We start from the raw sequence: 115,343 nt of genomic DNA, 5'->3' as shown, positions 1-115,343 counted from the left end.
CAGGCCGAATTCCAGAAGTACGGTCGTAATCGTCTTGCCGAAGGCAAGCTGCCGCTTTGCGCGGAGATGTGCTCCACAAAAGCACTCCTCGCGGGCGACGGCGACCTGGTATCCGACATCTATCGCGAGCGTGTTGTCGCGCGCGGTTTTGGATCGGGTGCTTGGGGCTGGGGCACGGCCTATCAACAGAAGGCCGGCTCCTAGGCGCTTTCCTACTTGGTTTCGCGGCCTCAGCAATGGGGCCGTGGAGCCGGGATAGGGCTAGAGCTAGCGGGGGGTGGCGTGTATTCGCCACCCCCTGTTTGGCCTCGCACTTGCGGGTCTTTGGGAGACGAAATCGCATGTTTAAAGCAAACAGAATACTGCTTGCCCTCAGTTTGATGCTTGTGGGCGGCCTGTTGGGGGCCTGCCGAGAAGAAGAGCAGGACCGCGTGCTCCTCCTTAAACCTGGCGAGTACCAGGGCAAGATGGACGCGCCTCTGACGGCGGAGCAGATGGAAGAGTTGAGAATTCGCCAACGCCAGCAGGGCGCGCTCTGACTGAAGCGAAACTTTAATGGCGGAGCTGCGCTCCGAATTCAATGATCGATGAAGCTGGCTGTAACGGGTGCTTTGAATGAAGAACTACCCGGAACGCCAAGGATCGAGGGATAACAAAGCCATGACCTTCGTTGCCCAATACAAGCAATTCGCGTCGATGCGCATCTTTGCGCTCGGCCTGTTTTTTCTATTGTCGATGATTTTGCTGCTGGCTGCGGGACCGACACGCGCGCAATCGGATGTGAATCCACCTACCAGCGGCATAGCCAGTAGCCCTGAATTGGTTGAAAAGCCGGTCGGGGGCAATGTGCCTGGCGATGTCTTGGGGTCATCGAGTGACGCGGAGCTTTGGCGTGCCGTTCGCCGGGGCGTGCAGGGAAACGTCTCTATCCCCAACGAACAAGCGGGCGTCTTGATCCAGGCAAACGGCGAGAACTGGCGCAACTTCAGAAACGGCCCTCTTTCGACCTATGGCATATGGGGCCTCATAGGGATCATCGGATTCCTGGCATTGTTCTTTCTGTTGCGCGGTCGCGTCAAAATTCAATCGGGAGAGTCGGGTCAACTTATCGAGCGCTTCAACGGAATAGAGCGCTTCACGCATTGGATGACAGCGGTTTCATTCATCATCCTAGCCATCACCGGACTAAACGTCCTCTATGGGCGTTATGTGATTCTGCCGGCGCTTGGACCGGATGTGTTTTCGGCGCTGACCATTGCCGGCAAGTACGCCCATAACTTCCTTGCGTTCCCCTTTATGTTGGGCGTGGCAATGATGTTCCTGCTCTGGATCGGGCATAATATCCCGAACCGGCATGATCTGGTCTGGTTGGCCAAGGGCGGCGGTTTCTTCTCGAAGCACAGCCACCCGCCGGCTCGCAAGTTCAACGCAGGGCAGAAGATTATTTTCTGGCTTGTGGTGCTGACCGGATTGACCCTGAGCGTGTCAGGCGTCGCCTTGATGTTCCCGTTCGAGATTTCGCCATGGGGCAAGACTTTTGCCGTCATCAACATGGTTGGGTTCGATTTGCCGACCAATTTGACCGCCATGCAGGAGATGCAGCTTTCGCAGCTTTGGCACTCGGTTGTGGCGCTGTTCATCATCGCTGTAATTTTGGCCCACATTTATATTGGCACGATCGGTATGCAGGGCGCCTTCGATGCGATGGGCAGCGGTAAGGTCGATATCAACTGGGCGAGGGAGCACCATAACCTGTGGGTAGAAGAGCAGCAGCAGAAAGCCAGCTCAGATGCTCATGCACAACCGGCCGAGTGAATAGAACGGCCACTTTGTAGAAGAGGAACGCCGAAGATGCGTCATGTCTTACTTGCCGGTGTGGCGGCTGTTGCTTTCGTGGCAGCCGTAACGCCGGTCCGGGCACAGGTATCTGCGGATCAGGTCCGCCAACAGGTCGCGCAAAATTATGAAGTCGATGTTCTGCGCATCAACGAGGGCGAGCTCGATGGAAAGGCCGTTTGGTTGGTGACCGTCATGAATAGCGGTGGCAACTTCAATGACGCTTTCCAAGTCAATACGCTGGCTATCGATAAAGCCAGCGGCGAATTGGTGCCGTCATATCGAAATTCCGGCAATGAGCAGCGTCTACCGCCAGTCATTGCCGGTGCGGCCAACAGCACCGAAAGTGGCGCACCGCTCAACAAGCCTGCCCGAAGGTAAGCTTGTTCGATAGGGGCATAAGGAGAATCCGGGGGGCAACGAGGGACAATCGCAACCAAGCAGGTGGTTACTCATGGCACAGGCAGTGGATCGACAAATCTACCGTGGCTTTAGCACGTGGCTGATTGCGCCTCCTGTTCCTTGTACAGAAGCAGAACTGAATTATGAGGGCACGAAAGCCCGGGGAACGTCAGCCCGGTAGCTAAGAAGCAAGAGCAGTCAAACCAATGATCCACACCTTGAGACCCAGCCTGTTTCTTGCGTCTGTCCTTGCGGTTTTCCTCCTGACAACACCTGAACTGGCCGTTCAAGAATCAAAAGCCGCTTATCTTGAGCATGCTGGCTACGTTCGGTCTGTGGCAGTGTCCGAGGACGGCAAGCGGGTGTTGACTGGTGGTTTCGACTACAGCGCTATTCTTTGGGATCGTAAAACCCAAAAGCCGATCAAGCGGTTTGATGATCACGACGGCGCGGTCAACGCGGTGGCTTTCCTTCCCGGCAATCGGACGGCATTGACGGCGGGTGATGACGGTATCATCAGACTCTGGGACTTGGTGAGTGGCGAGGAACTGCGCCGTTATGAGGGGCACGAAGGCAAGATCGCCGATCTGGCCGTTTCTCCGGATGGTGAGCGTTTTGCCTCCGCCGGGTGGGATCGCAGTTTGCGGGTGTGGGCGGTATCGGGCACCGCCGATCCGTTGGTGATCGAAGGCAATAAAAACAACGTCAACAGTGTCGTCTTCTCCGACGATGGCCGTCATATCCTTTCCGGTAGCTACGATGCCAGAGTCAGGTTATGGGATAGTGAGACAGGCGCACTGATCGAAACGTTCGAAGGGCATGAGGTTGGTGTGAATGTCGTGGCCTTCCTGCCGGATGGTCTGCGCGGCATATCGGCTAGCGGAGACGAAACGCTGCGCATTTGGAATTTGGAAACCGGCGCGGAATTGGAAAACTACCATGCTCACGAAGGGCCGGTTTTCGCGCTGGCTGTTTCCCCTTCCGGCCGTCAGGCAGCAACCGCCAGCGTCGATGGATTGATCCGCATCTGGGATTTAGCGAAAGGCGGAGAAACGCTCTTGCTGGCCGGGCATGATGGTCCGATCTGGGATCTCGCATTTGGCCCGGATGGCGCCTACCTGTTCTCAGTCGGATCTGACGGCAGCTTGCGCGAGTGGGACCTCTATAGCGGCGGCGAAGTGGGGGAAGAGCCAACACGTGAGGCTGATGCCGACCGCTTGCCGCTTCCGGAGCACCCCGGCGCAAAGCAGTTCGGTAAATGTGCTATATGCCACACCCTTGGACCGGACGGGGGCAAACGCGCAGGCCCGACGCTGTACAAAGTCTTTGGCCGTAAAGCAGGTACGGTCGAGGGTTACAACTACTCGCCTGCGCTCGAAAACAGCAGCATTGTCTGGAATGAAGAGACCATCACACAGCTTTTCGCGGATGGCCCTCAGGTTGTGACACCTGGCAGCAAGATGCCGTTGCAAAGACTTAACAGCCCCGAGGAGCTCAATCTTCTCGTGCAGTACCTAAAAGAGGTTACGCAACCGCAATAGCAGTAGCTCTTTGAGTGATGTTGAGCAAAATCTGATCGCTGTTGCCGACTTGCTCCAAGGCTTCCACGACCTGCTGCCCCCAAAGGGAGGCTAGGCTCATGTAGTCCCGGGCGGCTTTTTGATCGCTATCCGTCGCTTGCAATAACCGACCCTGTGCAAACAGCAGAAGGGGTAGGGGCAGCGGCACGTTTGTCAGGTAACGGTCGCCCTCTGTTCTTGCCAAGCGGGCCCTGATCCCGGGTCGATCCTCCAGATCAATCCCCCAATGTGCTTTGAGCATCTGATCTGCTCCAGCCAGCGTCTTCCGCAAGTCCGGCCAGTCGCCGCCCGCCAAATAGGCAACGGTCAATTTTGTCAGGAACCCGGCCGAGAAATGCGCATCGTGCGCCATCTCCACGCTTCGCTCCCGGCAATAGGTCAGCAGGCTGTCTTCTGGTGGCCGCAACGATGGCGGCTCTGACGCATCGCGCAGCGATAAGGTAAAGAAATGGCCACGCTTGTCCTGCAATAGGCACGTGGCCGGGAAGCCTGCGCGGGTCAAGAGCGCGGATAGTCCACGCGGACTGAAGACGATCCGGTGCTCGCCGGGTGACAGCGCGCTGAGAAGGACCGACGGAGCAGTATCTCGATTGATCGTGTCTGCGTTGGGCGTGCTTAGGGCCAGTAGGCCTCCTTCTATCAGGCTCTCTCTTGCAGCCTCCAGGAAATCCATGGGCGCGTCGATGTGCTCGATTACCTCCCAGCCCTCGATGCAATCGAAGGGCGCACCGAGACCTGCGTCCACATGCGGGAAATAGCCGCGGATCAATGGAAACCCCAAAGCCTCGGCGCTGCGCAGGGCCAGCAACCCAGGATCAATTCCTACGACTTCGCAGGAGAAGGCATGGCTTGCATAGTCCAGGCCAATTCCAAGGCCGCATCCGATATCGAGCAAACGTTTTGGCGGTGGCCTGCAAACTTGGGTGGAGGCAAAGGTTTGCACAGTAAAGTTTGTGCCGAGTTCGATCATGTGTCGCTGCCCAAGCAATGCGCTTGGGCTCAAAGTCTCGGCCGTTACAGTCCCGGCGGCAGCGCTGTTTTGTTGGGGGGATTTATTGCCTGGAATGTCTGAAATCACCGCAATGGAGTTACAGGTCGTGCAATGGTGGTAATCACGGATCGTGCCATATTGCGGGCTGATCAGTCGGACAAAAAAGGGCATTGAATTTCGCTCGCCGCAGGCGAGACAACGCAAAAAAGCGCTTGGACGATGGTCCCAATCAATCGTGAACATTGGACGTCACACTTCGCCAGAATGCGCTATCTGGCACAGTGGCAAGCCGGTTCTGGGCAATCCTGTGTTGTTCATCCCGAGCCCCCCGTAATCCTTGTGGATTTTTTCTTTTCGCGGCATATCTATAACACAATGCGCAACCCGAGGGGGAATTGACGTGAAAGCATTTATTGCAGGTACGACCGTAGCGATACTGCTGGCTATCGGCTCAGCCTTCGTATTGGACTCGCTGCAGCTTAGCAGCGGCAATGTTTACACGACCGAGAACGTCCGCAGATAGTTTCAAACCCTCGACGCGTTGTTGAGCACTAGCGGGATTCCTCCAACAAGGCGACGATATCGTCTGCCCCAATCATCTCGGCGGCCTCGATAGCCGTCCAGCCGTCCTTGGCTTCGGTGTCAATTTTTGCGCCGCTGGCAAGCAAACGTTGAACAATATCTATCGCGCCAACATTCGCGGCTAGCATGAGCGCCGTGTTGCCGGTGCTACCATCCGCTAGGTTGGGATCAGCATTTGCCTGCAGCAGCAGTTCCAGGGCCTCCAGCTGCCTTGCACGCGCCGCTTCCAATAAAGCCGGGCGCCCCTCACGGGCCAGAAGGTTGGGGTCGGCGCCCAGGATCAAAAGAGTCGCCACAGCCGATGTTGCGCCCCAATAGGCTGCTTCGCCCAAAGGCGAAGCTCCATCGGCCGCCGTGGCATCCAGATCTAAACCCTTCGCCGCCATCCGCTCGAGCAAGGCCGTATTGTTGGCCAGGGCGGCCAGATGCACGGCGCTGTAACCATCCTTGCGTCGCACGGATAGGTTCGCTCCAGCCTCGACCAGTATATCGAACGCCGGAACATTTCCACGAGAAGCAGCGGCCAGGATTGCCGTCGTGCCGTCGCTGGCCTTCGCCTCCAGATCAGCGCCGCGGGCCAAGAGCTCTGGAATGATGGCCAGCGAAAGCGGATCAAAAGCAGCATCGATGAGGGGTGTGTTGTCGTTCCGCCGGTCTCGAATATGCAGGTTGGCGCCGGCATTCAAAAGCGCAACGACCGCGCGTTTGTTTCCTCTCTGCGAGGCCAGATGCAGAGGGGCCCTCCCGAAATCGCGGTCCAAGGCCTCAAGATCGGCGCCCGCCGCTGCCAGTACGCGAATCACATCGGCTGCACCTTGTGTTGCAGCGATATGAATCGGCCTCCGGCCGCTCGCGTCCTCGGCTTCTATCTCAGCACCATTCTCGATGGCAAAGTCGGCAAGCTCGGCGTTGTTTTCCGCGGCTGCGACAAAAAGCCCCTCGGTCGCCGGCGAAAGTGTCTGGCCCTGCACAGACCAAGGTAACAACAGAATAAAAGCAAAAAGGGGCCCCGTCAGATGACGAAGCCCCCTGTGGTGAACGTCCCGGGTCGAAATTCTATTGTGCAGCAACGCTTTGCCTCGCGGGTTCAACTCTGGCGGCGCAGAACTTGAACTCGGGGATTTTACCGTACGGATCAAGCTGCGGGTTTGTCAGAATGTTAGCCGCCGCTTCGGTGAAGCAGAAGGGGATAAATACCATCCCGTCTGGCACATCCCGATCAGTACGCAGGATCAACTCAATCTCGCCACGCCGCGTGGCCACCTTCACACGGTCGCCCGGCTGAAGGCCGATGCGGGCAATTTCCCTGGGGTTGACGGCAGCAATCGCCTCCGGCTCCAGGTTGTTGAGTTTGCTCGCCCGGCGGGTCATGGCGCCGGTATGCCAATGCTCCAACAGTCGCCCTGTCGTAAGGACCCAAGGATAGGTCTCGTCGGGTAACTCGTCCGGCGGCAAGACCTGTGCGGCGACCAGCTTGCCGCGCCCGTTGGCGGTCGGGAAGCCGTCGCCGAAGATAATTTCGTTGCCCGGCTTATCCTCGGCGTCGCAGGGGTAGGTTACGCAGTCCTCGCGCTCCAATCGTTCCCAGGTGATGTTGTCGAGAGAATGCATAATCTTCTTCATCTCGGCGAAGATATCGGCCGGGCCGCCGTAAGACCAATCCAGTCCTATGCGTTTGCCGATCTCGGCGGTGATCCACCAATCCTGTCGTGTCTCTCCCGGCAAAGGGACAGCCGGGCGTGCCATTTGAATCTGCCGATTGGTGTTCGTGAAGGTTCCCTGCTTCTCCGCATGAGCGGAGGCAGGCAGGACGACATCCGCGTACCAGGCGGTTTCGGTAAGGAAGATGTCCTGGACCACAAGATGCTCAAGTTTCGCAAGAGCTTGTCTTGCGTGCTGTTGGTCCGGGTCGGACATGGCGGGGTTTTCGCCCATGATATACATGGCCGCGATTTCATCATCATGGATGGCATCGATGATCTCGACGACGGTCAGACCTTTGTTCGGGTCCAGTTCGCGCCCCCAAAACTCCTCATAGAGTTTGCGGACCTCGGCGTCTGCAACGGACTTGTAGTCCGGGTAGACCAAGGGAATAAGCCCCGCATCGGAAGCGCCTTGAACGTTGTTCTGTCCGCGCAGCGGATGCAGGCCAGTCCCTGGACGACCGATCTGGCCGGTCGTCAGAGCCAAGGCGATCAGGCAACGCGCATTGTCGGTGCCGTGGGTGTGTTGGGATACGCCCATGCCCCAGAAAATAAGCGAGCTCTCTGACCGTGCATAAGTTCGCGCGACCTCGCGGATCATATTGGCGGGGATGCCGCAAACCTCTTCCATCTTGTCCGGGTCAAACTGCAGCACGCTCCGCTTAAGCTCTTCGAAGCCCTCGGTATGGGCCTGAACGTACTGCTGGTCATAGAGCTCTTCCGTAACAATGACGTGCAGCATTGCATTGAGCAGGGCCACGTCGGTTCCCGGCTTGAACTGGAGCATGTGCGTTGCGTAGCGCGACAGGTTCTGCTTGCGGGGATCCATGACGATCAGCTTCGCGCCGCGCTTGGCCGCCTGCTTCAGATAAGTGGCTGCAACCGGATGATTCTGTGCTGGGCGGGCGCCAATCACGATGATGCATTCAGCATCTGCGGCGGCGGCGAAAGGCGCTGTGACCGCGCCGGAACCGATGCCTTCCATCAAGGCGGCAACCGACGAGGCATGGCAGAGACGCGTGCAGTGATCGACGTTGTTCGTTCCAAAACCCTGGCGGATCAGTTTTTGGAAGAGGTAGGCCTCTTCGTTCGATCCCTTTGCCGAGCCGAAACCGGCGATGCCCTTGGGTCCGCGCGCATCATGAACCTTTTTCAATCCCGCCGCGGCATGGTCCAATGCTTCCTCCCATGTGGCTTCCCGGAAGTGAGTCCAGGGGTTGGCGGCATCAAGCGGTGCATCCCAAATCTTGGGCGCGTCATCGCGGCGAATCATCGGTTTGGTAAGCCGGTGCGGATGGTAAATATAATCGAACCCGAAGCGGCCCTTTACGCAAAGACGCTGCTCGTTCGCGGGGCCGTCGCGGCCGTCGATTTGGACGATCTTGTCATCCTTCACATGGACCGTGGTCTGGCAGCCGACACCACAATAAGGGCAAAGGGTATCGACGGTGTGATCGGCGAAGACGTCGCGAACGCCTGCGTCGTTCAGCAAGCTGGATTCCATCAGGGCGCCGGTCGGACAGGCCTGTACGCACTCGCCGCAGGCAACACAGGTCGAATCGCCCATGGGGTCGTCGAAATCAAAGACGATCTTCGCCTCAGCGCCGCGATAAGCCATTCCGATCACGTCGTTAACCTGTACTTCCCGGCAGGCACGTACACAAAGATTGCAGTGGATACAGGCATCCAGATTAACCGTCATCGCGGTATGGCTGCGATCCGTCGCCAGCTTTTCCCGAGAGGGATAACGGCTGGTGTCGAGGTCGATCTTGTCGACCCAATTCCAGAACTTGCTGTCAGGGTCGTGGGCTTCTTCACGGACGGGTTGGTCGGCCAGCAACAATTCGAAAACGGCCTTGCGGGCCGACTTTGCGCGTTCGCTGGCGGTCATAACCTTCATGCCGGGCGCAGGCTTGCGGATGCAGGAGGCCGCCAAAACGCGCTCGCCGTCGATTTCAACCATGCAGGCCCGGCAGTTGCCATCGGCGCGATATCCGGGCTCGGGGGCGTAGCAGAGATGAGGAATTTCCTCACCCTGGCGTTGGGCAACCTGCCAGATGGTTTCGTCGGGCGAAGCCGTGACCTCGGCGCCATTCATTAAGAACGTGATTGATTGGTCGGCCATGATCTCAGACCTCCTCGGGGAAATATTTCAGGGCGCAGGCGAGTGGGTTCGGCGCTGCCTGTCCCAGCCCACAGATCGATGCGTCGCGCATCGCTCGGTTCAGATCTTCAAGCAGCGGCTTGTCCCAGACCGTTTCCTCCATCAAGGCGACAGCCTTTTCCGTTCCAACACGGCAGGGCGTGCATTGGCCGCAGGATTCCTCCTTGAAGAACCGCATGAGGTTGAGCACGGCGTCGCGAATTGAATCCTTGTCAGAAAGGACAACGACGGCCGCGGAGCCGATGAAGCAACCGTGCTCTTCCAAGGTTCCGAAATCGAGTGGGATATCGGACATACTGGCCGGAAGAATACCGCCGGATGCACCACCCGGCAGATAGGCCTTAAAGCTATGTCCGTCGGCCATGCCGCCGCAGTACTCGTCGATCAACTCTTTGATGGTGATCCCGGCGGGGGCCAGCTTAACCCCGGGTTCTGCGACGCGGCCCGATACCGAGAACGAGCGCAAACCCTTCCTGCCATGGCGGCCTTGGCCGGAGAACCAATCGGCACCCTTTTCGACGATCTCGCGCACCCAGTACACCGTTTCCACATTGTGGTTGAGGGTCGGGCGGTCGAAAAGGCCAACCTGGGCGATATAAGGGGGGCGGTGGCGGGGTAGTCCGCGCTTTCCTTCTATAGACTCAATCATCGCGGATTCTTCGCCGCAGATGTAGGCACCTGCGCCGCGCCGAATTTCCAGAGGGCAATGGACGCTCAGGCCCTCGGCTTCCAGCTTGGCAATCTCGCGTTTGAGGATGGTAATGGCGCCTGGATACTCATCGCGCATGTAAATGTAAGCCTTCTCGCACCCTACGGCCCAGGCGGCTATCAAGGTGCCTTCCAGGAAACGGTGCGGATCCTGTTCCAGATAAACGCGGTCCTTAAAAGTGCCTGGCTCACCTTCATCACCATTGATGGTCATCAAACGCGGGCCAGGTTGATCGCGTACGATCGACCACTTGCGACCCGCCGGGAAGCCGGCGCCCCCCAGGCCGCGCAAATTGGAATCGCTCAGAATTGTAATAATCTCGTCGGCACTGCGCTCGCCTTTAAGGCAGGCGCGCAGCAGATCGTAGCCGCCCTCAGCTTGGTAGGCGGCTAGCTCCTTGTAGTCTGCGATCACCGGGTGGGTGTCCTTGGTCGCGACCGCCGCGACGATGGTCTCTGTTGTCGCTGCGTCGATATGGCGGTGCCCGACTTCCGCTGTCGGCGCACAGGCGCAACGCCCCATGCAAGGGGCCGGCAGCACACGGACCCCAGGACCAAGAATCTCAAGCAGTTCCTGAAGGAGCGCCTTTGCGCCCATCATCTCGCAGGTAATGCTGTCGCATACACGAACCGTGATAGGGGGTGGCGCTTCTTCGCCGTCCAGGACGATATCGAAGTGGGCGTAGAACGATGCGACTTCGTACACCTCCGCCATCGGTATTCCCATGGCCTGGCCGAGCGCCTGCAGATGACCGGCTGAAAGGCTGCCATAGGAATCCTGAATCAGATGCAGATACTCAATCAGTCGGTCCCGGCGCAAGGCTTCCCCATCAAGCAGGGCCTGCACGTCCCGCAAGGCTTTATCATCAAGCTGGCGTCCCTTCGTGAACGCCGGCGAGCGCCTGCGTCCCGAGGCCGGGGGAATGCTGCGGTCGATACCGCCTCCAAGTGTCGCGTCATCCATGGGTTTTCTTCTCTTCTTTAACTCGTGCGTAGGGTAGCAGCCCCGTTGTCGGATTAGAAATCTTCCGGGTCCACAAGGATCAATGTCACTTGCTGGCAATCTATCAACAATTTACCCGCATTCTCGAAATTCACCGTTACCCGGCTGCCTATGACTGATTGCACTTGCCCAATACCCCAATCCGGTTGCTCCGGGTGTGTGACAAGGCTGCCGGGTGTCAAATCCATCTCAAAATATCCTGGGCATGGCGTCAGCTCCTGTTAGTCTATAATTAGGAGACGGCGCTATAACATGCCCTCATGCGACAGCAGCGGCTTGCGAAGCGACAAGCGGTTGCCGGGCGGTATGTTTACGTCTGAGTTTGGAGAGGGGGAAAGCTAAGAAATGATTGCATCCTTACGGGTTGCCGAATTGCTTTGTGCGCGGTTATGCCATGAATTGGTCAATCCGATAGGGGCATGCAACAACGGATTGGAAATGCTTGGTGGCGCTTCGCCAGACCTTATGGAAGAGGCGGCGCAACTGGCCATCGATAGTGCCGATTCGGCAGCCCGAATTTTGCAGTTTTTTCGTCTGGCCTATGGGACCGCTGTTGAGCGTGCGGGCCCGGGTGGCACAGACCTGAAAAGCCATGTGGAGAACTACTTCAAGGGGCACCGCATCAGTTTGAACTGGTCGGACGAGACCTACAACGACCCGATGTCCTCCAATTCAACCAAGCTCCTGCTCAACCTGTTGGTCGTAGCTGAGGAAAGTTTGCCGCGTGGCGGCTCACTGACCGTGGAGGTTCTGGCCGCCGAGAGTCGCCATCAGGTCGCGATCCTGGCAATTGGTGAAGGCGCCAGGGTCCGACCGGAAGCGCGTGAAGGTTTGAACCGGGACCTGCCGGACTCGGAACTCACGACCCGCAATATCCAAAGCGTGTTTTGTCGTCTTCTTGCCGCGGAATGCGGCGCCGATGTTTCGGTGGATGATCAGGAAGAGGGCTGTGTCGTCTTTTCGCTCGATGTCGGCAAGGACGTGTTTTCGCAGCCCTGATCGGGCCCTGTCGGCGTTTTTCCAATTTCCTATCACATTCGCGCGAATCGCTCGTAGCGTAACGGGCCTCTCGTTCCTGATTCGCTTGACGAATGATAATCATTCGCATAAAACATCAGCGGCGGATGATAATCATTCGCAACAATTTGCCTGACCGCGGCAAAAGACCGTCGTCGACATCAAGGAAGGACAGCATGACCTATTCTCGCTTTTATAGTCTCGGATCGAACGATAGATTTTTGAGGAATCTCCACCGATCCAAGGTGCGGCGCGCAACAACCGGCGCCGTGGCCGCTTTGGCAGTTGCCGCCGGTTCGATCCTCGCGGGTTGGACCTTGGGTGTGAGCGAGGCCAGGGCTTCCGAGGAGCAGGTCGTAAACCTTTATAGTTCCCGCCACTACCAGACCGATGAGGCGCTCTATGCGGAATTCACGGCGGCAACGGGCATCAAGGTCAATCGGATTGAGGCCGATGGCGATGCGCTGATCGAGCGGATGAAAAGCGAAGGCGCCAATAGCCCGGCTGATGTTGTCATGACCGTGGACGCTGGGCGCCTATGGCGCGCGGAGGAAGCGGGGCTGTTCCAATCGGCCGAAAGCACGTTGTTGGACCAGAAGATCCCGGCCAACCTACGCCATCCTGACGGTCTGTGGTTCGGGTTTTCCTCGCGCGCGCGCCTCATTGTCTACAACAAGAAGCTCGTAGATCCCACGGGCTTGGATAGCTACGAGGACCTGGCTGATCCCAAATGGAAGGGTCTGGTCTGCATTCGCTCCAGTTCGAACATTTACAATCTGTCGCTGCTTGGTTCGATCATTGCGGCTGACGGTGAAGAAAAGGCTGAAGCCTGGGCCAAAGGCGTCGTCGCTAATTTTGCCCGCGACCCACAGGGCGGCGACACAGACCAGCTCCGTGCTGCGGCCTCGGGCGAGTGTGGAATCGCGGTCGCCAATAGCTATTACCTCGTACGCTTGTTGCGTTCTGATAAAAGCGAGGATCAGGAGGTCGGTGCGGCACTCGGTGTGATTTTCCCCAATCAGGACGGTCGTGGCACCCACGTCAACGTATCCGGGGCGGGGGTTGCAAAGCATGCGCCGCATAAGGAAGCTGCGATCAAATTCCTGGAGTATCTGGCAAGCGACAGCGCTCAGCAGTACTTCGCTGACGGAAACAACGAGTATCCGGTTGTCGAGGGCGTCGCCGCCAATGCGGCGGTAACCGCACTAGGGTCGTTCAAGATCGATACCGTCAACGTGTCGGTCCTCGGCAAGAATCAGCCGCTTGCGCAGATGATCTTCGACCGCGCAGGGTGGAAATAGGTATTGCCTGTCGGATCCGTGTTGAAAGTCTGATCTTCCGGATCCCATGACTAACCCCGCTTCTGATGCCAGGAGCGGGGTTTTTTCGTTCAAGAAGAACCGATAGCCCGGTTAGGCGCCATTGTGTCCGGGGCGAGAGCGCGCTATGGCGCGGGTCAACAAGATAACCGGCAGCGTTCCAACGGCGACAATGGTCAAGGCCGACGTCGAGGCTTCGGTAAGACGCTCGTCGGATGCGAGATTATAGGCCTGGACCGCAAGCGTGTCGAAATTGAAAGGCCGCATGACCAGAGTGGCCGGCAACTCCTTCATGACATCGACAAATACGACCAAGGCCGCGCTGAGCAGCCCCCCTCGTATGATAGGAGCATGGATGCGGCGCAGCGTGCCTAGCGGTCCTTCGCCTAGGCTGCGGGCCGCATCGTCCATGCTGGGCCGGACTTTTAGCAAACTGGCCTCTACGCTGTTCATGGATACCGCCATGAAGCGCACAAGATAGGCAAATACCAGCGCAGCGAGGGTTCCGGTCAACAGGAGACCACTGCCGAACCCGAAATAGCGGGTCAAGAGAGCGTCCAGCCAATTGTCAAAGCGTGCAAAGGGGATGAGGACGCCGACGGCGATGATGGTTCCGGGAATGGCATAGCCCAGGCTGGCAAGTCGAGCCGCAGCGCGGGTAACCGCTGTCGGCGCCAAGCGTACGGCATAAGCCATCAGCAGCGCCAATCCGACGGCAAGCAGCGCGGTCAGACCGGCCAGGGTGAAGGAATTGCCGACGAGCTCGAAGAACCGTGGGCCAAACTGCTGGTCGCCTGCTTCGACGCTCATTTTTATGAGTATGACGGCAGGGAGCAGGAAGCCCAAAAACAGCGGCAGGAAGCAGGCGGTAAAGGCAGCGACGCGGCGCCAGCCCTTCAGACGATATCCCGGAAGTTCTTGATAACGCGTCGTGGCTTGGTGGTATCGCCGCTTGCCGCGGCTGGTCTGCTCCAGCAGCAGGATCATGAACACCAACCCCAAAAGCACCGCCGAAAGCTGTGCCGCTGCGGTTCTGTCGCCCAAAGAAAACCAGGCGCGCACGACGCCGGTCGTAAAGGTCTGGACGCCAAAAAAGGCGACGGTGCCGAAGTCGGCCAGGGTCTCCATCAGCGCCAGGGCAAGGCCGCCGACAATCGCCGGGCGCGCCAATGGTAGCGCCACGCGCCTGAAGCTGCTCCAGGGACCGCACCCCAAAGTGCGGCTGACCTCCAGAGCGCAAACCGACTGCTCCATGAATGCGCTTCTCGCCATGATGTAAACGTATGGATACAGGACCAATGACAACATCGCGATGGCACCCCCCAGGGAGCGGACCTGTGGAAACCAATAGTCCCTGGCGGTCCAGCCCGTGAATTCCCTCAGGGTTTCCTGGACCGGGCCGGAGTATTGCAGGAAGTCCGTATAGGTGTAGGCCATGACATATGCCGGGACGGCCATCGGCAGAACCAGTGCCCATTCGAAAATCTTTCGGCCGGGAAATCGGCAGAGTGTGACGAGCCAAGCCGTGGAAACGCCCATCAACAGGGTTCCGCATCCCACGCCAAGCACGAGCCACAGGCTGTTGAGAAGGTAGGTAGTCAACACCGTGGAAGCGAGGTGATGCCAAACATCGCCGGCAGGCTCTAAAACCGACCGAAGGATGCTGAATGTCGGGATCAAAAACAGCAGCGCAATCAGCCCGGCAGTAAGAATCAGCCAACGTCCGCCCCTGCCGTGGACGGTCAGGTGCAGCCAGCCACGCCGGGGACGAGAGCTTGATTGCTGTGCATCGATTGAAGCCAAAGCGCTATCGGTGTCCTTGCCGGGGTGCGGAATGTCCGCAGGAATGATGCTTGCGTATACCGTTTCCTTAACTAGCCACGATTGCGAAGCTTTCGCAACTCCCGCTTTTAGGTGTGCCTGCGTCAAAAAAAAGCGCTCCCCGAAGAGAGCGCGATTTCCTGCTACATCGTCCTATTGGCGCCAGCTCGGTCCAGGTCTCGAGCAAGCGGCCAAAATCGGCGATAAATCAGGCGTTGACAGCCTTTTTCGTCTGCTGGGCTGCTGCGTCCGGTTCAGGATCGCGCAACCGGTAGCCGCGCCCCCAGACCGTCTCAATGTAGTTGTCGCCGCCAGTCGCTTCGCTGAGCTTCTTGCGTAGCTTGCAGACAAAGACGTCAATAATCTTGAGATCCGGCTCGTCCATGCCGCCGTAGAGATGATTAAGGAAATTCTCCTTGGTCAGCGTCGTTCCCTTGCGGAGGGAGAGCAATTCAAGGATTGCGTACTCCTTTCCAGTCAGGCGTAACGAACGACCGCTCACTTCGGCTACCTTCTGTTCCAGATGGACATCCAGCTTACCGGTCTTGATTACCGAATCAGGGTGTCCCCGGGTGCGGCGTACAATGGCCTGCAAGCGTGCAATCAACTCAAGCTTGTGGAACGGCTTGGTTAAATAATCATCGGCACCGAACCCCAAGCACTTGACCTTGTCATCCAAGCCCGAAAGACCCGATAGGACCAAAATAGGCGTACCGATCTTCGAATCACGCAACCGGCGCAGAACGTCGTAGCCGTCCATGTCCGGAAGCATGAGATCCAGAATGATGACATCGTAATCATAGAGTTTGGCGATTTCGAAGCCGTCTTCGCCTAGGTCGGTTGAATCGCAAACATAGCCCTCTGAGCGCAACATCATCTCGATGCTACGGGCTGTCGCCGAATCATCCTCTACCAATAGAACACGCATAGCTTCCCAGCCCCTGTTGTTCAGACTAGTTAATATATTAAATGCGACGCATTCAATTGAAAAGTCTTTTCTCGTCAAATGTATATTGAGCTTTTTTCGATTCAAACGCGAAGCATTCGGCTGCAATTGAGGCGTTTTTGCGGTTGTATCAGTGACGCAGCGCCTCTATCGGCAGGCTATAACTTCGCTAACATTTATTACGAAATCGTTAACAACTGCTTAACGATGAATCTGAGGGCTTGTTCGGCGAACGGATTTTTATATACTCCGCGCGATCTTATAGACCTCAGGAGTTAGGCGCCGGATGTCATCTATTACTGCTTCACCCGACTACCGACCTTCCGATGACGAGGACTTCATGAATCCGGTCATGCGGGAGTATTTTCGCCGTAAACTGTTGGCTTGGCGCGGCGAACTATTACGAGAATCTGAAGAAACGCTTCAACATCTTCAATCCGAAAGCCTGCAGGAAGCGGACATAGCTGATCGCGCGTCGCTTGAAACCGATCGATCGCTAGAACTTCGGACTCGCGACCGCGAGCGTAAGTTAATAGCAAAGATAGACATGGCTTTGCAGCGGATCGAGGACGGCACTTACGGTTATTGCGAAGAAACCGATGAGCCGATCAGCCTACGCCGATTGGAAGCCAGGCCAATTGCTACGCTTTCGATAGAAGCGCAGGAACGGCACGAGCGGATGGAACGCACGCAGCGAGACGACTGATACGGACAAACGGCTGAATCAGAAATTAAAATCCGAAAGGGCCGGTCTTGAGATCGGCCTTTTTCTTGTCCGCATTTGCAATCATTTACCTCTTTTCAATGTTTGACCGGCATCTTTGGAGGCACAAGCAGGCCGCCAAGGAGATATGCGCCATGTCAGGTTTCAAGGAAACAGACCAAGCCCCCCATGTAGTGGCCGAACCTCAATGGGAGCATCGAGCCGCCTTTACAAAGCTCGCCGATGAACTCGCGCATGACTTCAACAATGTACTTACGTCCATCATGGGTTCGACAGAGATTCTGCGTGGCAGAATGCAGTGTGACATGGATGACGAGCAGGAATTGGATACGATTCGCAAGGAGGCCGAGCGTGCGGCTCACATTCTCAGGCGCCTAACCGCCAGCAGCGATCGTGCCCTGCTGACCGAAGCGGTTCAGCAAAACGGAGCCCTGGACGAAGAGCAAGAAAAGGAAATGAATGATGCGGCGCAGAGCGGGGCCATCCGTGTTCTCCTTGCCGAGGACGACGATTCGGTTCGCAGTTGTGCATCTTTGGCGCTGCGCCGGGCGGGCTATCACGTGACGGCCTGCGCATCCGGCGTCGATGCCTGGGACGTGTTTCAGATGCGCCCGGCATCGTTTCACCTGCTTGTAACGGATTTATCCATGCCGGTCCTAGACGGCGCCAGCCTTATCCAACGGGCACGACTCCTGCGCCCTCGTCTGCGGGTCCTGCTCATCTCGGGTTATTGTGATGACAGGATCGCCTTTGACCTGATCAGCCGAGGCGAGGCGGGCTTCCTGCCAAAGCCTTTTGCGTTGAAACAACTGCTGGATCATGTGCGCGGGCAGCTTAGCATCGCCGCTTGATCACTCGGTTTGCTCCCGGTCGCAGATTTCAAGTTGCTGGCAGGCATAGCGATGGCCAATCTCGACAGCGCGGTGAAATGCAGCCCATTGCAGCACGCCGATCTCTTCCAACGGCGGCGCGAGCCAAAGATCTACTTTTTCCAGCACCTCCTTACGCTGGCGGCTGCTGTTTATGGTTCCCGCGCGTAGGAGAATATCGAAGATTCCCGGAAGCCGGCCGCGACGCACGCGTGGCCACAGACGCCAGAATGGCGCTTCCAGTTCCTCCGCTAGAAAATCGCATCTAAGGGCGGCATCCTGCGCGACATCGACTGCGATGATGTGGCCTTGCGGCGGATCGAGTAGGAACCCGACTGGTAAATTATCGACGACACCGCCGTCGGCCAGCAAGTGTTGTTCCGTGGGGACCGGCGGTAGCAGGCCGGGAATGGCCACGCTGGCACGCAAGTTCCGCCATAATGACCCTTTGGTTTGCATGATTGGTTCGCCGCTGCGTAGGTCGGTTGCCACGCTATAGCAAGGGCGCCAAAGGTCTTGCATCTCCAAGTCCGCAAAATGCGATTTCAGATAGTGCGAAACCCGGCGGCCTCGCAGAAGGGCGACGATGGGAAAGGTCAAATCGCTGGTCGGGCGCCCTTCGACGAAGACCTTGGCAAGGCGCGACTCAAGATCGTTGCTGTCCCATTCCAGGGCAATACCCGCGGCCACGATCGCACCCATGCTGGAGCCACCCAGAAGATCGAGCGAGCGACCTGCTTCCTGCAACGCGCGCTGCACGCCGACATGGGCAAACCCGCGTGCGCCGCCTCCGGAGAGGACGAGGCACTGGCCTTGATTCTTCATCAACCGAACCAGACGGCTGTAGTCCTGGTCATTGTTCTCTCTAAGGCGATGAACCCATCGTGTAGCGGCCAGGGCGACCGGCCAATTACGGGATGGTGTCGGAAGCTCTAAATCGGCCGCCTCGCAAATAGCCATATCCACGGGTCTGCGATCGCCGATCAAGTGGTTGTCAGGGGGGCGGGCGCTTCGACCCTTGTCCGTGCCGCTGGCAAGCAGCAACAGGCGGTCGGCTTGGCGTTTGCAGAGTCTGCGCCAGGTATCGTCGGCCTTGGTTGCCAGATAAAGGCAAAGATCGAAGTTTTCTTCCATTTCGGCGAACTGATTGCTGTCGCGAGACCCATCAGCCTCGGTAAAGATGTGGCACCTCAAACCGATAGTCTGAGCACTCCTTTGCAGACGCATGGCGATGTCGGGCCAGGGACTTGCGTCATCCAGGGGTAGCAGCGCCAGGTTGCGGACCATACGCTGCACCGGCTTACCCCGTGTCAGGCGGAGCAGGCGCTGGGCAAGCGTTTGTAAGAGCCCGTCAAAGGCGGCCGGATCGCTTGCAATCAGCGGTTTCAGCACATCGCCGGGAATACGAAGCAACTCACTGTCCCGCAGCGCGAGGACACTTGCTGAACGACGGGTCGAGGCAATTACTCCCAACTCGCCCACGCTATCGCCGGCGCTGATTTCCGTTACCAAGCGTTCCTCGGAGGTTCCAAACCCGGTGATCACGGCAAGGCGGCCGGAAAGCAACACGAAAACGGCTTCAGCTTGCTCGCCTTGTTCTATCAGCAACCGACCGCCGGGAACCGAAAGCCATTGAGATCGCTCTGCAATGCCCTGAAGCGTGGCTTCATCGCAGTTAGCAAAGATACCAAGGAGACGCAGTTTTTTTGCCAGACGGTCTCGCACGGATGACATCGACTCACTCCAGATCTGCAGCACGAATCGACTCTAGCAGGGACTGTATGAAAGGCCGTAGTCGACATGGCGAAATGTTATCGACTAACGCCAAATTGAACGTTTGTTCTCATAATGGTCCTATATTTAGGTTGAAAAATGAGAACAAAACGAGCACAATTCTTCGCATTGCGCCTTTGGAGGCGCTTGTGGGATAAGGGAGGCCGTTCGTCATGCAGAATAATTTGCGCGTCGTTGAAGGAGGAACCGTGGATAAAAACAAAGCCCTGGATGCCGCGCTGAGCCAGATTGAGCGCGCCTTCGGTAAGGGATCGATTATGCGTCTCGGTCAACAGGAGGCCGTTGAGATAGAGGCGATCTCGACCGGTTCGCTGGGTCTGGATATAGCATTGGGCATCGGCGGGCTGCCTCGGGGCAGGGTCGTTGAAATCTTTGGGCCGGAAAGCTCCGGTAAAACAACCCTCGCATTGCAGGCGATCGCAGAGGCCCAAAAGAAGGGGGGCACTTGCGCATTTGTCGATGCGGAGCATGCGCTGGACCCGGCCTATGCGGCAAAACTCGGAGTCAATATCGAAGAACTGCTGATCTCGCAGCCCGATGCCGGCGAACAGGCATTGGAGATTACCGATACGCTTGTGCGCTCGGGCGCGGTTGACGTGTTGGTGATCGATTCGGTTGCGGCCCTGGTGCCCCGGGTGGAACTGGAGGGCGATATGGGTGATCAGCAACCCGGCCTTCAGGCACGGCTCATGAGCCAGGCGCTGCGTAAATTGACAGCGTCTATAGCGCGGTCCAACACGCTGGTGATCTTCATCAACCAACTGCGTATGAAGATCGGTGTCATGTTTGGTAGCCCCGAGACGACGTCCGGCGGCAATGCCTTGAAATTCTACGCCTCGGTTCGCCTTGATATCCGCCGTATTGGTGCCGTGAAGGACAAGGGTGATATTGTCGGCAACCAAACCCGGGTTAAGGTGGTGAAGAACAAAGTGGCGCCGCCCTTCCGGGTGGTGGAGTTCGACATCATGTACGGTCAGGGCATCTCAAAGACAGGTGAGTTGATCGATTTGGGCGTACAGGCCAACATCATCGAAAAGTCGGGCTCCTGGTTCTCTTACGACGGCCAACGCATCGGTCAGGGCCGGGAGAACGCCAAACAGTTCATGCAAGACAATCCCGAAATAGCGAGAACGATCGAACAGCGCATCCGGGAGAATGCCGGGATCGTTGCGATTGCCATGCTGGAAGGCCCCGGCGGTGGTGAGGGAGATGCGGACGACAGTAGTTCGGATGTTGCTGGCTGACGGACTGCCGCCCGGGATCGACAAAAGGTAAAAGATGGGTCGCCCGGTTGGGCGGCCCTTTTTACTTTTTACTGATTGCGTTTGTTGCGTCGGTAAAGCCGAGGAGCGAAAGCGGTATCGCCAGCTCCTTTCCGTTGCCGTGCGTGATCGTTACCTGGCCCTTGGTGCCGGAACGCCATGCTTTGAACTGTTCAGGCGTGAAGATGAACTGTCCCAGGCAACCTTTGGCTCCGCAACGTTGATAGGGAAGTTTGCCAAGGGGCTTTTCGTCGATTGAGACCGCGATCCCGGCCGGCAGTAGGACGCCAAGCGGAACAATGATCGCGCCGACGGCATTCTCCTGGCTGGGCGGGAAGGCGATGACGACTTCGAGAACCGGCTGTTGCTGATCTTCACGCAACACAACTTGGTAAGCTTCACAGATTACCGGTTGATCCTGCCCTTCGGCGTTCTGTGCAGGGCTGCAGCGAATGCGCCAGTCCTTAAAAATGGCTCCGTTGGCGTCCGCGCCTTGGGCCGCTGCGGTGCGTGGCAGCGAAAGGATCGCCGTCAGCACCAAGCAAGCGGTTAGGAATCGCGTCACGCCGTTCGGGCGGGAGGGAGTAATCTTGTGCATCATAGATCGTCTCAATCAATTTTTGGCTCTTCTGAGGGGCCGAGTTGTAGCGCGTCGTCCCCCCGCTTGGCCAGGATAATTCGGAACCACCGGGCGAGGCGAGATGCCTTTGCGATGCGTGATCGCTGGACAGGTGACCGCCTGAAGGCTAAAACCGCGCGGGTCCCGGATTACCGACGCGGCTCCATCGTTGAAAGGCTCCAGCTTGTTTGAGAACCGACATCTGTTTCGCAAAAATTTGATGCTTAAGTGAAAGCCATGACTTCAGCCAACGAAATCAGAAACCAATTCCTTGGTTACTTTGAAAAGCACGGTCACGAGCCTGTCGCTTCCTCGGTGCTGGTGCCGCGCAACGATCCGACATTGCTTTTCACCAACGCCGGAATGGTTCAGTTCAAGAATGTTTTCACCGGCGCGGAACAACGGCCCTACAAGCGGGCCGCAACCTCGCAGAAATGTGTGCGTGCGGGGGGCAAGCACAACGATCTCGAGAATGTTGGCTATACCGCACGCCACCACACTTTCTTTGAGATGCTGGGGAATTTTTCCTTCGGCGATTACTTCAAGGATACGGCGATTGAGCTGGCCTGGAATCTGGTCACAAAGGAGTATGGCTTGCCGGCCGACCGCCTGCTTGTGACGGTTTACTCCGAAGATGACGAAGCCTTCGATTTGTGGCGTAAGATTGCCGGCCTGCCGGAATCAAAGATCATTCGGATACCCACCTCTGACAATTTCTGGCAGATGGGCGACACCGGCCCTTGCGGCCCCTGTTCGGAGATCTTCTTCGATCACGGTGATCATATTCCGGGCGGCCCTCCGGGCAGTCCGGATGAAGATGGTGACCGCTTCATCGAAATCTGGAACCTCGTGTTCATGCAGTACGAGCAGATTGCGCCGGGCAACCGTATTGATCTGCCAAAGCCGTCGATCGATACGGGCATGGGCCTCGAGCGCATTTCCGCGGTCATGCAGGGCAAGCACGACAACTACGATATCGACTTGATGAGGGGCTTGATTGAAGCCTCGGCGGAGGCGTCCGGCACACCACCGGATGGTCCGGGTGCGGTGTCGCACCGGGTGATCGCGGATCACTTGCGCGCGTCGTCTTTTTTGATCGCAGACGGCGTTCTGCCATCCAAGGACGGGCGCGGCTATGTTCTGCGACGCATCATGCGCCGTGCCATGCGCCACGCGCACATCCTGGGGTGCCAGGAACCTCTGATGCATCGGCTGGTGCCAGCCTTGATCACGGAAATGGGGCAGCACTACCCGGAGCTGCAACGCGCAAAATCGTTGATCACGGAAACGCTCAAGTTAGAGGAGACGCGTTTTAAGGATACGCTTGGACGCGGTCTGAAGTTGCTGGAAGACGAGGTTTCCCGGTTAGGCGACCAGGAGCCGCTATCGGGCGATGTAGCCTTCAAACTCTACGATACCTTCGGCTTCCCGCTTGACCTGACGCAAGATATTTTGCGCGGCCAAGGGCGGGGCGTGGATACGCAAGGCTTCGAGGCGTCGATGGAGCAACAGCGTGCGACGGCCCGCAAGGCCTGGTCTGGTTCAGGTGAAGCCGCCACGGAAGCGCTCTGGTTTACACTGGAAGATGAGTTGGGCAGCACGGAGTTCCTCGGCTACGAGGCGGAAGAAGCCGAGGGCCAGGTTGTGGCGCTTGTGGTGGACGGCAAGCCCGTGGAACGGATCGAGGCCGGCCAGGAGGCGGCCGTTCTTACCAACCAAACCCCTTTCTACGGTGAGTCTGGCGGTCAGATGGGCGACAGCGGTGCGCTCTTCTCGGCGGAAGGGGCGAGCTTCAGTGTCGCCGATACGCAAAAGAAGCTGGGGTCGCTGCACGTACACCTAGGGAAGCTGGAACGCGGCAGCCTGGAAGTCGGAGAGGCGGTGGAACTGCGGGTGGACGATGCGCGCCGCGCGCGCCTGCGGGCCAACCATTCGGCGACGCACCTGCTGCACGAGGCCCTACGCCGACGCTTGGGCGACCATGTCACGCAGAAAGGCTCGTTGGTCGCGCCGGATCGCCTGCGCTTCGATATCAGCCACCCCAAGCCATTGACGCGCGAGGATATCGTCGCCGTCGAGAAACTTGTCAACGAAACCATCGTCAAGAACGCCGAGGTCACGACCCGTTACATGACGCCGGAGGAAGCCATCGAGGAGGGTGCGTTGGCGCTTTTCGGCGAGAAGTATGGGGACGAGGTGCGGGTGGTCTCAATGGGTGGCGCAGACCGCGCCAGGGACGACAAGGCCTACTCGACCGAACTTTGCGGTGGTACGCATGTTCGGCGTGTCGGTGACATCGGTTTTTTCAAGATTATCCGCGAGGAAGCGCTGGCGTCGGGCGTCCGGAGACTGGAAGCCGTGACCGGTGTCGATGCCCTAGCTTATGTTGAGGCGCAAGAAGAGGTTTTGGCCGATACGGCGGCAACGTTGCGTAGCGCCGCCTCGGACCTTCCTCAGCGCGTCGCGGCCCTGATGGAGGAACGCAAGCGCCTGGAGCGTGAGGTTGGCGACTTGCGGCGCAAGTTAGCGACCGGTGGTGGCAGCGGCCAATCAGGCCCCAAGGTCAAGGATATCGGTGGCATAAAGTTCATCGGGCAGGTGCTTGAAGGGGTATCGGCAAGGGATCTGAAGCCCATGGCAGACACGCTCAAGCAGCAGGTGGGCTCCGGCGTCGTGGCTCTGATCGCTGTCAGTGACGGCAAGGCCTCGCTGGTCGCCGGCGTTACTGACGATCTGACGGCAACACTCTCGGCCGTCGATCTGGTGCGTGCCGGTTCACAAGCCATAGGCGGCAAGGGCGGCGGTGGCCGTCCGGATATGGCCCAGGCTGGCGGCCCTGACAGCGGCAACGCCGCCGCGGCGATCCAGGCGATCGAGGCGGCCTTGGCGGGATAGATCGGGCTGCGATGAAGAATTAAAAAAGGGCCGACGCTTGTCGGCCCTTTTTCGTTGGATAGGCGCAGCGTTCTTACTGAACGTCCGCCAAAACCTTCATGGAAACGATCTTATCGGGGTCGTCCACGGCGCCGGACTGGCGGCCGGCGGGTGCTTTCTTAATGTTGTCCACGTATTCCATTCCGTCGACCACACGGCCCCAAACGGTATACTGACCGTTCAGGAAGGAGGCGTCGGCGAAGGTGATGAAAAACTGGCTGTCGGCGCTGTCGGGATGTTGTGCACGCGCCATGCCAGCGGTGCCGCGGCTAAACGGCTCATTGGAGAACTCGGCCCCAATGTTGACACCGGAACCGCCGGAGCCGGTGCCCGTCGGATCACCGCTCTGTGCCATGAAGCCTTCCATGACGCGGTGAAACACGATGCCGTCGTAGAATCCCTCACGGGTCAGTTCCTTGATGCGGGCAACGTGGTTGGGAGCTACCTCCGGCAGCATTTCGATAAGCACCTTGCCGTCCTTCAGTTCCAGGACGAGGGTGTTCTCGGGATCAGTCTGGGCATTGGCGCCCTCCAGGCTCGCGGCCATCAGTCCTCCAATCATCAAAAAGAGTGTCAGTAGTCGTCTCATTGTTAGCGTCCCCTTCCTTGCCGACTTAACCCGTCACTTCCAGTTGGCCATGGCCTTCTGCAAGTTCTGGTCGACCTTATCGAAGAACTTCTGCGAGGTCAGCCAGGGTTGATTCGGGGAAACCAGCAAAGCGAGATCCTTGGTCATGTCGCCGGCTTCAACTGTGTCGATGCAGACTTTCTCCAGCGTTTCGGCAAAACGGACTACGTCCGGGGTGCCGTCGAAGGCGCCACGGTAGGATAGTCCACGCGTCCAGGCAAAGATTGAGGCGATCGGGTTGGTCGAGGTCTCCTTGCCCTGCTGGTGCATGCGGTAGTGCCGCGTGACCGTGCCGTGCGCGGCCTCCGCTTCGACGGTCTTGCCGTCCGGCGTCATCAGGACGGAAGTCATCAGGCCCAATGAGCCAAAGCCCTGGGCAACAGTATCGGACTGTACATCGCCGTCGTAGTTCTTGCAGGCCCAGACGAACCCCCCAGACCACTTGAGGGCGGAAGCAACCATGTCGTCGATCAAACGATGCTCGTAGGTGATACCCTTCGCCGAGAATTTGTCGGCGAATTCGGCTTCGTAAACCTCTTGGAAAAGATCCTTGAATCGTCCGTCATAGGCTTTGAGGATCGTATTCTTGGTGGAGAGGTAGACCGGCCAGCCCAGGGTCAAACCGTAGTTCATGCAGGCCCTGGCAAAACCGCGGATCGATTCGTCGTGGTTGTACATTCCCATGGCAACACCGGCATCGGGGAAATCATGCACGTCATAGGTGACCGCCTCGCCGCCGTCGGCAGGTGTGAAGGTCATGGTCAGCTTTCCGGGGCCAGGAACCAAGAAGTCGGTGGCGCGGTATTGATCGCCGAAGGCGTGACGACCGATCACGATCGGTTGGGTCCAGCCGGGCACCAGGCGCGGCACGTTCTCGCAGATAATCGGCTGACGGAATACCGTGCCGCCCAGAATGTTTCGGATCGTGCCGTTTGGCGAGCGCCACATCTTTTTCAGGTTGAATTCCGTGACCCGATCCTCGTCGGGCGTGATGGTCGCGCATTTGACGCCGACGCCGTGCTGTTTGATGGCGTTGGCTGCGTCCACCGTGATCTGGTCGTTGGTCTCGTCGCGCTTCTCGACGCCCAGATCGAAGTACTTGAGGTCAACATCGAGATAGGGCTGGATCAGACGTTCGCGGATCATCTTCCAGATGATGCGGGTCATCTCATCGCCGTCGAGCTCGACGACAGGGTTCTTAACCTGAATCTTGGGCATACTGCGCCTCCGTTAATGGCCGACGATATCCGGCGGGAGGGGCCGATTATAAAAGAGGCCGGGTCCGCCGGTGTTGAAAGTCGCGGGCAAGATAGTCGGCCTTACGCCGCAGCGCAACATGGGGCAGCCCCGACCGCCTAAAAGCGCTCACTTTCTCCTTCGATCCGGGAACGGGGTTCGGCCTCCAGCGTCTCGAACAGCGTTTCCAGATCGCTGACGTACGTCAGCATCTCGGCATGCTCGGGCTTCACGAAACCGACCTTGACCTGATGCTCGATCAAAGCTTTGAGAGGTTGCCAGTAGTTCAGGGTGTCCAGCACCACCACCGGCTTGTCATGAAGTCCAAGTTGCCGCCAAGTCAGTATCTCGAAGGTTTCGTCCAGGGTGCCAAGTCCGCCGGGCAGGATGCAGAAGGCATCGGAAAGTTCGAACATGCGCATCTTGCGGACATGCATTGAAGGAACCACTTCCAAACGCGTTACGCCTTGATGGCCGACCTCCACGCTTTCCAGGTGCTCAGGGATGATGCCCACAACGCTCCCACCTTCCGCGATCGCGCCGTCGGCGACCGCACCCATCATACCAACGCGTCCACCACCAAAGATCAGTTCGATTCCGCGCAAGGCGGCTTCGCGGCCCAAAGCTTTGGCGATATCCAGGTAAAGGGGGTCAACGCGTTGAGATGCGCCGCAATAGGCACAAAGACTTCGAATTTTAGGCATGACGTTGGTGGCTTCCTTCTTTTGCTTTTCTTTCAGATCACTGTAACCTGTGCCGAGTGTGGATGTCATGGCGGCTTCGTGACAATGCAAGGGCGCAGGCCCAAAGAGCATGCACCCGGCAAACGCGGAACGGAGCTGGATAGGAGTCGTAAAGTGGGGGGCGTTGTACGGTGAAACAATACGGCGTGCTGATCGTTGTTGCCCTGGCGTTGGGTGTGGCGGCGCTGTTCTTCTATTTTAATGATCCCGATGCGCCGCCCAAACCGGCCGTGACGTCTGAAGCACCCCTGCAAAGTGGCGCTGAGAACACCGCACAATCAACGGCGGAGCAACCCACGAGCGGCACGCAGTCGACGGCATCGGTTTCTTCCGACGCCACAACTGCAGGCAACACCTCGGCCGGTGCATCCGATATGGCCTCCGCTTCCCAAGGCACAAGTGAGGCAGCGACCAGCGGATCCACCGCCACTGCCCTGCCACCGGTCAAACCCTCTTTCGATATCGTCAGGGTAGAGCGTGACGGTGCCACGGTCATTGCCGGACGCGGCGACCTGGGCGCCGATATTGAAGTGGTGGACGAAAAGGGAAACATTGTCGCCCGCGCCACCACGAATGAACGCGGCGAATTTGTGGCGTTGCCCGAGCAGCCGTTGGGGCCGGGCGAACATCGTTTGACGCTTCGCTCACGCGCTTCCGAGGCGTCACCCTGGACGGAATCCGAGCAATCGGTCGTTATTGTCGTGCCTGGGTCGAACCAGGTGGCAGGCGCCGACGGCAGCACGTTACCCGCAGATGGCGGCGATCAGACCGCTGCGTTGGCACAGCCATTGGCGGTCCTGGTGCCCGGCACCGAAGGCTCGGTTCCCCGCGTGTTACAAGGCAATGTCGGAGAGGGGATTTCAGCGGGTGATCTGGCGTTGGAGATAATCGATTACGACGCCGACGGAAATCTGGTGGTCGGTGGGCAGGCGCCGGCGGACGCCCGGCTTCTGATCTATCTGGACAACAAAGCTGTCGGCGATACCCGGGCAGGGCAGGATCGCCGGTGGCAATTCTCGCCGGCGGAGCGTGTTGCAACCGGCACGCATCAGCTTCGGGTCGATCAAATCGACGGCGCCGGCAAAGTGGTGGCAAGGGTGGAAACGCCTTTCTATCGTGCCGGTGGGCAGGGGCCGCTAACCGGAGAGGGTATTGCGGTCGTCCAACCTGGAAACAGCCTCTGGCGCTTGGCGCGCCGCGCCTATGGGGAGGGCATGCGCTACACCCTTATCCTGGAGGCGAACAAAGATCAGATACGCAACCCCGATCTGATCTATCCAGGGCAGGTTTTCATGATCCCAGAGGGGCAGGGCGTTCAGTAGTTCCGGACCCGCGGAGCCATTGCGATCAAAACGATCATTCGGCAGGCGAGGGGTTGGCCGCACCGCGTTTGGTTTGGCGTCTTTCTTTGCGAGCGGACCGCCATGCCTTGAACTTCGCACGGGCCATCAAGGCCGACGGCGTGACGAAAAGCGTTAGCAGTGTCGCAAAAGCCAGGCCAAAGGCAATGGCCGTTGATAGTTGCCGCCACCATTGAGTGGAGGGCGCGCCGATCTGCAGGTCGCGCGCCACAAAATCAATGTTCAGAGCGAGCACCATCGGCATGAGGCCAAGAATTGTCGTGACACTGGTCAGCAGAACAGGGCGAAGTCGCTGCGCGCCGGTGCGCAGTATGGCATCGAAGTCGCTGCGCGCCGTTTCCTTCAGGCGGTCATAGGTATCGATCAGCACAATGTTGTTGTTAACGACGATGCCTGCCAAGGCTATGACCCCGATCCCGGACATGACGATCCCAAAAGGTTGTCCGGTCAACAACAGCCCCAACATGACGCCGACCGTCGACATCACCACGGCGGTCAGGATCAGGAATGCACTGTAGAAGGAGTTAAACTGGGTCACTAGGATGATGGCCATCAGGAACAACGCCACCACGAATGCCTTACCAAGGAAAGCCTGGGCCTTCTGCTGTTCCTCATCTTCGCCCTTGAAGCGAATATTGACCAATGGGTCAGGTTCTTGTTCCAGCATCCAATTTTGAATCTCCGCCACCTTTTCGGAAGCCAAGACGCCGGGCGCGACATCGGCGCGCAGCGTCACTACGCGCTGGCCATCGACGCGCCTTAGCTGATTGATCTTGGGTTGCGCCGATCGGGTGACGAAGTTGCTGATGGGGATCGAACCCTGCTTGGTTTGAATGCGCAGATCGTCGAGGTAGGAAACTGTTCGTTCTCGCTCTGTCAGTCGCACCACGATATCGATCTCATCGTCACTGTCGTCCGGTCGATAGCCGCCAATGATCATGCCGTTGGTGACCATGCGGACGTAACTTCCGATGAGGCTGATGTCCGCGCCGAACTTCGCGGCTTGCGCCCGATCTACCGTCAAATTCCATTCGATGCCGGGCAGGCTGCCGCCGTCTTCGATGTTGAGCAGTCCGTCCATCGATTCCAGCTTTGCTGCAATGCGCTCGGCGGTCGCTGCAATGCGTTCAGGTGAATCCGAGCCGACCTCGATCTGGATTGGCTTCCCAACTGGCGGGCCGGCCTCTTCCTTGCGCGTTTCCAGATGAATACCTGCCAGATCGGCAGTACGGTCCCGAATATCGGCCAGGATTACATCTGCTTTGCGTCGGGCGAACCAATCGGTGAATTCAAGCTGGACGACCCCGATGATGTCTTCCGGCTCGTCACGCTGTTGGCCAGAGCGCGCCATGGAAAAGGCGTAAATGCTGTGGAACTCGCCGCGTTCTTCCTGGAGATCGAGAATTCGGTTTTCCACCTGTTGCAACAAGGTGTCTCGTTCTTGAATCGAGAAGTTGCCCTGCGCTCTGATTTGCAGCGCCGCGTTATCCGGCTCGATCTTGGGAAAGAACTCGATGCCCTTGCCAAAGGTGCCATAAGCGATCTGGGCGGCGATCAGCACAGCAAGCGCTGTCAGGAGCACCGCCCCTGGCCGTTTGAGTGCGCTCCGCAAAAGACGAACGTAGTAACCGGTAATTCCCGATAGATTGGCCAAATCCTCGTCGTCCGTCGCATCCGGTGACAGCGGTGCGGGACCGCTGTGGCTCGCGCGGCCGATGAGAGCACCAAGCGTTGGCACGAAGATGAGCGCCATGGCAAGGGACGCCGACAAGGTCGCAACCAGCGTAATCGGCAGGTACTTCATGAACTCGCCGACGATCCCTGGCCAGAAAACCAGCGGCAGGAAAGCCGCCAGCGTGGTCGCGGTCGCTGCGATGATTGGCCAGGACATGCGCTGTGCGGCTAGGCCATAAGCGCGGCCGCGCGGCTCGCCTTCATTCATCTTTCGGTCGGCGTATTCGGTTACGACGATAGCACCATCGACCAACATACCGACGGAGAGAATCAGACTGAACAGCACCACCACGTTGACCGTCAGGCCCATCGACCAAATAACCAGGATGCCGGTCAGGAAGGATCCAGGTATTGCCACGCCCACCAGACCGGCCGACCGCAGTCCCAGGGCTGCCACGACGACGACCATGACGAGTAGGATAGCGCTCAATACGTTGTTCTGCAGGTCGGACAGCATTGTGCGAATGTTGGTTGAGGCATCCTGGCTGTAGTTTACCTGGACCGATTCCGGCCAGTACTTCCGGGTCTGCTCCACCTTCTCGCGGACGAGTTCGATGGTCTCGATTATGTTCTCACCCGTGCGCTTTTGAATTTCCAGTGCCAGGGCAGGTTGGCCATTCACACGCACGAATCCTTCGGAATCCTTGAAGGTGCGCCGCAACTCGGCCAGATCGCCAAACCGCACGACCTGGTCGCCGTCGGTCAAGACCGGTAGATCCAGTACGTCTTTGTAATCTTCGAATAGACCGGGAACCTTGACCGGGAAACGTCCGGTGCCGTTGTCCAGTTCACCTGCAGCGACCAGCAGGTTGGAGCGGTTCACATAGGTAACCAGCTCTTCGGTATCGATTCCGTAGCTTTCAAGCATCAGCGGGTCGACGACGATCTCCAACCTCTCCTCGCGGTCACCATTGAGGTTTGCGCTCAACACCTGGGGGATGGTTTCCAGGCGATCCTGCAAGTCGCGCGCCAGACGTAGCAGCGTGCGTTCGGGAACCTGACCGGAAAGTGTCACGGTCAGAACCGGGAAGAGGCTGAGATTGACTTCGCTAACGACAGGCTCATCGGCTTCGTCGGGCAGGTCGGGCTTGGCAAGGTCGACCTTCTCGCGAACATCGATCAAGGCGCGATTGGAATCGAAGCCGGCGTCGAACTCCAGCAACACATTGGCGCCGCCAAGGAAGGCGGTCGAGCGCATTTCCTTGACGCCTTCTATGCCCCGCATTTCCGTTTCCAGAGGCTTGATGAGAAGGCGTTCGGCATCTTCCGGCGAGATGCCGTCGTGCGAGACGTTGACATAGAGGATCGGTATGTTGACGTCCGGCGAATCTTCCTTCGGGATCACGGCGTAGGCATAGGCGCCTGCGATCAACAGCAAAACCAGTGTGCTGATGACACTGCGCTTATGGGATAAGCAGGCGGCTATCAGTGCCTTCATTGTGCGGTTCCCAAGGCCAGTGGCTCCAGGGTTTCGGCATCGATAGCCTTCACTTTCTCGCCTTCTTGGACGAACTCTTGTCCCACTACGATGACAGTGGCGTGTTCAGGCAGACCGGTGACCCACATGACATCCCGTGATTCATCGATGATCGATATCTCCCGAAAGGCCACCACGCCCTGGTCGTCGACAATGCGAACCCCCACCTTTCCATTGTCAGCCAGCGTCAGGATCGCCGGGCTGATACGGTGAGCAACGACTGAAACGCGAGGCAGAATCATCTCGGCGGTGATACCGGCAGGAACCGCGGCGTCAGGATTCGGCATGGTCATTTCCACCCGAAAGGTGCGGGTGCTGGATTCGGCAGAAGCGGCGATGAAAGAGACGACCGCCTCTCCACGGCCGCCGCCGACGAATCGCACTTGACCCTTCGTTCCAAGTTCGATTTGACGGATATCCTGCTCATTCGCGAAACCCACGATCAGGAGTGGGTCGAGGTCGACGATTCGGGCCACCATCTGGCCTATCTCCAAGTAACTTCCCAGCTCTGTCGGCCGGCTTTCCAGGCGTCCTGCAAAAGGCGCCGATATGACCAGGTTCTCAAGCTCTATCTCGGCTTTCTTGACGGCGGCGTCGGCCGCCTCCAGTCCAGCTTTCGCACCTGCAAGCTGTGTCTGGGCGCGAAAGCCCTTGTCCGCCAGCTTTACATTGGCCTCATGTTCAATGCGGCGTTGTTCGCGGAGTGCCTTGGCTTCGGCGAGTTGCGCCAGACGATCCTCGGGCGAAAGGCGTGCAATGACGTCACCAGCAGCGACATCGTTTCCTTTCTCCACGAGCAGCTCAATGATGATCCCTTTGGTTTCGGCCTTCAGATCGACGGCGCGTTCCGGTTCCGTTGAGCCGCGCAATACAAGCTGTCGCTCGTGTGCCTCGGCCACGATCTGGCGGACGCGCACAGATTGGCGCTCGCTTAACGCAGAGAGATTGGCCGGTTCCTTTTGCGGTTGCGGCCCGGAGCCGTTGCCCAGGCTGCCTGAAGCGATCCAGGCAACGGCGGCGACGGCGATAAGAGAGGCAATGATTATCGATCGGTTCATCTCAATTTCCTAATTGTCCCGATTCTTTATACGGACTGGCAGTCGGTTTCATGCCGCTTGCAGGTCTGATTGATTGAGTTTTGTTGTGGGCAGGGTCGCTTAGCGCCGCCAAGAGTTCGGCGCGTTGCTGCCTGAGATAAGTCAAGGCGCCCTGATAAACCGCATGCCCAAAACCATGCACGAAACGCCCTCCTGGTGTGGCGCTTGTCAGATCGCACCCTTCCATTTCCTGGATCCTGGTTTCGTAAAACGCGATGCGATCATCGATTAACCGTCGGACCAGCGAGGGCTCCAGAAAGTGCGCAAAGCTCAAGGTGAAGAGGAAATCGGAGCGAAACCGATCAGGCGCCGGTTCCTGCTCCAGACGTTCTATCAACCTGGTCATTCCAAGGTCCGTCAACGCGTAGACTTTCTTGTCCGGACGCTTTGTTTGGGTCTCCTGGCGACAGACTACGCATTCTTCTTCAGTCAGCTTGTTGAGCGCAGGATAGATCGACCCGAAAGAAACCTCTTGCAAGGCACTGATGGGAATACTCTCAAGTGACTTCTTGATTTCATATCCACTGGCCTCGCCGCGACTGAGCACGGCCAAGCATAGGGCTTTGGTGTCCATTGCTTTTACAACTCGCTTGTTTTGTCGATAATATGGCGATTTGATATATATCGAAATGATATAGATCAAGCTGTAAGAGAGACTTCGAATCAATTTCGTATATTTTTCACCATTCGCGGCACGACAAAGTCGTAGGCGATCGTCGGTGATTGACCTGTTCAAGGATGGCCTATGATCATCCCGGCCCGGTCGCTAATAAGGGGATCGGAACGGCGGGGCGGCAAGAACTGCCATTTCGTTTTGCGGCTGAGAATGTTACAGTTTTATTACGGCGCGGCGGTGATTCGTAAGTTTCTCCGTGCTGCCCTTCGATTTTTCTGGATCGTGCCCGGGTTCCTGGTTGGGAACTGTCCGGGCATGGTGGTTCTTTAACCCTTGTCCGATCGGAAGTCGCGATGGACCTCAGTGGCACTGAAGTGATCATCAACCTTGTCGGCGGCGTGGCGCTCCTGCTGTGGGGCGTTCGCATGGTGCGGACCGGGATCACGCGCGCGTTCGGCGCATGGTTGCGGCGCATGGTTGCCGCTGGCACTTCTAGCCGATTGCGCGCTTTCTTCTTCGGGATTTTGGTTACAGGGCTGTTGCAGAGTTCAACGGCAACGGCATTGGTCGTCGCGGGTTTCGCAAGCCGCGCCATGATGACCACGGCTGCCGCCTTGGCGATCATGCTAGGCGCCGATGTTGGCTCGACGCTTGTCGCCCAGGTTTTTTCGTTCGATTTGAAGAGCCTTTCGCCGTTGTTGATCGTGGCGGGTGTTACGGCGTTCCTCAGCAGTGAGCGGGCGCTCATTCGCCAGCTCGGGAGGGCCGGGGTCGGGCTTGGACTTATGCTTCTATCGTTGAAGCTGATTGTGGGATCGTCGGCCGCGCTTCGAGGGTCGGAGATTCTTCCGCTGCTCATGGAACGCCTGGGCGACGAGCCCTTGATCGCGTTCCTGGTAGCTGCGGTATTGACTTGGCTCGCGCACTCCAGCCTGGCGATGGTGCTGTTGTTCATGTCGTTGGCGACGGCGGGAATTATCGAACCGCTGCTGGGTCTGGCGCTGGTCTTGGGTGCCAATGTTGGCGGCGCTATCGCTCCGGTCGCTATGACCGCCGGGTCTGGCGCGCTGGCCAGGCGTCCTCCGGTCGGCAACTTGATGATGCGGTTTGCAGGTGCGGCGTTGCTGCTGGGCTTCCTGCCGGAGTGCCTTGCGTTGTTGGAGCGCCTAGAAGGGGACTCGCCGCGTCTTATCGTCAATGCCCATACCGGATTCAACTTGGCTGTCGCGTTGGTGTTCCTGCCGCTAACCGGCGTTGTGGCCAAGCTGTTGGAACGCCTGTTGCCGGATGTCGAGCAGGAGGAAGACGACAGCCGCCCGCGTTATCTCGACCCTGATGCCGTCGACACGCCGTCCGTGGCTCTTGCCAGTGCCGCGCGCGAAACGTTGCGTCTCGGCGACATGGTGGAGCAGATGTTGCGGCAGTCGATGGAGGTCTTCTGCAAGGACGATCAGAAGTTGCTTCGTGAAATATCCACACGCGATGACGACGTGGATAAGCTCTATGAGGCCATAAAGATCTATCTGACACGCCTGTCCCGAGAGGAAATGGATCGCGAGGAAAGTCAGCGGCATACGGCCATCCTAACCTTCACGACCAATCTGGAGCACATCGGCGATATCATCGACAAGAACTTGATGGAGTTAGCCGCCAAGAAGATTAAGAACCGTCTGCTGTTCTCCTCCAGTGGGCTGAAGGAAATCGAGAAACTCCACGCCGTCGTCATGGATAACCTTGGCTTGGCGCTGAACGTGTTTGTTTCCGAAGACGCCGGGCTTGCGCGTCAGTTGCTCGACCAGAAAGTCACCATTCGCGCGCTTGAGCAGAAACTGGCCGAATTGCACTTCGAACGGGTAAGCGCCGGGCGCCAGGAATCCATTGAAACCTCGGCGCTTCATCTTGACGTAATTCGTGATCTGAAGCGCATCAATGGCCACCTGACGTCAGTTGCCTATCCGATATTGGAGAGCCGCGGAGAACTTGCGCAGAGTCGTCTGCGTAAACGTGATGCGGCCAGCGGATCCGACAAACCGGCTAAAAAGCGCCAGAAACTGCCGGAAGAAGCGAGCGATCTGGAAGCAAGCGGGAATTGCCGCCCAGCCAAAACCTGAAGGGTGGCCGGTTGGGCATAACGATTCCGCCGGCGGGGATCTTTCTGTCATCGTGGCTGGACGGAGCATGGCAAATCGGGCCATTCTCGCGTGGCTTCTTTGGGCCAACGCGAGCAGGTAGGTTAACCGTGTGATTGACGACAGGAACAAAACCGTCCTGGTGACAGGCGGCGCAGGCTACATTGGAAGCCACTGCTGCAAGGCTCTTGCCCGAGCCGGGTTTGAACCCGTTGTTTACGACAACTTGTCCGGCGGCCATCGAGAGTTTGTGAAATGGGGCCCTTTGATAGAGGGGGATGTGCGCGACGGCGCAGGTCTGCAGGCGGCGATTGAACAGACGCAACCGATCGCGGTTCTCCATTTTGCCGGATTGATCGTTGTATCGGAGTCCGTGCGAGACCCGGGCGCTTGCTGGGATATCAATCTGAACGGTACCCTGCGGCTGCTCGAAGCGATGCAGCGCGGGGGTGTCGGGCATTTGGTCTTTTCCTCGACTGCGGCAGTTTATGGTGAACCCAACGTGGACCTGATTGACGAGCGGCAACCAAAAGAGCCGGTCAATCCCTATGGAGCCAGCAAGTTGGCGGCAGAGAAAATCATGGAAGCTTACGACGTAGCTCATGATTTGCGATCGGTACGTTTGCGCTACTTCAACGCTGCCGGTGCCGATCCCGACGTTGAGATCGGTGAAGCTCACCAGCCCGAAACACACTTGATCCCTTTGGTATTGGATGCCGCGCTCGGCCGTCGCGAGCGTATCTCGGTTTATGGTGACGACTACCCGACAGAAGACGGTACCGCCATACGGGATTACATCCACGTATGCGATTTGGCTGCTGCGCACGTTGCAGCGCTGGAGCACCTTTTGGGCGGCGGCGCATCGGCGGCGATCAATCTGGGAACCGGGTCCGGGGCCTCGGTCGCCGAGGTCATAGCCCGTTGCCGCGCCGTCACGGGAAAAGTGATATCAGCCGAGCCGTTCCCGAGACGTGCAGGCGATCCGCCGCGCCTGGTCGCGGATCCAAGGCTGGCGCAGAGCCTTTTGAGATGGACGCCCGAACGTTCCGATTTGGATACCATCATCGGAGATGCCTGGGCTTGGCATAAGCGGAGGTTCTTCAGGCCCATGGCAATGCCCGGTGAGCAAAACGGGTTGGCGTCATGACCTACCTCGTCACCGGCGCCGCCGGGTTCATCGGTTATCACACGGCACGTGCGTTGCTCGATCGTGGGGAATCCGTGGTGGGGATCGACAATCTCAACACCTACTATTCACCGCAACTGAAGGCGGACCGTCTCGCCAGGCTACTGGCGATGCCTGGGTTCGGTTTTCATCAGGTTGATATAGCCGATGCCGAAGCCTTGAAAGCGGCGCTGGCGGGACAGCGTTTGCGCCGTGTGGTGCATCTGGCCGCACAGGCCGGTGTTCGGCATTCGATCGAGAACCCGCATGCCTATGTCCAGGCCAATCTCGTCGGACACCTAAACATGCTCGAGCTCTGTCGGCGAATGGATGGGTTCGAGCATATGGTTTATGCATCGTCCAGCTCGGTTTACGGCGGCAACACCAAGGTGCCTTTCTCGGAAGCCGACAGGGTAGATGCGCCGGTATCGCTTTATGCGGCGACCAAGAAGGCCGACGAACTGATGAGCCATTGCTATGCTCATCTTTATCGCATGCCGTTGACCGGTCTGCGCTTCTTTACCGTCTATGGTCCTTGGGGACGGCCGGACATGGCCATGTGGTTGTTCACCGAGGCTATCTTGGCGGGGCGGTCGATCAAGGTCTTCAACCACGGCCGGATGAAGCGCGATTTCACATTCATCGATGATATTGTCCAAGGCGTCTTGGCGACGCTCGATGCACCGCCTCGCGACGATGGGCAGGCTGCGCCGCAACGCCTTTACAACATCGGCAACAACCATCCGGAGTCCCTGCTGGATATGATTGCCGTCCTGGAAGACGCCTTGGGGCAGACTGCAAGCAAGGAGTTCTTGCCCCTGCAACCGGGCGATGTTCCGCAAACCAGTGCCGACATCACCGCTATTCAGCGAGACCACGGCTTTCAACCCCGAACCACGATCGCCGAAGGGATACCCAGGTTCGTGGATTGGTACAAATCGTACCGAGGTCTTTGAGAAGATTCCTGTCTTGTGCCTGAACCGCTTTGTCTGATTGGCGGCGACCGATGGTAAGCGGTTTGCAGTAATTTCCAATTTTAGATTGTTTTTTTCTATGGATTTTGCCGTGACCGGGTATGATTCTTCCTTTAGGCAAACCTATACGGCAGAGAGGGGGCGGGTTTGTGATTGATTTGCAGTCGGGTGGCCTGCCAAGACGGGCGCTGTTTATTCTTATAGTTATAAGCCTTCTGCTCCTGTGTTGGTGGGTTGTTTTCCTGTCCGGCGGATCGGCTCTGCCGCATGTCCATCTGGTCTATGTGCCGATCATAATCAGCGCATTTGTGTTTGGTCCTCCTGGCGGCGTTGCTGCAGGCGTTGCAGGTGCAACCTTGATGGGCCCCCTAATGCCATTAGATGTTGCGACTGGCCAAGAGCAGTCATTCGTCAATTGGAGCTTACGGGGAGTCTACTTTACCGGGTTCGGCATTCTTGTGGGGGGCTTTCGTTGGGCCCTGAACGCGCGCAACGAAAAGATTGTCGAGGCGTTGAACTATGACAGTGAAACCAAACTCTACCGAACCTCCGCATTCCTCCATAACATATCGGATTGCTTTGTAAATCGCCCTGAAAACCAGCGCGACGCGATGATCCAGTTTGCGGTTAAAAATTATGACGAACTGATCGTGGCGTTTGGTCTGGAAGCCTATGAAGCGGCAATTCAAAGTGCCTCGGCCCGGCTTAGCAGCGCGGTCCCTGAGGCGTCGGTTTTGGGCCGCTCAGGCCGTGATCGCCTCAATGTATTCCTCCCGGATTGCGACCGTTCTGATGCTATGCAAATTACGGCGCAGATTTTGGAGATTCTCGAGAATAGTGAAGACGCCACTGGTGTCGCATTGGTGCTATCGCTCGAAGCGGGCGTTGCCATATCGCCCGACGATGCGAGTGAATCCGAGGAACTGCTTCGCGCCGCCGCTGCGGCCATTGCCGACGGCGCGCTGACCAGTGCTCAAGTTCACTCCTTCGACAGGCGCACGAACGACCTCCGGAAGGAGAACCTCGAACTGCTTGCCGAACTCCGGCGGGCTTTGATGAATGAAGGCTTGGCCTTTTACGCCCAGCCCAAGGCGCGCTGCCGGGATCTCTCCTTTTGTGGCGCAGAACTTCTGGTCCGCTGGAACCATCCGGAACGGGGATTCATCCCCCCAGACCAGTTCATTCCCTTGGCCGAACGCTCACATCTGCGCGGTGCCATTACGACTCACGCGCTCAGAAGCGCATTTGCCTACATCGGTAGTCTGAATATCGAAGATCAACCGGCGGACAGCAGAATTTCAGTCAACCTGTCGGGGGAAGACGTGACGGACGAGCGCTTTCCAGAACGTCTATCCGGCCTCTTTCGTAGCAATCCCAACTTTCTCAGGCGGCTGGAGCTTGAGGTAACGGAAACCGCTTTGGTGCGCGATTGGGCGGTCGCTGTTCCCGTGCTCGAAGCCCTTCGAGAAATGGGCATCACGATAGCCATCGATGATTTCGGAACAGGCTATTCGTCGCTCGCTTACTTGCGGGATATTCCAGCCGACACGATCAAGCTGGATCGGGCTTTTATCAAGGACGTCGTGCTCTCGTCGCAGAATCAGTGCATCGTGCGCCATGCCATCGATATGGCAAAGGAGTTTGGGCTTACAAGTGTTGCTGAAGGTGTTGAGGACGAAGCGACCATGCATTGGCTTTGCGATAACGACTGCGACATGTTCCAGGGCTATTGGTTTGCACGACCGATGCCCCAGGCGGATATGCTTAGCTGGTTGGATACCAAGTCAAGCTGATGAATGAACTGTCAGTCCCGGTCTGAATCTCGATTGGTTCCCGCGATCCATTTTTCGACCGTGGCAGCGGCTTTCGATTCAAAAAAATACAGGCTCCAGGCAGTCGCCGTTATAGGGGACCCACCTATCGCCCTGCAGGACATCATCGACGGCCACCCTCGAATCACTATCTCCCATGCACTTGCGAAACAAAGCATTGTCGTGCCTGTAGTAGGTGTCGCTTGGCACAGGGGCGCCTTTGTTCTTTTGGTCGTCCGGCAATATTATTCCTTTGAATCAATCCACTAGTACTGCTGCAAATCGCAATTTGGCCACGCGAAGGGCAGGTTTTGCACTTTGAGGCGGCATTTCGCTTCACGGTCGATGATCAAGCTATGGCCAAAGCCGAACAAGGGTGCAACACCGATATCATCGGGCCCAACAGTTTGTTGACCACGTCCACGGTTGTCCCTTAGCTGCCCGGCTTTGCGTGAGTCCACATTTTGTACTGTCACGCCAAAAACTTCCAATGAGTAGAGGATTAGAAGGTCGGTGGCGAATTGATCCAAATTACTTTCGCCGTGACGTTTCCAGGGTTTCGATAGCTGTGCGGCAGGTCAGAGCGGAAGAAGAAAGAATCACCTTGATTAAGAAGGTATTTTTCGGCGCCCACTTGCAGTTCAAAGGTCCCTTCCAGCACGAAGCCTACTTCCTGGCCCAGATGATTGATCTCACCACCATTGTAGGCACCAGGGCCAATGATGTGCACATTGCCATCGATAATCTGGTCGTCAATCCGAGGAACCAGTCGCTCCAGGCGAATTAAATTCTGGGCGTTCTCATCGTCGATGATCACCACAGGCCGTTGGCCACTGCGATAGATATGGGCGTCGCCGCCGCTTTCTTCTGAAAACAAGACACTGATGCTCGTATCCAACACCGATACTATCCGGTGCAGCATCCGCAAAGACGGCACCGTCTTTTCGCATTCGATCTTCGACAGCATGCTTTCGGAGCAGCCTACACGTTCGGCCACTATCTTCAGAGTGAGGCGCTTTGTACGACGCGCTTGCCTGAGTTTTGTTCCTAGATTCTTGAACTCTGTGCCGTGAGGCATCCGTAATCCTGTTTTCAACCTTCAAAAATATCTGAGGCGGTTCCTTACACTCAGCCAAAGCTTTGCGCAATCACACACACTCTCTAAATCTATTGATCCAGATGATTGATTAAAATTCAAGTGACTTGACCATAGATAAAATCAATGGAAACATGACTAGCGAAGATCATTAACGTAAGGGAGGCATTCAAAGAATGGCTGACAAGAAGGGTCGCCGCGAGGCCATTGTGAAGATCGCGTGCATCCAGATGGAACCCATCGTAGGCGACAAGAAAAGGAATATCCGACGCAGCGTCGAACTAATTGAGGAAGCTGCTGCGAATGGAGCAGAACTCGTGGTTTTGCCCGAACTCTGCAACTCTGGATACGTCTTCAATGATCGCGATGAAGCCTTTGCGCTTTCAGAGGAAGTGCCAGGTGGCGAAACCTGCGACGCCTGGTGTGCAGTCGCAAACAAACACGGTTTGCATATTGTCGCAGGGATCAACGAGCGTGAAGGAGACAGCCTTTACAATAGCGCCGTCGTCATAGGCCCGGAGGGTTACGTTGGCACCTTCCGCAAGGTGCACCTCTGGAACGAAGAGAACCTGTTTTTCGAACCGGGTGATCTTGGTTTCCCGGTCTTCAGAACGCCACTCGGTCGGATCGGCTGCAATATTTGCTACGATAGCTGGTTCCCCGAAAGCTTCCGCCTTGCCGCCCTGCAGGGTGCGGATATTGTCTGCGTGCCTACTAACTGGGTCCCCATCCCAGGGCAAGCCAAAGGCGAACGCGCTATGGCCAATACGCTGGTCATGGCCGCCTCTCACTGCAATTCAGTATTCATTGCTGCCGCTGATCGGATTGGCACAGAGCGTGGCCAACCCTTCGAGGGGCAGAGTTTGATCACCAGTCATACAGGCTGGCCGATCGCTGGACCTGCGAGTGCCGACAAGGAGGAGATCCTCTATGCAGAGGCAAACCTTGCCGACGCGCGCCGTAAACGTAACTGGAACGAATACAACCAGCCCCTCCGGGATCGGCGTACCGATCTCTACGAGGAAATGCTCGGAAGCCCGCACGAACCTGGCTGGTATTAGAAACCACAAACGGGCTCACCCCAACCAGAAGCCATTCCAGATTGGATAGGAGAGGTCAATCATGAGAGACACGATTTTAACCAAGAAGCCGGTTTCACGCCGACGTGCATTACAGACGTTGGGCGTAACGGCTGCGGCGTTCGCCGCACCAGCCATTATCCGTTCGGCCCGTGCCGCCGAAGCGATCAAGGTTGGTATCATCTCGCCGCTCACAGGTGCATGGACCGTGTACGGAAAGGCGCACATCGCGGGTTTCGAACTCGCAGCGGAAGAAATCAATGCTGCTGGTGGCGTTCTTGGTCGGCCGCTGGAACTGGTTGTCGGCGATTCGAAAACTGAACCGCGCATCGTGGTGGAGCAGGCAAACCGTCTGATTCGGCAGGAGCGTGTGGATTTCCTGGCGGGGACCTTTTCCAGCGCCGAGCGAAATGCTGCGGGACCGGTCGTTAAAGGCGCCGACAAAGTGCTGCTCTACCCGACCTTCTACGAGGGTCAGGAGAAGGAATACTATCCCGGTGTGTGTAATCCCAACATCTTCATGTTCGGGCCGGAGCCAACGCAGCAAGTCTGGCCGCACATGGAATACATGATGAACAAGTTTGGTAAAAAGTTCTTCATGATTGGCTCGGATTACGCCTGGCCGCGCGTAACCAACCAGGTAACCAAGCAGAAGCTTGCAGATCTGGGCGGTGAGGTTGTCGGCGAGGTCTATATCCCCTTCAACACACCGCAATATGAATCCGTGCTTCGCGATATTCGCAGTTCCGGCGCAGACATCATCTTCCACAGCCTGACCGGCAGCGATACCGTCAACTTCCGTCAGCAATTTGCGGCAGCCGGAATGAAGGAAGATTTTGCTCTGTGGACAGTGGACGACGAAGAAGTCGTTACTTCCGGTCTTGGGCCGGAGGTATCCGCCAACGATTATGTGAGCTTCGACTATTTCATGTCGATCAAACACCCGAACAATGCAGGTTTTCTCAAGCGTTTCAAAGCCAAGTATGGCGAGAACGCGCTGATGAACACCGTCGGCGTCTCCATGTACAATGCCGCCCATATGGCTGCACGGGCCATTGAAAAGGCCGGCGAGGTCAGCACAGAATCACTGCGCGCCAACCTGAAGGGCATCGAGTTTGACGGTGCGCCCCAGGGACCGGTACGTATGCGCGAAATCGACAATCAAATTGTGTTGCCATCTTACCTGATGCAGGTTCGACCGAACTGGACCGATGTGAACGATATGTTCACCGAAGTGCAGTCGTTTGAAGGTGTCGAACCCTTGGATGCCCGCTGCGACCTGCCGCTCTAGCCGGGAGCGTGCACGGGTGCCCCCGCCGGAGTTTTCTCCGACTACGGGGGCACCCGTTACTTTCTAATCAGGTGTCGGTGTTTCATTGGAGGGAGAAATTGCATGAACTTGGCGTTGAGCATCGCCGTTGACGCCACTCTCATTACACTGGTCTTGGCCCTGGCCGCCTTTGGACTGGCAATTATTTACGGGTTGGTTGGCGTTATCAATATGGGGCACGGCGCGATGTTGACCCTGGGCGCCTATTTTGCCTGGGCGACAACCACGGCCGGGATTCCCTTTGGATTAGCTGTCTTGCTTTCTGCTCTCGGCGTATGTGTCGTAGGGCTCCTTTTCGAACACCTTGTGATCCGATTTTTCTACGACCGGCCATTTGAAACCTTACTTCTTACCTGGGCATTCTTCCTGATTGCCACCGAGGTCATCAAAATCGTTTTTGGTACGGACTTCAGGAATGTCGAGAGTCCTTTGCCCGGTGCTTACGAGTTGGCTGGCTTGAAGATACCGGCCTACCGCAGCGCCGTTGCTGGCTTCACCCTGTTACTGATCGGTGCATCAGCTTTCGTGTTTTTCCGCACGTCGATCGGAATCAAGATCCGGGCGTTGATCCAGAATCGCGAAGTCGCCAGTCTGCTTGGCCTGAACATCGCGCTTACTTATAAACTGGTCTTCGGCTTCGGCGCCTTCATGGCCGGTCTCGCCGGGGCGCTGATCGCGCCGATGCTAAGCATTGATCCCTACATCGGGAATGTCTTTCTGGTTCGCTCATTCTTTGTGGTGATCGTCGGTGGCGTCGGGCAACTGCTAAGCGGCACATTGCTGGGTAGCTTCTTCATCGGCGGCTCTGAAACCCTTTTTGCGCTCTTCACCAACCAGGTGGTGGCGCAGGCAGCCGTCTTCTTTATCGCCATCATGATCCTGCGCTTCCGTCCGCAGGGTCTGATCAAAGGACGTTGATCCAAGCCATGTCCGAGACTCTTTCCAAGCAAGAAAAGTCAGTCCGGCGAAGCCGTTGGGGCGGTGAGACCGGCGTCGCTATGGTGGTTTTTGCGCTTCTGGCGCTGTTGCCAACCGTCTTCTCCGGCTATGTGATCTACATCCTGCCGCAGTACATGCTGTTCGGCCTTCTGGCCATGTCACTCGGCCTGCTTTGGGGTTTTGGCGGCATTCTCAGCTTTGGCCAAGCCGCGTTCTTTGCTGTTGGCGGCTATGCGATGGGCCTGATGATGCAGCAGGCATTGCCGGTCAATGCGGCTTATCTAGGCATAATCGTCGCCGTTCTGGCTGGCGGTGGCCTGGCAGCGATTGCCGGCTACTTTCTCTTTAGCGCTGGGGTGCGGGCGACATACTTCGTACTGATCACTTTAGCGCTCTCAATCATCGCCGAGCAGATCGCTGTCAGCCAGTCGCAAATCACCGGTGGGTGGAATGGACTTTTTGTCGACCGGATGTCGCTGACCTTTGGACCGCTTGGCGAGGTATCGCTCTATGGAGACGTGGCGTTCTACTATTTCGTCCTACCGCTGATCGTTCTCTGCTATCTGGGCTTTCGTTGGCTGACCCTCTCGAAAGTCGGCAAGGTGCTGGTAGGGATACGCGAGAACGAGGACCGGGTGATCGCCCTTGGTTTTAATGTTTCCGCATACAAAACACTGGTTTTCGCTTTGTCCGGAGGCCTTGCCGGCTTTGCGGGTGCCCTCTATGCGAGTCAGGCAAACTTCGTCTCGCCGTCATTGGCGGGCGTTCTCTTTTCGACCGAGGTTGTTGTCTGGGTAGCCATCGGCGGGCGGGCATCGCTTCTTGGTGCTCTGCTTGGCGGTATTCTGGTTTCATCGCTCTCGAACTATCTGAGCGCAATCACGCCTGAGTACTGGCAGCTTTTGTTGGGGATCATTTTCATCCTGGTAATCGCCTTCTTCAAATCCGGACTTTCCGGTGCCGTCGTGCAGCTTTTTCAGTTTCTGCAAAGGAGGCGTGGCTAACATGGCAGTACTTTTGAGAACCACTGGACTGTCGAAGAACTTTCGCGGCCTGATCGCCAACAAGGATATTGATTTTCAGTTGGAGGCTGGGCAGGTCCGTAGTGTCATTGGGCCGAATGGTGCAGGAAAAACAACCTTCATCAGCATGATCTCCGGGCATCTGGCTCCGTCCTCTGGAAAAATCTACTACAAAGAACAAGACATCACTGGCTTACCGGTGCGAAAGCGCGCCAGGGTCGGCATAGCGCGCAAGTTCCAAACGCCTTCGGTCTTCGACAATCTTACCGCTTACGAAAACATAGAACTCGCTGTGCTGGGAACTTCAACCCCGCGCGAGCGCCGTGAAAACCGCGTGCTCGAGGTCCTGGATATCGTTCGGTTGCGGGAACAGCGGGACACTCCGGTACAGTTTCTCTCTCACGGCCAGCGTCAGTGGCTTGAGATCGGCATGCTTTTGGGCATCGAAGCGGAATTGCTGCTCTTGGATGAGCCAACTGCTGGAATGACGGCTGCGGAAACTGCGGCCACCGGGGACTTGGTCAAGAGCTTGGCGCGGGACCGTAATCTGTCGATTGTCATTATCGAGCACGACATCAACTTTATTCGCGACCTCCAGGCACCGATCACGGTGCTGCATCTTGGGCAGGTCCTCAAGGAAGGTTCATTCGAGGAGTTGTCCAACGATCCGCAGGTGCGCGAAGTCTACTTGGGAGCTTGATGATGTCTTTGGAAGTTGAAGCGCTCGATTCTGGATACGGCGCGATCAAAGTGCTCCGGGGGGTGTCCTTTTCCATCGCGGAGGGCGAGGTCCTTGGTGTGCTCGGCCGCAATGGCATGGGCAAGACGACTTTGATACGGGCGCTCTCCGGCCTCATTAAAGCGACCAGTGGCGCGATCAGGCTCGACGGAGAGGACATCAGTGGGCTGCAAGCCTACGAGCGCGCGCGCCGTGGCATAACAACTGTTGTCCAGGGGCGAGGAATTTTCCCTCAACTGACGGTACGCGAGAATTTGGAGATGGGGCGGATCGCCGCCGGCAAGCGGCCACGTGATCGTAGTGAGGAAGTCCTTAGCTATTTTCCCAGGCTTGGCGAACGCATGTCCCAGCAGGCCGGCACCATGAGCGGCGGCGAGCAGCAAATGTTAGCCATCGGCCGCGGGCTCATGACCGACCCGAAGGTGATGCTACTGGACGAGCCTTCGGACGGCATCATGCCGACACTCGTTCACCAGATTGGCGTGACCCTGAAGGAAATTAACAAGAACGAAGGAATGACCATCGTCATTGTTGAACAGAACGTGCCGATGATCTTCAACATGGCCGATCACTGCATCATTCTCGAAAAAGGCGCTCTGGTTGCGAAGGGAACCACTCAGGAGGTCTCCCAATCCGACGTCGTTCAGCAGTATCTCGCAATCTGATGCCGGGTCGGCTATCAGGGAGGAACCTGCCTATGACCATACCCGATGCCGTCAGCCTGACTCAGGCTCTAATTCGCTTTGACACTGTCAATCCACCGGGGTTCGAGAGGGACTGCGCCCACCATCTTGGCGCAATGCTTGAAGAAGCGGGTTTTGCGAACAGCTACTACGAGTTTGCGGACGGCCGCACGACCCTGGTGTCATGTCTGCCCGGCCGTGATGAAAGTCTGTTGCCATTGGCGATGACTGGGCATCTGGATACCGTGCCCTTTGGGCATCAGCCCTGGACAAGGGCGCCGCTAGCCGGGGAGATTGCTGACGGAAAGCTGTATGGACGGGGCGCCAGTGACATGAAAAGCGGCGTTGCGGTCGCTGTTGCCAGCGCAGTGGCAGCCGCCCAGCAACCGGAGAGTTTGCGCCGTGGTCTCATGCTGATTCTGACTGCTGGCGAGGAAACCGGGTGCGATGGATCGCGGTATGTAGCCGAAATCGAGGGCGCTCTCGGCAAGGCAAGCGCGCTTCTGGTTGCAGAGCCCACTTCGAATTTGCCTGCCATCGGTCACCGCGGGGCCCTATGGTTGCGTGGTGAGACTGCTGGCGTTACTGCCCATGGGTCCATGCCTGAAAAGGGTGTCAACGCCGTCTATAAGGCGTCACGCGCGATTGCAAAACTCGAGCAATTCGGATTCAACGAGAAGCGCGATGAGCTTTTGGGGTCGCCAAGCCTTAATGTTGGAACGGTTCGGGGCGGCCTCAATATCAATTCGGTGCCAGATTATACGGAGTTCACAATCGACATTCGCTCGATCGAGCGTAAGTCTCACGAAAAGATTTTGTGCCAGCTTAAATCTTACCTCAATGACGAAGGAGTAGGGCTGAACGCGGAGGTGGACCTTGATCCTGTCAAAACGGATTTCAATCACCCCTTCGTTCAATGTGTAAACGCAGTCGTCGCGCAGGAAATTCAGATTGTTCCGCGTCCCATGACCTTACCGTTTTTCACCGATGCTTCGATTCTAGCCGCTGCGCTATGCGCACCTACAGTAATTTTGGGACCGGGCGAGACCGCGCTTGCGCATCAAACGGACGAATACTGCTTTGTCGACAAGATTCCCGAAGCCGTCATGCTCTACGAAAAAATTATAGATTCTTGGTGCCGTTGACGGGTTGTGCGCTGTGAAATGATTCAATCCTCCGGGCCCAAGTTCAGCGATTTTCAGCTATTGCTCAGCCGAAAGATTCTGCGTGGGGGATGAAAATTCTGATTGTTCAGACTCCCGCAGGAATACCAATGTTAAGTTTGTGCCGACGCGAAGATTGCGCTTGAGTGCCGTGTTCGTGTGTGGCGTAACCCATATGAAAATCCAGGTTGAGGTCGAGGTCGCGAAACGGCAGCGGGAAGTCTTTGCTTAGTTTCCCACCAAATCTCTGGCCGGCTCCAAGAGGCGCTCCGCAGAGGTTCAAAAATTTCTCTGTGGACCGCTGTTGTGGACTCAAGGCCACAAACCGGGATCACGGCCGGACGGACTGGCTGAGAATACAAGGAATTACTGGAGAGATTGGCTGGGGGACCTGGATTCGAACCAGGGCTGTCCGGGTCAGAGCCGGAAGTTCTACCGCTAAACTATCCCCCAGCAGGGTTTGCTGGTTAGTCAACGCGCAGGTATTCCGCGTTGGGCGCATCATATAGTCCGGTAGATGATAGCATTTCAACCCCCTTCGTGTGCTCTTCGTTGCCTGGCGGCAATCAAAAAGGACGCCGCCGGGGGAAAGTAAGTCGCGTGTCGACCCTTGGACTGGGCGCTGCTTTGTCTATGATAGGCGCATTATGTAGGAACACAGCGCCCTGGTTCGGATCATCGAGAAGTCGGCGAGCAAGGTCTTACCTTGCGGCGCTTCCGATCAAGGTCCCACTGGGCGCGCCAGGAGGAACGAGTGAAAGGCCAGAATGCCTGGGACGACCGCGGCAAGCCGTGTCGTCAGCGGGCGCCGGGTGCCTTGGCGGATACTTTTGCCGCCATCGACCTCGGCACAAACAACTGTAGATTGCTGGTCGCACGCCCGACTCGTGATGGTTTTCGCGTGGTCGATGCCTTTTCGCGGATCGTGCGATTGGGGGAGGGGCTTTCGCGGAGCGGAACGCTATCGGAAGCCGCGATGGACCGCACGCTTGATGCGCTTAAAATCTGTGCTGAGAAGATCGCCCGCCGCGACGTATCTTTCAGCCGCTGCGTGGCGACGGAGGCGTGCCGCAGGGCTGGTAACCACGAAGCTTTCATAGACAAGGTGAGGGTGGAAACAGGCATCCGCCTGGAGATTATTTCCTGTGATGAGGAAGCGCGCTTGGCGGTACAAGGCTGCAAGCCGCTTTTTGATCGCAACCGTCGCTATGCCCTGCTGTTCGATATCGGCGGCGGGAGCACTGAAATCAGCTGGGTCGATGTAACGGGTGGCGGTGACGGCGCGGGCCGACATGCCCCGAAGATCCTAACCTGGCATTCACTCCCATTCGGTGTGGTCAATCTTGCCGAGCGTTATTGTGATGGTGCGGTAAACCGCAGCGACCACAACGCAATGGCCGCAGAGGTCGCGGAGGCATTGGTTGCATTTGAGGCGCGAGATGAGATTGCGCACCGTGTCCGCGAGGGCGAAGTTCAAATGGTCGGCACTTCGGGAACCGTAACGACGCTGGCCGGGGTTCATAAAGAACTGCCGCGATATCAGCGGGCGCTGATTGACGGCGCGTACATGGATTTCAATTGCCTGGAAAGTGCGATTGATCGAATAGCGGAGATGAACGTCAGTGAACGGGCCGCCCATCCGTGCATCGGACCGGAACGTGCGGACCTCATGCTGGCCGGTTGCGCAATCCTGCAAGGTATCTGTCGTACCTGGCCGGTTGGCCGGCTGCGGGTGGCCGATCGTGGTCTGCGCGAAGGAATTCTTCTCGGCTTGATGGATGAGGCGCGGACGCGAAGGGGATCCAGAAAACCCCGCCGCCGGTCCGGCGATGGTGAGCGGGCTTCCGCTCAAAGCAAGGTGCCGTCATGAGCAGTCGGGGACGTTCAGGTGGCGGAAAATCCAGTGGCCGCACGACGGGCCGCCAGACGACGGTGCGCGTGCGCACGGCAAAAAGTCGATCCAATTCTTCGGCCCGCTGGCTGCAGCGTCAGTTGAACGATCCCTATGTGGCCGAGGCGCAAAAGCGTGGTTATCGCTCGCGCGCGGCGTTCAAGCTTTTGCAGTTGGATGAGAAGTTTCATTTCTTCAAGAAAGGCATGCGCGTCGTAGATCTTGGCGCGGCACCCGGCGGGTGGATCCAAGTGGCGTTGGAGCGAATCGGCAAGGAGGGGCGGGTTGTTGGGATCGACCTTCTGCCTGTCGACCCGGTGCCGGGTTCACAGATCATCGTCGGTGATTTCCTGGACGCCGATGCTCCGCAACGTTTGGTCGATCTCCTAGGCGGCCCAGCCAACGCGGTACTTTCGGATATGGCGGCGTCCTCGACTGGCCATGCCAATACGGATCACCTCCGCATCATGACCTTAGCCGAAGTGGCTTTGGATTTTGCGGAGGATGTGCTGGCACCCGACGGCTTTTTCCTTTGCAAGGTATTGCAGGGAGGAAGCGAGAAAGAGTTGCTGGACCGTCTTCGCAAGTCTTTTGCCAAGGTGCGGCACGTGAAGCCGCCGGCAAGCCGATCGGATTCGGCGGAGCTTTACGTCCTGGCGACGGGGTTTCGCGGAAAGCCGACGACATCTGGGTCGGAAGGTTAGTTCTACCGCGGCCAAAAGCGGTATTTTTTCCGCCTATGCAGTGCGCTTGTGGCTGCACTGCGCCCTTTGGGCTTGCGTTTGGTGCGGATTCGGATCAAAAGAACGCGCCAACTCACATGGTGTCGAGACGCCGGAGTTCGAAGCGTCGGAGTCGTCTCCGCCGCGTCCGTCCAGAGATTGGAGAAGTTGGCCCTCATGGAAATCCGAGAAGCTCTTACTTTCGATGACGTCTTGCTGCAGCCGGCCGCCTCTGCGGTGCTGCCTGCAGACGTCGATACCTCCACGCGCCTGACGCGCAGCATAACGCTCGGTATCCCGCTGATTTCCGCGGCAATGGACACCGTGACGGAATATCAGTTGGCCATAGCCATGGCGCAGGCCGGTGGTTTGGGTGTCATCCACAAAAACATGCAGCCCAACGAACAGGCCGACGAAGTCCGCAAGGTCAAGAAGTTCGAAAGCGGTATGGTGGTCAATCCGGTTACCATCCATCCGGATGAGCCGCTGGCCAATGCGCTGGCGCTGATGGAACTGCACTCAATTTCCGGCATTCCGGTGGTCGAGCGCGGCTCGAAGAAGCTGGTCGGCATTCTGACAAACCGTGACGTGCGTTTTGCAGAGAACCCAAAACAGCCTATTGCCGAGCTTATGACCTGGGAGAATCTGATTACGGTTCGCGAAGGCGTTGGCAGAAACGACGCCCGCAAGTTGCTGCACCAGCACCGCATCGAAAAACTGCTGGTGGTGGATGAAGTATATAGCTGCGTTGGGCTCATCACAGTCAAAGACATCGAGAAAGCGCAAGCCTTTCCCCACGCCTGCAAGGATGAGAAGGGGCGGCTGAGAGTCGCCGCCGCCACCGGTGTCGGCGCACAGGGCGTCGCCCGCGCCGAAGCGCTGTTGGACGCTGAAGTCGATCTTGTGGTCGTTGATACAGCCCACGGACACTCGCAAGGCGTGATCGACACGGTTTCACAAGTAAAACGCTTGTCGAATTCGGCGCAAGTCATCGCCGGAAACATTGCAACGGTCGAAGGCGCCAAGGCATTGATCGGCGCGGGCGCGGATGCGGTGAAGGTCGGTATCGGCCCCGGCTCCATCTGCACGACCCGGATCGTTGCTGGTGTCGGCGTACCGCAATTGACGGCAATCCTGGACGTCGTCAGCGCCTGCAAGGATGCCGATGTGCCGGCAATAGCAGACGGCGGCATCAAGTTCTCGGGTGATTTGGCCAAGGCGATCGCCGCAGGTGCCAGCTGCGCCATGATCGGTTCGCTGTTGGCTGGGACCGAGGAGAGTCCGGGCGAGGTCTTCCTTTACCAAGGCCGGTCCTACAAATCCTATCGTGGTATGGGGTCGGTCGGTGCCATGGCACGCGGTTCTGCGGACCGTTATTTCCAGCAGGAAGTTGCCGATAAACTGAAACTGGTACCCGAAGGCGTCGAGGGCCGCGTTGCCTACAAGGGAGCGGTGGCCGGTGTTATCCACCAGCTCGTCGGTGGCCTTAGAGCCGCAATGGGCTATACCGGCAACAGCACGATCGAGGAGATGCGCAACGGTTGCCGGTTCGTGAAGATCACCGGCGCGGGTCTCAGGGAAAGCCACGTCCATGATGTGGCCATCACACGCGAATCGCCGAACTATCGGACGGAAAATTGATCAAGCCACAGGTGGTAGCAACTTTATGACCCCAGCCGCACGCATCCAGGCCGCCGTCGACCTGACGGAGGCGCTTTTGCCGTTGGAACGTCCAGCGGACCAGATCGTGGCGGCGTTCCTGCGTCAGCGTCGGTACATCGGCGGTGGTGACCGCCGGCGCATACTGGAGTTGTCCTACGGCGTTCTCCGCGCCCGCGCCAAACTCACTTGGTGGCTAAATTCTGTAGGGGATGAAGCATCTGCACGGGCCATGGTGACGGCTTATCTGGTACTAGCCGAGGGTTGGTCGGCGGACCAGGTGGCCGGGAGCTTTGACGGCCAGGGATTCAATCCGACCCGGCTCGAGGCAGGGGAGAGGCAAATGTTGCAGGCGCTTTCAGGTAAGAGCCTGATCGATCCTGCGCAGTCCGACGCCGTGCGGCTGGAAGTGCCTGACTGGCTGTGGACACACTTTGCGGCACTCTATGGGGACAGCGCCGAAACCGAGCTTTCCGCGCTGCTGGCCGAGGCTCCGACGGACCTCCGTGTCAATTTGATGAAGGGTGATAGGGCGGCGGCCTTGGCGGCTTTGGCCAAGGAGGAAATTCTCTGCGACGAAGGTAGCCTGTCGCCCCTGGCGCTCAAGATTCGCGACGGTAGAGCACCGATAGCGGCGACCAAGGCTTTTCGAAACGGCTTGGTCGAGGTTCAGGACGAGGGATCGCAGCTCATCGCTTTGCTGGTCGATGCCAAACCTGGCTTGCGGGTCTGTGACTTTTGCGCCGGAGCGGGCGGCAAGACTTTGGCGTTGGGAGCAGTTATGCAGAACAAGGGCCAGTTGCTGGCCCTGGATGTTATGAAGGGCCGTTTGGACCGGGCGCAAGTGCGCATTCGCCGTGCCGACCTCCACAACATCGAGCGTCATCTGCTCCGCGACCACCGGGATCCCTGGCTCAAGCGCCGGAAAGCCAAGTTCGATCGTGTGCTAGTCGACGCGCCTTGCAGCGGCAGTGGTGCGTGGCGGCGCAACCCCGATGCGCGCTGGCGTTTGGGAGAAGAGGAACTTCGTCGGCTGGTTGGACTGCAGGCCGAAATTCTTGAAAGCGCCCAACGGCTCGTGAAGCCCGGCGGAAGGCTTATCTATGCGACTTGTTCGCTGTTGGCCGAAGAGAATGGTCGTCAGGTCGAAGCCTTTCTGGCAAGTCATCCGGAGTTTGCCCCACTGCCGGCCGTGAACCTCTGGAGCGATATCTCAAGTGCGCCTTATCCGGGCGATCCGGCGGAGGCGGCGTTGACGCTGACCCCGGCGCGCCATGGGACGGATGGTTTCTTCATGGCTGTTCTCGAACGCGCTGGCGAAAGCGACGCCCACGACGACGCCAAGGATTCCGATAAGCAGGACAGGAGGGGAAAAGAGGTATGACCGACCGCGTGCTGATCTTGGATTTCGGCTCCCAGGTAACACAGCTTATAGCCCGTCGTGTCCGCGAAGCTGGAGTCTACTGTGAAATATTGCCGTACAATTGTGGTCCCGAACGGGTAGGGGCTTTCGAACCCAATGCGATCATTCTGTCTGGCAGTCCCCACTCGGTCACGGTAGACGACGGTCCGCGTGCACCGCAGATCGTGTTCGATCTTGGTGTGCCGGTTCTGGGCATCTGTTACGGTGAGCAGACGATTTGCGCGCAGCTAGGCGGTAAGGTCGAGGGCTCGGACCATCAGGAGTTCGGCCGCGCGCTCCTGTCGATAGAGGACGACTGTGCGCTCTTCGATGGCGTTTGGCGTAAAGGCGAGCAGCACCAGGTCTGGATGAGCCACGGCGACCGTGTGGTCGATCTGCCCGACGGCTTTCGCGTGGTGGGTACCTCCGATGGCGCTCCTTTTGCTGCCATCGCCGATGACACGCGCAAGATTTACGCCGTCCAGTTCCACCCTGAGGTGGTCCATACCCCGGACGGGGCCAAGCTACTGGCCAATTTCGTGCATCGGGTGGCGGGTCTCATGGGCGATTGGACGATGGCCGCGTTTCGCGACCAGGCAATCGCTCAGATACGTGCCCAGGTCGGCGAAAATGGCCGGGTTATCTGCGGTCTGTCCGGCGGCGTCGATTCAAGTGTGGCGGCCGTATTGATCCATGAGGCGATCGGCGAGCGCTTGACCTGCATCTTTGTTGACCATGGTTTGTTACGGCAGGGCGAGGCGGATCAAGTCGAGGAAATCTTCCGCAATCACTACAACATTCCACTGGTGGCACGTGACGCCAGCGATCTGTTCCTGGGCAAGCTGGCAGGAGTCAGCGACCCGGAGCAGAAGCGCAAGATCATCGGCGCGACCTTCATCGACGTCTTCGAGGAGGAGGCCGAGAAGGTCGGTGGCGCAGACTTCCTGGCGCAAGGCACGCTTTATCCGGACGTAATCGAGTCGGTCTCGTTTACCGGGGGACCGAGCGTCACCATCAAGAGCCACCACAACGTCGGCGGCTTGCCCGAACGCATGAAGATGAAATTGGTCGAGCCCTTGCGCGAACTTTTCAAGGACGAGGTTCGGGTGCTGGGCCGTGAGTTGGGGCTGCCCGCCAGCATGGTGGGCCGTCACCCCTTCCCGGGGCCAGGTCTTGCCATTCGTATTCCTGGCGAAGTGACCCGCGAATCCTGCGATATCCTGCGCAAAGCCGATGCGGTTTATCTCGACGAGATTCGAAAAGCCGGTCTCTACGACGAAATCTGGCAGGCCTTTGCCGTATTGCTGCCGGTGCGTACCGTTGGTGTTATGGGCGATGCCCGTTCCTATGACCGGGTCTGCGGCCTGCGCGCGGTCACCTCGACCGACGGCATGACCGCGGACTCCTATCCCTTCGAGCATGCTTTTCTGAGCCGCGTGGCGACCCGCATCATTAACGAGGTGCGCGGCATCAATCGCGTCGTTTATGATGTGACCTCCAAGCCTCCCGGAACCATTGAGTGGGAATAGGATCGCGGTCGAGCAATGGTCGAAATACTAAAATCGACGTGTCATTGCGGCGCCGTGGAACTAGCTTTAACGGTGCCGGACGGGCTCAAGAATCCACGGCGTTGCAATTGCTCGATTTGCAGCAGAAAAGGCGCGGTAGTCGCTTCGGTCAAGCTTGAGAATCTGGAGGTCGTGAAAGGCCGCGAGTTCTTGACCGAGTACAGCTTCAACACACACACGGCCAAGCACTACTTCTGCAAGGTCTGCGGAATCTATACCCATCATAGACGCCGTTCCGATCCCTCGGAGTATGGGGTGAATATCGCCTGTATAGATGGCGTGTTGATCGAAGACTACTTGGATGTCGAATGTTCAGATGGCAGGAACGCGCACCCAAGCGACATCTAAGGGGGCGGGTGCTATTCCAGCACGAATAAAGCCCTTTCAATTGCTGGGCCGAATATCCTCCAGAATCTTGTACATATAGGTCGTCGCTTCCCAGCGGTCCTCCATCGGGTGGCGGGCAAAGGCGGGGATACTGCCAGCGACCGTGAATCCCAAAGCGCGGTATATACGCTCGGCCGTCGCATCGGCGGTATCCAAGGTCAACAACCAGCGTTCAGCCCCGATTGCCTGGCGCTCCACTTCGCGCATCAGGGCCTGTCCGATGCCCCGGCGGCGGAAGTTTGGATGAACCAACAACTTCGAGACCTCACCGCGATGCGCCTGGTTTGGCGTCATCTCCAGGTTCAGTTGCACTGTCCCGGCCATCACACCATCGACTTCCGCGACCAGCAAGCGGCGTTTGCCATCGGCCACCGACGGGGCGACCTTCTCGCGCCAGAAAGCCTGAGCTTCGAAATCGCCGAACGGCAAGACAAAACTGACATTGGCGCCATCATGGACACAGGCCTTTAAGATTTCGGCTAACGGTTTCAGGTACGATGCAATTTCGGTGGCCTCTAGGACGTTGATTCGATAATCCGCTGCTGCCAATTCAACCTCGCCTGCCTAGCCAATTGCTTGGCCGTTCTCGATCGTCACAGACGATGATGATATAGCGGGGCATTGGTGACGCAAGACTGCTTGCCTGCCCTTGGGGATTCCTCTTGGACTGCTATGTCAGCTTGCCATGCCGGGTGACCTGACCGAGGCCTCGCCAGGCAGGGCGTGCCTCGATGTCTTGGCTGCCGCAGGCCTCACAGCGCAGTTTGCTAGAAAGGTGAGGGACCGGATAGTGAGGTCCGAAGCGGGGAATTAGCCCCGCTGTCTCCAGGATCGCGTTGTGGAAGCAGCGGTTGCACCAGCAAAAGACGTCCAAGTCCATCGCACGCAGGTCGCCAAGTGATGTCGGCGTCGGCGACGCATCTTCCGGCATGCCCAAGTTCCTTTCACGCAATGAGACTGGATTGCAGTCTAATACATAAAAGAACAAATAAGGAACACAGGTGAATGACGGAACGGTAAAGGCCTGGGAGAACCGGAGGATCGGCATGCGAAAGAGGTGGGACCGGAACCCGTTGCCTGGCAGGCAGGCGAAGGAGTCTCAGCCTATGACGACCAGCTCTTTATCGAAGATACGCAGTGCGTCCGACAGGTTGCTTGAGCGGCTCAACCGACGTTTCCCCGCGAAGACTGCGTACTCCTGCTTCTTACCGCCTTGGCTTACTGCTTTGACGATGGAAAAGCGCGGCGACTCCATCGTGTGGCGGAAAACCGAGAAAATGGCTTGGCCTTGCTGGTGGTCCAGGGCGTAATCGCGCCATTCTCCGCGCGCCACCCGCGTGGAGTAGAGCGAAAGCAACTGACTTAGTTCATGACGGTTGAAGAAGGTCGCACGTTGGGATTTCGGCCTCCCGGCCGAGGGGCTCGGATCGAAGGTCACCACGATTGCCATCGTTGCCCTTGAATCTCCCTCATTTCCCAAAATTGCAATAATAGTGTTCCTCAAAATCACCGTGACGTCTAGGAAGGAATCAAGAATCGGCACGAAGCCGACCACGACGCGCAATGCGCCTCTTTGCCCGGCATGTCATAATGGCTATAGTCGCGGCGCAATGTGACTGACGCTCAGCCACGGGAGAAGCAGCTTGAGCGATATTTTTGAAGAAGTCGAAGAAGCCGTAAGGCACGAACAGTACATGAAGCTCTGGAAGCGCTACCGCTTTGTCGTCATCGGCGCGGCGGTTGCGCTGGTGCTGGGGGTGGCTGGATACCAGGGCTGGACCTATTGGAAGCAGCAACAGAGCATCAAGAATTCCGAACGCTTCGCGGCGGCGCTTGCCATCGTCGATGAGCAGGGGACGGCGGAAGCTGTCACGGCTCTAGAGGAGGTGGCCAAGGAGAACCCCTCGGGCTATGGGGTCCTTGCGCGCTTCAGGATTGCCGGAGAGCATCAGAAGGCCGGCGACAAGGCTGCGGCGGTCGGTGCACTGGATGCGCTTTCGAACGACACTGCGGTGCCGAAGGCTCTGCGCGATCTTGCGCGCTTGCAGTCGGTGATGCTGGATTTGGATGATGCGGCTCCGGATGCCTTGGAAGGCCGCCTCGCGCCCTTGTTGAATGAAGCCAACCCCTTCTATGCCAGCGCGACGGAATTGATGGGGTATATCGCCATGAAAAAGGGCGATGACGAAAAAGCGCGTACGCTGTTTCAGACTTTGGTCGATGGCACCGAGGCGCCTGGCGGCGTTCGTAGCCGCGCGCAGCGTATGCTGACAGTCCTGGGGGCCGAGTAATGCTGGGTTTCTTAGGGGAAAAAATCTGATGAAGTTTCGATCGGCCGTTCATTCCCTGAAGCTATCTTGCTTGGTGCTTGTGGGGTTGCTCTTCCTTGGTGGCTGTAGTCTTTATGACGACTATATCGGTGATGCGGAGTCCGACCCGCCGCTGCCCGGCACCCGCGAACCGGTCTACAACCTTGATCAGGCCCTACGCGCCGACCCCAGTGTCGCTGACCTGCCCGTGACATTGCCTGCTCCACAGGCCAACGCGGAGTGGGCGCAGGCGGGCGGTAGGCCCGATCATGCCATGTACCATCTGGATCTGGGTACGGGATTGCGCTTGGCTTGGACCGCCGACGTCGGCGAGGGTTCCGGCTCGAACGTGCGTATTCTGGCGCAGCCTGTCGTAGCGGAGGGGCGGATTTTTACACTGGACGCCACCTCCAAGGTTTCCGCGTTTGATGCGAATAGCGGCCGCCGTTTCTGGCAGCGCGATATTGCGCCCGAAGACGAGGATGACGGCTTCTTTGGCGGCGGTCTCGCCTATCAGTCGGGCCGGCTTTACGTCACGACGGGTTTCGCCCAGGTTCTGGCGCTCGACAGCTCCAGCGGCGAGGTTATCTGGCGTCAACAATTTGCGACGCCTTTGCGCGCAGCGCCGACCGTTGTAGGTAATCAAGTTTATGTCGTGACCATCGATAACCAGACCTACGCTCTTTCCGCTGGTGATGGGTCGCAGGTTTGGGTTCACCGCGGCATCCAGGAGGCCGCCGGTCTTTTGGGCGCAGCAAGCCCGGCCGTGACGAATGATTTGGTCGTAACGCCTTACTCCTCGGGTGAGCTCTATGCACTGCGGCCCGACAACGGCCATGTCCTTTGGAGCGATTCCCTTTCCGGCTTCAAGCGTAGCGACCCCATCCTCGATCTCGCCGATATCAGAGGGCATCCCGTTATCGATCGAGACTTTGTGCTGGTGATGGGCAACAGCAATCGCTCCGTGGCTATTGCAGCCCTTCAGGGGCAACGCGCCTGGGATATCGAGGCTGGTGGCATCAGCACGCCCTGGACAGCGGGCGATTTCGTCTTTCTTGTGACCAACGAGCAGACGGTAATGGCGGTTGTGCGCAGCAGCGGTCGCGTTCGCTGGGTCACGCAGTTGCCGAGGTTCGAGGATCCGGAAGACCGTGATGGCCCTATTGCTTGGTACGGACCGATTGTCGCGGGCAACCAGGTGATCGTTGCGGGTTCCAATGGAGAGGTCCGAATTTTGGCCCCCTCCGACGGTGCGGAAAACGGCGTAATAAAGCTTCGCGGCAAGGTGACGATCGCGCCTTTGGTGGCGAACCGGACGCTGTATCTATTGACCGAGGACGGCGACTTGCTCGCCTACCGCTAGGCGGTAGGAGCGGAACCCCAGATGAGTTTTACCCTCGCCATCATCGGAAGGCCGAACGTCGGCAAGTCGACGCTGTTCAACCGTCTGGTCGGCAAGCGCTTGGCGTTGGTTGACGATCAACCGGGCGTGACGCGTGATCGCCGTGAAGGGGAGGGGCGTCTTTACGATCTAACCTTCAAGGTGATTGATACCGCCGGTCTTGAAGAGGCCGACGGCGGAACCCTAGAGGGCCGAATGCGGCAGCAAACCGAACGGGCGCTCGCCGAGGCGGACCTGGCTGTTTTTATTGTCGATGCAAGAGCGGGGGTGACACCCCTGGATGCGCATTTCGCAGAGGTGCTGCGGCGCAGTCCGACGCCTGTAATCCTGATTGCGAACAAGTGCGAAGGACGGGCGGCTGAAGCCGGCTTGGCCGAAGCTTGGCGGTTGGGAATGGGCGAACCGGTACCGTTTTCTGCCGAGCACGGCCTTGGAATTTCCGACCTGCACGACGCCATTCTGGAGCGATTGACCGTTTTGCGAGAAGACCAGGCGGTTTCGCAAGCGCCACGAGTCAGCAAGGGGAAGAAGGCTAAGAAGGAGCCGTCGACGCCCGAGCACGCCGAGGACGGCACGGAAGGCGAGGAGCCGCCCAGCGGGCCACTACAGCTTGCGATCGTAGGACGGCCCAACGTCGGTAAATCGACTCTCGTCAATCGCATGATTGGTGAAGACCGGTTATTGACAGGGCCGGAAGCGGGCATAACGCGTGACGCCATTTCCCTCGATTGGGAGTTTCGCGGCGTGCACTTCCGGCTTGTGGATACCGCAGGATTGCGCCGTCGCGCCAAGGTGACGGATCGGGTCGAGCGGTTGTCTGCCTATGATACCAAGCGCGCCATCGACTATGCCCAGGTCGTTGTCTTGTTGTTGGACGGTCAGGAGGGACTCCACAAGCAGGACCTTTGGATCGCACGCACGGTTATCGAGGAAGGCCGAGCGCTGGTCATTGGCCTCAATAAGTGGGACGCCCTCAAGGACTCCAAGGCTGCCATCAGCGAGGTGCAGGACCGCATGATCCGCTCGCTGCCCCAGGTCAAGGGTATCCCCTTGGTGCCGATTTCCGGCCTGACCGGGCGAGGTCTTGATCGTCTGATGGATGCAGTGCTGGAGGTTTACGAAACCTGGCAGAGCCGCATCTCCACAGCGCGCTTGAACCGCTGGCTGAGCGCGATGCTGGAGGCTCATCCGCCGCCAATGGTGTCAGGCCGTCGCCTCAAGATTCGCTATGTGACGCAGGTTAAATCACGCCCGCCCACGTTTGCGCTCTGGGTATCACGGCCCAAGGAGTTGCCGGACAGCTATGTTCGCTATCTGGAAAATGGCATGCGCGAGGATTTCGACATGCCAGCCGTGCCTATACGCTTTCTTCTTCGCAAGGGCGACAACCCCTACGCCTGATCCCAGGTTACTTCAGCGATATTATTTCGCCATGCCGCGAGCAATCCGCCATGGCCAACGGCACGAAATGCTCGGCAATGTCCTCAGGAGTCTTCAGGAGTGCCGGGTCTTCTGTCGGGTAGGCCAGGGCCCGCATAGCCGTTCTCGTGCCACCAGGATCGACCATATTGATCTTGAGGTTCGTTTTAGTGACCTCACCGGCCCAGTTACGGACCAGGGCCTCCAGACCCGCCTTGCTGACCGCATAGGGGCCCCAATAGGGCCGGACGCCCTGCGCGGCGCCAGATGTCACGAAAACCGCCCGTCCGGCCTCTGATTGCCGCAACAAGGGCTCCAAACTGCGTATCAGCCGATAGTTGGCAGTCAGATTGATATCTATTACGCGCTGCCAGACCTTCGGGTCGATATGACCCGTCGGTGAAAGGGCGCCCAAAATCCCGGCGTTGGCGATCAGCACGTCCAGTTTGCCAAAGCGCTCGAACAGGGAGGCGCCAAGTTGATCGATTGCTTCGAAGCTCTGCAGATCAAGGGGAACAAGTGTCGCCGGCGGCGCGCCGAGTGCCTGTACTTCATCGTCGATTTCCTCCAGACCGCCCACGGTGCGGGAGACGAGGACCAGTTGCGCGCCCTCTCGGGCGAAGGCCTTGGCAACGGCTGCGCCGATGCCACGCGAGGCCCCCGTGATCAGGGCAATACGGCCGCGGAGACGGCCGTTGCAGCTACCGTTGCTGGTTTCGGCTTCGGTCATGCAGGGTTCCTTACTTTCGTCGATCTCAATTGGGCTACGGCCTTCTTCGAGCCATACAAAACTCCGAGCCCTAATAGCAGTCCAAGCCCTGTATAGGCAAAGCCTTCCAGTGTGATCGGAAAAGCCGGTTGAAACCGTTCGGCGGTGCCCTGGCCGATGGCGAGCTCGAAGTTGCGGGCAAAAACCAAAGGGCGCTCCCAAAACGCCGCTTCGGAAAGCTGGCGGAAAGCTTGGGTCAGACGCGCTTCATCTTTCAGGATCTCAGTGTGGAGCCGACCGGAAAATTGGATGGCCGCGTCACTGTTTGTCAGTAGGCGCTGGAGGTAGAGCTCCAGTGGCAGATCAAGGGAATCTGCCACATCTCGTAGTCTTTCCGCCTGTAAGCGTGCCTGATCGAGACGCCCGCCGAGGCTTTGTAGGTACTGTCCGTAGAATGCCGGAAACTGAGACGTTAGCAAGGCCCCCGCGGCACCGGTTAGAAAATCTGCCAACCGGGTCCCGAGACGCTGCATATCACGCTTATCCCTATCTGCCGTCGTCGAGCAGTGAGAGTTGAGATGTACGATCAGAACTGTCCTGATCGGTCAGACGCGTTGGATAATCGCCGGTGAAACAGGCATCGCAGAACTGCGGCTTCTTCATGTCGCGCGCATCATAACCCATGGCACGATAAAGGCCGTCTATGGAAATGAAGGCAAGGCTATCCACGCCGATAAAATCAGCCATGCCTTTTTCATCGAAGCGTCCGGCGAGCAGTTCATCGCGCTCGGGCGTGTCAACTCCGTAGAAGCATGAATGACGGGTTGGAGGAGCGGCGACGCGCATATGCACTTCCGTGGCGCCGGCTGAACGGACCATCTCGACGATCTTGGTTGAGGTTGTGCCGCGAACGATGGAATCGTCCACCAAGATCACCCGGCGGCCTTCCAGATGGGCGCGGTTGGCGTTGTGCTTCAGCTTCACACCCAGATGTCGAATCTGGTCGGTCGGCTCAATGAAGGTCCGGCCCACGTAGTGATTGCGAATGATACCGAACTGGAAAGGAATTTCGGAATGCTCGGCGTAACCAAGCGCTGCGGGAACACCGGAGTCCGGCACCGGTACCACGACGTCGGCGGGGACGTGGCTCTCTCGCGCCAACTCTGCGCCGATACGTTTACGCGCATCGTAAACCGAGCGGTTTTCCATGATGGAATCGGGGCGAGCAAAATAGATGTATTCGAAGATACAGAAGCGGCGCTCCTTGACCGCGAAGGGCTTCAGGGTTTTTACCCCTTCGCTCGACAGCACGACCATCTCGCCAGCGTCCAACTCGCGTACCAGATCGGCGCCGATGATATCCAGAGCACAGGTTTCCGACGCCAGGATGTGGGCGTCGCCCAACTTGCCGAGCACCAACGGACGCACACCCAATGGATCGCGGACGCCAATCACGGCATCCTTGAAGACTGCGACCAGGGAATAAGCGCCTTCGACTTGATGGAGGGCGGCTATCAGCCGCTCGATCACCGAATCTCCGGTTGTGGTCGCCATCAGATGGATGATGGTCTCGGTATCCGATGTCGATTGGAAAAGCGAGCCGCGTTGCACCAGGGCGCGCCGTAGATTGATGGCGTTTGTCAGGTTGCCATTGTGCGCCAAGGCGAATCCGCCTGAGGCGAAATCGGCAAACAACGGCTGGACATTGCGCAGAATCGTATCGCCGGTCGTTGCGTAGCGGGTGTGACCGATAGCGGCTTGGCCGGCGATCTTTTCCATGATCGTCGGCTTGCCGAAGATGTCGCCGACGTGTCCCATATCCTTATGGCTGTGGAACTGCTTGCCGTCGTAGCTGACGATACCCGCAGCTTCCTGGCCCCTGTGCTGCAAGGCGTGCAGCCCCAGCGCGGTCAGGCTTGCCGCATCCTTGTGCCCGAAGACTCCGAAAACGCCACACTCCTCGTGCAGTTTGTCGTCATCGGTTCTATCGAAGGGGTTGGTCGTCAGCATAAATTTCGCTCCATTGGGAAAGCTCTATTGTTGGTTCTCTATCAAACCATTCAACGAGTCGCGTTGGTCTTGTGAATAGCCCTGATCGCCACTCGAGGGTTGCTCCCCCTGAGGTTCGCTCCGCGGTGCCATGACCTCGTCCATCTGCCGGTCGACTTCCTTGCGCACCTGGTCGCGAAGCGTTTCTTGCGCCTTATCCTGAGCGCTGGTTATTGCATCTGCGCCGTCCTCTTTGGCGCTTTCCGGAACAAGGTCGACCAAAAGCTCGGCGCCAAGCTTAACAACGGGGACGACCTTGGCCTGGGTAATCCATTCAGGCCTTTCATCTGGTTGCACCATCCAGGCAAAGACCAACCATGTAAGGCAAACGAGGAAAGCGCCACGCAGCAATCCGAAAATGAACCCGAGCGAGCGGTCGAGGGCGCCTAACGCGGATTCCCTCACCCGGCGCGACAGGCCGTGGGATATCAAGGATATCACAATCAAGACGGCTATGAAGACTCCCACGCCTGCAATGACCTGCGCGATCAGCTCGCTCGCTATGAACTCCATCACATAGGGTGTCAGGTAGGGGTAGCCGTAAAGTGTGGCAAACCCTGCGCCGATCCAGGCAGAAACGGAAAGAACCTCGTGCACCAGACCGCGCATGAAAGCGATCAGGCCCGAGATTATCAGGACGCCTGCAACGGCTAGGTCGACAGTGTTGATCGGCAGTGAGTCCATCTTGACTCTTTTCGCACCCTCATCGTGGGGTCAGGCAGTCTGCGTGGGTCTTTTAGGCGTTTATGACCCGCTTTGTCACGCCCCGGTTTCACTCATGTTACAATTCGCTGTCACTATCAGCCAAATTTCTAGGCCCACCCGCAACGATCGCCACCAGGTCGCGCAGGTGCTCGCAAGGCTTTCTTTGCAGTCCGGGCGCGACGTTCCGGCCGCCGCGCCGCTGTCGCTGGTCCGGTAAAATGGCCGATGCGAAACCAAGTTTCTCGGCTTCCTTGAGGCGGGCCTCGCTCTGCCCCACCACGCGAATCTCGCCGGAAAGCCCAATCTCGCCGAAAACAACGCAATCCATCGGCACGGGTCTGTCGCTTAGAGCTGAAACCAAAGCCGCTGCAACGGCCAGATCCGCGGCCGGTTCATTAACCTTTAAACCACCCGCGACGTTCAGATAAACATCCTTGCCCGCGAAGGAAAGCCCACAACGCGTCTCCAGCACCGCCAGGACCATGGAGAGGCGGTTTCCGTCCCACCCCACCACGGCACGCCGAGGCGTTCCCAGCGGTGAGTTAGAAACCAATGCCTGAAGTTCAACCAGGAGCGGCCGCGTTCCCTCCATGCCGGCAAAAACCGCGGCACCGGAAACCGCGTGCTGTCTATCCGCGAGGAACAGGGCGCTGGGGTTGGCGACCTCTTCGAGGCCCCTATCCGTCATCTCGAAGACGCCGATCTCGTCGGTGGCGCCAAAGCGGTTCTTGGTGGCGCGCAGGATTCGGAACTGATGCCCGCGCTCGCCTTCGAATGTCAAAACCGCATCGACCATGTGCTCCAGTACCTTGGGTCCCGCGATCACGCCTTCCTTGGTGACGTGGCCAACCAGCAACAGGGTGAACCCGCGTTCTTTGGCCAAGCGGATCAAAGCCTGGGCGCTCGCCCTGACCTGGGAGACCGTGCCCGGGGCGGAGTCCAGGTTCTCGACGAACATCGTCTGGATGGAATCGATCACGACGATGACCGGTGCATCGGCGCTGTCGAGGCTGTCGGCGATATCGCCGACGGACGTCGCCGAGGCAAGATCAACAGGGCTGTCAGCCAGGCCAAGGCGGCTCGCCCGCAGGCGTATCTGATCAATGGCTTCTTCGCCGGATACGTAGGCCGCCGACGTTCCCGAGCGCGCCAGGGCCGCCACCACCTGCAATAACAGCGTCGATTTTCCGATGCCGGGGTCGCCGCCGATCAACACTGCCGAGCCAGGGACGAGACCGCCGCCACAGACACGGTCGAACTCGGCGATGCCGCTAGTGCGACGGGGAAGGGGCTCGCTGCTGCCTTGCAACGGTTGAAACTGGACGCGGCGGGCGCGGTTGCCGCTGCTACGTTTCAGACCACCGGGGACGGAATCGCGCGGCGCTTCCTCCACAACGCTGTTCCACTCCTCGCAGGCATCACAGCGTCCGGTCCACTTTGAGTAGCTGGCGCCACAGGACTGACAGACGTAGCGGGTCTGGAGCTTAGCCATTCTGGCGCTCTCCTCCTGTCTTCCGCTAAGGGGCACGCACCTGCATGCGGATCGGTCCTTCGGCACGGCCGTTGATGAACTGATCCACGTGATCGTTTCCGGAGTGATCTATTTCTTCTACCGGGCCGGTCCAGATAATGCGGCCTTCAAAGAGCATGGCGACACGGTGGCCGATTTTCCGGGCACTGGCCATGTCGTGGGTGATCGAGAGCGCCGTTGCGCCCAGCTTGGTGACCGTTTCGACGATCAGCTCGTTGATGACGTCTGCCATGATCGGGTCCAGGCCGGTTGTCGGCTCATCAAAAAAGATGATCGCCGGTTCCGTGGCGATCGCGCGCGCCAGGCCGACGCGTTTTTTCATGCCGCCGGACAGCTCCGCCGGCGATAGCTCACCAACCTCGGCACTGAGGCCGACCGCCGCGAGCTTGTCGTAGGCGATATCTTTGGCTTGCTTGCTGCCCATACCTTCGCCCTGGATGAGGCCAAAGGCGACGTTCTGCCAAACGTTGAGGGAATCAAAGAGCGCTGCGTTCTGGAACAGCATGCCAATCTTGCGATTGACCGTGTCACGCGCCTGGCCACTGAGCCCGGTCACTTCCGTTCCTTCAACCTCGATCACTCCCGCATCGGGTTCCACAAGGCCTAGGATGCACTTCAACATAACGGATTTGCCGCTGCCCGACCCGCCAATGATGACCAGCGACTCGCCGCGGGCAAGGTCCAGGTCCACACCACGCAGAACCTTCTTGGGGCCGAAGGATTTAGCAACCCCTTGCATGCGGATCATGGGAACAGTGCTGGTATCCGTCATCGTGAGAAAAAGAGCTCCGTTATGACGTAGTTGAAGGACAGGATCAGGATCGAAGCGGAGACCACGGCATTGGTCGTTGCGGTCCCTACACCCTGCGCACCGCCGCGCGAATGGTAGCCGTGATAGCAGCCCATCAAACTGACCAGGAACCCGAAGACCGCAGCCTTCACCAGACCGGAAATCACATCGGTTGGCTGAAGGAAATCCACGGTGTTCTTCAGGTAGTTGCTCGGATTGAAGCCGAGTTTGTAAACCGAAACCAAATAGCCGCCGAACACGCCGATGATGTCCGCCACCAAGACCAGCAAGGGCAACATCGCGATCCCGGCTATGATGCGTGGCGCAATCAGATACTTGAAGGGATTGGTGGCGAGCGTCGTCAACGCATCGATTTGCTCTGTCACGCGCATCGTGCCGATTTCCGCTGCAAGCGCTGCGCCGACACGGCCCGCGACCATCAGGCCCGCCAGAACCGGCCCCAATTCGCGCGTAATAGAAACGACCACGACGTTGGGAATGGCGCTCTCGGCGGAAAATCGCGCAAAGCCGGTGTAGCTTTGCAAAGCGAGCACCATGCCCGTGAAAATCGCGGTCAAACCTACGACCGGCAGCGAGTAGAATCCGATATCGAGCATCTGGCGCAGAATGAGGCGCGGATAAAACGGCGGGCGCAGGCAATGAGACACTGCCAGGCCTGCAAAGAGCACGAGCCGTCCGATCTTTTCCAGGAGGCGGAGGACTAGCTGACCGATAGGCTGCAAAATCGGCATGTGGGCGGCTCTTATCCCCTAAAAATTCAGGCGTCTTCGTAGACGCGGTGATAGCGACGACCCAGGTCCGTCAGTATCTCGTATCCTATCGTTCCGGCGGTATGGCCAACCTCATCGAGGGTAACGTTCTCGCCAATTAGTTCCACCCAGTCGCCGGGCTTGAGGCTGCCTTCTGCAAGCGCGCTGATGTCAAAGGTGGTCAAATCCATTGACACCCGCCCTACCAGTGGCAAGGCGACACCTTGCGCGAATGCTCTGCCCTTATTGGAAAGGCTACGAAGATATCCGTCCGCATAGCCCACTCCTACCGTGGCGATGCGCCCCGGACCCGTAACTCGGTAGGTCGCACCATAGCCAACGCTCTGAGGAGCGTCAATTCCGCGAACCTGAAGGATTTTTCCTTCAAGCGTAACCACTTGATGCATTGGGTTGGGTTTGCCGGGCGTTGGGTTGCAGCCATAAAGTGCGATCCCCGGGCGCGCCAGGTCGAAATGAAAGCGTTGGCCCAGAAAAATGCCGGACGAATTGGCCAAACTCGCCGCTGATTTAGGCAGGCGGGAAAGCGCCCTGGAGAACAGTGTGTGTTGCTCGTCATTCAGTGAGTTGTCGGGCTCATCGGCGCTACAAAGGTGGCTCATGATCACCCGAAGATCCAAGGCCGCGAGCAACTGCGGCTGTGACAGCAGACGCTCAAGCTCCTCCGAATCGAGTCCCAACCGGTTCATGCCGCTGTCGATATGCAGTGCACAGGGCAGGGGCGTCCCGTTTCGCTCCGTCGAGAGTCTGGCCCAGTTTTCCACCTGAGCGAGATCGTTCAGGACGGGAATGACACCCTCATCCAAATAGAGCGCCGCTGTGCCGGGTACCAGGCCGGCAAGAACATAGACATCGGCGCTCGCACCCATGGCATCGAGAAGGCGGCGAACTTTTCGCCCTTCTTCGGGAAGTGCGGCGAAGAACAGGCGTGCACCGGCTTGAACTAGAACCGGAACCACTTTCTCGATTCCCAAGCCATAGGCATCGGCCTTCACAACCGCCGCACAGGCCGCGGGCGCAACCTTGGCGGCTAGAAGCCGGTAGTTTTCCGCCAGCGCCGAAAGATTGATCGTCAGACGCCCGCAGGCAATGGAAGAGACGTCCACCTTGGAACCCGGCACGTGGTCGGCCATAGCTCAGTAACGCTCCGGCAAATGATCATCGGCTGTATAGTCGGAGAAGCGCGTTGCCGAGCCCTCGAAATGAAGCGTGACCTTGCCGGTTGGACCGTGGCGTTGCTTACCTATGATCACCTCGGCCAGGCCGTATGCTTTTTCGCAGCGCTCCTTCCAGAGGTCGTGCCGTTCGTTGAAGCGGTCCTCCGCCTCGTCAGCCTTGCGCACGGGCTCTGCTTTCTCGAGATAGTACTGCTCGCGGAAGACGAACATGACCACGTCCGCATCCTGCTCGATGGAGCCGGACTCACGCAGATCGGATAGCTGCGGGCGCTTGTCCTCGCGCTGTTCGACGGCGCGCGAAAGCTGGGATAAAGCCAGGACCGGGACATTGAGTTCCTTGGCGATGGCTTTCAGGCCACGCGAAATATCCGAGATTTCCTGAACCCGGTTCTCGCTGCGCGCACCTTGCGTGGGGCGCATCAGTTGCAGGTAGTCAACGACAATCAGGCCGAGATCGTTGCGCCGCTTGAGGCGTCGGGCACGTGTGCGCAGTTGACTGACTGAAATAGCGGGTGTGTCATCGATGTAAACCGGTAGGCGCTCAAGGTCAGCCTGCACCTTCACCAGCTTGTTGAAGTCCTGTTCGGAAAGGTCGCCGCGGCGAATCTTTTCAGAGGAGATATCGCTCTGCTCGGCCATGATGCGGGTGGCTAACTGCTCCGCCGACATCTCTAAAGAGAAGAAACCGACGACAGCCCCGTCGATGACCTTTTTGTTTCCTTGGGAATCGGTCTCGTACTTCAGGCGTTTCGCCGCGTTGAAGGCGATATTGGTGGCCAACGCCGTCTTGCCCATCGCGGGCCGTCCGGCCAGGATCAGCAAGTCCGAACTGTGCAGGCCGCCCAAGAGTTGATCGAGGTCGCGCAGGCCTGTCGCCACGCCGGCAAGCTGACCGTCTCTTTTAAATGCAAGCTCTGCTTGGATGACGGCTTCTTCCACGGCCTTGGAAAAATGCCTGAGATCGGCTTCGCTCTGGCCTTCCTCGGCGAGCCGGTAGAGTTTTTCCTCTGCCAGTTCAATCTGGGTGACGGCCGGCATCTCCAGATCATAGTTGAAGGCTTCGTTGACGACATCCTCACCCAACCCAATGAGCTGGCGCCGCAAATGCAGATCATAAATCGTTTGCGCATAGTCCGATGCGTTAATGATCGAAACCACCGAGCCCGCGAGTTTGGCCAGATACTGCGCGCCGCCGACCTCGCTCAGTTCTTCGGCCTGCTCGAAGTAATTCTTCAGGGTGACCGGCGTTGCCAGTTGGCCGCGTTCGATCAACCGCTTGCAGGCCGCGAATATACGATTGTGTCCTGGGTCCGCGAAATGCTCGGGCGCCAGATAGTCGGATATTCGTTCCATGACGTCATTGTTGGACAGCAAAGCCCCCAGCAAGGCTTGCTCGGCCTCGAAGTTGACCGGGATCTCGCGAGTTACTTGCGAATCCTGGTCATGTAGGGGACGGATGATGGCGCTACCTGATTCCATTCTTGGACCCTAACGGCGCCAGAAGTTCTCACATAGGATTTAAAGCGGTAATACCGGGGATAACTTTCCCAGCACCCACATTCATCTATAAGAATGTCATGTCGACTCGAGTCGTGGTTATTTTTGAATTCAGACTCGTCGGAGGGTGGAAACCTACTCCGCTGCGGCTTGGTCTTTGCTTTGAGATTTGTGCTCGCCGTCGGCGGCACGTTCCCACTCAAACATGTAATCGCGGGTGAGGGGGACGGTGTCGATCTGTTTGGCGAGTTGTATTTGGTAAACCACCAGGTGCTGATGTCTAAAGCCCATTTCACAGCCGACGAGGTACATTTCCCACATGCGGCAGAAGCGCTCGTCATAAAGCGCTTTGATCTTCTCGCGGTTAGCCTGGAAGGCCTCGAACCAGAGCTTGAGCGTTTCGGCATAATGCAGGCGAAGAACCTCGATATCGGTTATCAAAAGTCCTGACTCTTCGATGATCGGCGTCAATTCCGATAGTGTCGGGACGTCGGCGCCTGGAAAGATGTACTTACGGATAAAGGGGTTGATGGGGCCGGGCTCGTTTAGACGCCCGATGGTATGCAGCAGAAACACGCCATCATCCGCCAGCAGGTCATGGGTCTTGCGGAAAAATTCACGATAATTGGCCTTGCCGACGTGCTCGAACATGCCTACCGACACAATACGGTCATATCGGTCTTGTTCCTCGCGATAGTCCTGGAGATCGAAACGGATCTTCGATTCAAGGCCTTCTCTTCGGATTCTCTCGTTGGAGAGCTTGTGTTGCTCAATCGATAGCGTGACGCCCTTGACCGTACAGTCGGCTGCCTTTGCCAGGCTGATCCCAAGCCCGCCCCAGCCCGAGCCGATATCCATGATCTTCAGCCCCGGCCTGTCGAGCAGAAGCTTTGCGGCTATGTGCCGTTTTTTCTGCGTCTGCGCGGTTTCGATGTCATCGCGCGGGTCCAAGAAGTAAGCGCAGGAATACTGGCGGTCACTGTCAAGGAACAGGTCATAGAGCTCGCTTGAAAGATCGTAATGGTGGGCCACGTTCTTGCGCGCTCTAGTCTTGGGATTGAACTGCTTCAAACGGCGACCTCTGCGAAGCAGCGCGTCGGCCAGTTTGGTTAGGGGATGGGTCTCCAAATAGTGATAGTTCCGCGCCGCTAGATCGAGAAAGGTGCGCACATCGCCATCCTCAATCATCCAGTCGCCGTCCATGTAACCTTCGGTGATCCCAAGGACCGGGCTCTTAAGCAGTCTTGCCATGCGCTGCGGCCGAACGAGTCTAAGCGTGCAACAAGGTGGAGTGCCGTCGCCGATTACCTCGACCTGTCCGTTGTGGTCTATGAGGCGAAGAGCTCCTTCGCGGATAGTATAGTGGAGCAGTTTTTTAAACAGCATGGCTCGCTCTCCCTTGCCCCCAGTTGTCCTGAGTTGCATGTGGTAAGCAGGTGACCCACTGATATCCAAAGCTTTTGGATTGTGCCTCTCCGGATTTGACGATTCAACCCCTCCTGGTCAACCCCTCCTGGTCAACCCCTCCTGGTCAACCCCCCCTGGTCAACCCCCGCCAGCCATGTTCGTCAGGATGGAACTTCTTTCTCCCAGATACGAAGAACGCGCCTCCCAGGAAAAGGAGGCGCGTTGCAACGCAGAGACGATTTGTCTGCTTGAATGGTCAGCCGGGTGACATGCCCCGCAGGCGCTCCGACCGTCGACGTAGGAGTTCCAGCGTCGTCAAAAGCATGATCGACAAGAGAACCAGTAACGTGGCGACGGCAAGGATCGTCGGGCTGATCTGTTCGCGAATTCCGGAGAACATCGCCCAGGGGATCGTACGCTGTTCGACCGAACCGACGAACAGGACCACCACGACCTCGTCGAATGACGTGATGAATGCGAAGAGCCCACCAGAAATGACGCCAGGCAGAATCAGCGGAACGATCACCTTGAAAAAGGTCCTGGCCGGGGTCGCGCCGAGATTGTTCGCGGCGCGTATCAGCGATCGGTCAAAGCCGACAAGCGTGGCGGTAACGGTGATTACCACAAAAGGCGTTCCCAATGCTGCGTGGGCGAGGATGACGCCAATATGAGTGGAGGCTAGGCCGATGCGTGAATAGAAGAAGTACATGCCCGCAGCGGAGATGATCAGCGGCACGATCATTGGCGATATCAGCAGCGCCATGAAGGCCGACTTGTAGGGCATCGTCGACTGGCTGAGTCCCAACGCTGCCAGCGTTCCCAGGGACGTTGAAATTAGCGTCGCGAAAATACCAATTATGACGCTGTTTCTAATTGCAAGCTGCCAGTTGATGTCGGTCCAGAAATCCTCGTACCAGCGCAGACTGTACCCCGCCGGATCGAAGGACAGCATCTCCGGCGTGAAGGTAAAGTAAGGCGCCGCATTGAAGCTTAGCGGCACGATGATGAAGATCGGGCCGATCAAGAACACGAAGATTGCCGCGCAAATGGTGCGATAGGTGTAGTACCAGATGCGCTCTCCGGTGCCGGCGTGGGCTGGAAGTGCCATGTGTCGCTTCTCCTTAACCGAGCTTCATGTTGTCGATGCCGACGATCCGGTCGTAAATCACGTACAGCAGCATCACCAACCCTAACAGGATGACCCCCAAGGCGGCCGCAAGGCCCCAATTCAGCGTCACGCTGATGTGGTCGGCGATGAAATTGGAAATCAGGGTTCCAGATTGGCCGCCAACCAGGGCAGGGGTGATGTAATAACCAATAGCCAGAATGAAGCAGAGGATGCTTCCCGCGCCGACGCCGGCCACGGTGTTGGGCATGTAGACCCGCACAAAGGCCGTAAAGGGATTAGCGCCCATGGAGCGGGCAGCACGCATGTAGGACGGCGGTATGGTCTTCATCACCGAATAAAGCGGCAGGATCATGAAGGGCAAAAGAATATGAGTCATTGCCACGATCGTGCCTGTCTGGTTGTAGATCATGCGGATGCGGCCATCGTCGCTGAGCACGCCAACCGCGACCAAAAGGTCGTTGAGCACGCCCTGGGTTTGCAGCAGCGCGATCCAAGCGGTCGTGCGGACCAGCAATGAGGTCCAGAACGGCAATAAGACCAAGATCATCAAGAGGTTGCTGGTACGTAAGGGCAGGGTGGCCATCAGATAGGCGACCGGATAGCCAAGCAGGATACATAGCCCAGTGATGATGGCGCTCATAACCAGCGTGCGCCAGAACAGCTTCAGGTAAATCTGTTGATAGTCGGGCTGCATGGCGATGTCGCCCTGCTCATCGTACCGCATGTCAACGGCGGACAGAAAATAGGAGGCCGTCAAGGAATCGCTTTCGCGCTTAATAAGGTTCCAAATCGCGGGATCGCCCCAATCCTCGTCGACTTCGATCAGCTGTTCTTTGTAGGGTGCCCCTTCGATTTTCGACGCGCGTCGCCCTGATTTGCGGAACAGGCTTGCCGAGCCGGTCAAGTCATAGTTTAGGCGGCGGGCAAGCGAACCCAGGGTTTTTTCCTCGAAGCCGATCTGAATGTCCTTGACCATGGCCTCGTAGACGGCTTCGCTCGGCAGTTCCGAGGCTTTGGGATCCCAGTCTTCAATCGCTTTCACGACACTCGGAAGATTCTGCGGGACAATGGTATTGTCGACCGAACGGAACAGCATGTCGAAAATGGGTAAGACGAAGCTGATTGTCAGGAACGCCAGCAATGGAAGAACCAAAAAGAAGGCGCGACGTCGGCTGCGACGCAGGGCCCGCTGAAGGCTTACCTTGAGCGGTATGCCATCGGATGTGGTCATTACAGCCGCTGAGCTTCCTGTATCAGCCATCGCTTGTTCCCCGTTCTTCGGTCAAGGCGCTTGAAAATTGACTAACTGAATATGCGGGAGGCGCGGTGCGGCCAAGAAAATGACCGCACCGCATATCCCTATGCCCTTACTGGGCGAGCCAAGCGTTGAAGCGCTCGTCCATGTCGGCGCGGTTATCCGCCCACCAGACATAGTCGAACTGCAACACGTTCTTGGCGTTTGCCGGGTCGGTCGGCATGTGCGGCTTCATGTCGATGCCGAGATCAGCATGTTTGCCCACCAACGGCGCCGAAGATTTGCGGGCCGGTCCATAGGAGATGAACTTGGCCTGGTCAGCCAGACGCTGCGTGTCAGTGGCGTAGTACAGGTAATCCGTCACCGCGTTGAGGTTCTTGGCACCAGCCGGAATAACCCAGCCGTCGAGGTCGAACGCCTGCCAATCCCACATCATGGCGATGGGCTGACTCTCAACCGCAATCGCATTGAAGAGACGGCCGTTGTAAGCTGAAGCGATCACGACCTCACCGTCGGCCAAAAGCTGCGGCGGTACGGCGCCTTTGCTCCACCAGATGACCTGGTCCTTGATGGTGTCGAGCTTGGCGAAGGCGCGTTCCACACCCTCGGGCGTGTCGAGCACTTCATAGACCTTGTCGCCTGGAACGCCGTCGGCGATCAGAGCCCATTCGAGATTATTGATGGGCTTCTTTTCCAGGGCGCGCTTGCCCGGGAACTTCTCCAGGTCGAACACATCGGCGATCGTCGTCGGGGCGTTGCTGCCCACCTTGTCGGTACGATAACCGAAGGTAGTGGAGTAGACGATCTGCGGAATGAAGCAGTTGGTGCCGCCGACCGTCAAGGTGCCGTCAAAGAAGTCCTGGGATGCCGGCGTACCATCCGGAGCCGGAGCCAGAACCTTATCGGCATCAATCTCCATGGCCAGGCCTTCGTCGCACGCTGTGATGGCGTCGGAGGCAACCATGTCCACCAGATCCCAGGTAACATTGCCCGCTTCAACCTGAGCACGAAGCTTGGCAAGGCCTTCGGCGGCGGAATCATCATTGATGATGGTAACGCCCGGGTTTGCTGCCATATAGGGCTCGTGATAGGCCTTCTGTTGGCTGGCGGTGTAAGCACCGCCCCATGAAACGATGGTCAGGTCGACGGCGTTAGCCGCGCCGGTGGTCAGAAGGGCTGCACCAGCCGCTAATGACACACTATGAAAAAGTCTTCTCATACTTGAATCTCCTAGTTCTCATTTGTTAGTTGCGCAGAAACCCTGCCTCGCACGGGCAGCGGTTTCATTCTCACGCTGGATCACCGCCTCCAGCGGGGGCGTCGAGTGCGCGGCAGTCTTCAGCCGCCCAGCCCAGTTTCACGGTATCGCCGACATGCAATATGGGATGACCGTGAGCGTTCGGAATCTTGACAATAAATTGGTCGTTGCCCGCGACCGTCATGCGGGTCCTGACGTGATCGCCGAGGTAAATCAGCTCCTCGACCTTGCCTTGCATCACGTTGTCGGCTGAATCACTTTCAGAAAGAATCTTCACACGTTCAGGCCGCAAGGAAAGCGTGGTGCGGCTACCGGTTCCATCGATGTTGACCGCCAAGGCCTTGATATCGCCGCCCGCGTTGTCCAGTTCGACACGGCACATCTTGGAGTCTTCATCCTTCACAGTGCCGTAGAGTCGATTGTTCTCGCCGATGAAGTAGGCGACGAACGCATTGACCGGCTCTTCGTAGAGGACATCGGGCGCCGCAAGTTGCTGGATGACACCGTCATCAAACACCGCAACGCGATTTGACATGGTTAAGGCCTCGGACTGGTCGTGTGTTACATAGACCACACTCACGCCGAGTTGGTCGTGGATGTGTTTGATCTCGTACTGCATTTCTTCACGCAGATTCTTATCGAGTGCGCCGAGCGGTTCATCCATCAACACCAGATCAGGCTCGAAAACCAGCGCGCGGGCAACAGCAACACGTTGTTGCTGGCCACCGGACAACTGCGCCGGACGCCGACCGCCGAATTGGTCCAGACGGACCATTTCCAAGGCACGGGTTACCTTCTGCTCGATCGTCGCCTTGTCTAACTTGCGAACTTCGAGAGGGAAGGCGAGGTTCTCCGCAACTGTCATATGCGGAAAGAGTGCATAATTCTGGAAAACCATCCCGATACCGCGTTTGTGTGGCGGTACATTGTTGATGGGCTGCTCGTTCAGATAGATCTCGCCGTGCGTGGCGGGTTCGAAACCGGCCAGCATCATAAGACAGGTGGTCTTACCCGAGCCGGAAGGCCCAAGCATTGTGAGGAATTCACCTCGTTCGATGTCAAGATTGAGGTCCTTCACCACGAGGATTTCTCCGTCGTAGCTCTTTTGAACCCCGTCGAATTTCACGATGATGTCTTTGTTTTCCCCCATGTCTCCCCTGCCGTATCCAACAGACCTCCAATCACAGGGCGCGGTATGCGCACGTGACCGAGATCAGGGTTTTTTGGAAAATCCCACCCACTTCGGCAAAGCAAACTCAATTGCCCTGCCTCAAGGTGCCTGTTACGCCCTATCCCTGTTCAACGTTTTTTATCTTTTTAACAAGGGAAGCATAGAGGTTCATTGACCGGCGGGTCAAGGAAAGCAAAGAAAAGTTATGTTAACCGTCTGAAATATATAAATAATTAAGCGAGAATCTTTGGCTTAAGCAACCAACTCTAAGCCAACGCGGTGCCATGATTCCTGCAATGCTTCCACCAGAGCGGCCATGGCGGCGTCATCATGAAGCGGTGAAGGCGTGAGCCTCAAACGCTCGGTTCCGCGAGGAACAGTCGGGTAGTTGATGGGCTGCACATAAAGCCTGTAGTCCTGAAGCAGAATGTCCGACAACGCCTTGCAAAGCTTGGCTTCTCCGACCAGCACCGGAACGATGTGGCTTTCCGAAGGCAGCACAGGCAAACCTGCGTCGTTTAACAGTGTCTTCAAGGTCGCCGCACGCTCTTGATGACGGGCACGGATCTCGGGGTGTGTCCTGAGAAATCGCACACTGGCCGTCGCACCCGCTGCTATCGCCGGCGGCAGGGCCGTGGTGAAAATAAAGCCGGAACCGTAGGAGCGCACAAAATCAACAAGTGCCGACGAGCCGGCGATGTACCCGCCAATGCATCCAACAGCTTTGCCCAGCGTGCCCTGGATCAAATCCACCTTTGAAATCACGCCTTGCTCTTCCGCGACACCGCTCCCGGCAATTCCGTAGAGTCCGACGGCGTGCACCTCGTCGAGATAGGTCAAGGCACCATAGGCGTGTGCGATATCGCACAGCGGTCCGATAGGGGCTTTATCGCCATCCATCGAATAAACGGACTCGAAGGCGACGATCTTAGCTGAATCGGCAGGGGCCGCTGCTAGCGTGCGTTTCAGATCTTCCGGATCGTTGTGCTTGAAAATACGCTTCTCCGCCCGCGAATGACGAATGCCTTCGATCATCGAGGCATGATTGAGCGAATCGGAAAAGACAATACAATTGGGTAGGCGCGCGGCAAGTGTGGACAGGGCGGTCCAATTGGCGACGTATCCCGAAGTAAAGAGTAGAGCCGCTTCTTTCTCATGCCAGGATGAAAGCTCTTGCTCCAGAACCACGTGATAGTGATTGGTGCCGGAGATGTTACGGGTCCCACCGGCCCCCGCGCCGCAACGTTCTAGCGCTTGATGCATGGCAGCAAGTACCTCTGGGTGCTGACCCATGCCGAGATAGTCATTCGAACACCAAACGACTACGTCACGTTCTCCAGACGCATCGTGTTGAACCGCTGTCGGGAATTGACCTGCACGCCGCTCCAGATCGGCGAAGGTTCGATATCGCCCTTCAGTCTTCAAAGAATTAATATGTTGTCTGAAAAAACCGTTATAATCCATTGATTTTCTTCTTCAAACACAGAAATCACAACTAGGACACCATCGGGTGAACTAATTATGACGAGCAACGACAGTGGCATTCTAGGGGAAAGCGGCTAAGTCTCGTCAAGTGCGGCGGACTGTCTCGCATAGAAGTGATCGACCTGCGCCGGCGACGTCACGTGCCGTGGGCGCAGGTCGATCATCATAAATTCAGGAATCCGGCGTCACGACCTCAAACAGCGAGGCCTTCTGCCTTGATCCATGCTTCCGTTTCGTCAAGCGCTTTGCCAAAGCGATCAAAGAGTTCCTTGATCTGCTTATCCGTGATGATGAGCGGTGGGCAAAAGGCAAGGGAGTCGACGATATTACGCAGGATAACGCCGTTGGCTATCGCGCGCTTATCCAATTGGACACCGACCGGTCCGGCCGGATCGAAGCTAGCCTTCGTGGTTTTGTCGGCCACCAGTTCGACTGCGCCGACCAAGCCGACGCCGCGCACTTCACCGACGTGGGGGTGATCCGCAAACTTTCGAAGCCCTTCCTGGAACAGCGGTGCAACGGCCTTCACATGGGAAAGAATGTCCCGCTCTTCGTATATCTTCAGCGTTTCGACAGCGACCGCGGCAGCCACCGGATGACCGCTATAGGTGTATCCATGTCCGAATGTGCCGATCTTCGCGCTGTTGTCCGCCAACGCATCATAGACCTTGTCGCTGATGATCACGGCGGAAATAGGCAGGTAGGCAGACGAGAGTTGCTTGGCCACAACCATGATATCGGGTTGGATTTCGAAAGTTTGGCTGCCGAACATCTCGCCGGTTCGGCCAAAGCCGCAAATGACTTCGTCGGCAATGACGAGAATGTCGTACTTGCGGCAAACCGCCTGTATTTTTTTCCAGTAGGTTCTAGGTGGCACGATGACGCCGCCAGCGCCCATGACTGGCTCGCCAATGAAGGCCGCGACCGTTTCCGGACCCTCTTCAAGGATCTTGGCTTCCAACGCGTCGGCCATGCGCGTCGCGAAAGCGTCCTCGGTCTCGCCTTCCTGGCCGAATCGATAGTAGTGCGGGCATTCGGTGTGCAGGATGTTGGCAATTGGCAGGTCGAAGTCGCGGTGATTGTTCGGCAATCCGGTCATGCTGGCCGAAGCGACCGTAACCCCGTGATAGCCCTTGATCCGGCTGATGATCTTCTTCTTTTCCGGGCGACCGAGGGCGTTATTGAAATACCAGACGAACTTCACCACCGTGTCGTTTGCCTCGGAGCCCGAGTTTGCGAAAAACACATGATTCAGGTCTCCGGGCGTCATATCCGCTAGGCGCTCGGCAAGATCAATGCCGGGATTGTGGCTCTTATGCGCGAACGCATGATAGTAGGGCAGCTTGCGCATCTGCTCGGCGGCGGCCTGAACCAGTCGCTCTTCGCCAAACCCGAGCGAGGTACACCAGAGGCCGGCCATGCCTTCGATGTACTCCTTGCCCTGATCGTCCTGAACATAAATACCCTTACCGCTGTTTATGATCAGCGGACCATCGGCTTCGTGCCTGCGCCAATTGGTGTAGGGGTGAAGATGATGGGCGATATCGCGCGCCGCTGGAGAGTTAGGCCTGACGTTCATGGGGTGATTCCTCCGCACCGCCTGAGGTTTGAAAGCGCACAGAAAACTGGCGCATTGCTGCAAATCCGTCGCCCACATCTGGGCTATCGTCTCTATACTCTTGCTGCCAGATTGGGGAAAGCCCTCTTGAGCGCGTGGCGCCAGTTGCCGACCCCCGACGGGGAAGCAACTGCGCAAGGGGCTTCTAACGACAATGAAAGCGTTGACAGCAGCATTATCGAGCTTAGGCTCGGCAACTCGGTTGGATCTGTTGAGCATTGTTGATCCAGCCGTTGGAATAAATAGAAATGGCTTTGTAATGAACAGGGAGCCTCGACAATGCGAATCAAACAAGTAGCAATGGCCGCTGCGATAGCCTTAACGATAGGGGTGGCTGGCGCCGGTACGCCGACCAAGGCGGAAACGCTCAAATGGGCGTTCCAGGGGGACGCGCAATCGCTCGATCCCTATTCTTTGAATGAGACCTTCACCTTGGGCTTCCTTGGTAATGTGTACGAGGGATTGATTCAACGTGGCCCGAATCTCGAAATTTCACCGGGCTTGGCTGAAAGCTGGGAATTGCTTTCACCGACGCACTGGCGGTTTCACTTGCGCAAGGGTGTAAAGTTCCACAACGGCAACGACTTCAACGCGGATGACGTGGTCTTCAGCGCCGAACGTGTTCGCAAGGATGGGTCTGACATGAAGACCCGCCTGACGCCGGACACCAAAGTCGTCAAAGTGGATGACTACACGGTTGATTTCGTGACGGAGCAGCCGAACCCCATCATCTATTACGAATGGTCGACCTGGTACATCATGGACAAGGAGTGGTCCGAGGCGAACAACGCGACGGAGCCCACCTCGGTGACCGAAGGCAAGGAAAATTATGCCGCCTTCAACACGAACGGCACCGGTGCGTTCAAAATCACGAGCCGCGAAACCGATGTGAAGACCATTTTCGTGCCGAACGAGGATTGGTGGGACGAGCGTCGGCATAATCTGACTGAGGTTATCTTCACGCCGATCTCCTCCGATGCGACACGCGTTGCGGCGCTTTTGTCGGGCGAAGTCGACATGATGTATCCGGTTCCGGTTCAGGATATGGACCGTATCAACAGCAATGCCGGAACTTCGGTGCTGGCAGGCCCCGAGCTGCGCACAATCTTCCTGGGTATGGACCAGTTTCGCGACGAACTGCTCTACTCGAACGTGAAGGGCAAAAACCCCTTTAAGGATGTGCGTGTGCGTGAGGCGTTCTTCCGCGCCATCGATATTGAGGCCATCAAGCAGAAGGTGATGCGCAACCTTGCCACACCGTCCGCGATCATGGTCTCGCCGTTCCTTTTCTCACGGTCGGATGAATTCGAGCGCCCGGCCCATGATCCGGCACGCGCCAAGGCACTGCTGGCAGAGGCAGGATATCCGGATGGCTTCGAGGTCACGATGGACTGCCCGAACAACCGCTACGTCAACGACGAGCGTATCTGTCAGGCGGTCGTTTCGATGCTCGCCAAGGTCGGTGTGAAGGTGGATTTGCTGGCGCAACCGAAGGCGCAGTATTTCGCCAAGACGCTGGGTCCGAAGTACGATACCTCGTTCTATCTCTTGGGATGGACGCCGGGCAGCTTCGACAGCTGGAACGTGCTCTACAACCTGATCATCTGCCGCGACGAGACCGGCAGTGACGGTCGGGGTAAGTTCAACAACGGCGGTTACTGCAACGCGCGGGTCGATGAGCTAACGGACATGATCCTGAGCGAGACCGATCCGACCAAACGCGATGCCATGATCCATGAGGCCTACAAGATCGTGCAGGACGAGTGGGGCATGATCCCGCTGCATCAGCAGGGTCTGGCTTGGGGTAAGGCGGACAACATCGATCTTGCCCAGCGTGCGGACAATCAGTTCATGCTCTATTACGTGACGAAGAACTGATCGCGGCTTGGAAAGGCCGTATCTGCAAGAGTACGGGCTGCGCGCAGCAGAAAGCTGCGCGTAGTCCGGTACTCTCCCTCTCCAGCGTTTCGTCCGTTCCCACTATCCAGGCCATGTGAGCTAGATGTTCGCTTTTATCGTCCGAAGGTTGCTTCAGTCCCTCATCGTCATGATGGCGGTAGCCCTGCTGTCCTTCACAATGTTCCGCTATGTCGGCGATCCGGTGAACCAGATGGTCGGCATCGAAACGACATTGGCCGAACGCGCCGCCTTGCGCGAGCGCCTAGGGCTCGATGACCCTGCCTATCTTCAGTTTGGCCGCTTCCTCTTCAATGCCGCGCAGTTCGAGTTCGGTATCAGCTATCAGCATAAAAAGGATGTTTCCAAGCTGATCCTCGAACGCGCGCCGGCCACGCTGGAGTTGTCCTTCATTTCCGCGCTTTTTGCGCTGCTGGTCGGGATTCCGATGGGGGTCTACACCGGCTTGCACCGGGAATCGCCGATCTCGAAATTCCTGCTGACGATCTCGTTGATTGGCATTTCCTTGCCAACCTTCCTGATAGGCATCCTGCTGATCTTCATCTTCTCGGTTAACCTTCATCTGTTGCCGTCCTTCGGGCGGGGGGAGGTGATCCGACTGGGCTTCTGGACGACCGGACTTTTGACCCCCAGCGGACTGGCGGCCATCATCATGCCGGGAATCACCCTGGGTCTTTTCCAGATGACCCTGATCATGCGCCTCGTTCGCGCGGAGATGCTGGAGGTGATGCGCACCGACTACATCAAGTTCGCACGCGCCAGAGGTCTTACGGACCGGGCGATCAACTACGGTCATGCCTTGAAAAACACGTTGGTGCCGGTCATCACCATTACAGGACTGCAGGTGGGCTCCATCATTGCTTTTGCCATCATCACGGAAACGGTTTTCCAGTGGCCCGGCATGGGACTGATGTTCCTGCAGGCGGTGCAGAACGTCGATATTCCCATCATGGCGGCCTACCTGATGCTGATCGCGTTCCTTTTCGTCACGATCAACCTGATTGTTGACATGCTCTACTACGTGGTCGATCCGCGGTTGCGGGTTGATCGTGCGACGACGGGGGGGCACTAGGTCATGACGGCTGATCGCACCACAGACTACGCACTTGTCAGGCGTGGGTTGATGGCCCGTTTCGCCGATAGCGCCAGGCGGGCCGCCAAAAGCGATATCGCGCACTCATTCTTTCGTTCCAAGGTAACGGTCCTGGCGGCGCTGGTCACCGCAGTCATAATGCTTTCCGCGTTGTTTGCGCCTTGGATCGCGCCGCATAATCCCTTCGACCCAGCCACCCTTGATCTTTTGAACTCGGAGCTTCCCGGTTTCTGGTCGACCGAGGGAGATCCGCAGTTCCTGCTCGGCACCGATGACCAGGGCCGCGATGTTCTCTCGACGATCCTTTATGGGTCACGCATATCGCTGAGCGTCGGTTTTGCCAGCGTGATCTTCGCGGCGGTCCTGGGAATTTCCCTGGGGCTATTGAGCGGATACCTGGGCGGCACGGTTGATGCGGTCATCATGCGCATTGCGGAAGTGCAATTGACCTTCCCTGCGATCCTGATTGCCCTGTTGATCGATGGTGTGTTTCGCGGCCTTCTGGGCGGCGCCAAGCACGACGAGTTGGCGTTTTACGTCCTTGTGCTGTCCATCGGGCTTTCGTTTTGGGTTCAGTACGCCCGTACGGTGCGCGGATCGACCCTGGTGGAGAAGAACAAGGAGTATGTTCAGGCGGCCCGCGTCATCGGCATTCCACCGCTTTTGATCATGATCCGCCATGTCCTGCCGAATGTGATGGGGCCGGTTCTTGTGATCGCGACGATCAATCTCGCGCTGGCGGTGATCTTGGAGGCGACCCTATCGTTCCTGGGTGTAGGCGTGCCGACAACCCAGCCGTCGTTGGGTACCCTGATCCGGATCGGTAACGATTTCCTTTTCTCCGGGCTCTGGTGGATCACCATCTTCCCGGGCGCGATGCTCGCGATTCTCGTGCTTGCGGTGAACTTACTCGGGGATTGGCTGCGCGATGCGCTCAATCCCAAGCTGAGGTGACGTGATGAGCGATACGTCAGCAGTGATGGAAGCCGCCCGCGAAGACCGCGTTGGAAGCGACGCCTTATTGGAGGTGCGCAATCTACGGATCGAATTTCCGACCCGCAACGGCACGCTTGTCGCCGTTGACGATGTCTCTTTCGACATCAAGCCGGGAGAGGTTCTGGGCGTCGTCGGCGAGTCTGGAGCCGGTAAGTCGCTTACCGGCTCTGCAATCATCGGTTTGTTGGAGCCGCCCGGGCGTATTGCCGACGGACAGGTACTGTTCCAGGGCAAGCGCATCGATAACCTGCCCTACGAGAAGTTGCGCCGCCTGCGCGGCGCGGAAATCGGGATGGTTTTTCAGGATCCGCTCACCAGCCTCAATCCGCTCTACAGAGTCGGAGAGCAGTTGATTGAGACAATCCGCACCCATACGGACATGAGCGAGCGGGCGGCCCGCAAGCGTGCCATTGAACTTTTGGCTGAGGTCGGCATCCCGTCGCCGGAGCGGCGCGTCGATCAATATCCTCATCAGTTTTCCGGCGGCATGCGCCAACGGGTGGTGATAGCGTTGGCGCTTTGCGTCAATCCCAAGCTGGTTATTGCCGACGAGCCGACGACAGCGTTGGACGTGTCAATTCAGGCGCAGATCATCTCACTTCTCAAGCGTCTCTGCCGCGACCATGGGGCCGCCGTGATGCTGGTGACACACGACATGGGAGTTATCGCCGAAACCGCTGACCGGGTGGCCGTGATGTATGCCGGAAGAATTGCGGAGATCGGCCCTGTGCAGGAAGTCATCAAGCGCCCCAGCCATCCCTATACGGTCGGTTTGATGGGGTCTATTCCCCTCGTCGGCCAAGACCGTGAAGAGTTGATGCAGATCGAAGGTTCCATGCCGCGCCTGAACAAAATTCCTCGCGGCTGCGCATTTAACCCGCGTTGCCCACAGGCTTTTGACCGCTGCCGGCAGGACCGTCCCAGTCTGATGCCCGCAGGTAAGACACTGGCGTCTTGCTGGTTGATCGAAGAGGAGGGCGGCGCATGAGCGATACCTTGGCGCCGAAACCGGATACGAGTGCCACCGCCGGCCCGACCTTGCGGATCAAGGGGTTGCGCAAGACCTTCGATGTCTCGCCGCCGTTCCTTAACCGGGTCCTGCAGGGCCAGCCGAAAGTTCACCTGACTGCGGTCGACGACCTATCGCTGGAAATTCCCAAGGGAAAGACGTTCTCATTGGTTGGCGAGTCGGGTTGCGGTAAGTCGACCGTAGCGCGTTTGGTGGTTGGATTGTATCGACCCTCGGCGGGTTCGGTGGAGATCGAAGGCCTGGATCTGGCAACCCTCAATTCGCGCAAGGCAATGGCGCCGGTACGCCGCCGCCTGCAGATGATTTTCCAGGACCCTTTCGCCAGCCTCAATCCACGTTGGCGGGTCGGCAACATCATCGCCGAACCTATTCGCTTCCACAGGCTCGTCAGCGGCGAAAAGGCTATCTTGGAGCGCGTCGCCGACCTTCTGACGCTGGTCGGCCTGTCGCCGGAAGATAGCATCAAGTTCCCGCATGAATTCTCGGGCGGTCAGCGCCAACGCATCTCGATCGCCCGCGCATTGGCCAGCGAACCGGAGTTCCTGATCTGCGATGAGCCAACCTCGGCCCTGGATGTATCGGTACAGGCGCAGATTTTGAATCTGATGAAGAAACTGCAGCGAGAGTTCAATCTCACGTATCTCTTCATCAGCCACGATCTGGCGGTGGTCTATCATATCTCCGACGATATCGGGGTGATGTATCTCGGCCGCCTTGTCGAATGGGGCCCCGCCCGCGAAGTCTTTGCCCAGCCGCGCCATCCCTATACGCGGATGTTGCTCGATGCGATCCCGGACCTGGAGATGTCCGGGCGGGCCAGGACCCCGATCGCAGGCGAAGTGCCGTCACCGATCACACCTCCGGGCGGTTGCCATTTCCATCCCCGTTGCCCCTTTGCCAACGATCGCTGCCGCAGTGAGGCCCCCAAACCCTTGCGTGTCGGTACGGGGGAGGTGCGTTGCCACGGCGTCGAGGAGGGACGTTTGCCCGCGTCGCTGCGACCCGAGGGCGGCCGCTAGAAGCAATCGGCGTCGTCGATTGATTCAGGTCAATGAGGCTTTATTCAAAGACTGCTCTGCTTATCTGTAAGAGGTGGTTCACCTCTTCATAAGGAGAGAGAGTCATGGCCTTTAGAAATCTTTTGGTACAGGTCGATGGCGGCAAGGCCGCCAAGAATCGCGTGCAAGCGGCCGTCGATCTGGCGAATAGCTCGGGCGCGCACCTAACGGGACTGGTCGCGCTGGGCGAGCCGGCTATGCCAACCTATCTGCGCAGCCAAATACCGAAATCCGCACTGCAGGCGCAAGCCGCCTATCTAACCGAGGTCGAAGGACGGGCGGTCGAGCTGTTTAAAGCTGCGGCCGACGCGGGCGGTGTTAGCTACGAAATTCGGCGTCTGCGCAAGGCCGAAGCAGAGTTGGCGTCGGGAATTTCGTTGCACGCTCGCTACAGTGATCTTGTCATACTGGGGCAGCAAGACGATGACGACGCGGCGTCGCTCGACAACAGTGTCGCAGAGGAGGTGCTTGTCACCTGCGGAAGGCCCGTGCTGATGATTCCCTACATTGGCGCGCCCGCGGGTTTCGGGAAGCGTGTAATGATCGCCTGGAACGGCGGGCGCGAGGCCACTCGCGCCGTCAACGACGCCCTGCCAATGCTGAAGATGGCCGAGCAGGTCGTCGTTGTGGCGGTCAACCCTGGCCGCGGTGTGCATGGTGATGAACCGGGCGCGGATATCGGGCTCCACCTTGCTCGCCATGGCGTGAAGGTCGAGGTCCAGCATTTGGAGGCCGCGGAGCTTGGGGTTTCTTCCGCCATCCTCTCGCGCTTGAGCGATCGCGGCAGCGATCTGCTTGTCATGGGCGGCTATGGCCATTCGCGGTTGCGCGAACTGGTGCTGGGCGGCGTCACTCGCGAAGTTCTTAAGCACATGACGGTGCCGGTGCTGATGTCGCACTGAGCGTTGCATCAAGGCTTGCGCGCAGGTTGCAGATCCGGTTGCGGTGGGGCTAGGCTTTGGTCCACTCCCTATCAGCCGAACCGGAAAGAGACAGCACCATGCCCATCAAGCCAGAGATTGCCGCGCTGAAAGACGATATGAGGACTTGGCGGCGCGACCTGCACCGCCACCCGGAGACCGCGTTCGAGGAATTCCGCACTGCGGATATCGTCGCGGAGAAGCTGGAATCCTGGGGCATTGAAGTGGATCGGGGTATGGCGACGACCGGCGTTGTCGGAACCCTGAGGGGCAAGGGCGGCGGCAATCGGGCCATCGGCTTGCGCGCTGATATGGATGCGCTGGACATGACCGAGAAGAACGACTTCGATCATCGCTCCACCATTCCCGGCAAGATGCACGGCTGCGGTCACGACGGCCATACGGCGATGTTGCTGGGCGCTGCCAGTTATCTATCGAAATCCCGTGAATTCGATGGCCTCGTTCATTTCATCTTCCAGCCAGCCGAAGAGAACGAGGGTGGCGGTCGCGTCATGGTGGAGGAGGGACTGTTCCATAAATTCCCGGTCGAGGGGGTCTATGGGCTGCACAACACGCCGGGCATTCCTGTCGGGCAGGTGGGATTGCGCAGCGGCCCGGCCATGGCCGCATTCGATGTATTCGAGATCACCATCAATGCCAAGGGCGCACACGGCGCCATGCCGCACACGGGCAACGACGCCATCGTGATCGCCAGTCAGATTGTGACGGCTTTGCAAAGCATCGTCAGCCGCCGCACCAACCCGCTCGATTCCGCCGTGGTCAGCGTGACTCAAATCCATGCGGGCGATACCTGGAACGTGCTGCCGGAGAACGCGGTCATCCGGGGCACGGCGCGCTCCTTCAGGCCAGAGGTCCACGACATGCTGGAACGCGAGATCGAGACCATCGGGCGCGGCATCTGCACGGCATTCGGCGCGACGCTGGATTTCCGCTATGAACGCCGTTACCCGGCGCTCGTCAACAGCGAGCAGGAAAGCCTGCTGGCCGCAGCCGTGGCCGCCAAGGTGGTGGGCAAGGAAAACGTCAATGCGAATGCTGCACCCAAGATGGGCTCCGAGGATTTTGCCTACATGCTTCAGGAAAGCCCGGGCTGTTATATCTGGCTCGGTAACGGCTCGGAAGGCGAGCTTGGCGGCTGTGCCATCCACAACCCCTATTACGATTTCAACGACGAGATCGCCGTCCTTGGCGCCAGCTATTGGGCCGAACTGGTCGAAACCGCCCTACCGATGAAGGGGTGAGGCTCGACTATTTCTTGAGCGCTCGCGGGTCCAGGGCGTCCTGGAGACCGTCGCCCAGGAAGTTGAAGGCAATCACGGTGACGAAGATCAGGAGTCCGGGCCAGATCGCCAGCCAGGGCGCGCTGTAGATCAGGTCCTGTGCATTGGTCAGCATGTTGCCCCACGAGGGAGTTGGCGGCTGGATGCCCAGCCCCAGGAAGCTGAGGACGCTTTCGAGCAGAATGATATTTCCGACCGACAGGGTGGTGGCGACCAGGATCGGCGAAAAACTGTTCGGCAGAATGTGACGCAGCATGATGCGCGGACCGCTCGCTCCCAGGGCGCTGGCGGCCAGGACGAACTCGCGGGTGCGCAGCGACAGCGTGGCGCCGCGCACCAATCTCGCAACCGTGGTCCAGCCTACCAGCACGATCAGGATTACAATGCGGTAGAAGCTGGCCGACTCGCTGTTCAACCAGGCGTCGGGCAGCCCTAGTTTCGAGGGGTCGAGAGCGGCCAGGACGATCAGTAGCGGCAGGATCGGCAAGGCAATCACGCCGTCGGTGAAGCGCATCAGAACGCCGTCGACCCAGCCGCCGTAAAAGCCTGCCAGGAGGCCGATGAGGCTTCCCAGGATCATCGCACCCAGGGCTGCGGCCACGCCGACGCCGAGCGATACCCGGCCGCCATAGAGCAAGCGCAGCAGCAGGTCGCGACCCAGTTCATCCGTGCCCAGCGGATGGGCGGCGGAAGGCCCGGCGCTGCGGTTGAAGAGGTCGACATCCTCCGCGGTGATACCCATCCAGGTTTCCACGAGTGGTGCGGCAAGGGCAGCCGACGCCAGACCGATCAAAAGGAAAAGGCTGACCACCGCCATTCGGTGCGCCAGGAAGCGCCGCAACAAGAGGTTGCCTTGGGACAGCCCTTGCGCTGCGCCGCGTGCTTCTGCTGCAAGGAGCGGGGCGCTCATCGGTAGGTGATCCTTGGGTCGAGCCAGGCATAGGCGAGATCGGCCAGCAGGTTCGCCAACAAGGTCACGGCGGTCGCGAAAAGAAGGCCGACCAGCGCCAGGTTGTAATCGTTGCCCATGATGGAATCGAAGATCGTTTTCCCCATGCCGAGCCAGCCGAAAATAGTCTCGGTTATCAACGCTCCTGAGAAGAGAGAGCCAAAGGAGAGTGCCACGACCGTGGCGACAGGGATCATGGCATTGCGCAACGCGTGCCCCGCCAGCAGTTGCCATTCGGATAGTCCCTTGGCGCGGGCGGTGCGGATATAGTCCTGGCGCAGCGCCTCGATCATGGCTGCCCGCGTGAAGCGCAGGAATGTACCGACACTGGCCAGGGTGAGTGCCAGTGTCGGAAGGATCAAATAGCGGGCGCGCTGCCACCAGGGGTCCCCGGTCTCGCCCATGCCGCTGGCGGGCAACCAGTCCAGGGTCACCGCAAAGAGCAGCATCAGAAGGATGGCAAGCCAGAAGGGTGGTACCGAAATGCCGGCAAAGGCCAAAAGGTTGACTCCCTGATCGAAAAGGCTGTGCGGGCGCGCCGCCGCCAGCATGCCGAGGGGAATGGCGATGGCCAGTGTCAGAACGAAGGAAAGCCCCATCAGCAGGACCGTGTTGCCAAGACGCGGCAGGAGGACCTCAAGCGCCGGCGCTGCGAAGAGGCGTGAGAAACCAAAATCGCCCTGGACCGCATTCCCCAGCCAAGCCAGATAGCGGCTGGCAAGGGGCTGATCGAGGCCATAGAGATTGCGCAGACGGGCCGCGTCCGCTGAGGTCAGGTTGGGATCGGCGCTGATCATCAGATCGATGGGGTCGCCGGGCATCAGGCCGATCAGGCTGTAGATGACGAAGGACATGATCAGCAGCACGACCAGGATCTCGCCCATACGTCTGATCAGAAAGGTGGTCATACCCAGGCGTTTCCTGTCGGTTTGTCGTAACTTCGGGCCTTGTGAATTCAGTAGGCGATATCCATCAGCCTAACGGATTAACCCGACCTCTTGCCAGCCTGGGGCGCGTCGTTGCGGTTTTGATCTCTTGACCTCCTGCCGGTCCGGTGCACCATGACGGCCATGCTGACCGTGATGCTTGCCGCCCTGCCAGTTTTCCTGCTGATCTTTTTTGGTCTGTTCCTGCGTCGGAGCGGGCTGTTCAGCGCTGATTTTTGGGCAACGGCGGAAAAGCTGATCTACTACGTTTTCTTCCCTTGCTTACTGGTGGCAACCCTGGCCAGGGCCGATCTGGAACTTGGCAAGGTGCTGCCGCTGATCCTCTCAATCGATGGCGCTATTCTAACGATGGTGCTGCTGTGCTTTGGTCTGCGGACAGCGTTAGCCTTGCCTGGTCCTCGTTTCGCGGCATTCGTTCAGGCAGCGGTGCGATACAATACCTATCTCGCGTTGGCCCTGGCTTTCGGGCTTTATGGTGAGGAGGGGCTGGAACTGGCGGCCGTGGGTGTGATCGCCATCGTTCCGCTGGCAAACCTCATCTCCGTCGCCGTCTTGGTCCGCTTTGGTGAGCGCGATACAGGGATTGAGCCGTCCTTTATCAAGACGCTGGCCAGTAATCCGCTGATCGTTGCCTGTGTCCTTGGGCTTCTGCTCAATGTCAGCGGTATTGGGTTGCCGCCGGTGATTGGTCCGATGTTGGACATTCTGGGCCGCGCAGCTTTGGCGTTGGGTTTGCTTTCGGTCGGCGCGACGCTGGACTTCTCCACCTTGAGGGTGAGCGGTCCGCAGATTGCGCTGACGTCCGGTTTAAAGCTGTTGCTGCTACCGGGGTTTACGGCGGCAGGGTGCTGGTTTCTGGGCGTCGAAGGGACGGCCTTGGCGGTGGCGGTCCTATTCAACGCACAGCCGACGGCGATCTCCTCCTATATCATGACCCGGCATTTGGGCGGCGATCATAACTTTATGGCGACGAGTATCACGGCGCAGACCGCCCTTTCGATAGCTACCATACCCCTGGTCCTGGCGGTTTTACTGTGAAGGAATAGAAAATCGGACCGTAGACCTCCATAGGGGCGATATCTTGAAGGCAGATCGGAAAGCGACGGAGAGACAACGATGACGGCACCCCTCGACGGGCTAAAAATCCTCGACTTGACCCGTATTCTTGCGGGGCCCACGGCAACCCAGCTGCTGGGCGATCTGGGCGGCGAGGTAATCAAGATCGAACGCCCGGGTGAAGGCGACGATACAAGACGGTGGGGGCCGCCCTTCGTGGAAACCAAGGACGGTGTGAAGACTGCCGCTTACTTTCATTCGGCCAATCGCAACAAGCGCTCTGTGACGGTCGACATCAGCACCGCCGAAGGGCAGCAGCTGCTCCGCGACCTGGCTTCGCATTGCGATATTCTGGTCGAGAACTTCAAGGTCGGAGGACTGGCTAAGTACGGGCTCGATTATCCGTCGCTGCGCGCGCTGAACGAGGGATTGATCTACTGCTCCATCACGGGATTTGGGCAGACCGGCCCCTATGCGCCCAGAGCGGGATATGATTATCTGGCGCAGGGTATGGGCGGGATCATGAGCCTGACGGGCGAACCCGACGGCGATCCCATGAAGGTTGGGATCGGCATCGCCGATATCATGTGCGGCATGTATGCTGTCAGCGCGGTTCTGGCGGCGCTCTTTCACCGTACCCGCACGGGTCGGGGGCAATACATCGATCTGGCGCTTCTGGACACGCAAGTTGCCTGGCTGACCTATGAAGGTCTGAACTATCTGACCTCGGGCAGGGAGCCGGTGCGGCAAGGTAGCGAACATCCCAACATCGTACCCTACCGGGTTATGCCCAGCAGTGACGGGCACTTTATCCTGGCGGTCGGAAATGACGGCCAGTTCCGCAAATTCTGCGAGTACGCGGGCTGCCCTGAACTGCCTGATGATCCTCGCTATCTCACCAATAGCGATCGTGTGCTCAATCGCCGGAGCCTCTACGACCGCCTTTTCGAGATTACCGTCACCAAGCCCCTGGATCACTGGGTCCAGGGTCTGGCGGCACTCGGCGTGCCTTGCGGTCCGGTCAACACACTGGACCGTGTGTTCGCCGATCCTCAGGTGCTGGAGCGCGGCATGCGCCTTTCGATGCCCTATGAAGCAGCCGCGAAGGGAAGCATTGAGATGATCGGCAACCCGATCAAGTTCTCGGAAACCGAAGTTACTTACCGGAATGCCGCACCGTCCGTGGGCGCGGATACGGATAAAGTCCTGACCGATATCCTCGGCCTTGACGAAACGGCGATCGCTGCGTTGCGGGAAAAGGGTGCGATCTAACGGCGCTATCCAGAGTGTGATTGGCCTTATGCTGGAAATCGGGTCACCATACCGCCAAGTCATTCTGTGGGAGCTTTTGCAACTGGGAGGTAATGATGATCAGGAGGCGATCGTTACTGGCCGTTCTGGCGGCCTTGGGCGTGGGTTTAACCATTGGCGTTGCAAAGCCGGTGGCGGCTGCGGGAAGCGCCGCTCATGCGCACATGGGCCATGTTATGGAAGCCTGGAAGGATACACCTGAGGGTAAAGGACTATTGCCAACTGCCTTTGGCGAGGCGGACGTGGCGCAAAAGCATGTCGGCCTTGCATTGAAAACACCGGACGATCTGGCGTCATTGCAAGTGCATCTGCGCCATGTCCTCCATGCCTTGGATCCGGCGATGGAGAAGTCCGGTCCAGGACTGGGCTATGGCCTCATCAATGCGGCTGAGGGCGCCAGTAAACATACGGGCTTTGCCGGGGGAAGCGGAGATGCTTCCGATAACGTGAAGGTCCATTCGGAACATGTAACCACGGCTCTGAATAACGCCGTTGCGGCAGCCAAGGCCGCCGAGGCTGAAGTGGAGAAGGGTCTTGCAGCTAGCAGCGCTGCGGATGCGAAGGCCGCAGCGGAGGCCGTGCAGGCGCTTCTGGTTCAAGCTGTTGACGGCAAGGATGCCAACGGCGATGGGTCAGTCAGCTGGCAGGAGGGTGGTCTGCAGCAGGCGCGCCAGCACATGGGCTTCATGTACAAGGGCGAAGGGATGGAAATGCCCGCCGAGTAGCCGAGGTTAAGGTTTTGTGCGGCGGCGTGTTTTGGAGAACCCAATCGCGCCGCCGTTAACGCGGCTCTGTGTAATCCATTGCAAGCGGTGCACACACGAACCGGGCGAAATTGTTGCTTGAGTCGCTTGCACGACTCGCCCGGGGGTGAGATAACCACCCCTCAGTATGAGCGAAGAAGCCAACTCTCTCGATTTCTCGCGCTATCCGCAGCGTCACCTCCTCGGTATTGCCGAGCGGACCTCGGATGAAATCTCGTTTCTTTTGGATCTGGCGGACCGTTACGTCGTGCAGAATCGCCTGCCGGGCAAGAAGCTCGACTTGCTATCCGGCCGTACCGTAATCAATCTTTTTTTTGAATCTTCCACCAGAACCCGAACGTCCTTCGAACTGGCGGCAAAACGCTTGGGCGCGGATGTCATCAACATGTCGGTCTCAACCTCTTCGATCAAGAAGGGGGAAACGCTGATCGACACGGCCATGACGCTCAATGCCATGCGCCCTGATGTGCTGGTGGTGCGCCATCCCGATTCGGGGGCGGTTCAACTGCTCTCGGAGAAAGTGAACTGCGCGGTCATCAACGGCGGTGATGGCTCCCATGAGCATCCAACCCAGGCCTTGCTTGACGCTCTGACGATCCGTCGCCGGGTAGGGCGCTTGGAAGGTCTCACAGTCGCGATTTGCGGCGACATTCTGCACAGCAGGGTGGCGCGCTCGAACATACATCTCCTGACCGTGATGGGAGCCCACGTGCGCCTTATCGCGCCGCCGACACTGATGCCGTCCTCGGTTGAACGTCTGGGGGTCGAGGCATTCACGGACATGCGGGCGGGCCTGCAAGGTGTGGATATCGTCATGATGCTGCGGCTGCAGACAGAACGCATGCAGGGCAACTATGTCCCGTCGATCCGTGAGTATTTTCGCTTCTACGGACTGGACCAGGAGAAACTAAGCCTCGCTAAACCCGACGCTCTGGTGATGCACCCGGGACCCATGAACCGCGGTGTGGAGATCGATAGCGAACTGGCCGACGATCTCGACCGCTCATTGATCCGGGATCAGGTTGAGATGGGTGTCGCCGTTCGCATGGCCTGTCTGGATGTTTTGACCCGCGTGCTGCGCCGCGATGCGGAGACGGAAGCGGGGGTTGGAACATGACCGGCGCGCGGGATAATGGCCGCAAGGCCTTGATCAATGCGCGCTTGCTCGACCCCGCCAGCGGTCTTGATCAAACGGGTGCGATCTTGATTGATCAGGGTGTCATTCAGGATTTTGGACCACAGTTGTTCAATGACGGGCTGCCCGAGGGAATTGAGGTTTTCGACTGCAAGGGACATTGCTTGGCGCCGGGTTTGGTCGACATGCGTGTGCAGTTGGGCGAACCGGGAGAGGAACACAAGGAAACAATCCATACGGCCGGTTTGGCGGCGGCGGCGGGTGGCGTGACGTCGTTGGTCGTGCTACCGAACACCGAGCCAGTAATGGACGATGTATCGGGGATTGAGTTCGTTGCACGGCGCGCCCGCGAGGAAAAGCTGGTCAAGGTCTTTACTTATGCGGCGCTGACGCGCCGCCTGGAGGGCCGAGAGATCACCGAGATCGGTCTTTTGGACGAGTATGGCGCCAGGGGTTTTACCGATGGCACGAAGGCCGTGGCCGATGCCCAGGTGATGCGGCGCGCCTTGGCCTATGCGAAAGCGTTTGATCAGTTGATCATCCAGCACCCGGCCGAGCCGTCACTGTCAGCCAGCGGTCAAATGAACAGCGGAGAACTGGCGACGCGTTTGGGCCTTTCCGGGCAGCATCCACTGGCCGAAGTCATGATGATCGAGCGTGATCTGCGTCTGGTTGAGATGACCGGTAGCCGCTATCACGTGGCGCATGTTTCGACTGCGGAATCCGTTGCGGTTATCCGTCGGGCCAAAGCGCGCGGTCTGCCGGTGACCTGTGATACGGCCCCGCATTACTTCACACTCAACGAGCATGGGGTGGGTGACTACAGAACCTTTGCGAAGGTCTCTCCACCCTTGCGCGCCGAGAGTGATCGGGCCGCCATCGCCGAGGCCGTAGCCGACGGCACGATCGACGCTATCGCCAGCGACCATTGTCCACAGGATCAGGATTCCAAACGGCTGCCCTTTGCCGCCGCGGAGGCGGGGATTGTGGGGCTGGAGACCTTGTTGGCTTTGTCGTTGGCACCGGTCCATCGCGGCGATGCCACGCTGTTGGGTGTCCTGGCGCAGTTGACTCATCGTCCGGCCGACATACTGCGTTTGCCGGTGGGGCGTCTGAAAGCGGGGTTGCCGGCTGATTTGTTGCTCTTCGATCTGGAAGAGTCCTGGCGGATCGACTCGAGCCGCTTCCGCAGCAAGTCAAAGAACACACCCTTCGACAACCACCCGGTCCAGGGGCGCGTGCTGCGCACCATCGTCGATGGCCGGGTCATTTTTCAGGCCGAATAGATGCCCGATCCAATTTCATGGGAGTTCGCCTGGCCGTACCTCTTTTCCGCGGCCCTGGGCGGTTATCTGCTGGGTTCCATTCCCTTCGGTGTGTTGCTTACAAGGCTGTTTGGGGCGGGTGATCTGCGTAAGATCGGTTCAGGAAACATCGGGGCTACCAATGTCTTGCGGACGGGCCGAAAGGATTTAGCCTTTCTTACGCTGCTGCTGGATGGCGGCAAGGGGGGTGTGGCTGCTTTGATTGCCGCCGGTTGGGGTCCCGATACAATGCTGGTGGCCGGATTCTTTGCCGTTCTGGGGCACAACTTTCCCGTTTGGCTGCGGTTCAAGGGGGGCAAAGGGGTTGCCACGACCCTGGGAACGCTGTTTGTCGTTTCCTGGCCAGTAGGTCTGATTTTCGCAGCCGTGTGGTTGGCCACCGCAGCGCTTTTCCGGATTTCCTCGCTGTCCGCACTGCTTGGAATGGCAGCCAGCCCTATCGCGATGTGGTTTGTAACTGGTGATTTGCAGCGTATGGAGTTTGCCGCCGCACTGGCGGTTCTCGCATTTTTGCGTCATCACGAGAACATTCGAAGGCTGTTGCGTGGTGAAGAGCCGCGTATCGGCTCAAAGAAGTAAAGAAGCCTTATCAATACTCTTAAAGGTTGACTGTATTTTCTTGCCGGGCAAAGCTTCTGGTCATGACAGGACGCCGCAGCCTGAGCCAGCAAGAACGCCTCGAATGGTTGCGTTTGATTCGCAGCGAGAATGTCGGACCGGTCACCTTTAAGCAACTCTTGCAGAAATTCGGCAGTGCAAACCGTGCGTTGGAGCGCTTGCCTGAACTGGCGCGCAGGGGCGGTCGTCGCAAGCCGATTCGAGTTCCGACCGGCGGTGAGATCGCGAAAGAGGCCGACAGGCTGGATAAACTCGGAGGGTGCCTACTGTGTAGTTGCGAGCCGGACTACCCGGCACCCTTGGTTGCCATAGATGATGCGCCGCCTGTTCTTTCCCTTCTTGGGCATCAACATTTGCTTGCCCGTCCAGCGGTTGCTGTCGTCGGCGCCCGCAACGCCTCCATCAATGGCCGCAGGCTTGCCCGCGACGTGAGCGCGGGCTTGGCGGAAGCCGGCTACCTGGTTGTTTCGGGAATGGCGCGTGGAATAGATACCGCGGCCCATGAAGCGGCTTTGCCCATTGGGACCGCTGCCGTCGTTGCTGGCGGGGTCGATATCGTCTACCCGGAAGAGAACAGACCACTTTATGAAAATATTTGTCAGAGCGGCGTTGTCCTGGCCGAGCAGCCTTTAGGCACCGAACCTCAGGCGCGGCACTTTCCGCGTCGAAACCGTATAGTTTCCGGACTTTCTCTTGGCGTTATAATCGTCGAGGCGGCGCCCCGTTCGGGTTCACTGATTACCGCCCGTTTTGCTCTTGAGCAAGGGCGCGAAGTTTTCGCAGTGCCAGGGTCTCCGCTGGATCCGAGGGCCAGAGGGGCTAACGCTCTACTGAAGCAAGGAGCCGTTGTCACCGAGAACGCCGAGGATATTCTGGTGGTGCTTTCGAAGATTTCCGACGTACCCTTGGCCGAGCCGACCGGCGGCGATTTCCAGCCGGGTATACCGTCAGAACCCGACGAGCCTTTGCTCAAAAATGCCCGCTCCGAGCTCCTTCTCCTGCTTTCACCTACTCCGGTGGCGGTTGACGAACTGCTCCGCGAATGCCAATTCTCTCCGTCGGTTGTTGCCACGGTGCTACTGGAGCTGGAATTGGCGGGACGTCTGGAACGACATCCCGGCAATCGCATCAGCCTGATTGCCTAGCGCCGGATAACACCGAATGGCGGCTATTTTGTCGCTGTCGAAATTCGGGGATCCCAGGACGTAAGAAATTTAATGACTGCTTCTAAACACGTCGTTGTTGTCGAATCGCCGGCCAAAGCCAAAACCATCAACCGTTATCTCGGTAGCGATTTCGATGTTGTGGCCAGCTATGGGCATGTGCGCGATCTTCCGGCCAAGGATGGATCGGTCGATCCCGCCCAGGATTTTTCGATGGTTTGGCAGGTCGATGGGCGTGGCGAGAAGCGTCTCAAAGACATTGCGGCCCGTGTTCGTGGCGCCGATACGTTGTATCTGGCAACCGACCCGGACAGGGAAGGGGAGGCTATTTCCTGGCACATCGCCGAGGAGTTAAAACGTCGACGGGTGCTCAAGGACGTGAAGATTCAGCGCGTCGTGTTCAACGAGATCACGAAGAAAGCAGTGCAGGCTGCCTTTGAGAATCCTCGTGATCTCGATCACCACCTCGTCGATGCCTATCTTGCCCGGCGCGCTCTGGATTACCTGGTTGGCTTCACGCTTTCGCCGGTCCTGTGGCGCAAGTTGCCCGGCAGTCGATCGGCAGGCCGGGTGCAATCCGTCGCTCTGCGGCTCATCTCTGAGCGAGAAGCGGAGATTGAGGTTTTCCGGGCCCAGGAATACTGGAGCCTAGCTGCATCGTTGAAGAGCGCCGAGGGCGAAACCTTCAAGGCGCGCTTGACTCACCTCGACGGACAAAAGCTCGATCGCCTGGACATTGCCAACAAGGTTGCAGCAGACGCCGCGCTGGCGGTTCTGCGTGCCGCACCTACGGTCGAGGTCACCACCCTCGAGCAAAAGCAGGTGCGCCGCCACCCACAGCCGCCCTTCACGACATCGACGCTTCAGCAGGAAGCGTCCCGTAAACTGGGTCTTAGCGCATCCAATACCATGCGCATTGCTCAGAAGCTCTACGAAGGCATAACGCTGGACGGTGAGACCGTGGGTTTGATTACCTACATGAGAACCGACGGTGTGCAGCTTTCCGGAGACGCTATCGCCGCAGCGCGCTCGGTGGTCGCTGCGGATTTTGGCGATGCTTACCTGCCTTCCAGCCCCAGGGTCTACAAGACAAAAGCGAAGAACGCCCAGGAAGCGCACGAAGCGATCCGTCCGACCGATCTGCGCCGTAATTCCAAGTTCCTGTCCCGCTACCTGGATCGCGATGAATTACGCCTGTATGACCTAATCTGGAAGCGCACCCTAGCGAGCCAGATGGAGAGCGCCCGATTGAATCAGACGGCTGTCGATCTGGCTGTACCCGGTGGGCGCGCACTTTTGCGCGCCAACGGCACCGTGGTTCAGTTCGATGGATTCTTGAAGCTGTACGAAGAGGGCCGGGACGACGCGCAGGATGACGAGGGATCGGCGCGCTTGCCCGCATTGGCGCAAGGCGAAACCTGCCAAATGGTCGAAGCCGAGGCCGAGCAGCATTTCACACAGCCGCCGCCACGCTATTCGGAAGCCAGTTTGATCAAGAAGCTTGAGGAGTTGGGGATCGGTCGTCCTTCCACCTACACTTCGATCCTGCAGGTGCTTCAGGACCGCAACTATGTCCGCCTGGAGAAACGACGTTTCCTGCCGGAAGACCGGGGTCGCTTGGTAACCGCCTTTTTAAGTAGCTTCTTCAAACGCTATGTCGAGTACGACTTTACCGCGAACCTTGAAAACCAGCTTGATGATATTTCTGGCGGACGGATCGACTGGAAAGCGGTTTTGCGGGAGTTTTGGGAGGCTTTCGATACCGCAATCGGCGGAACGAAGGATCTAAAAATTTCCGACGTGATCAATGCTTTGGACGAAGATCTAGGGCCGCACTTCTTTCCAATTGATGCGGAAAGTCCGGACCGCGATCCGCGCCTCTGCCCGTCGTGCAACGAGGGCCGATTGGGGCTCAGGCTCGGCAAGACCGGCGGCTTCATAGGTTGTTCAAAGTACCCGGATTGCCGTTACACCCGCCCCCTGGCCGTACCGGGGAGCGAATCCGAGAATGGCAACGGCGATGTGACAGGTCAGCCGCGCACATTGGGCGAGGACCCGAATAGTGGGTTGCCCGTAAGCCTGCGCCAGGGGCCGTTTGGGCTCTACGTCCAGCTTGGCGAAGGCGGGAAGGGCGAGAAGCCCAAGCGCTCGTCTCTACCAAAGGGCATGGACGTCAATGCGCTTGATCTCGAAAAAGCGCTGGCGCTTTTGTCGCTGCCCAGGGAGATCGGCAAACACCCTGAGGATGGGGAGATGGTGACGGCAGGACTCGGACGCTTCGGACCTTACATCAAGCACGGTCCCCGCTTCGTGTCGCTGCCGGTTGGCGATGATGTTCTGAGTGTGGGTTTGAATCGCGCCGTTACGATCCTGGCGGAGGCTCCGCAGAAGGGAAAATCGGCTGCCGGTCCCTTGAAGACTTTGGGCACGCACCCTGATGGCGGCGAAGTAACCTTGCATAGCGGGCGTTACGGGCCTTATGTCAAGCACGGCAAGGTGAACGCCACTTTGCCGCGTGGTGAAGACAAGGATACCGTAACACTCGACCGCGCAATTGAACTCGTAGCGAAGCAAGCCGCGAAAAAGCCGTCGAAAAGCGCTCCCGCGAAGTCCAAGGCCGCTAAGGCCAAGACCACCAAAGCAAAATCCACAAAAGCCAGGCCCAAAAAGGGCTGATTGTACGGGACTTGGTCGGTCGGCTAGGGTGTGAGGGAAACCGGAGTTGCGCCCGGCCGGAGTTGCGCCCGGCCGGAGTTGCGCCCGGAATGTGCGTTTGTTCAAGTGCCGGCGGTTGGAAAGACGATCTTTTGACGAAAAAACAGAAAGTGCAGCCCCCTTTTCCGACGAAGGACGAGTTGCGGCGCTACATCGTTGAGAGCCCGCGACCCATTGGGAAGCGGGAGATCGCACGCGCTTTCCATATCAAGGGCGAGGATCGGCCCCGTCTCAAGGCATTGCTGCGCGAGTTGGAGGCCGACGGCGTCGTTGAAAAGGGCGACGGGCGACGCCTCACCCGTCCGGAAGGGCTTCCGGAGATTACCGTCATTGAGATTATCGGAACCGACAGCGATGGAGAGCTGTTGGCTGAGCCGCACCGCTGGCGTGGTGACGGCCCGGTGCCGAAAATTTATGTGGTGCCGGAAAAGCGCAGCCGTGCTGCGCTGGGTCGAGGGGATCGGGCGCTCGCCCGCCTCAAGCTTGTTGAGCCGAATACCTACGAAGCCCGAATCATGCGGGTCGTTGGGACCGGCAAGCAGGATCAGATACTGGGCATCTACGACCCCACCGGTCGCGAAGGAAAGCTCAATCCAACCAGCAAACGCGCCAAAGGCGATTACCGGTTGAAGCCGGAAGATGCGGCTGGTGCAGTGGCGGGTGAGCTTGTCTTGGCTGAAATCAAGCCAAGGCGCCGGCCGATGGGCGCGCAGGAAGTGCGCGTGATCGAACGGCTGGGCGATGTGACCGGACCGCAGGCGGTCAGCCTGATCTCGATTCACGAGCACGAGATTCCCGTCGCGTTTCCCGATGAGGCCATCGCAGATGCCGAAGCCGCTGGGCCTGTGACCGTGAAAGGCCGCACGGATTTGCGATCTGTACCCCTGGTTACCATCGACGGTGCCGATGCACGTGATTTCGACGACGCAGTCTGGGCGGAAGCTGACGCGGACCCGAAAAACCCCGGCGGCTGGCATATCCTCGTCGCTATCGCCGACGTCGCCCACTACGTCCGTGCCGGAAAGGCGTTGGACCGTACTGCTGAGGAGCGGGGGAACTCGGTTTATTTTCCCGACCGTGTGGTGCCGATGCTGCCGGAGGCGCTCTCCAATGGCTGGTGTTCGTTGCGCCCGGATGAGGAACGGGGCTGCTTGGTCTGCGAGATGTGGCTCGACAAGGACGGCAGGCGACTTCGCCATCGCTTCTTGCGGGGCATCATGCGTTCGGCCGCACGCCTAACCTATGAGCAGGTGCAAGCGGCGGTTGATGGTGCGCCTGACGAGGTCACGGCCCCTTTGCTGGAGCCGGTCATAAAGCCGCTATACGGCGCCTTTTCCTCTTTGCTGGCTGAACGTGAAAGCAGAGGAACCCTTGATCTCGACCTTCCAGAGCGCCGCGTCCTGCTGGACGAGGCCGGCAAGGTTAAAGCCATTGAGCCGCGCGCTCGATTGGACAGTCATCGTTTGATCGAAGAGTTCATGATTTCGGCCAATGTTGCCGCCGCGATTACGCTCGAAGAGAAGCGGCAACCTTGTATGTATCGGGTTCACGAAGGGCCCGATCCCGCCAAGGTAGAGGCCTTGCGGGAGTTTCTCGACAGTATTGGCTTGCGCCTTGCCAAGGGGCAGGTGATACGCCCGGGCACTTTCAACCGCCTGCTCGGTGACGTTCAAGGAACGGCCTATGACCAGATGGTCAACGAGTTGGTACTGCGTTGCCAAAGCCAAGCTTACTACGGGGCGACGAATTTGGGCCACTTTGGGCTCTCACTGACCCGCTACGCCCATTTCACCTCGCCGATCCGACGCTATTCCGATCTATTGGTTCACCGCGCCCTGATACGCGGATTGAAGCTTGGGGAGGATGGATTGGATCAGGATCAAGAGGCGCGCTTCGATGACATCGCCGATCATATTTCCCGTACTGAACGCCGCGCCGCAGCAGCAGAGCGCGAAGCGATCGATAGGTTTACGGCGGCCTTCCTGTCGGAGCGGGTTGGCGAAATCTTCGAGGGTCGTATCAATGGCGTGACGCGGTTTGGACTGTTCGTGACACTGCGGGACAGTGGTGCGGACGGACTGGTTCCGATTTCCAGTCTACCGCAGGACTATTATGACCATGTCGAGACGGCGCATGCGTTGATCGGCCGGCGCTGGGGCAGGGAGTTCCGGCTCGGCGAAACAGTGTCCGTCAGGCTGGTCGAGGTCAATCCTATTACCGGCGGGATCGTCATGCAGATGATCGAGGGCGAGGAGCCAAAGGAATCGGATTTTCGCCCACTGCCGGACCGAAACGTACGCCAGCAGCGCCCCACGCGCCCTTCCTCTAAAGGTGGGCGCTCTGCATCTGAAAAGAAACGCAGTGGGACAAGGAAAAAGAGCCGCGATGCCAAAATGACGGGCAAAAGGCGAACTTGAAGGTCGCGTTTCAAGTTGTAATAGTAGAATTGGGCTGGAAGCCCTTGGCTGGAGCCACTAAAGTTGACGATCTCCAGTAAGGACCGGATCATCCTGTCCGGAAGGGGTCAGAATCGAATGATAGGTGCAGGGATCGTGAGGCAGGTAACGGCCACGCCGCGTAAATCGGGGCTCCGGTCTTTCCTGTTGATGCCTGCGGCAATCTTCCTCATGGCCTGCGCCGGTGCGGTGCCCAGCGCCTATGACACCTATGAAGAAGGCTCCGCCACACAGTTGTTTCGAACGGGTCTCCAAGACATTCACGACATTTATATCGAACCCAAGGACGCCCAGGGCCTGACGATGGCGGGCCTTGAGAATCTCGAAAAGATTGATGCAGCTGTGCGCGTGGAACTGCGCGAACACCAGGTCGCATTGCTATTGGGCAGCAGTGATGCCGCTCTTTTCGATAGACCACCCCAGGATGATGTCGACGGTTGGGCGGCTTTGACGGCTTTGGCGCTGGCCGATGGGCGCAGGCGTTCGCCCAAACTTCAAGAAGCGACAGCAGAGCAGCTTTACGAAGCGGTGTTCGATGGCATGGCCGGACAACTCGATCGTTTCTCGCGTTATTCCAGTCGCGATGAGGCCCGCGACAATCAAGCCTCGCGCGACGGTTTCGGCGGTATTGGAGTTCGTATCCGCATGATCGAAACGGGCGTTGAGATCTTGCAGGTCATGGAACAAACACCCGCAGAGCGCGCGGGGTTGCTGGATAACGATATCATTACGCATATCGGCAGCGTGCCGGCCAGCACTCTGGATCAGCAAGAGGTCGTCGAGCGCCTGCGCGGGCCAATTGGCAGCGAAGTGGTTATCACTATCGACCGCAAGGGTTTCCGGCCGTTTCCAATAAAGGTAATCCGTGCCCATGTCGTGCCGCAGACCGTTACAGCCCATACCGAGGACGGTATCGCGATTGTGCGTGTGACCGGCTTCAATCAGAGCACGACCCGTAGCCTGGAGACCAAAGTGGAGGATACCTTGGCGCGGGCTGAGGGATCGGTTCGGGGGTTGGTCCTCGATCTGCGCGGAAATCCCGGAGGTCTGTTGGATCAGGCAGTCAACGTTAGCGACCTGTTCGTTGGCGAGGGACGCATTGTCTCGACACACGGCCGGCATCCCGACAGCCACCAACTCTTCCAGGGTTATGAAGACGACGTGGCGGAAGGCTTGCCGATTGTTGTTTTGATTAATGGCGGCTCGGCTTCGGCCTCGGAGATCGTTGCCGCTGCTCTGCAGGACAGTGGCCGTGCCGTTGTCGTTGGCAGCAGCTCTTACGGAAAGGGGTCTGTGCAGACCGTCTTGCGCCTGCCAAACGGTGGGGAAATCACCCTGACTTGGGCGCGGTTCCATGCACCCTCTGGATACGCCCTGCACCTACGTGGCGTCCAGCCGGACGTCTGTACCAGTTTGCCGGAAGTGTCGCTTGATGAGCTACGCAAAAGCCAAGCGGTTACCTTGCCCAGGGTCATTCCTTCGATCGCCGAGGTGATTGACCAACCGCCGGTTACCGAAGCCGAAGCGGAACGCTTGCAAAGCCGTTGCCCAAAATCTGAAGCCGAACTGGACCGGGATGTCGAACTGGCCCAAGAACTGTTACGCAATCCCGACCTCTATACCCGTGCGTTGGGCCGCAATGTGAACACGCTGGCAAGGTTTGAGGAATCTCGGACCCTCTCGGCTCATACTCAGACACAGTGATTACCGAAATGGCGCCTACCCCATCCATCCCGCAACACGCAGCCGGGTTGATCCTGCTGCGCGCGACTATCGAAGGGCCGGAGGTGCTTCTTGGCAGGCGGCATCGTCGGATGGTCTTCATGCCCGGGGTCTATGTCTTTCCCGGAGGGCGTCTGGAGGACGAGGACCACTTGGACGACAGTCTAGCGTCCGTTGTCCAAGCGCCTGCCGAAGTGGACGCCGCCACGAGTGCAATTCTACCCGCATTGGCACGTGCGGCCCTGCGCGAGTTGTCCGAGGAGACCGGGTTGGTCATGCAAAGGGCCAAGGCGAGATCGCTGCGGCTCATTGCACGGGCGATCACGCCGCCCGGAAATCCGCGTCGGTACGACACACGATTTTTCCTGGGCGATGGGGCGCACTTTTCCGGCGAACTTGCGGGTGATGGCGAACTCGAAGATTTGCGTTGGCATTCCTTGACGGCGTTACGGCACCTTCCCTTACCGCGGGTCACCGAAGTGGTCATGAAACAGGCGCTGGCCGTTTGGCACGACCCTGATACCGCATACTATGAGATCACCCGTAAAGAAGAACTCGGCTGATACGACGCTCGGGCGTTGACTTTGCCGCGCCAAACGTTATCTTCCGGGCCTTCGGGATATCAGGACACCGCTTTCAGGCGAAGGACGTTAATTATGGCGAAGTCGAATATTCAGCTGATCAAGATGGTCAGCACCGCCGATACTGGGTACTTCTACGTCAAGAAGAAGAACCCCCGGAACTCGACCGAGAAGTTCGAGATGCGCAAGTACGATCCGCGTGCGCGCAAGCATGTCGTCTTCAAGGAATCAAAGATGAAGTGATTTGGCGCGGCCTCGCTTCCGTTTGGGGAGCCGTGGCCGCAGACGAACCAGCCGCCGAAACCCCACGGGTCCGGCGGCTTTTTCGTGCCTATTTTCCGTTAAAGACCGGCCGCCGTTTTTCGATGAAGGCGGCGACGCCTTCCCGGTAATCGTCGCTGTCACAGGCCGAAAAAGCTTCATCGATATCGGCTTGCGTGATGGGCGTTGGGGAAAGCACACGTGCCGCCATCTTTTTGTGGAGTCGGGCGGCAATGGGTGCGCCCGCGGCAATACGATCGATCATTTTTGACGCCTCATCCTCGATAGCGTCGTCCGGCACGACTCGGTTCACGAGTCCCATGGCTTTGGCCTCCTCGGCCCCGAACACACGTCCCTCCAAAAGAATCTCCAAAGTGTTCGAACGGCCGATCAACTCGACCAAGGCGGCTGTCGCGGGGTAGGGAAGAACATGGCCAATGCGATTGATGGGGATGCCGAAACGGGCGCTCTCATTACAGATTCTCAAATCGCAAAGCGCAGCAAGCTCCAGGCCGCCGCCAACGCAAACACCTTCGATCACCGACAGCGTCGGTAGGGGACAATGGTGGAGATGATCCAGCGCGGGCTTCATGTTCTCTGCGTAGGACTTGGCCTGGTCGGCGTTGGCCCGAACATTTGGAAACTCCGAGATGTCCGCGCCGGATGCGAAGGCCTTGCCGCCTGTCCCCCGTAGTACGATGCATCGAAGATCCGGGTCGGCGGACAAGGCGCCAAGCTGGCTTCCCAACTGCCGCCACATTTCAAGCGACAGGGCATTCATCCGCCCGGGATTCTTAAAATAGATAGTGGCGCTATGGAGATTTCGCCGAACTAAAATGCCGTTCTCGCTGTCGTGTGCCATGTTCCAAGGATATTCCCTTATTAAAACGATTACTGCTGCAACGCAGCAAAAGGCTTGCTCTTGGCGCTTATCTTAGGAAAATGCCGAGCCGACGACCAACACAAAGGAATCAGGATGACTGGTAATACTGCTGCTGCCTGCTCACTGGGCCGCCAAGACGTCTGGCCCCAGGGTCCGCAGGTCAAGACCGTCAACCTGGCGCTCCAGGGCGGCGGCGCCCATGGCGCCTTTACCTGGGGCGTGTTGGACCGCCTGCTGGAAGATGACCGAATTGCCATCGATGCCGTTACCGGGACCAGCGCTGGCGCCGTCAACGGCGCCGCCATGGCTTATGGTCTTGCAGTGGGCGGCCGCGAGAAAGCCCGGGAGGTATTGTCCAGTGTTTGGCGGCAGGCCTCCGTTCTTTCTGCCCTGTCACCGCTGCAGCCGACGATGCTCGATCGCATGATGGGGTTGGGACGGATGGACTATTCGCCCGGTTACCGGGCTCTTGAGTACATGAGCCGCCTTTTTTCTCCTTATGAATTCAATAGCTTGGATATCAATCCCTTGCGTGCCGTCCTTTCGTCGGAAATCGACTTCGACGTGTTGAAGGATTGCGCGGCGGTCAAGCTCTTCGTGAGCGCCACCAATGTGCGCCGTGGACGGATTAAGATCTTCGACCTGGCGGAGATGTCGGTGGATGCGATCCTGGCTTCTGCCTGCCTACCCTATATACACCGTGCCGTTGAAATCGATGGCGAGGCCTATTGGGATGGCGGGTACATGGGTAACCCGGCTATCTATCCGCTAATCTATGGCAGCGACTGCCGTGACGTTTTATTGGTGCAGATCAATCCAATAAACATCGAGGAGACGCCGACCACGGCCCAGGCGATCATCGACCGTTTGAACACAATTACTTTCAATGCGGGGTTGATGCGCGAGATGCGCGCCGTTCAGTTCGTCAGCGAACTGGTGGACAAGGGTTTCGATGATGGCGGCAAACTCAAGCGGATGCTGATGCATGTCATCGACGCCGAGGACTTCATGCGTGAATTGGGGACCTCCTCTAAGCTGAACGCAGACTGGGGTTTCCTGCACCGTCTATTCGAACTTGGTAGGGCACGGACCGATGATTGGTTGGCGGAAAATTTCGAAGCCCTGGGTAAGCGCGATACCGTGGACCTGGAAGCTTCCTACCTTTGAGCGCTAGAGGCTGAGCGCGATGGCCTTGCGTAGGTCTTGCGCCGCCTGTTTGGGGTCATGGGCGCCGGCGATGGCCGACACGACAGCAACGCCACTTGCCCCGCAACCGTGTAGCTGTGCCAGGCGATCAGCCGTAATGCCGCCAATCCCAACGACCGGCAGCGACACCTTGCCAGCGACGCTTGCCAAGCCCATTGATCCGATTGCAGATCCGGCATCGTCCTTTGTCGTCGTTCCGTAAACCGGCCCGCAACCGACATAATCGACACCGGTCAGGTCAGTCCGTGCAAGTTCTTCCAGGTTTCCAATAGAGACTCCTAATATGGCCTCCGGTCCCATATGAGCGCGCACTTGGGCGGGTGAAAGGTCCGACTGTCCGACATGCAAGCCGTCGGCGTCGACGGCCAAGGCGACTTTTAACGAATCGTTGATGATCAAGGGAACGCCACGCGGCCGCAATAGCGCCTTAACTTCACGCGCCCGCTGGATGAACGCCTCTTCATCAAGCCCCTTTTCGCGGAGCTGAACCAGGGTTACACCGCCTTCGACCGCGGCTGAAAGAACCGTTCCAAGCGGACGGCCACCACAATCCGCAAGCCCGATGACAAGATAAAGACGGGGGTCGAATAGCTTCATCCGATGCGCACTGCCTTGACCAGTGTTGCTTCGTCGAGCAGGTAGATGGCGTCCACCAACGCGCTTCGGAAACTGCCTGGAGCCACCGCCCGTTCGGCGGCAAACTCACCTGCTACTCCCATAATGACAAGCGCATGTACCGTGGCCCGCATGGGATCTTCTTGAACAGCGAGGCAAGCTGCGGTCAGGGCGGAGAGCGCGCAGCCGACGGCGGTGACGCGCCCCATCATTTCGCTGCCATTGGCGATCGCGGTCATATCGTGACCATTGGTCACGTAATCGATAGACCCGGTGACGGCGACGACGGTTCCGCATTTGCGTGCAAGATCCTGGGCGGCATCCAAAGCATCCCAGGATTCGATGGTTGCATCGACACCGTGGCCGCCGCCGGTTTCCTGGCTGAGGGCGGTGATCTCCGAGGCATTGCCGCGAATGACGCTAGGTTGAAGATGAGATAAGCGCTCTGCAATCTCCCGCCGAAAGGATGTGGCGCCCACGCCAACCGGGTCCAATAGCCATGGAACACCGGATTCAACGGCCGCCTTGGCGGCTAGATACATGGCTTCGGCACTCGGCCCGTCCAGCGTGCCAATATTAATGCACAGGGCAGCGGCGGCGCTGGCAACTTCTTCCACTTCTTCCTTGGCGTGCGCCATAACCGGGGAGGCGCCGGCCGCGAGCAGTAAATTCGCCGTCAGGTCCATTGCGACCGCATTCGTCACGCAGTGCACGAGCGGTCGCGCGCTGCGCAAGCGGCTAAGCGTTTGCCAAACCGCCAGAGCTTCGGTTTCCTGGTTATCATCAATCATCGAATCGTCAGCCATACCCAAGAGAGTGGCGGCGGTGCTGCGCCCTGTAAAGGCTCCCCGGTTGTTGCTCTCACAGCTATCTCTCATTAATCATGTTCGATGACAGTAATAGTGGCCGATAATACAAAATCCGAAGGACGCAACAGTAAGCTCATGAGCCAGATCGATTCAGCAGCCCGCACCACCGCCCGAATATTGATGGAGATTGAAGCCGTTCTGTTTCGGCCTGACGATCCTTTCACCTTCACCTCAGGCCGCAAAAGCCCGGTATATGTCGATTGCCGGAAGATCATCGCTTTCCCAAGAGCCCGGGCGCGGTTGATGGACCTGCTGCTTGAAAAGGTGCAGGACAGTGCCGGTCATGAGCGTTTCGACGTGGTGGCAGGCGGCGAGACCGCGGGCATTCCCTTTGCCGCCTGGATCGCAGAGCGGGCGGGGTTGCCCATGATCTATGTGCGTAAGAAACCCAAGGGATTTGGCCGCAACGCCCAGATTGAGGGCTCTTTCAAGGATGGCGATCGCGTATTGCTGATCGAGGACCTTGCGACCGACGGCGGTTCCAAGATGATTTTCGTTGATGCCTTGCGGGCTGCTGGGGCTGAATGCGCCCATACCGCGGTCATTTTTCACTATGGCATCTTTCCTGAAGGCCTGCAGAAGCTGACGGATGCGGGAGTGGCGTTACACGCCCTTTGCACTTGGTGGGATGCTTTGGCCGTGGCCGAGGAAGCGGGTTACTTGACGTCTGAGGGCATCAAATCTGTACGAGCCTTTCTGGAAGACCCGGATGGCTGGTCGAAAAAGAATAGCGGCGAGGGGGCGTGAGTTTGCACAACCGCCAGCGACTTGGATGGCTTGGACTTTTACCGCTATTGGCGGTTATGGGGATCGTGCTCTTGGCCGCGAGCCCGGCGGCCCAGGCGCGCACCCTGCGTATTGGCATCTCGCAGTTTCCTTCGACGTTGCATCCTTTGATCGATTCCATGTTGGCCAAGAGCTACGTGTTGGGTTTGGCACGCCGGCCTTTGACCAGCTACGACGAGAATTGGGAATTAGCCTGCCTGGTCTGTACCGAGGTGCCGACGCTGGAAAATGGATTGGCAGTCCGCGAAACCACGGCATCCGGTGAAGAGGGAATTGCCGTTACCTATGAGATTGTCGAGGGAGCGGCGTGGGGGGACGGTACGCCGGTAACCAGCGAGGACGTTGTTTTCACCTGGCAGGTTGGCAGGAATCCGCAAAGCGGTGTGGCAAGCCTGGAGGGGTTTCGTCGAATTCTGGATGTTGAGGTGTTGAGCGCCCGCCGTTTCGTGCTGCACGTTGACCGCGTGACGTTTGACTACAACGCGGCGAACGGACTTGAACTTCTCCCGGCTCACATCGAGCGGCCGCTGTTTGAAGCCAATCCGGCGGAGTATCGGAACCGAACTGCCTATGACAGCGATTCGACCAATCCGGGACTCTATTTCGGGCCTTACCGTATTTCCGAGGTGGTCAAGGGCTCCCACGTTGTTCTGGTGCTTAACGAAACCTGGTGGGGTGAAAAGCCGGCATTCGAGCGGATCATCGTGCGGACCATCGAGAACACCGCCGCTCTGGAAGCCAATCTCCTGTCCGGCGAGATCGATATGATCGCGGGCGAGCTTGGCTTGACGATTGATCAAGGGCTTGCCTTCGCAGAGCGCCATGGCGACACGTTTCAGGTCTTCTTTAAGCCCGGTTTAATCTACGAGCACCTCGACCTGATGCTGGAGAACCCGATCCTGGCAGACCGCAAGGTCCGCAAAGCGCTCATTCTCTCAGCCGACCGGCAGGCGATCAGCGAGCAGTTGTTCCAGGGTCGTCAACCGGTCGCCCTCACCAACGTTTCGCCGCTGGACTGGGTCTTCAGCGACCAAGTAGCGCGCTACCCCTATGATCCGAAAGCGGCGGCGGCACTGCTCGACGAAGCCGGTTGGGACCGGATGCAAGGCGGTGTAAGGCACAATGCCAAAGGCGAGCCTCTTCGGTTGGAACTGATGACCACCGCAGGCGACCGGACACGCGAACTCGTGGAGCAGGTGCTGCAAGCCGGTTGGCGGCAAGTAGGAATTGACCTGCGCATCCGTAACGAACCGGCACGAGTGTTCTTCGGCGAGACGGTCTCAAAGCGTAAGTTTACCGGACTGGCACTCTTTGCTTGGTTATCGGCACCTGAAAGCGTGCCGCGCACGACGTTGCACAGCGAGGAAGTGCCCAGCGAAGCCAATAACTGGTCGGGGCAGAATTACACCGGCTACAACAATCCCGAAGTCGATCGGTTGCTCGATGCGATTGAGCGGGAGTTGGACAGGGAGCGGCGCGCGGATTTATGGCTCAAGCTACAGCAAATTTACGCCGAGGATCTGCCGGTATTACCGCTTTACTGGCGGGCGGCAACCTATGTTCTGCCCAAGGAGATGCAGGGTGTCGTCCCAACGGGGCATCTCTCGCCCACGACCTACTGGGTCGAAAACTGGCGATGGAACGATTAGTCATCGGGAGGAAAATATGAGCTGGCAACCGGCGGATAAAGCAGACTGCGATAGCTGCGAGGGCTGCGTAGGATTGGAGATCAAGCCCAGGTCACGTGATCTGGGTGGATTCTCGGTTCGGCGGATTCTGCCGGTCGCGGAATGTCGCGCCGTTGGCCCTTTCGTGTTTTTCGATGAGATGGGCCCTGCGGATTTCGCACCAGGGACGGGGATCGACGTGCGGCCACACCCGCATATCGGTCTGTCCACCATTACCTATTTGTTCCAGGGCGAAATTCTGCACCGCGACAGTTTGGGGTATGTTCAGCCCATTCGGCCCGGCGCAGTCAACTGGATGACAGCGGGCCGAGGGATCGTGCATTCCGAGCGCACCGCCCCGGAGGTTCGTGCGGCCGATGCCACACTGCACGGCATCCAGGCTTGGATCGCTTTGCCGACGGATAAAGAGGAAGTCGAGCCCTCGTTTCAGCATTGCAGCGAGGCTGAACTGCCGACTATAGAGCTGGACGGCGTCCGTTTGCGACTGTTGGCCGGTAGGGCCTATGGTCAGACAGCACCAGTCGCCGTTCAATCGTCGCTTTTTTATCTCGATGCCAACCTGGATGCTGGTGCGCGCCTTGCGCTTCCAAGCGCATACGAGGCACGGGCGATTTATCCAATTTCGGGTGAGGGGAATCTTGACGGCCGGCCACTGGCGCCGGGCGTCATGTCCGTCCTGCGTCCCGGCGGCGCGCCGGTGCTTCAGGCTGAGAGCCCGATGCGCGTCATGCTTCTGGGCGGTGAGCCTTTTCCGGAGGAACGTTTCATCTGGTGGAATTTTGTTTCCTCCCGAAAGGAGCGGATTGAGCGGGCGAAGGCTGATTGGAAGGAGGGGCGTTTCGACGCGGTGCCCGATGACGATGAATTTATCCCTCTGCCAGAATAAGTAAAATTTCGAAAATACCCTCTCCGCAACCGAGTGTTTCCAGACTAGTATGCACGCGCCGGGCCGGCTGAGCCGAAGGCGGCCGGTCGCGCACGCGTGTTTCGGCTAAGCGTATGTTTCTCGAGGATCAAAGAGATGTGGCGTTTGGTAATTGCGCGGGCGTTCCCCGCATTCATTCTCAGTTTCATTTCATTGGCTACGGTTGTTCAAGCACAAACCCCTTTTGAGCGAGGGCGCTATCTTGTCGAAGGAGTTGTGGCCTGCGGGAACTGCCACACGCAGCAAGGCCCTGCCGGACCTGTTGAAGGGATGGCTTTGGCTGGGGGGTTGGACGTTTCGGGACCTTGGGGAAAGGTGATCAGCCCGAACATTACGCCGGACCCGGAGACCGGCATTGGCACCTGGAGCGCGGACGAAATCAAACGAGCGATTCGTGATGGCCTGAGGCCCGATGGGTCGCTGATCGGCCCGCCGATGCCCTTTCATTTTTACCGTAGCATCGCCGATGAAGATCTGGACGCAATCGTGACCTACCTTCAGAGCGTTCCGGCGATCCGCAACGAAACGCCGGCGCCGGAGTTCGCCATGCCACTGCCGGCCAGCTATGGCCCACCGGTCGTCTCGGTCGCGAAAGTCAGCCGGGATGATCTGGTTGCTTACGGCGAGTATCTTGCCGGACCTTTGGGGCACTGCATGGAATGCCATTCTTCATTGGATGCGAACGGCATGCCGGATCCGGAAAATGGCCTTGGTGGAGGCGGCATACCTTTCGAGGGGCCTTGGGGTATCAGTTATGCCGCCAACCTGACGCCAACAGGTTTGTCGGGCTATAGCGATACGGAGATCAAGACAATCATAAGGACAGGTGTGCGCCCTGATGGATCCCACTTGTTGCCGCCGATGGGCGTCTACTACTACAACAGCGTCTCGGAGGAAGATATGAACGCCATTGTCGCTTACCTCAGGAGCCTGCCGCCCAAATAAGCGGTCAGACGGGGTTAGATAAGCGGTCCAGCGCGCCCTGGAGAATGTAGGCGGCGGCCATCTTGTCCACCACCTCGCCACGGCGCTGGCGCGTCATGTCGGCCTCGTCGATCAGGAAGCGCTGGACCGCCGAGGTCGACAACCGCTCGTCCCAAAAGGCTGCTGGCAGCATGACGTTTGCGATGGAGGCAAGGTTCTCCGCAAAGGTGCGGACAGATTGACAGCGCGGGCCTTCGCTGCCGTCCATGTTGACGGGCAGGCCGATAACGAGGGCGCCGACATTACGTTCTTGAATGAGCGCGCCAAGCGCCGCAGCATCCTTGGTGAACTTGCTGCGGCGGATGGTTTCCAGCGGCGAGGCAAGCGATAAGCCGGAGTCGGAAATTGCCAGCCCGATGGTTTTTTCACCCAGGTCCAATCCCAGGACTCTCTGGCGCGGTTTCAGGCGCTTAGGCAGTTCGTGTAGGTCAAGAATGTCGGCTTTCATGCCCCATCTATGCGCCGTGGGGCGGTTTGGTTGCAACCCTTATCCGACACGTTGATCCATCGACTTGCAGGGGCCGTTACAGGGGTGTTAGTTTCCGCCGCGACTTTCCTTTTGGCGCACCTTTGGAGCGCGCCTCGATTGATAGTGGGAGAAGAGGCCATGACGGTCGACAAAGACACCGTCACGCAGATCGCGAGATTGGCTCGTATCCGCGTGGATGAGACGGGAAGAGAAGCTTTGGCAAGCGAACTCAACCAGATTTTGGATTGGGTGGAGCAGCTGGGTGCTTTGAACACCGAGGGGGTTGCTCCCATGACCTCCGTCGTCGAGACCCGGCCGCCGCTCCGCGATGACGTTATCAGCGATGGCGGACTGGGTGACAAAGTCATAGCCAACGCCCCTGAGGCTACCGGCAACTTCTTTGCCGTTCCCAAGGTCGTGGAGTAAGCAGCGATGACTGAACTGACGCATCTGACGCTGGCCGAAGCCCGCGATCTTCTGGCCAAGGGCGAATCGAGCGCGCGCGAACTGACCGCGGCTCACGTAAAGGCAATCGAGGGGGCAGGAGAGCTCAACGCCTTCATCACCCAGACGCCCGAGAAGGCGCTGACGATGGCTGACGCTTCCGACGAACGCCGCCGCAAAGGCGACGTGGGGAAGATGGAAGGCCTGCCCATTGCCATCAAGGACCTGTTCTGCACGCAAGGTGTCCTGACGACCGCTGGGTCCCATATCCTTGACGGCTTCAAGCCGACCTATGAGTCGAGCGTTACCGCCAACCTCTGGGATGCTGGCGCCGTGATGCTGGGCAAGCTCAATCTGGACGAATTCGCCATGGGTTCGGCCAACATTACCAGCTACTACGGTAACGTCCGAAACCCATGGACGCCGGAAGGGGCGGAGAAGCCTCTGGTGCCCGGAGGCTCTTCAGGCGGTTCGGCGGCTGCCGTGGCGGCCCGTATCGCCCTGGCGGCGACGGGAACCGATACCGGCGGTTCAATCCGTCAGCCGGCGTCGCTATGTGGAATTGTTGGGTTGAAGCCGACCTACGGGCGCTGCTCGCGCTGGGGGACGGTGGCCTTTGCGTCTTCTCTGGACCAGGCCGGACCCATGACCCGCAGCGTTCGCGACGCGGCCATCATGCTGGGGGCCATGGCAGGGCATGATCCCAAGGATTCAACTTCGGTCAATGTGCCCGTTCCGGACTATGAGGCGGCCTTGACCGGTGATATCCGGGGCTTGCGAATTGGTGTCCCCGCCGAGTATCGCATGGAGGGAATGCCGGAAGAAATCGAGCGGCTCTGGCAGGAAGGCATTACTTGGTTGAAGGCTGCCGGTGCCGAGATCGTCGATATCAGCCTGCCACACACAAAGTATGCATTGCCGACCTATTACATTGTTGCGCCCGCTGAGGCTTCTTCAAATCTGGCGCGTTATGACGGTGTGCGATACGGCTTGAGGGTCGAAGGCGAAAGCCTGGATGAGATGTACGAGAACACGCGCGGCGAAGGCTTTGGTGCCGAGGTCAAGCGGCGGGTGCTTATCGGCACCTACGTACTGTCGGCGGGCTACTACGATGCCTATTACAACAAAGCGCGGCAGGTGCGCACGCTGATCCTCCGGGATTTCCAGGATGCCTATCAGAAAGTCGATGCAATTCTTACACCGACCGCGCCCAGCGCTGCCTTCGCCGTCGGTGAGAATATGGATGATCCCGTGCAAATGTACTTGAACGACATTTTCACGGTTCCGGTGAACCTGGCGGGGTTGCCGGGAATCTCGGTTCCCGCGGGCTTGTCGGCGGGCGGCTTGCCGCTTGGCCTGCAGATAATCGGCCGGGCATTCGATGAAGAGACACTGCTGCGCGTAGCAGGCGTGTTGGAAGAGGCGGCGGGCTTCGATGCGCTGCCACCGTTCTGCGGGAAGGGAGCGTAAGTCATGGCGACGATCGAAGGCCGCACCGGCCCCTGGGAGATGGTGATCGGGCTGGAAGTTCATGCTCAGGTCATCTCCAACTCGAAGCTTTTCTCCGGCGCGCCAACCAGCTTCGGTGCTGATCCCAACAGCCAGGTATCCATGGTCGATGCGGCTATGCCCGGTATGCTGCCCGTGCTGAACCGCATGTGCGTCGAGCAGGCGGTACGCACCGGTTTGGGACTAAAGGCGCAGATCAATTTAGTTAGCATTTTCGAACGTAAGAATTACTTCTACGCCGATCTGCCGCAGGGCTATCAGATTTCCCAGTACCTGCAGCCCATTGTGGGCGAGGGTACGATCCTTCTCGACCTTGCCGATGGCTCCACGAAGGAAGTCGGCATTGAGCGTTTGCATCTGGAACAGGACGCGGGCAAGTCGCTCCATGATCAGCATCCCCGCAAGACCTACGTGGATTTGAACCGCTCAGGTGTGGCGCTAATGGAGATTGTCTCCAAACCCGACATGCGCTCGCCGGAGGAGGTTGGCGCATATCTGCACAAACTGCGATCAATACTGCGGTATCTGGGGACCTGTGACGGCAATATGGACGAAGGTTCTATGCGCTGCGATGTCAACGTATCGATGCGGCGTCCAGGAGAGCCCTACGGGACGCGCTGCGAGATCAAAAACGTAAACTCGATCCGCTATGTCCAGCAGGCCATCGACTACGAGGCTCGCCGCCAGGTCGAAATTCTCGAAGACGGCGGTGAGATTAGGCAGGAAACCCGCCTGTTTGATGCTCGAAAGGGCGAAACGCGTTCCATGCGCTCCAAAGAGGAAGCGCATGATTATCGCTATTTCCCAGATCCCGATCTTCTGCCCTTGGTGCTGGAAGAAGACTGGATCGCTGAGATCAAAGCGACCCTGCCCGAATTGCCGGACGAGAAGAAGGCACGCTTCATGGCGGACTATGGCCTATCGTCCTATGACGCGGGCGTTCTCGTCGTCGAGCGGGCGACCGCTGATTTCTTTGAGGCGGTGGCCAAAGGCCGTGATGCCAAGCTGGCGGCAAACTGGGT

102 protein-coding genes and 1 tRNA gene (2 of these 103 cut by a window edge) are annotated in these 115,343 nt (G+C 58.3%); 60 read left to right on the top strand and 43 right to left on the bottom strand.

Translation table 11 applies throughout. From position 1 onward, the window contains the following. The 5 genes from fdh3B to FHR98_RS04710 all read left to right on the top strand — a co-directional run. Positions 1-204 carry the 3' end of a formate dehydrogenase FDH3 subunit beta gene (gene fdh3B / locus FHR98_RS04730; RefSeq protein ID WP_183415482.1) on the top strand. 393 nt of this gene lie to the left of the window's left edge, so 204 of the gene's 597 nt are visible here — the last part of the coding sequence; the start codon falls outside the window, past its left edge; it ends in the stop codon at positions 202-204. 137 nt (positions 205-341) lie between these two features. Then, on the top strand, positions 342-539 hold the full coding sequence (locus tag FHR98_RS04725; protein WP_183415481.1) for a hypothetical protein: 198 nt from the start codon (positions 342-344) through the stop codon (positions 537-539). Between the two features lie 76 nt (positions 540-615). Next, on the top strand, positions 616-1,815 hold the full coding sequence (locus tag FHR98_RS04720) for a formate dehydrogenase subunit gamma (RefSeq protein WP_246377452.1): 1,200 nt from the start codon (positions 616-618) through the stop codon (positions 1,813-1,815). 36 nt (positions 1,816-1,851) lie between these two features. Next, a complete protein-coding gene (locus FHR98_RS04715; RefSeq protein WP_183415480.1) occupies positions 1,852-2,217 on the top strand; it encodes a PepSY domain-containing protein in 366 nt (121 codons plus the stop codon). Between the two features lie 227 nt (positions 2,218-2,444). Continuing rightward, entirely contained in the window at positions 2,445-3,779 is a 1,335-nt protein-coding gene (locus FHR98_RS04710) for a c-type cytochrome (RefSeq protein ID WP_183415479.1), read from the top strand. On the opposite strand, the gene FHR98_RS04705 is transcribed toward FHR98_RS04710, so the two are convergent. Further along, the gene (locus FHR98_RS04705; protein WP_183415478.1) at positions 3,763-4,980 is read right to left on the bottom strand and encodes a class I SAM-dependent methyltransferase; all 1,218 of its coding nucleotides are present in this window, start codon (positions 4,978-4,980) and stop codon (positions 3,763-3,765) included. The genes FHR98_RS04710 and FHR98_RS04705 overlap by 17 nt on opposite strands. A gap of 229 nt (positions 4,981-5,209) precedes the next feature. Between FHR98_RS04705 and FHR98_RS16725 the strand changes: the two genes are divergently transcribed. Continuing rightward, entirely contained in the window at positions 5,210-5,332 is a 123-nt protein-coding gene (locus tag FHR98_RS16725) for a hypothetical protein (RefSeq protein WP_281369915.1), read from the top strand. A 28-nt stretch (positions 5,333-5,360) separates the two neighbouring features. Here the strand turns inward: FHR98_RS16725 and FHR98_RS04700 are convergent, their stop codons facing one another. The 4 genes from FHR98_RS04700 to FHR98_RS04685 all read right to left on the bottom strand — a co-directional run bounded on the left by FHR98_RS04700 (position 5,361) and on the right by FHR98_RS04685 (position 11,157). Beyond that, the gene (locus tag FHR98_RS04700) at positions 5,361-6,362 is read right to left on the bottom strand and encodes an ankyrin repeat domain-containing protein (protein WP_183415477.1); all 1,002 of its coding nucleotides are present in this window, start codon (positions 6,360-6,362) and stop codon (positions 5,361-5,363) included. A gap of 85 nt (positions 6,363-6,447) precedes the next feature. Then, positions 6,448-9,219, bottom strand: a complete 2,772-nt coding sequence (gene fdhF, locus FHR98_RS04695; RefSeq protein WP_183415476.1) for a formate dehydrogenase subunit alpha — start codon at positions 9,217-9,219, stop codon at positions 6,448-6,450. Between the two features lie 4 nt (positions 9,220-9,223). After that, the gene (locus FHR98_RS04690; protein WP_183415475.1) at positions 9,224-10,930 is read right to left on the bottom strand and encodes an NADH-ubiquinone oxidoreductase-F iron-sulfur binding region domain-containing protein; all 1,707 of its coding nucleotides are present in this window, start codon (positions 10,928-10,930) and stop codon (positions 9,224-9,226) included. Between the two features lie 53 nt (positions 10,931-10,983). Further along, on the bottom strand, positions 10,984-11,157 hold the full coding sequence (locus FHR98_RS04685) for a DUF3553 domain-containing protein (protein WP_183415474.1): 174 nt from the start codon (positions 11,155-11,157) through the stop codon (positions 10,984-10,986). A gap of 157 nt (positions 11,158-11,314) precedes the next feature. Here FHR98_RS04685 and FHR98_RS04680 point away from each other — a divergent pair, with 157 nt between their 5' ends. Further along, entirely contained in the window at positions 11,315-11,968 is a 654-nt protein-coding gene (locus FHR98_RS04680; protein ID WP_183415473.1) for a histidine phosphotransferase family protein, read from the top strand. A gap of 194 nt (positions 11,969-12,162) precedes the next feature. Next, on the top strand, positions 12,163-13,287 hold the full coding sequence (locus FHR98_RS04675) for a Fe(3+) ABC transporter substrate-binding protein (protein ID WP_183415472.1): 1,125 nt from the start codon (positions 12,163-12,165) through the stop codon (positions 13,285-13,287). Positions 13,288-13,398: 111 nt separating this feature from the next. On the opposite strand, the gene FHR98_RS04670 is transcribed toward FHR98_RS04675, so the two are convergent. Beyond that, complete coding sequence (locus FHR98_RS04670) at positions 13,399-15,234, bottom strand: ABC transporter permease (protein ID WP_246377449.1); 1,836 nt, start codon at positions 15,232-15,234, stop codon at positions 13,399-13,401. Between the two features lie 100 nt (positions 15,235-15,334). After that, a complete protein-coding gene (gene ctrA, locus FHR98_RS04665; RefSeq protein ID WP_183415471.1) occupies positions 15,335-16,054 on the bottom strand; it encodes a response regulator transcription factor CtrA in 720 nt (239 codons plus the stop codon). 304 nt (positions 16,055-16,358) lie between these two features. Between ctrA and dksA the strand changes: the two genes are divergently transcribed. Together dksA and FHR98_RS04655 are read left to right on the top strand one after the other, a co-directional pair. Then, positions 16,359-16,778 carry an RNA polymerase-binding protein DksA gene (gene dksA, locus FHR98_RS04660; RefSeq protein ID WP_183415470.1) on the top strand — a complete coding sequence of 140 codons (420 nt, stop codon included), beginning with the start codon at positions 16,359-16,361 and terminating at the stop codon, positions 16,776-16,778. A gap of 152 nt (positions 16,779-16,930) precedes the next feature. Then, a complete protein-coding gene (locus FHR98_RS04655; protein ID WP_183415469.1) occupies positions 16,931-17,647 on the top strand; it encodes a response regulator in 717 nt (238 codons plus the stop codon). On the opposite strand, the gene FHR98_RS04650 is transcribed toward FHR98_RS04655, so the two are convergent. Next, positions 17,648-19,399, bottom strand: coding sequence for a patatin-like phospholipase family protein (locus FHR98_RS04650; RefSeq protein WP_183415468.1), 1,752 nt, complete (start codon positions 19,397-19,399; stop codon positions 17,648-17,650). It lies immediately after the preceding gene. Positions 19,400-19,611: 212 nt separating this feature from the next. Here FHR98_RS04650 and recA point away from each other — a divergent pair, with 212 nt between their 5' ends. After that, positions 19,612-20,703 carry a recombinase RecA gene (gene recA / locus FHR98_RS04645; protein ID WP_183415467.1) on the top strand — a complete coding sequence of 364 codons (1,092 nt, stop codon included), beginning with the start codon at positions 19,612-19,614 and terminating at the stop codon, positions 20,701-20,703. A gap of 61 nt (positions 20,704-20,764) precedes the next feature. Here recA and FHR98_RS04640 read toward each other — a convergent pair whose 3' ends face one another. Next, positions 20,765-21,322: an invasion associated locus B family protein gene (locus FHR98_RS04640; RefSeq protein ID WP_183415466.1), complete on the bottom strand. Its 558-nt coding sequence runs from the start codon at positions 21,320-21,322 to the stop codon at positions 20,765-20,767. A 255-nt stretch (positions 21,323-21,577) separates the two neighbouring features. Here FHR98_RS04640 and alaS point away from each other — a divergent pair, with 255 nt between their 5' ends. After that, positions 21,578-24,235 (top strand): alanine--tRNA ligase, encoded by a 2,658-nt coding sequence (gene alaS, locus FHR98_RS04635; protein WP_183415465.1) that lies wholly within the window; start codon positions 21,578-21,580, stop codon positions 24,233-24,235. A gap of 73 nt (positions 24,236-24,308) precedes the next feature. Here alaS and FHR98_RS04630 read toward each other — a convergent pair whose 3' ends face one another. From FHR98_RS04630 to FHR98_RS04620, 3 genes are all read right to left on the bottom strand, one after another. Beyond that, positions 24,309-24,836: a peptidylprolyl isomerase gene (locus FHR98_RS04630; protein ID WP_246377496.1), complete on the bottom strand. Its 528-nt coding sequence runs from the start codon at positions 24,834-24,836 to the stop codon at positions 24,309-24,311. Between the two features lie 60 nt (positions 24,837-24,896). After that, the gene (locus FHR98_RS04625; RefSeq protein ID WP_183415463.1) at positions 24,897-26,120 is read right to left on the bottom strand and encodes an NADP-dependent isocitrate dehydrogenase; all 1,224 of its coding nucleotides are present in this window, start codon (positions 26,118-26,120) and stop codon (positions 24,897-24,899) included. Between the two features lie 137 nt (positions 26,121-26,257). Continuing rightward, on the bottom strand, positions 26,258-26,911 hold the full coding sequence (locus FHR98_RS04620) for an LOG family protein (protein WP_221205724.1): 654 nt from the start codon (positions 26,909-26,911) through the stop codon (positions 26,258-26,260). 101 nt (positions 26,912-27,012) lie between these two features. On the opposite strand from FHR98_RS04620, the gene FHR98_RS04615 reads away from it, so the two are divergent. Next, positions 27,013-28,203 (top strand): LysM peptidoglycan-binding domain-containing protein, encoded by a 1,191-nt coding sequence (locus FHR98_RS04615; protein WP_183415462.1) that lies wholly within the window; start codon positions 27,013-27,015, stop codon positions 28,201-28,203. A gap of 34 nt (positions 28,204-28,237) precedes the next feature. Here FHR98_RS04615 and FHR98_RS04610 read toward each other — a convergent pair whose 3' ends face one another. From FHR98_RS04610 to FHR98_RS04600, 3 genes are read right to left on the bottom strand one after another with little or no spacing between them, the layout of a single operon-like run. Then, complete coding sequence (locus tag FHR98_RS04610; RefSeq protein ID WP_183415461.1) at positions 28,238-31,414, bottom strand: efflux RND transporter permease subunit; 3,177 nt, start codon at positions 31,412-31,414, stop codon at positions 28,238-28,240. Then, a complete protein-coding gene (locus FHR98_RS04605; RefSeq protein WP_183415460.1) occupies positions 31,411-32,511 on the bottom strand; it encodes an efflux RND transporter periplasmic adaptor subunit in 1,101 nt (366 codons plus the stop codon). Before FHR98_RS04605 ends, FHR98_RS04610 begins: the two co-directional genes overlap by 4 nt. Before the next feature lies 1 nt (position 32,512). After that, on the bottom strand, positions 32,513-33,286 hold the full coding sequence (locus FHR98_RS04600) for a PadR family transcriptional regulator (protein ID WP_183415459.1): 774 nt from the start codon (positions 33,284-33,286) through the stop codon (positions 32,513-32,515). Between the two features lie 233 nt (positions 33,287-33,519). On the opposite strand from FHR98_RS04600, the gene FHR98_RS04595 reads away from it, so the two are divergent. The 4 genes from FHR98_RS04595 (at position 33,520) to FHR98_RS04580 (ending at position 39,227) form a co-directional block, all read left to right on the top strand. Beyond that, positions 33,520-35,277: a Na/Pi cotransporter family protein gene (locus FHR98_RS04595; protein ID WP_183415458.1), complete on the top strand. Its 1,758-nt coding sequence runs from the start codon at positions 33,520-33,522 to the stop codon at positions 35,275-35,277. Between the two features lie 130 nt (positions 35,278-35,407). Next, positions 35,408-36,442, top strand: coding sequence for a UDP-glucose 4-epimerase GalE (galE, locus tag FHR98_RS04590; protein ID WP_322091212.1), 1,035 nt, complete (start codon positions 35,408-35,410; stop codon positions 36,440-36,442). After that, positions 36,439-37,416, top strand: a complete 978-nt coding sequence (locus tag FHR98_RS04585) for an NAD-dependent epimerase/dehydratase family protein (protein ID WP_183415457.1) — start codon at positions 36,439-36,441, stop codon at positions 37,414-37,416. The genes galE and FHR98_RS04585 overlap by 4 nt, the downstream gene beginning before the upstream one ends. 167 nt (positions 37,417-37,583) lie before the next feature. Further along, a complete protein-coding gene (locus FHR98_RS04580) occupies positions 37,584-39,227 on the top strand; it encodes a putative bifunctional diguanylate cyclase/phosphodiesterase (protein WP_183415456.1) in 1,644 nt (547 codons plus the stop codon). A 284-nt stretch (positions 39,228-39,511) separates the two neighbouring features. On the opposite strand, the gene FHR98_RS04575 is transcribed toward FHR98_RS04580, so the two are convergent. Then, complete coding sequence (locus FHR98_RS04575) at positions 39,512-39,721, bottom strand: hypothetical protein (RefSeq protein WP_183415455.1); 210 nt, start codon at positions 39,719-39,721, stop codon at positions 39,512-39,514. Between the two features lie 26 nt (positions 39,722-39,747). Then, positions 39,748-40,323 carry a cupin domain-containing protein gene (locus tag FHR98_RS04570; protein WP_183415454.1) on the bottom strand — a complete coding sequence of 192 codons (576 nt, stop codon included), beginning with the start codon at positions 40,321-40,323 and terminating at the stop codon, positions 39,748-39,750. 194 nt (positions 40,324-40,517) lie between these two features. On the opposite strand from FHR98_RS04570, the gene FHR98_RS04565 reads away from it, so the two are divergent. From FHR98_RS04565 to FHR98_RS04535, 7 genes are all read left to right on the top strand, one after another. Next, positions 40,518-41,402 (top strand): nitrilase family protein, encoded by an 885-nt coding sequence (locus tag FHR98_RS04565; RefSeq protein ID WP_183415453.1) that lies wholly within the window; start codon positions 40,518-40,520, stop codon positions 41,400-41,402. A 61-nt stretch (positions 41,403-41,463) separates the two neighbouring features. After that, positions 41,464-42,711 (top strand): substrate-binding protein, encoded by a 1,248-nt coding sequence (locus FHR98_RS04560; protein WP_183415452.1) that lies wholly within the window; start codon positions 41,464-41,466, stop codon positions 42,709-42,711. A gap of 102 nt (positions 42,712-42,813) precedes the next feature. Then, on the top strand, positions 42,814-43,668 hold the full coding sequence (locus FHR98_RS04555) for a branched-chain amino acid ABC transporter permease (protein ID WP_183415451.1): 855 nt from the start codon (positions 42,814-42,816) through the stop codon (positions 43,666-43,668). A gap of 8 nt (positions 43,669-43,676) precedes the next feature. Further along, the gene (locus FHR98_RS04550) at positions 43,677-44,693 is read left to right on the top strand and encodes a branched-chain amino acid ABC transporter permease (protein WP_183415450.1); all 1,017 of its coding nucleotides are present in this window, start codon (positions 43,677-43,679) and stop codon (positions 44,691-44,693) included. Between the two features lies 1 nt (position 44,694). Then, on the top strand, positions 44,695-45,411 hold the full coding sequence (locus FHR98_RS04545) for an ATP-binding cassette domain-containing protein (RefSeq protein WP_183415449.1): 717 nt from the start codon (positions 44,695-44,697) through the stop codon (positions 45,409-45,411). 2 nt (positions 45,412-45,413) lie between these two features. Further along, the gene (locus FHR98_RS04540; RefSeq protein WP_183415448.1) at positions 45,414-46,115 is read left to right on the top strand and encodes an ABC transporter ATP-binding protein; all 702 of its coding nucleotides are present in this window, start codon (positions 45,414-45,416) and stop codon (positions 46,113-46,115) included. A 32-nt stretch (positions 46,116-46,147) separates the two neighbouring features. Further along, a complete protein-coding gene (locus tag FHR98_RS04535) occupies positions 46,148-47,278 on the top strand; it encodes a M20 family metallopeptidase (protein WP_183415447.1) in 1,131 nt (376 codons plus the stop codon). Positions 47,279-47,675: 397 nt separating this feature from the next. Here FHR98_RS04535 and FHR98_RS04530 read toward each other — a convergent pair. Continuing rightward, positions 47,676-47,749, bottom strand: a tRNA-Gln gene (locus tag FHR98_RS04530). A gap of 301 nt (positions 47,750-48,050) precedes the next feature. Between FHR98_RS04530 and FHR98_RS04525 the strand changes: the two genes are divergently transcribed. From FHR98_RS04525 to FHR98_RS04500, 6 genes are all read left to right on the top strand, one after another. Then, a complete protein-coding gene (locus FHR98_RS04525; RefSeq protein ID WP_322091211.1) occupies positions 48,051-49,166 on the top strand; it encodes a Ppx/GppA phosphatase family protein in 1,116 nt (371 codons plus the stop codon). Next, positions 49,163-49,891 (top strand): RlmE family RNA methyltransferase, encoded by a 729-nt coding sequence (locus FHR98_RS04520; RefSeq protein WP_183415446.1) that lies wholly within the window; start codon positions 49,163-49,165, stop codon positions 49,889-49,891. Before FHR98_RS04525 ends, FHR98_RS04520 begins: the two co-directional genes overlap by 4 nt. 195 nt (positions 49,892-50,086) lie before the next feature. Next, the gene (gene guaB / locus FHR98_RS04515; RefSeq protein WP_183415445.1) at positions 50,087-51,550 is read left to right on the top strand and encodes an IMP dehydrogenase; all 1,464 of its coding nucleotides are present in this window, start codon (positions 50,087-50,089) and stop codon (positions 51,548-51,550) included. Positions 51,551-51,575: 25 nt separating this feature from the next. Next, on the top strand, positions 51,576-52,952 hold the full coding sequence (locus tag FHR98_RS04510; RefSeq protein ID WP_183415444.1) for an RsmB/NOP family class I SAM-dependent RNA methyltransferase: 1,377 nt from the start codon (positions 51,576-51,578) through the stop codon (positions 52,950-52,952). After that, positions 52,949-54,499 (top strand): glutamine-hydrolyzing GMP synthase, encoded by a 1,551-nt coding sequence (guaA, locus tag FHR98_RS04505; RefSeq protein WP_183415443.1) that lies wholly within the window; start codon positions 52,949-52,951, stop codon positions 54,497-54,499. The genes FHR98_RS04510 and guaA overlap by 4 nt, the downstream gene beginning before the upstream one ends. Positions 54,500-54,514: 15 nt before the next feature. Then, positions 54,515-54,886, top strand: coding sequence for a GFA family protein (locus FHR98_RS04500; protein WP_183415442.1), 372 nt, complete (start codon positions 54,515-54,517; stop codon positions 54,884-54,886). Between the two features lie 36 nt (positions 54,887-54,922). Here the strand turns inward: FHR98_RS04500 and FHR98_RS04495 are convergent, their stop codons facing one another. The 3 genes from FHR98_RS04495 to FHR98_RS04485 form a co-directional block, all read right to left on the bottom strand. Further along, complete coding sequence (locus tag FHR98_RS04495) at positions 54,923-55,474, bottom strand: GNAT family N-acetyltransferase (RefSeq protein WP_183415441.1); 552 nt, start codon at positions 55,472-55,474, stop codon at positions 54,923-54,925. A gap of 121 nt (positions 55,475-55,595) precedes the next feature. After that, positions 55,596-55,856, bottom strand: coding sequence for a hypothetical protein (locus tag FHR98_RS04490; protein ID WP_183415440.1), 261 nt, complete (start codon positions 55,854-55,856; stop codon positions 55,596-55,598). Positions 55,857-56,024: 168 nt separating this feature from the next. Further along, on the bottom strand, positions 56,025-56,375 hold the full coding sequence (locus FHR98_RS04485; RefSeq protein WP_183415439.1) for a DUF2794 domain-containing protein: 351 nt from the start codon (positions 56,373-56,375) through the stop codon (positions 56,025-56,027). Between the two features lie 193 nt (positions 56,376-56,568). On the opposite strand from FHR98_RS04485, the gene FHR98_RS04480 reads away from it, so the two are divergent. Genes FHR98_RS04480 through der form a run of 3 tightly spaced genes read left to right on the top strand, consistent with a single transcriptional unit; the run spans position 56,569 to position 60,037 of the window. Beyond that, positions 56,569-57,216, top strand: coding sequence for a tetratricopeptide repeat protein (locus tag FHR98_RS04480; protein WP_183415438.1), 648 nt, complete (start codon positions 56,569-56,571; stop codon positions 57,214-57,216). A gap of 28 nt (positions 57,217-57,244) precedes the next feature. Further along, positions 57,245-58,597, top strand: coding sequence for a PQQ-binding-like beta-propeller repeat protein (locus FHR98_RS04475; RefSeq protein ID WP_183415437.1), 1,353 nt, complete (start codon positions 57,245-57,247; stop codon positions 58,595-58,597). Positions 58,598-58,618: 21 nt separating this feature from the next. After that, positions 58,619-60,037 (top strand): ribosome biogenesis GTPase Der, encoded by a 1,419-nt coding sequence (gene der, locus FHR98_RS04470; protein ID WP_183415436.1) that lies wholly within the window; start codon positions 58,619-58,621, stop codon positions 60,035-60,037. A 7-nt stretch (positions 60,038-60,044) separates the two neighbouring features. Here der and FHR98_RS04465 read toward each other — a convergent pair whose 3' ends face one another. The 16 genes from FHR98_RS04465 to FHR98_RS04390 all read right to left on the bottom strand — a co-directional run bounded on the left by FHR98_RS04465 (position 60,045) and on the right by FHR98_RS04390 (position 78,586). Beyond that, positions 60,045-60,785 carry an SDR family NAD(P)-dependent oxidoreductase gene (locus tag FHR98_RS04465; protein WP_183415435.1) on the bottom strand — a complete coding sequence of 247 codons (741 nt, stop codon included), beginning with the start codon at positions 60,783-60,785 and terminating at the stop codon, positions 60,045-60,047. Continuing rightward, the gene (locus FHR98_RS04460) at positions 60,782-61,297 is read right to left on the bottom strand and encodes a DUF2937 family protein (protein ID WP_183415434.1); all 516 of its coding nucleotides are present in this window, start codon (positions 61,295-61,297) and stop codon (positions 60,782-60,784) included. Before FHR98_RS04460 ends, FHR98_RS04465 begins: the two co-directional genes overlap by 4 nt. A 13-nt stretch (positions 61,298-61,310) precedes the next feature. After that, positions 61,311-62,774, bottom strand: coding sequence for an amidophosphoribosyltransferase (purF, locus tag FHR98_RS04455; protein ID WP_183415433.1), 1,464 nt, complete (start codon positions 62,772-62,774; stop codon positions 61,311-61,313). A gap of 24 nt (positions 62,775-62,798) precedes the next feature. Then, complete coding sequence (locus FHR98_RS04450; RefSeq protein ID WP_183415432.1) at positions 62,799-63,497, bottom strand: CvpA family protein; 699 nt, start codon at positions 63,495-63,497, stop codon at positions 62,799-62,801. Between the two features lie 97 nt (positions 63,498-63,594). After that, positions 63,595-65,010, bottom strand: coding sequence for a DNA repair protein RadA (radA, locus tag FHR98_RS04445; protein ID WP_183415431.1), 1,416 nt, complete (start codon positions 65,008-65,010; stop codon positions 63,595-63,597). Positions 65,011-65,035: 25 nt separating this feature from the next. Next, the gene (locus FHR98_RS04440; protein WP_183415430.1) at positions 65,036-65,821 is read right to left on the bottom strand and encodes an ABC transporter ATP-binding protein; all 786 of its coding nucleotides are present in this window, start codon (positions 65,819-65,821) and stop codon (positions 65,036-65,038) included. Next, positions 65,818-66,591 (bottom strand): MlaE family ABC transporter permease, encoded by a 774-nt coding sequence (locus tag FHR98_RS04435; protein WP_183415429.1) that lies wholly within the window; start codon positions 66,589-66,591, stop codon positions 65,818-65,820. Before FHR98_RS04435 ends, FHR98_RS04440 begins: the two co-directional genes overlap by 4 nt. Positions 66,592-66,617: 26 nt before the next feature. Continuing rightward, complete coding sequence (alr, locus tag FHR98_RS04430) at positions 66,618-67,760, bottom strand: alanine racemase (RefSeq protein ID WP_183415428.1); 1,143 nt, start codon at positions 67,758-67,760, stop codon at positions 66,618-66,620. A 3-nt stretch (positions 67,761-67,763) separates the two neighbouring features. After that, positions 67,764-69,284: a replicative DNA helicase gene (locus FHR98_RS04425; protein ID WP_183415427.1), complete on the bottom strand. Its 1,521-nt coding sequence runs from the start codon at positions 69,282-69,284 to the stop codon at positions 67,764-67,766. Positions 69,285-69,437: 153 nt separating this feature from the next. Next, positions 69,438-70,688: an SAM-dependent methyltransferase gene (locus tag FHR98_RS04420; RefSeq protein WP_183415426.1), complete on the bottom strand. Its 1,251-nt coding sequence runs from the start codon at positions 70,686-70,688 to the stop codon at positions 69,438-69,440. A 277-nt stretch (positions 70,689-70,965) separates the two neighbouring features. Then, a complete protein-coding gene (locus FHR98_RS04415) occupies positions 70,966-71,817 on the bottom strand; it encodes an ABC transporter permease (RefSeq protein WP_183415425.1) in 852 nt (283 codons plus the stop codon). 13 nt (positions 71,818-71,830) lie between these two features. Further along, the gene (locus FHR98_RS04410) at positions 71,831-73,099 is read right to left on the bottom strand and encodes an ABC transporter permease (RefSeq protein ID WP_183415424.1); all 1,269 of its coding nucleotides are present in this window, start codon (positions 73,097-73,099) and stop codon (positions 71,831-71,833) included. A 106-nt stretch (positions 73,100-73,205) separates the two neighbouring features. Continuing rightward, on the bottom strand, positions 73,206-74,312 hold the full coding sequence (locus FHR98_RS04405; RefSeq protein ID WP_183415423.1) for an extracellular solute-binding protein: 1,107 nt from the start codon (positions 74,310-74,312) through the stop codon (positions 73,206-73,208). A 70-nt stretch (positions 74,313-74,382) separates the two neighbouring features. Beyond that, positions 74,383-75,501, bottom strand: a complete 1,119-nt coding sequence (locus tag FHR98_RS04400; RefSeq protein WP_183415422.1) for an ABC transporter ATP-binding protein — start codon at positions 75,499-75,501, stop codon at positions 74,383-74,385. A 273-nt stretch (positions 75,502-75,774) separates the two neighbouring features. Further along, the gene (hemA, locus tag FHR98_RS04395; RefSeq protein WP_183415421.1) at positions 75,775-76,986 is read right to left on the bottom strand and encodes a 5-aminolevulinate synthase; all 1,212 of its coding nucleotides are present in this window, start codon (positions 76,984-76,986) and stop codon (positions 75,775-75,777) included. Between the two features lie 214 nt (positions 76,987-77,200). After that, entirely contained in the window at positions 77,201-78,586 is a 1,386-nt protein-coding gene (locus FHR98_RS04390) for an aspartate aminotransferase family protein (RefSeq protein ID WP_183415420.1), read from the bottom strand. Between the two features lie 318 nt (positions 78,587-78,904). Here FHR98_RS04390 and FHR98_RS04385 point away from each other — a divergent pair, with 318 nt between their 5' ends. The 7 genes from FHR98_RS04385 (at position 78,905) to FHR98_RS04355 (ending at position 86,901) form a co-directional block, all read left to right on the top strand. Next, positions 78,905-80,503 (top strand): ABC transporter substrate-binding protein, encoded by a 1,599-nt coding sequence (locus tag FHR98_RS04385; RefSeq protein WP_183415419.1) that lies wholly within the window; start codon positions 78,905-78,907, stop codon positions 80,501-80,503. Positions 80,504-80,627: 124 nt separating this feature from the next. After that, a complete protein-coding gene (locus FHR98_RS04380; RefSeq protein ID WP_183415418.1) occupies positions 80,628-81,614 on the top strand; it encodes an ABC transporter permease in 987 nt (328 codons plus the stop codon). 3 nt (positions 81,615-81,617) lie between these two features. Further along, positions 81,618-82,589, top strand: coding sequence for an ABC transporter permease subunit (locus FHR98_RS04375; RefSeq protein WP_322091210.1), 972 nt, complete (start codon positions 81,618-81,620; stop codon positions 82,587-82,589). Positions 82,590-82,593: 4 nt separating this feature from the next. Next, on the top strand, positions 82,594-83,619 hold the full coding sequence (locus tag FHR98_RS04370) for an ABC transporter ATP-binding protein (protein WP_246377445.1): 1,026 nt from the start codon (positions 82,594-82,596) through the stop codon (positions 83,617-83,619). Continuing rightward, positions 83,616-84,680, top strand: a complete 1,065-nt coding sequence (locus tag FHR98_RS04365) for an ABC transporter ATP-binding protein (RefSeq protein WP_183415417.1) — start codon at positions 83,616-83,618, stop codon at positions 84,678-84,680. The genes FHR98_RS04370 and FHR98_RS04365 overlap by 4 nt, the downstream gene beginning before the upstream one ends. Positions 84,681-84,784: 104 nt before the next feature. Next, complete coding sequence (locus tag FHR98_RS04360; RefSeq protein ID WP_183415416.1) at positions 84,785-85,621, top strand: universal stress protein; 837 nt, start codon at positions 84,785-84,787, stop codon at positions 85,619-85,621. A 98-nt stretch (positions 85,622-85,719) separates the two neighbouring features. Next, on the top strand, positions 85,720-86,901 hold the full coding sequence (locus tag FHR98_RS04355; protein WP_183415415.1) for a M20 aminoacylase family protein: 1,182 nt from the start codon (positions 85,720-85,722) through the stop codon (positions 86,899-86,901). Between the two features lie 7 nt (positions 86,902-86,908). On the opposite strand, the gene FHR98_RS04350 is transcribed toward FHR98_RS04355, so the two are convergent. Both FHR98_RS04350 and FHR98_RS04345 read right to left on the bottom strand, forming a co-directional pair. Further along, complete coding sequence (locus tag FHR98_RS04350; protein ID WP_183415414.1) at positions 86,909-87,850, bottom strand: ABC transporter permease; 942 nt, start codon at positions 87,848-87,850, stop codon at positions 86,909-86,911. Continuing rightward, complete coding sequence (locus FHR98_RS04345; RefSeq protein WP_183415413.1) at positions 87,847-88,797, bottom strand: ABC transporter permease; 951 nt, start codon at positions 88,795-88,797, stop codon at positions 87,847-87,849. The genes FHR98_RS04350 and FHR98_RS04345 overlap by 4 nt, the downstream gene beginning before the upstream one ends. Positions 88,798-88,950: 153 nt before the next feature. Here FHR98_RS04345 and FHR98_RS04340 point away from each other — a divergent pair, with 153 nt between their 5' ends. The 12 genes from FHR98_RS04340 (at position 88,951) to rpmG (ending at position 103,925) form a co-directional block, all read left to right on the top strand. Then, positions 88,951-89,874 (top strand): AEC family transporter, encoded by a 924-nt coding sequence (locus FHR98_RS04340; RefSeq protein WP_183415412.1) that lies wholly within the window; start codon positions 88,951-88,953, stop codon positions 89,872-89,874. A gap of 78 nt (positions 89,875-89,952) precedes the next feature. Then, positions 89,953-91,164 (top strand): CaiB/BaiF CoA transferase family protein, encoded by a 1,212-nt coding sequence (locus FHR98_RS04335; protein WP_183415411.1) that lies wholly within the window; start codon positions 89,953-89,955, stop codon positions 91,162-91,164. Between the two features lie 92 nt (positions 91,165-91,256). Beyond that, complete coding sequence (locus tag FHR98_RS04330) at positions 91,257-91,928, top strand: hypothetical protein (RefSeq protein ID WP_183415410.1); 672 nt, start codon at positions 91,257-91,259, stop codon at positions 91,926-91,928. Positions 91,929-92,094: 166 nt separating this feature from the next. After that, a complete protein-coding gene (locus FHR98_RS04325) occupies positions 92,095-93,084 on the top strand; it encodes an aspartate carbamoyltransferase catalytic subunit (protein ID WP_183415409.1) in 990 nt (329 codons plus the stop codon). Beyond that, positions 93,081-94,388 carry a dihydroorotase gene (gene pyrC / locus FHR98_RS04320; protein ID WP_183415408.1) on the top strand — a complete coding sequence of 436 codons (1,308 nt, stop codon included), beginning with the start codon at positions 93,081-93,083 and terminating at the stop codon, positions 94,386-94,388. The genes FHR98_RS04325 and pyrC overlap by 4 nt, the downstream gene beginning before the upstream one ends. Continuing rightward, positions 94,389-95,006, top strand: a complete 618-nt coding sequence (gene plsY, locus FHR98_RS04315) for a glycerol-3-phosphate 1-O-acyltransferase PlsY (protein WP_183415407.1) — start codon at positions 94,389-94,391, stop codon at positions 95,004-95,006. Positions 95,007-95,068: 62 nt separating this feature from the next. Continuing rightward, complete coding sequence (dprA, locus tag FHR98_RS04310) at positions 95,069-96,190, top strand: DNA-processing protein DprA (RefSeq protein WP_183415406.1); 1,122 nt, start codon at positions 95,069-95,071, stop codon at positions 96,188-96,190. 72 nt (positions 96,191-96,262) lie between these two features. Then, complete coding sequence (gene topA, locus FHR98_RS04305; RefSeq protein ID WP_183415405.1) at positions 96,263-98,884, top strand: type I DNA topoisomerase; 2,622 nt, start codon at positions 96,263-96,265, stop codon at positions 98,882-98,884. A 131-nt stretch (positions 98,885-99,015) separates the two neighbouring features. Next, positions 99,016-101,340, top strand: a complete 2,325-nt coding sequence (gene rnr / locus FHR98_RS04300) for a ribonuclease R (protein ID WP_246377442.1) — start codon at positions 99,016-99,018, stop codon at positions 101,338-101,340. Between the two features lie 63 nt (positions 101,341-101,403). Then, a complete protein-coding gene (locus FHR98_RS04295; protein WP_183415403.1) occupies positions 101,404-103,083 on the top strand; it encodes a S41 family peptidase in 1,680 nt (559 codons plus the stop codon). 8 nt (positions 103,084-103,091) lie between these two features. Beyond that, positions 103,092-103,664, top strand: coding sequence for an NUDIX hydrolase (locus tag FHR98_RS04290; protein ID WP_183415402.1), 573 nt, complete (start codon positions 103,092-103,094; stop codon positions 103,662-103,664). Positions 103,665-103,757: 93 nt separating this feature from the next. Continuing rightward, positions 103,758-103,925 (top strand): 50S ribosomal protein L33, encoded by a 168-nt coding sequence (gene rpmG / locus FHR98_RS04285; RefSeq protein ID WP_183415401.1) that lies wholly within the window; start codon positions 103,758-103,760, stop codon positions 103,923-103,925. A gap of 88 nt (positions 103,926-104,013) precedes the next feature. Here rpmG and FHR98_RS04280 read toward each other — a convergent pair whose 3' ends face one another. Beyond that, a complete protein-coding gene (locus tag FHR98_RS04280) occupies positions 104,014-104,805 on the bottom strand; it encodes an enoyl-CoA hydratase-related protein (protein ID WP_183415400.1) in 792 nt (263 codons plus the stop codon). Between the two features lie 114 nt (positions 104,806-104,919). Between FHR98_RS04280 and FHR98_RS04275 the strand changes: the two genes are divergently transcribed. Next, positions 104,920-105,993 (top strand): patatin-like phospholipase family protein, encoded by a 1,074-nt coding sequence (locus FHR98_RS04275; RefSeq protein WP_183415399.1) that lies wholly within the window; start codon positions 104,920-104,922, stop codon positions 105,991-105,993. Positions 105,994-105,996: 3 nt separating this feature from the next. Here the strand turns inward: FHR98_RS04275 and thiE are convergent, their stop codons facing one another. Then, positions 105,997-106,629, bottom strand: a complete 633-nt coding sequence (gene thiE, locus FHR98_RS04270; RefSeq protein WP_183415398.1) for a thiamine phosphate synthase — start codon at positions 106,627-106,629, stop codon at positions 105,997-105,999. Beyond that, positions 106,626-107,525, bottom strand: coding sequence for a hydroxyethylthiazole kinase (gene thiM, locus FHR98_RS04265; protein ID WP_246377439.1), 900 nt, complete (start codon positions 107,523-107,525; stop codon positions 106,626-106,628). Before thiM ends, thiE begins: the two co-directional genes overlap by 4 nt. A gap of 66 nt (positions 107,526-107,591) precedes the next feature. Between thiM and FHR98_RS04260 the strand changes: the two genes are divergently transcribed. The 4 genes from FHR98_RS04260 to FHR98_RS04245 all read left to right on the top strand — a co-directional run bounded on the left by FHR98_RS04260 (position 107,592) and on the right by FHR98_RS04245 (position 111,860). Continuing rightward, the gene (locus tag FHR98_RS04260) at positions 107,592-108,263 is read left to right on the top strand and encodes an orotate phosphoribosyltransferase (RefSeq protein ID WP_183415397.1); all 672 of its coding nucleotides are present in this window, start codon (positions 107,592-107,594) and stop codon (positions 108,261-108,263) included. Next, positions 108,260-109,951, top strand: coding sequence for a peptide ABC transporter substrate-binding protein (locus FHR98_RS04255; protein WP_221205723.1), 1,692 nt, complete (start codon positions 108,260-108,262; stop codon positions 109,949-109,951). Before FHR98_RS04260 ends, FHR98_RS04255 begins: the two co-directional genes overlap by 4 nt. A 16-nt stretch (positions 109,952-109,967) precedes the next feature. Continuing rightward, positions 109,968-110,876 (top strand): pirin family protein, encoded by a 909-nt coding sequence (locus FHR98_RS04250; RefSeq protein WP_183415396.1) that lies wholly within the window; start codon positions 109,968-109,970, stop codon positions 110,874-110,876. A 135-nt stretch (positions 110,877-111,011) separates the two neighbouring features. Beyond that, the gene (locus tag FHR98_RS04245) at positions 111,012-111,860 is read left to right on the top strand and encodes a cytochrome c family protein (protein WP_221205722.1); all 849 of its coding nucleotides are present in this window, start codon (positions 111,012-111,014) and stop codon (positions 111,858-111,860) included. 4 nt (positions 111,861-111,864) lie between these two features. On the opposite strand, the gene ruvX is transcribed toward FHR98_RS04245, so the two are convergent. After that, entirely contained in the window at positions 111,865-112,347 is a 483-nt protein-coding gene (gene ruvX, locus FHR98_RS04240) for a Holliday junction resolvase RuvX (protein WP_183415395.1), read from the bottom strand. Positions 112,348-112,506: 159 nt separating this feature from the next. Between ruvX and gatC the strand changes: the two genes are divergently transcribed. The 3 genes in view from gatC to gatB are tightly spaced (at most 6 nt apart) and all read left to right on the top strand, a layout consistent with a single transcriptional unit that may run on beyond the window. Further along, a complete protein-coding gene (gatC, locus tag FHR98_RS04235) occupies positions 112,507-112,794 on the top strand; it encodes an Asp-tRNA(Asn)/Glu-tRNA(Gln) amidotransferase subunit GatC (RefSeq protein ID WP_183415394.1) in 288 nt (95 codons plus the stop codon). Between the two features lie 6 nt (positions 112,795-112,800). Further along, positions 112,801-114,282: an Asp-tRNA(Asn)/Glu-tRNA(Gln) amidotransferase subunit GatA gene (gene gatA / locus FHR98_RS04230; RefSeq protein WP_183415393.1), complete on the top strand. Its 1,482-nt coding sequence runs from the start codon at positions 112,801-112,803 to the stop codon at positions 114,280-114,282. A gap of 3 nt (positions 114,283-114,285) precedes the next feature. Further along, positions 114,286-115,343 carry the 5' portion of an Asp-tRNA(Asn)/Glu-tRNA(Gln) amidotransferase subunit GatB gene (gatB, locus tag FHR98_RS04225; protein WP_183415392.1) on the top strand. It continues 397 nt past the right edge of the window, so only the first 1,058 of its 1,455 coding nucleotides appear in the window; the start codon lies at positions 114,286-114,288; its stop codon lies beyond the right edge, outside the window.

The organism is Limibacillus halophilus (assembly GCF_014191775.1).
In the GTDB taxonomy this organism is placed as follows: domain Bacteria; phylum Pseudomonadota; class Alphaproteobacteria; order Kiloniellales; family CECT-8803; genus Limibacillus; species Limibacillus halophilus.
This window is presented reverse-complemented; position numbering and strand designations above follow the sequence as displayed.

What these genes read in the sequence shown, in the direction of transcription:
- FHR98_RS04725 (WP_183415481.1), top strand. Translation starts at nt 342, where the DNA reads ATGTTTAAAGCAAACAGAATACTGCTTGCCCTCAGTTTGATGCTTGTG.
- FHR98_RS04720 (WP_246377452.1), top strand. Translation starts at nt 616, where the DNA reads ATGAAGAACTACCCGGAACGCCAAGGATCGAGGGATAACAAAGCCATG.
- FHR98_RS04715 (WP_183415480.1), top strand. Translation starts at nt 1,852, where the DNA reads ATGCGTCATGTCTTACTTGCCGGTGTGGCGGCTGTTGCTTTCGTGGCA.
- FHR98_RS04710 (WP_183415479.1), top strand. Translation starts at nt 2,445, where the DNA reads ATGATCCACACCTTGAGACCCAGCCTGTTTCTTGCGTCTGTCCTTGCG.
- FHR98_RS04705 (WP_183415478.1), bottom strand. Translation starts at nt 4,980, where the DNA reads ATGCCCTTTTTTGTCCGACTGATCAGCCCGCAATATGGCACGATCCGT.
- fdhF (WP_183415476.1), bottom strand. Translation starts at nt 9,219, where the DNA reads ATGGCCGACCAATCAATCACGTTCTTAATGAATGGCGCCGAGGTCACG.
- FHR98_RS04690 (WP_183415475.1), bottom strand. Translation starts at nt 10,930, where the DNA reads ATGGATGACGCGACACTTGGAGGCGGTATCGACCGCAGCATTCCCCCG.
- FHR98_RS04685 (WP_183415474.1), bottom strand. Translation starts at nt 11,157, where the DNA reads ATGGATTTGACACCCGGCAGCCTTGTCACACACCCGGAGCAACCGGAT.
- FHR98_RS04680 (WP_183415473.1), top strand. Translation starts at nt 11,315, where the DNA reads ATGATTGCATCCTTACGGGTTGCCGAATTGCTTTGTGCGCGGTTATGC.
- FHR98_RS04675 (WP_183415472.1), top strand. Translation starts at nt 12,163, where the DNA reads ATGACCTATTCTCGCTTTTATAGTCTCGGATCGAACGATAGATTTTTG.
- ctrA (WP_183415471.1), bottom strand. Translation starts at nt 16,054, where the DNA reads ATGCGTGTTCTATTGGTAGAGGATGATTCGGCGACAGCCCGTAGCATC.
- dksA (WP_183415470.1), top strand. Translation starts at nt 16,359, where the DNA reads ATGTCATCTATTACTGCTTCACCCGACTACCGACCTTCCGATGACGAG.
- FHR98_RS04655 (WP_183415469.1), top strand. Translation starts at nt 16,931, where the DNA reads ATGTCAGGTTTCAAGGAAACAGACCAAGCCCCCCATGTAGTGGCCGAA.
- FHR98_RS04650 (WP_183415468.1), bottom strand. Translation starts at nt 19,399, where the DNA reads ATGTCATCCGTGCGAGACCGTCTGGCAAAAAAACTGCGTCTCCTTGGT.
- recA (WP_183415467.1), top strand. Translation starts at nt 19,612, where the DNA reads ATGCAGAATAATTTGCGCGTCGTTGAAGGAGGAACCGTGGATAAAAAC.
- FHR98_RS04640 (WP_183415466.1), bottom strand. Translation starts at nt 21,322, where the DNA reads ATGATGCACAAGATTACTCCCTCCCGCCCGAACGGCGTGACGCGATTC.
- alaS (WP_183415465.1), top strand. Translation starts at nt 21,578, where the DNA reads ATGACTTCAGCCAACGAAATCAGAAACCAATTCCTTGGTTACTTTGAA.
- FHR98_RS04630 (WP_246377496.1), bottom strand. Translation starts at nt 24,836, where the DNA reads ATGATTGGAGGACTGATGGCCGCGAGCCTGGAGGGCGCCAATGCCCAG.
- FHR98_RS04625 (WP_183415463.1), bottom strand. Translation starts at nt 26,120, where the DNA reads ATGCCCAAGATTCAGGTTAAGAACCCTGTCGTCGAGCTCGACGGCGAT.
- FHR98_RS04620 (WP_221205724.1), bottom strand. Translation starts at nt 26,911, where the DNA reads ATGACATCCACACTCGGCACAGGTTACAGTGATCTGAAAGAAAAGCAA.
- FHR98_RS04610 (WP_183415461.1), bottom strand. Translation starts at nt 31,414, where the DNA reads ATGAAGGCACTGATAGCCGCCTGCTTATCCCATAAGCGCAGTGTCATC.
- FHR98_RS04605 (WP_183415460.1), bottom strand. Translation starts at nt 32,511, where the DNA reads ATGAACCGATCGATAATCATTGCCTCTCTTATCGCCGTCGCCGCCGTT.
- FHR98_RS04595 (WP_183415458.1), top strand. Translation starts at nt 33,520, where the DNA reads ATGGACCTCAGTGGCACTGAAGTGATCATCAACCTTGTCGGCGGCGTG.
- FHR98_RS04585 (WP_183415457.1), top strand. Translation starts at nt 36,439, where the DNA reads ATGACCTACCTCGTCACCGGCGCCGCCGGGTTCATCGGTTATCACACG.
- FHR98_RS04570 (WP_183415454.1), bottom strand. Translation starts at nt 40,323, where the DNA reads ATGCCTCACGGCACAGAGTTCAAGAATCTAGGAACAAAACTCAGGCAA.
- FHR98_RS04565 (WP_183415453.1), top strand. Translation starts at nt 40,518, where the DNA reads ATGGCTGACAAGAAGGGTCGCCGCGAGGCCATTGTGAAGATCGCGTGC.
- FHR98_RS04560 (WP_183415452.1), top strand. Translation starts at nt 41,464, where the DNA reads ATGAGAGACACGATTTTAACCAAGAAGCCGGTTTCACGCCGACGTGCA.
- FHR98_RS04555 (WP_183415451.1), top strand. Translation starts at nt 42,814, where the DNA reads ATGAACTTGGCGTTGAGCATCGCCGTTGACGCCACTCTCATTACACTG.
- FHR98_RS04550 (WP_183415450.1), top strand. Translation starts at nt 43,677, where the DNA reads ATGTCCGAGACTCTTTCCAAGCAAGAAAAGTCAGTCCGGCGAAGCCGT.
- FHR98_RS04545 (WP_183415449.1), top strand. Translation starts at nt 44,695, where the DNA reads ATGGCAGTACTTTTGAGAACCACTGGACTGTCGAAGAACTTTCGCGGC.
- FHR98_RS04540 (WP_183415448.1), top strand. Translation starts at nt 45,414, where the DNA reads ATGTCTTTGGAAGTTGAAGCGCTCGATTCTGGATACGGCGCGATCAAA.
- FHR98_RS04535 (WP_183415447.1), top strand. Translation starts at nt 46,148, where the DNA reads ATGACCATACCCGATGCCGTCAGCCTGACTCAGGCTCTAATTCGCTTT.
- FHR98_RS04520 (WP_183415446.1), top strand. Translation starts at nt 49,163, where the DNA reads ATGAGCAGTCGGGGACGTTCAGGTGGCGGAAAATCCAGTGGCCGCACG.
- guaB (WP_183415445.1), top strand. Translation starts at nt 50,087, where the DNA reads ATGGAAATCCGAGAAGCTCTTACTTTCGATGACGTCTTGCTGCAGCCG.
- FHR98_RS04510 (WP_183415444.1), top strand. Translation starts at nt 51,576, where the DNA reads ATGACCCCAGCCGCACGCATCCAGGCCGCCGTCGACCTGACGGAGGCG.
- guaA (WP_183415443.1), top strand. Translation starts at nt 52,949, where the DNA reads ATGACCGACCGCGTGCTGATCTTGGATTTCGGCTCCCAGGTAACACAG.
- FHR98_RS04500 (WP_183415442.1), top strand. Translation starts at nt 54,515, where the DNA reads ATGGTCGAAATACTAAAATCGACGTGTCATTGCGGCGCCGTGGAACTA.
- FHR98_RS04490 (WP_183415440.1), bottom strand. Translation starts at nt 55,856, where the DNA reads ATGCCGGAAGATGCGTCGCCGACGCCGACATCACTTGGCGACCTGCGT.
- FHR98_RS04485 (WP_183415439.1), bottom strand. Translation starts at nt 56,375, where the DNA reads ATGGCAATCGTGGTGACCTTCGATCCGAGCCCCTCGGCCGGGAGGCCG.
- FHR98_RS04475 (WP_183415437.1), top strand. Translation starts at nt 57,245, where the DNA reads ATGAAGTTTCGATCGGCCGTTCATTCCCTGAAGCTATCTTGCTTGGTG.
- der (WP_183415436.1), top strand. Translation starts at nt 58,619, where the DNA reads ATGAGTTTTACCCTCGCCATCATCGGAAGGCCGAACGTCGGCAAGTCG.
- FHR98_RS04465 (WP_183415435.1), bottom strand. Translation starts at nt 60,785, where the DNA reads ATGACCGAAGCCGAAACCAGCAACGGTAGCTGCAACGGCCGTCTCCGC.
- FHR98_RS04460 (WP_183415434.1), bottom strand. Translation starts at nt 61,297, where the DNA reads ATGCAGCGTCTCGGGACCCGGTTGGCAGATTTTCTAACCGGTGCCGCG.
- purF (WP_183415433.1), bottom strand. Translation starts at nt 62,774, where the DNA reads ATGCTGACGACCAACCCCTTCGATAGAACCGATGACGACAAACTGCAC.
- FHR98_RS04450 (WP_183415432.1), bottom strand. Translation starts at nt 63,497, where the DNA reads ATGGACTCACTGCCGATCAACACTGTCGACCTAGCCGTTGCAGGCGTC.
- radA (WP_183415431.1), bottom strand. Translation starts at nt 65,010, where the DNA reads ATGGCTAAGCTCCAGACCCGCTACGTCTGTCAGTCCTGTGGCGCCAGC.
- FHR98_RS04440 (WP_183415430.1), bottom strand. Translation starts at nt 65,821, where the DNA reads ATGACGGATACCAGCACTGTTCCCATGATCCGCATGCAAGGGGTTGCT.
- FHR98_RS04435 (WP_183415429.1), bottom strand. Translation starts at nt 66,591, where the DNA reads ATGCCGATTTTGCAGCCTATCGGTCAGCTAGTCCTCCGCCTCCTGGAA.
- alr (WP_183415428.1), bottom strand. Translation starts at nt 67,760, where the DNA reads ATGGCCGACCACGTGCCGGGTTCCAAGGTGGACGTCTCTTCCATTGCC.
- FHR98_RS04425 (WP_183415427.1), bottom strand. Translation starts at nt 69,284, where the DNA reads ATGGAATCAGGTAGCGCCATCATCCGTCCCCTACATGACCAGGATTCG.
- FHR98_RS04420 (WP_183415426.1), bottom strand. Translation starts at nt 70,688, where the DNA reads ATGCTGTTTAAAAAACTGCTCCACTATACTATCCGCGAAGGAGCTCTT.
- FHR98_RS04415 (WP_183415425.1), bottom strand. Translation starts at nt 71,817, where the DNA reads ATGGCACTTCCAGCCCACGCCGGCACCGGAGAGCGCATCTGGTACTAC.
- FHR98_RS04410 (WP_183415424.1), bottom strand. Translation starts at nt 73,099, where the DNA reads ATGGCTGATACAGGAAGCTCAGCGGCTGTAATGACCACATCCGATGGC.
- FHR98_RS04405 (WP_183415423.1), bottom strand. Translation starts at nt 74,312, where the DNA reads ATGAGAAGACTTTTTCATAGTGTGTCATTAGCGGCTGGTGCAGCCCTT.
- FHR98_RS04400 (WP_183415422.1), bottom strand. Translation starts at nt 75,501, where the DNA reads ATGGGGGAAAACAAAGACATCATCGTGAAATTCGACGGGGTTCAAAAG.
- hemA (WP_183415421.1), bottom strand. Translation starts at nt 76,986, where the DNA reads ATGGATTATAACGGTTTTTTCAGACAACATATTAATTCTTTGAAGACT.
- FHR98_RS04390 (WP_183415420.1), bottom strand. Translation starts at nt 78,586, where the DNA reads ATGAACGTCAGGCCTAACTCTCCAGCGGCGCGCGATATCGCCCATCAT.
- FHR98_RS04385 (WP_183415419.1), top strand. Translation starts at nt 78,905, where the DNA reads ATGCGAATCAAACAAGTAGCAATGGCCGCTGCGATAGCCTTAACGATA.
- FHR98_RS04380 (WP_183415418.1), top strand. Translation starts at nt 80,628, where the DNA reads ATGTTCGCTTTTATCGTCCGAAGGTTGCTTCAGTCCCTCATCGTCATG.
- FHR98_RS04375 (WP_322091210.1), top strand. Translation starts at nt 81,618, where the DNA reads ATGACGGCTGATCGCACCACAGACTACGCACTTGTCAGGCGTGGGTTG.
- FHR98_RS04370 (WP_246377445.1), top strand. Translation starts at nt 82,594, where the DNA reads ATGAGCGATACGTCAGCAGTGATGGAAGCCGCCCGCGAAGACCGCGTT.
- FHR98_RS04365 (WP_183415417.1), top strand. Translation starts at nt 83,616, where the DNA reads ATGAGCGATACCTTGGCGCCGAAACCGGATACGAGTGCCACCGCCGGC.
- FHR98_RS04360 (WP_183415416.1), top strand. Translation starts at nt 84,785, where the DNA reads ATGGCCTTTAGAAATCTTTTGGTACAGGTCGATGGCGGCAAGGCCGCC.
- FHR98_RS04355 (WP_183415415.1), top strand. Translation starts at nt 85,720, where the DNA reads ATGCCCATCAAGCCAGAGATTGCCGCGCTGAAAGACGATATGAGGACT.
- FHR98_RS04350 (WP_183415414.1), bottom strand. Translation starts at nt 87,850, where the DNA reads ATGAGCGCCCCGCTCCTTGCAGCAGAAGCACGCGGCGCAGCGCAAGGG.
- FHR98_RS04345 (WP_183415413.1), bottom strand. Translation starts at nt 88,797, where the DNA reads ATGACCACCTTTCTGATCAGACGTATGGGCGAGATCCTGGTCGTGCTG.
- FHR98_RS04340 (WP_183415412.1), top strand. Translation starts at nt 88,951, where the DNA reads ATGACGGCCATGCTGACCGTGATGCTTGCCGCCCTGCCAGTTTTCCTG.
- FHR98_RS04335 (WP_183415411.1), top strand. Translation starts at nt 89,953, where the DNA reads ATGACGGCACCCCTCGACGGGCTAAAAATCCTCGACTTGACCCGTATT.
- FHR98_RS04330 (WP_183415410.1), top strand. Translation starts at nt 91,257, where the DNA reads ATGATGATCAGGAGGCGATCGTTACTGGCCGTTCTGGCGGCCTTGGGC.
- FHR98_RS04325 (WP_183415409.1), top strand. Translation starts at nt 92,095, where the DNA reads ATGAGCGAAGAAGCCAACTCTCTCGATTTCTCGCGCTATCCGCAGCGT.
- pyrC (WP_183415408.1), top strand. Translation starts at nt 93,081, where the DNA reads ATGACCGGCGCGCGGGATAATGGCCGCAAGGCCTTGATCAATGCGCGC.
- plsY (WP_183415407.1), top strand. Translation starts at nt 94,389, where the DNA reads ATGCCCGATCCAATTTCATGGGAGTTCGCCTGGCCGTACCTCTTTTCC.
- dprA (WP_183415406.1), top strand. Translation starts at nt 95,069, where the DNA reads ATGACAGGACGCCGCAGCCTGAGCCAGCAAGAACGCCTCGAATGGTTG.
- topA (WP_183415405.1), top strand. Translation starts at nt 96,263, where the DNA reads ATGACTGCTTCTAAACACGTCGTTGTTGTCGAATCGCCGGCCAAAGCC.
- FHR98_RS04290 (WP_183415402.1), top strand. Translation starts at nt 103,092, where the DNA reads ATGGCGCCTACCCCATCCATCCCGCAACACGCAGCCGGGTTGATCCTG.
- rpmG (WP_183415401.1), top strand. Translation starts at nt 103,758, where the DNA reads ATGGCGAAGTCGAATATTCAGCTGATCAAGATGGTCAGCACCGCCGAT.
- FHR98_RS04280 (WP_183415400.1), bottom strand. Translation starts at nt 104,805, where the DNA reads ATGGCACACGACAGCGAGAACGGCATTTTAGTTCGGCGAAATCTCCAT.
- FHR98_RS04275 (WP_183415399.1), top strand. Translation starts at nt 104,920, where the DNA reads ATGACTGGTAATACTGCTGCTGCCTGCTCACTGGGCCGCCAAGACGTC.
- thiE (WP_183415398.1), bottom strand. Translation starts at nt 106,629, where the DNA reads ATGAAGCTATTCGACCCCCGTCTTTATCTTGTCATCGGGCTTGCGGAT.
- thiM (WP_246377439.1), bottom strand. Translation starts at nt 107,525, where the DNA reads ATGAGAGATAGCTGTGAGAGCAACAACCGGGGAGCCTTTACAGGGCGC.
- FHR98_RS04260 (WP_183415397.1), top strand. Translation starts at nt 107,592, where the DNA reads ATGAGCCAGATCGATTCAGCAGCCCGCACCACCGCCCGAATATTGATG.
- FHR98_RS04250 (WP_183415396.1), top strand. Translation starts at nt 109,968, where the DNA reads ATGAGCTGGCAACCGGCGGATAAAGCAGACTGCGATAGCTGCGAGGGC.
- FHR98_RS04245 (WP_221205722.1), top strand. Translation starts at nt 111,012, where the DNA reads ATGTGGCGTTTGGTAATTGCGCGGGCGTTCCCCGCATTCATTCTCAGT.
- ruvX (WP_183415395.1), bottom strand. Translation starts at nt 112,347, where the DNA reads ATGAAAGCCGACATTCTTGACCTACACGAACTGCCTAAGCGCCTGAAA.
- gatC (WP_183415394.1), top strand. Translation starts at nt 112,507, where the DNA reads ATGACGGTCGACAAAGACACCGTCACGCAGATCGCGAGATTGGCTCGT.
- gatA (WP_183415393.1), top strand. Translation starts at nt 112,801, where the DNA reads ATGACTGAACTGACGCATCTGACGCTGGCCGAAGCCCGCGATCTTCTG.